This is a genomic window from Fervidobacterium gondwanense DSM 13020, assembly GCF_900143265.1.
GTDB classification, from domain to species: Bacteria; Thermotogota; Thermotogae; order Thermotogales; family Fervidobacteriaceae; genus Fervidobacterium; species Fervidobacterium gondwanense.
Genome location: NZ_FRDJ01000004.1, coordinates 1 through 115,343, shown reverse-complemented (window position 1 = coordinate 115,343; position 115,343 = coordinate 1). Strand labels below are relative to the sequence as shown.

The window sequence follows — 115,343 nt, the reverse complement described above, 5'->3', positions numbered from 1 at the left end:
TATATCTTTAATTTCTCGTCGTATGCTTTCTTGAAGGGTCGCATCGAGATTGCTAAAAGGCTCATCTAACAATACCATAGACGGGTCCATCGCTAATGCACGTGCGAGTGCCACTCTCTGCTGTTGCCCGCCGCTGAGCTGGTACGGATATCTATCTCTTAATTCCTCAATTTTCAGCATTTTCAATATTCTATAAAGAATCTCTTCTCTTTTTGACTTATCTTTTTCACGAACACCGAAGAGTATATTTTGCGATACATTAAGGTGTGGGAAAAGTACGTAATCTTGAAACACAAATCCGACATTTCTCTTTTCAGGTGGAACGAACGTCACGTCATCTACCATTGTTTTTCCTGCAATTCTAATGCTACCTTGCTGTGGTATTTCCAGTCCGGAGATTAAACGAAGAAGAGTGCTCTTTCCGCTTCCACTCTCGCCTAAGATGCATATAATTTCTCCTTCTTCTACGCTGAAATTTACGTTCTTGAGAGCGTAATCTTTCGAATTTCTATAGCGAAAATATAAATCTTTGATTTCTAAGAACATTCACTTCACCTCTTTTGTGTTCAGATGAGTTACTAAATAAACTCCTGCAGTACAAATAAGAACGAGTATTAAAGACAAAACAGATGCCTCAGGGAGCATTTCGTCGGAAGTGTACTGATAGATCTTTGTTGCGAGCGTTTCAAAGTTGAATGGCCTGAGGATTAATGTTAGCGGCAGTTCTTTAAAGATTTCAAGCATGACAAGGAGTATAGCACTTACGACAGCTGGCCTAAGCATTGGCAAGTCAACCTTGAAAAACGTGGCAGTCACACCGTGCCCGAGCGTTCTTGAAGCTTCAAAAAAAGACTTGCCAATCTTTTGAAAACCAGCTTCTATCGAGCTGTAACCAACTGCGAGAAATCTTATCAGGTACGCAAATAAAAGAATTACCGTCGTTGAACTGAGCAAGAAACCGGCGTTGCCGTTAAATAACACGTTATTTAGAGAGAAGATTACATACAAAATTCCGATAGCCACAACAGCACCGGGTACGGAATATCCAAAAGTCGCCAATTCCCTATACGATTTAATGAAACCGTTTGTTGCTATTCTGACGGTATTCGCGATAATCAGAGAAAAGACTACAATAACAATTGTTGCAGTGATGGCTATCTTCAACGAATTAAGGACAAAAACAATAAGTTCTGAATTAAGTAGTAAATTGAGTGAGAAAGAAGCCGAATAGATTATCTGTATTAGTGGAATTAGAAAGCCGATTGAAAATATGGCAAAGGCGAAGAGACTGACCAAGACACCTTTGAGACCACCAAGCTTTTCACGGTTTAGAGGCTTTACTTTCGTTGTCGTGTATTCATATCTTTTCCTTCTTCTCGAAAACCTCTCTATGAATAATAATACGAATACGAAAACCATGAGCGTGGAAGCTACTTTTTTAGCTGCTGTCAGATCGCCCATGTTGAACCATGCTGTGAAAATAGTTGTGCTGAGTGTCTGAATCCCAAAGTACTTTACCACGCCATAGTCGTTCAAAACTTCCATGAGCACGAGGCTAACTCCGGCAATTATTGGACCACGCGATATTGGCAAAACGACTTTAAAGAAAATCTCCCATGCATTTTTCCCGAGCGTTCTTGAGACTTCAATCAGTGAACCAGATTCTTTTTGGATAAAAGATCTTGCGATAAGATATACATAAGGAAATAGGAAAACTGTGTAGATGAATATTGCACCTTTGATATTCATAATATCGAAGTACTCTTGATTGACTTGAATTCCGAGACTTCTCAAAAACAGCTGAACAGGTCCTGTGTAACTAAGCAAATTGCTGTAAGTATAAGCCCCTACGTATGGTGGGAAAGCCAGGGGCAAGACAAGTGCCCACGAAAAGAAGTTCCTCAGTGGAAAGTCGTAGCGGACCACAAACCATGCCGCCGTAACGCCGATTACAGATGAAAATATTCCGGTGAACAGCAGCATAACAACAGTGTTCTTGATGTGGTCTTTTAAAAGGTAACTCTTGATGTGCTCCCAGTAAGGGCTGATATTGTTTACACTACCAAAAAATACAGCCACGTTAGGCAGAAGTATAAAGACAATAGCAGTAAGGCTTAGAAGGCTCCAGTAATTAAGAAAGCTTTGTCTTAATTTACCCAGAAAATCACCCTCTTTGAGTCAAAAATAGATCGCAGGCAGTAATATAGTATTACCTGCGGTAAAGATTACTCAGATTATTTCCATCCAACTATATTGAATATCATTGCTGCCTTGCTGCCAAGTTCACCTATTCTGGAAAGCCTTATGTTTTGCTCTGTGAATGTTCCCCAAGATTTCAACAACTCTCCCGGCTCAACCTCTGGATTAATTGGGAATTCATAATTTGCATCTGCATACATCTTTTGAACTTTGGGCGATAGGAGGAATTCCATTAACTTGATAGCGTTGTGGTGATTCTTTGCATACCTTACTAATCCCATACCACTGATATTAACATGTGTAGGATTCGGGAATATAACTCCAATCTTGCTCACAGCTGAACGTTCTTCTGGGTCGCTTGAATTAATCATGAGCCCTACATAATAGCTGTTAACGATAGCGATGTCACCAACACCAGCGGCGATAGCTTTTATCTGATCTCTGTCATTTCCTTTCGGTTCGCGAGCCAGATTAGAAACTATCTTTGAAGCCCAGTCGCGAGCATAATCTTCACCGTGCAAAGCAATTAGAGAAGCAAGAAGCGAGCGGTTATAAACATGTGCTGATGTTCTAACAAGAATCTTACCCTTCCACTTTGGGTTCGCCAAATCCTGATATGTTTTTATCTCAGATGGATTTACTCGCTCTTTTGAATAGACTATAACCCTTGCTCTTTTCGTAAGTGCGAACCAATAGTTATCAACGTCGCGGAACTTTTCTGGAATTACACGATTTAGAAATTCACTCTTCACAGGCTGGAGCAAACCTTCTTCTTTTGCTGAATATAACCTTCCAACATCCGCAACGATGATAAGGTCAGCTTGCGTATTCTTGCCTTCAAGTTTAAGTCGCTGAACTAATTCATCAGAACCAATTTTAAGCACGTTAACTTTAATGTTTGTCGATTGCTCGAATAGCTTGAAAATAGCATCGTCAGTTTCATAATGTCTGTCAGTATAGACGTTCACCACGCCATTTGCTAAAAGAACAGTTCCAGCCAAAAGTAAAAAGCTCAGTACCAAAAACAAGCTCCTAAACTTCATAGTCTGTTCTTCCTCCTTCTTCTTTGTATTCTTTATGCTTTTGAGACTGAGTCTCAATTACATTTATATCCTATCATATGTGAAAAGGTTGTCAAGATAGAAATTTGGTAACCCTAAGTATATTAGGATATGTCCAAACTTGGATATTGACTAAAACACACAAGGGGCGTATAATATGTTTGGAAATGAAAATCATTTGCATGTTTTTGCAAAGAACTTTAGAAGAATGCTAAGGAAGGTGTGTTTCGAAAGATGGTTCGGATGACAAAGAATAAAGAGAAGGTTTTCAATGAGATAATGAATTCATCAGTTCCTTTGACGGCATATGAGGTAAGCCGGGCTCTTCCTGGTATGAGCCTTACAACTGTTTACCGTGCTCTTGATTATTTATCGAAGAACGGATATATAAAGAGCTTCTCTCTTGGGGAATTCACATACTATTATTCAGCCGCAACACACAGGCACTTTTTCAGGTGTTCGAAATGTGGAAGATTGTTCCCAATCGAAGATTGCTACATGGAAGATTATGAAAGAGAGATTTCAAAGCGCTACGGTTTTGAGATAGAAGAGCACTTTATTCTTTTCTCTGGACTTTGCCAAGAGTGTCGGGAAAAATTAGAATAGACCATCTCGGAGGTGTTTGTATGGATTTCAAAAAGCTCTTGATATGTGCTGTTACAGTAGTTATGTTTTTTGGTTCAGCATTCGCATTGAACATAGTCGCTACTATAAATCCATATTATTTGATAGTTAAAGATATGGTTAAGGATGTTAGCGGGGTTAGTGTAAGTCTTTTAATAAAGCCAGGCTCAGATCCGCACACTTTCAGTCCGTCTGTTAGTGATGTCAAACTTTTAGCGAAAGCAGATATAATATTTGCCAATGGCTTGGGACTGGACAATGCTTATCTGAAGAATTACAAAAGTGTTGTTTATCTTGGAGAGTACATACCAAAGGATAAGCTTTCAAAAGACGAAGTGCATGTTGAAGATGAACATGGAGAGGAATATGAAGAAGGTTACAACCCACATGTATGGCTGTCGCCCGAGTTTCTGGCAAAGTACATTGTGCCGAAAATCAGGGACGAGCTTTCAAAAAAAGATGCAAGAAATGCTGAGAGATACAAAATTCACACAAAGGAAATTATCACTTCTCTTACGAATATTTCTTCCAAGTTTGATAAACTCTTATCAGGTAGAAAAAATGCTGTTGTCATTCTGGACCACCCTTCTTATTTCTATCTATTTAAGAGATACAACATAGATATTTTGTCCGTTGAAGAAGGACATGGGAAGCAACCATCAGCAAAGCATATAAAAGAAATCGTTGAAGAAGCAAAGAAGAACAAATTAATAGGCATTTTCGTTGGACCGCAATTCAACAAATCGGGCATCGAAACAATTTCCAAGGAACTGAAGAGGAATTACAAAATCTTAGATCCAATCGGCGCAAAGGCTAAGAGTATTACTGAACTTTTTGAAAGTGCTTATGTATCAATCAAGGAGGCGCTCGATGGAAAATAAGCAGATAGTGATAAGAGTCAAGAATCTTTCAGTAAAATTTGGAGAAGTGGATATCCTGAAAAATGTTTCTTTTGAATTGAATCGCGGTGAATTTGCCGGCATAATCGGTCCAAACGGTGCTGGAAAGTCTACGCTTGTAAAAGCAATCCTTGGGTTTATACCTTTTGATGGTGAAGTGGTAGTTAATGGCAAAGTTGGTTATGTGCCACAGCTTTCGCAGTTCAACAGGGAACTTCCGATGAGTGTGTACGATTTCGTAAGAATCGCTATTCGAAGAGATAAGAAATGCGAAGGCAAAGTAGAAGAAGTTCTTAAGAGGGTTGGGCTTGAAGGGTATTCTAAAAAGCTTGTAGGTAAGCTTTCTGGTGGGGAATACCAGAGGGCAATGTTGGCTCGTGCATTGCTCTCGGAACCGGATATCCTTATATTAGATGAACCTGAATCTGGTGTTGATGAACTTGGTAAAGCAAGATTCTACGAGCTTTTGAACGAACTTAGGGAAGAAAAGGGAATCACTATTCTTATGGTCAGCCACGATATTGGTATGGTATTCGAAAAGTGTTCAACGGTTATGTGCTTGAACAAAACACTACACTGCCATGGACCAACAAATAATATTAGCCCCGAAGATGTGAAGAAAATGTTCGGAGAATTCGACATTTGGCTCAGGGCAGACAAGCATTATGAGGTCGAACACATTCATCACGTCGGAGAAGACGAATCTTCTTCCAAAGGAAAGGGGCAGTGAATATGTCCTTTCTTACTGACTTAGCAAGTTTCGAATTCCTTAGGTATTCTCTGACAGCCTCTTTTCTTGTAGCTTTTCTCACGGGACTTGTCTCGCCTGTTATAGTCTACAAGCGCATGGAATTCATTGGTGATGGATTAGCCCATGCAATCTTTGCTGGCGTTGCATTCGCTGTTTTGATGGAATTCAACATATTCTTAGGTTCAGTCCTCGCTACTTTAGTTTTTGCATACCTTGTGTATGTGATAAGTAAGAAGGAAGTTATTGCGGAAAGCACAGCGATTGGTATGTTGCTTCCGGTGTTTATGGCGATTGGTGTTATAGTCTTTTCCAAGTCTCCACGATACACCACTGATGTTACTGCTTATTTGTTTGGCAATCTATTGCTCATCTCAAAAAGCGATGTCTTGTTGATAGCGATAATTCTGGCGATTGTTACGCCAGTTATACTGCTTAATAAATATGAAATAGCCTACTGGATTGCCGATGAGAAAATGGCGGAGTTTTATGGCATCAAGACCAAAATCCTCAAGTTAATAGTGCTTTTCTCAATATCGATGGTTGTTGTCTCTTCGCTAAAGTTAGCGGGTGTCATAGTCATGGGAGCGTTTTTGGTTTTGCCAGGAGTATTTGCAAAGCAGTTTGCCAACTCTTTTGGAGATGCTATAAGAAAATCTGAGATTTTTAGCATAGTGTTTTCGTTTGCTGGTTACATATCAGCATACTATTTTGATACGCCACCTGGTCCAACGATTGTACTCTCGCTTTTTGCTGGCTTCATTTTAAGTTTGCCCTTTAACAAATACAGGGCTTAATCTTTGAGCGAAGTATTCTGTGGTATAATTGTTTAGCATGTAATTTTGGTTGAGAATGAACAAGGGGGAAAGAATATGGAATTTGGCTTTGTCGATACGAAAACTGTAAGAAAGTCGCTTCCAGTGTTTTTACACGGAGGTGATAAGGGGGTACTTCTAATCCACGGCTTTACAGGTTCACCGCATGATTATGAATACATGGCATATGAAATCAATAGGGCCGGCTTCACGGTATCTGTTCCAAGATTGCCAGGACACGGCACGTGTGGTGCTGATTTTCTAACCACCACGAGACATGACTGGCTGAGAAGAGCACACGATGCGTATTATGATCTCAAAGCACTATGTAGCGAAGTGTACATCGTTGGCTTATCAATGGGTGGTGTAATAGCACTGATCTTAGCTTCTCATCTGAGACCGAAGAAACTTGTCACCTTGGCAGCAGCAACACATACAAGCGATAGCAGAATAAAATTGACACCTTTGTTGGCTTTATTTAAAGAAAAGATGATACGAGAGAACAACGATGTATATAGTGATCCAGACCTCGAATATCTTAAAAGAGAGTACTGGTCATTCAACTGGCCCAAACAAGCAGCCGAGTTGTACAAATTGATGAAACTTTCCAGGAAAACTGTCAAAGAAATAACGAGTGACACGTTGGTTGTAGCTGCAAGAAACGATAATACCGTTCCTCTATCAGCTGCTGAATTCATTTACAACAACATAAGGTCAGAAAGAAGGAAATTGTTGATTTTCGAAAAATCTGGACACGTGCTGAGCAACGATGTGGAGAAGGAAGATGTAACAAGAGCTGTGATTGAATGGTTGAACGGATAGTGTGAAGGGTTGACAAAAGTGTATGGGTGGTGTAGAATAAAAATAGACAAAATTTGTCTAATTTTTACAATTAGTTAATCCTAAGTCTTTAAACATGGGGTATAATAGGAGTGTAAAACGAAAGTGGAGGTGTTTTTAGATGGGTTTATTAGCAGAAAAGGATAAGAAGTATTTGGTTGAATTGTTTGGGAAGGAATTGAAGAACAACGTGAAGCTTATATTCTTCCACGAGGAGAATTGTGAGTACTGTGATCTTGAAAGCCAGTTGTTAGACGAAGTTGCAGAACTTTCGGATAAGATCGTAGTTGAAAAGTACCACAAGAATAGCGAAAAGGGTAAAGAATACAACGTTGAATATGCGCCAGCATTGATACTCACCCTTGATGATGGAAAGGACAGAGGCGTTCGATTCTACGGGATTCCTTCTGGTCACGAATTTGGAACGTTAATTCAAGATATCATCACATTTGGAAATGGTGCAAAACCACAGCTTTCTCCAGAGACGGTTGCAAAGCTTCAGTCACTCGACAAGCCAGTTAAGATAAGTGTATTTGTAACGCCAACATGTCCATACTGTCCAAGGGCAGCACTCACTGCTCACAACATGGCACTCGCAAGTGACATGGTAACAGCTGAAGTTGTTGAAGCGAATGAATTCTTTGACATGAGCGAACAGTTTGGAGTTTCATCTGTACCTCACATAGCAGTCAACAGGAATCCGGACAAGTTCTTCATAGGTGCATATCCGGAACCACAGTTCTTACAGCAAGTACTTGACCTTGCAGAGTAATTTACAACGATTGCAAAATAATCAACTAATAAGTCTTTTGCACTCAGGGCACATCACTGTGCCCTGAGCTTTTAGAAGATGACAATGTGAAAAATTTGTCTTAAAGGAGGGTTAAGCATGAGCGGATTTGAATTCGACTTGGGAAGCCTTGGAGGTTCTTTGAAGGAATACTACGATATAGTAATCATCGGTGGAGGACCAGCTGGTTTGACAGCCGCAATATATGCACGCAGAGCAGGACTGACTGCTCTGGTAGTTGAAAAAGCTATTGAAGGTGGAGCAGTAACACAGACACACGTTGTTGAAAACTGGCCCGGCGAGATAAGCATCGAAGGTCAAGCTCTTGGACAGAAATTTGCAGACCATGCAAAGCACTTCGGAGCAGAGTTCCACTATGCATTTGCGCAAAAAGTGTATATTGATGGAGAATACAAAGTTGTTGAATTAGACGATGGAAACAAGGTTAAGGCAAAGGTTGTAATAATCGCAACAGGTACACAGCCAAGGAAGCTTGGCGTCCCTGGAGAATCTGAATTCAGAGGCAGAGGCGTTACTTACTGTGCAGCTTGCGATGGATATTTATTCAAAGATAAGGATGTTGTCGTTGTTGGCGGTGGAGACAGTGCGTGTGATGAATCACACTTCCTTTCTAAGATTGTTAACAGCATAACGATGGTCCAGAATCTGCCAAAATTGACTGCTGCAAAGGTCCTACAGGACAGAGTTCTGAGCAATCCAAAGATTAAGGTAATAACAAACCACATCGTTAAAGAAATCAGAGGCTCAAACAAGGTTGAAGAAGTAGTCATTGTAAACAACGAGACAAAAGAGGAAAGCGTTATAAAAGCTGATGGTGTGTTCATCTACGTTGGTCTTGTTCCACAAACAGAAGCGTTCAAAGGTTTAGTAGATATGAACGACTACGGATACATTATTACTGATGAAAATATGGAAACGAACGTTCCTGGAATATACGCAGTTGGAGATATAAGGATTAAAGGATTAAGACAGATAGTTACCGCAGCTGCTGATGGGGCTATAGCTGTTGAGCATGCAGCAAAGAAATACTTCTAATTCAATAGAATGAGGAATTAAGGAGGAGGTGTCGATATGCCAACATACAGGGTAAAGATTTACACAACGCCCACGTGTCCGTGGTGCAGAAGGGCGAAAGATTATTTCAAACAACTTGGAATCCCATACACTGAAGTAGACGTTTCCAAAGACAGAAGAGGCGCAGAGGAAATGGTTAGAAAATCCGGACAGATGGGCGTTCCCGTCATCGAAATAGGAAACCAGATAATCGTTGGATTTGACAAGGCAAGAATCGACAGAATTCTTGGAATTAGCTAATCGAAATATGAATACGGAAGGCTTTTGCCTTCCGTGTTATTTTTCACAGACGAGAACTTTGGCAAAGAGGGGTGAAAATATGAAATTGAGCTGTCCTATCTTGAGGTTTTTCTCTAAGCTTTTCATGAAAAGGTTCAAAGTTAAAAATCTCAAAGTTGGAAGGGAATGATCTTATGGTAAAGACTATCAAATTACTCTTAATAGTTCTATCTATCTTTACTACTCTTTCTTTCGGCTACGAACACACATTCACAGATTTGGGCATAGCTCACAGGCTTTCAATGATAGAGAAGAAGCTTCTTTTAATTAATTTTTCCTCTCCATCGTGCTACTACTGTAAGCTTTTTGAGAAAGAAGTACTTCCAAACAAAGATGTTCAAGAGATTCTACGAGGGAACTACATATTTGTCAAAATCGAACCGGGTTCTTACAAAACTACCTTTTTGGGGAAAACTTACACGAACGACCAGCTCTTCGGAGGATTTGCCGTTAGAGGCACACCGACATTTGTGTTTCTGAAAGACCAAGGACAGGTGACACAAGTTCCTGGTTTCATGCCAGCACCGGATTTCTTGAAAGCTTTGCGGTTCATTGTGAAGGTTGTTGATGAGAACTACAAAGGTAGTTTTGAAGAGTATTCGAAGAAAAATGATGATTACAAAGGCAAACCTACGATAGTAAACGTCAAGAAAGAAGATGCAGACTATGTTTTGAAATACGACAAAAATGCACAAAGCGTTGACGCAGTGCCGAGCAAAGTTGATATAAACACGTTGTACGTAACTACGAACTCAGATGTTGCGAAAAAGCTTAACGGTATGGGCGTTATAAGGGTACTTCTTGTTTCCTCAAAATAATTGCTCTTTGAGGTGATAATATGATTTCACTCACACCTACGGACGTAAGTGTCTGGTTGGCTTTAGCACATGGTTTTCTTTCGTTCTTCAGCCCGTGTGTTTTACCGCTAATTCCCGGATTCATTGGAATAGTTCTCGGTGGACAAAAGAGGGCGCAGAGACTATTAGGATTTTTCTTGGGTTTTTCAGTGATATTCAGCCTTCTTGGCGGGTTGTCTTCGTTTATAGGCGGGTTCTTGGCTAAGTACTCTGGTATTTTGGAAAAAATAATAGGTATAGGTATAATAATATTTGGAATATTGTACGTAGCTGAGATGCAGCTTTTCAAGGGTATGAAAGCGAACGTTTGGAAATTCAAGAATGCTGGATTCGTAGGTGGACTAATTCTTGGTGGAGCAATTGGATTTGTGTGGATACCGTGTAGCAGCCCAATACTTGCTTCGATATTGCTTATCGCATCGCAACAGAATGTTATAAAAGGTATATGGCTGTTGTTCATATACTCTCTTGGAATTTCTATTCCGTTCCTCACGATTGGTGCTGGAATTTCAAAAGCGCTGACGATGGGATTTGGCAAATCTGCGTGGGAAAAGTGGGTCAAATACATCGGCGGAGCTTTTATGATAATACTCGGTGTGTTGATAATACTTGGCAAAATGAAAGTCTGAAAATTAGGTGTGGAGGTGTACACTAATGGCAACAGCGAGAATGGATTATTATTCGGGGATGCTCTTTTATTCAAAAACTCTTTCAGGACATGATCTTGTGATCGATGCGGATCCTTCCGTCGGCGGTCATGATGCAGGACCAAGACCGAAAGAACTCATGCTGTATTCATTAATGGGTTGTACAGGAATGGATGTTGTGTCATTGCTTAGAAAAATGAGAGTTATAGACCAAATGGAGAGCTTCAGAATGGAGATAGACTACGAACAGACGCAGGACCATCCCAAGGTTTATACAAAGCTCCACTTGAAGTACATATTCAAATTCAACGGTGAACCACCAAAAGAACAAGTTGAGAAAGCTATCAATCTTTCACAAGAGAAATACTGCGGAGTATCAGCGATGATGAAGAAGGCAGTTCCCGAATTCACTTGGGAGATTGTTTACGAGTAATATATAATATTAAATAGGTACTTGAAATAAAGAACTTTTATGGTATCATATACTTCGGCTGTGAAAATTCAAGATTGGTCTTTGAAAGGTCTGTGAAAATTTGTAACGTAGATAAACAGATTTGAAACGTTGACAAAATACCACGCATCGGTTATAATAACTATCGCATGAGCGAGCCAACGTAGCTCAACCGGCTAGAGCGGCTGACTTGTAATCAGCAGGTTGAGGGTTCAAGTCCCTCCGTTGGCTCCAGACCACGGATGTGTGGTGAGGTGCCCGAGTGGCCAAAGGGGGCGGACTGTAAATCCGCTGGCAGAATGCCTTCGAAGGTTCAAATCCTTCCCTCACCACCAGATATTTTTTTATAGGAGGCTGGATAACGATGAGAGTTCAAATAGGTCTCAAGTGTGAAGAATGCGGGACAAGAAATTACTACACAACAAAAGAAAAGAGCAAGAAGGATAAACTCAGACTTAAGAAATACTGCCCGAAGTGCAACAAACACACATTCCATAACGAAACGAAGGTTTAATCTGTTTGAATAAATGAGCTTTTTTTGCAGGGGCGTAGCTCAACTGGCAGAGCACCGGTCTCCAAAATCGGGTGTTGCGGGTTCAAGTCCTGCCGCCCCTGCCAAATTTTATTTATAGTTGTAAGAATGATAACTTTGAAACGCAAAACATTTCGGGGGAGATAAGGTATGGAAAAGTTGAAGAAGTTCTTTGGAGAAGTTAAAGCTGAAGCGAAGAAGACAACTTGGCCCAACAGAGAAGAACTCCTGACATCTACAGGAGTAGTTTTGTTTATTTTAGGAGTCTCCGCACTTTATCTATTCTTAGTTGACCTTCTCTTCTCTGGTACGCTTGGTGCTCTGCTTCAAAGATTCTGAGGTGAATAATAATGAAAAAGGAATGGTACATAATTCATACCATTACCGGGTATGAAAATAGGGTTAAAGAGAACCTTGATGCTAAAATTAAAGCTCAAGGTTATGAGTCTATTATCCCGAATGTAGTCGTGTTGGAAGAAATAGTTATCGACACGTCGAGCAAGTCTCTGGAGAGGCATATCATTTCTCACGAAGCAAAACTTCACGTGAGCAATGGTAAGGACGTTGAAAAAGGAGCTCTTCTTGCCGAAGAACCAGCGATAAAGGTTAGGAGAGATGGCACGATCGCCGAAGTGATAAACGCAAGAAGGATTGTTATTGAAACAACTGATAAGAAATTTTCAAAGACTTACGTTATTCCAGAATCTGCAAAGCCAGTTTCGGGATTAAGAGTAGGAGCCAACGTTTTTCAGGGAACGTTCTTAGCATCGAGCGATGAATATATTTGTGATATAGATGGTAAGGTTGTTATAAATGAAAAGGTTAAGAAGGTCGTTGTCAGAACAATACTTGGTGACGAAGATGCGTATGTAATACACGGTGATGTATTTAATTCCGCAGCATGCAAGAAAGGCGTGCAGGTGAAAGCGGGGCAAACGTTAGCTGAGGGCAGAAAGATATTTTCTAAGAGTACTGGAAGAGTTGCTATAGTCGATTACCCGACAAGAAGAGAAATTATCGTCCAGAAGACAAAGAAGAGGAAACTCTATCCAGGATACTTGTTTGTAGAGATGATAATGAATGATCATACATGGGAATTCGTCAGAGGAACACCGTTTGTAATGGGATTTGTTTCCGCTGGTGGTAGACCGTTGCCATTGAAACCGCAGGAAGTCCATTACATAAAGAGATTGGCTGGACTTGAAGAAGTACATCAAGCTGAAGCTGCAAAAGTAACGAAGGTGGAATTGGAAGTACAACAAGGCGATTCTGTGAAGATTGTCACCGGTCCATTCGAGGGCTTTGTCGGAGTTGTTAAAGAAGTTGACGAAGAAAAGCAGGAACTGAAGGTAATGATAACGATCTTTGGTAGGGAAACACCAGTATCGGTACATGTAAGTGAAGTGGAGAAAATATAAAAAATAGATTTTGTGCACTCTTGTGCACAGTGGGAGGGCGTAAGCCCGAAAATACCACAAAAGGGAGGTAAGTTGTATGGCAAAGAAGGTAGTAGCACAAGTACGACTCGTACTTGAAGCCGGAAAAGCAACACCAGCTCCTCCAGTAGGTCCTGCATTGGGTCAAAGAGGAGTTAACTTGATGGAATTCTGTAAGAAGTTCAACGCAGTTACAGCAGATAAGGCAGGTTTGCTTATCCCTGTAATCGTTACTGTCTACGATGACAGGTCATTCACGTTCATAACAAAGACTCCTCCTGCCAGCTTCCTCTTGAAGAGAGCAGCAAAGATCAACTCTGGTTCTTCCGAGCCAAAGAGGAAAGTAGCTGGAAAAGTGACGAAGCAACAGATTAAGGAAATAGCTGAACTCAAGATGGTAGACTTGAACGCCAACGACCTTGAGGCTGCGATGAAGATTATCGAAGGAACAGCTCGCAGCATGGGTCTGGAAGTCGTAGACTGAAGCGGAAGGGAGGAGGCGAAAAGATGCCTAAGCACTCCAAAAGATACAGCGAATTGAGAAAGTTAATAGATCCTGAAAAGAGCTACACGCTCGAAGAAGCGGTAGAACTTTTAAAGAAGACAGGGACAGCGAAGTTCGATGAAACAGTTGAATTCCACCTTAAGACGAATATCGACTACAGAAAGAGCGAACAAAACATCAGAAGCACAATAACCCTTCCAAATGGCACGGGTAAGACGGTCAGAGTCCTTGTTTTCGCAAAAGGAGACAAGGCAGAAGAAGCAAAGAACGCCGGAGCGGACTACGTTGGTGCAGAAGAACTTGCAGACAAAATAGCTAACGAAGGTTTCTTCGATTTCGATGTTGCAATCGCAACACCAGACATGATGAAGGTAATTGGTAAGCTCGGTAAGGTTTTGGGTCCAAGAGGCTTAATGCCAAACCCAAAGAGCGGAACAGTTACTGACGACGTTGCGGCAGCAGTTTCCGAATTCAAGAAGGGTAAAGTTGAGGTCAGAACAGACAAGACAGGAAATCTCCACTTCCCAGTTGGAAAGGTTTCTTTCGATGTAGAAAAATTAAGAGAAAACATCAAATCGGCGTACGAACAGGTACTCGCATTGAGACCAGCAGGTGTTAAGGGTCACTTCATTAAGAAAGCAGTCGTAGCAACAACAATGGGACCTGGAATAAAACTCGATTTGAACACACTTGCAGAAGGAAAACGATAAGCTGATACATAAAAAAGCAAAGCGGCTCTTCTGAGCCGCTTTTATTCTATTTTCTTGAAAGATAAGCAACAACTATCTCATGCAGTCTTGGAAATCTTCCTACTTCATATTCAACTTCTCCGTTAGTTCTCACTAACACCTCGTCACCAACCAAGCCTATAATTTCCGCACCCGGTATTGAGTTTTCCGGCTTTATCACTCTGTGCTTTTCTTTTGCACTGTCGATGGAGTCACTGTAAATAACCTTTCCTGAGTTTATTATCGCAAATTCAGTTGCGTATTCTTCCAGTTCAAACATCTCGTGCGATGAAATTATACATGCCCTATCAGCCGTTATGTAGTCTCTTATAAGCCTCATAACTTCGTATCTGACTGTTGGGTCGAGGTGTTGCGTTGGTTCGTCTAATATGAGCAAATCGGCATTTGTTGAGAGACAGAGAATGACGAAGAAGAGTGTTTTCATACCTATCGAGTACGTTTCGACTTTTTGTGACAAATCAAATCCGTACTTCGACAAAAATCCTCTGAAAACTTGACTGTCCCACTTTGGATAAAGAGCAGAGTAGAGCTTTTCGTAGTCAAGTGCTGTGAAATTTCTAAATACGGTCCTGTCTTCTGAAAGTGTGGCGATGTTTTGTTTTGCAAAAGAGTCTATTTTGCTTCCATAAAGTTCGATTTTTCCTCCGTCAGGTTCTATTGAATTTAGAATCGATCTTATCGTTGTTGTTTTTCCTGCTCCATTTGGACCAATCAGTGCGAAGATACTTCCCCTATCTACAGTGAAGTTTATATCAGCAAGAACTTGCTTGTTCCCGAATCTCTTGCTCAGATTCCTCACTGAAAGCAGGGGCAAATCTTGAGAAATATCAGAAAAATTCAAGTATGCTCTTTCTTCCATATTAATCAGCTCCTTTCTTGCTGAAAGCAATATAACCGAGATAAATACAAATAACTGCGAACACAAACGAAAGCAACATGTTTCCCTGTCTTAGCGGGCTTATTAATTTGTAAGGATTGTAAAGATGTTTTACCCCTTCTTTACCTAAGGAACTGAGGATTGCATCGACCAAAAGTACTAAGAATATGCTCCCGTAAGGGTCTATCTTCAATCCGCATGTTAGGGCAATTGATAGTCCGTAATATGCTGAGTAGAAAATCATTGCAGTTGCGATATCTACTAAGAAATTTTGGAAACTTCTGTAATATGGTAGACCAATGAAGAATGATAGCAATATCAAGAGCGAGGTAAACGCAAACTCAAACCAAAATATGTTTTTTCTTGAGTAAGGCAAGAAGGTTAACAAATCTAAGCGTTTGTTCTTTATATCGGACAGGATTGAAAATATTATAATAAAGAACGCACCGAAGGTTTTGTTACCACTTCCAGGATAGAGCATAAGTACAAAAAAGATTACTAAAGTGCCGAATTTCTCTTTTAATTGCTTGTGCAAGTACTCGTCGAACTGCAAGAAATAGTAATTGTTTAAAATCTTAGACATTCTTCCACACCTCCTCAATTATCTTTAAAGCCGTGAGCAAATCGAGCCCTTTCTTCTTTATTGTTCTCACGAGTTCATAGACGTCGTTCAGCACGTCTACGCTAACATCTACGTTACCTGATATGAAGTACCCGATGCCTTGTTCTGATTGGACAAGTCCTTCAAGTTTCAATCTTTCGAAAGCTTTCAATACTGTATTTATATTCACATCAAATATCTTTTCAAGTTCCCTCACGGTAGGTAATTGCATGCCTACCTTCAAGTCTCCCAAAAGAATCTTTGCCTTTATTTGATTCACTATCTGCAAGTACGCAGGAATTCCGCTGTGCTTGTCAACTTTTTGGAAATTCATGTATTGAGTGCTCATTCTCTCACGACCTTTACTCCTTCGGCTTGTATTGAGACTGAACTATCTGAATCGTTCTTAAATATTATCTTCCCACCGGTGCTGTTGATGCTAAGTCTCAAATTCTTTCCGCCTGCATAAGTTATCTTTCCGTTCGCACCTGTTGTAAAAGCCTCAAACAATGAACAATTAGATAGGACAATGTTTAGGTTCAAGCCGACAGAGTCTATATTAATTCTGTTGGAGGATACGTTTCCATTAATGTTAACTCCTACGCTATTTATAACAAGTTCATTGACTGAAATATTGCCGTCGAGGTCAAATCCGGTTGAATCGAACTCAGCATAATCCGACTTGATGCTTCCCGAAAGTTTCGTGTCAACTGAATCTATTGACAGGTGTTCTAAGCTATTTTCCAGCTCACTCTTGAGCTTTACACTGAGGGATGAAATTTCCAGGCTTCGTATCATGTCTCCCCCGACAAGCACTTTATAAATTGAATTCTTTGTCCCCCCCTTTATCTCCAGAGTACCATTTTTAACCGATGTTTTTAACTGACTGGGAAATTCAATAATATTTCCTTTGCCAACGACTATATCAACCCCGCCATCAACATCTATAACTACATTTTCTCTCGATTCAACCTTTGTGTCTGGATGATAATATATCTTAGAACCTTCGCTGCCTGTAAACGATTCGATGATGTTTTCAACGGTGTTTACAAAGACATTGCTATCTTTAGTTTCAGCCATATAGCGAAACGTTTCTACATTCGCCATAGGTATAAGGAATAGTAAGACGGATAAAATCAAGAATTCTATCCATTTTCCTGTATACTCTTTTACTATGTATCCAGTGCACGCTATTGCAAAGAAAACAAAAACTACTTTCAACGGGACGTAAGGGGTTAAAAAGCCAATTGTACCGAGTGTTAAGACAGCAAGTATTAATAACAGACGCCTTTTGAAATCGCCCATAATACCACCTCCAGTATAATATTCAATACCCTCTGCAAATTTGAGATTCATTTTTCAAAGACCCTCTGCATGTTTTATATTGTTATAGTTTTATATAACACCCTAATAGTATAACACCGCTTGTAACACTATGAAGTATCTTTTCTGTAACTTTTAGGTTAATAATAAAGCAAAAAACTCCCCGATTTGGGGAGTTGCCTCGTGGATATTAGATTCGCAGTTCTGCTATTTGTTTGAATTCTTTATTATCACATCAGATGCGAGTTTACCTGTGATTATCGCGGTTGGAACGCCAGCTGGTGCGTAAGCCCATTTTCCAGCTTTGTATATGTTTTCGATAGGCGTTTTAACTGAAGTTGTCATGCTGAATATTCCGGAAGGAACTGGCAATTCGCTTTCGAAAGACCATCCAACTATAGAGCCTTCTGACGTTCCGTACATTCGTTCTATTGTCAAAGGCGTGGACGTAAATCTGAAGAGTATCTTGTTTTTCAAAAATGAATATATTGTGCTGGCAAGGTTATCGGTTATGAGCTCTTCAGTCTTTTGTTTAAATTCTTCGTACCAACCCTCGTCATTTATCCTTTTCACTATATCATAGTCGATTAGCATGCTTACAATTAATCCGGTCTTACCATCCGGTGCCATCGATTTGTCTCGCAGAGCCGGTATCGATATTTCATACGTGTTGAATTTGATGAATTCTTCTAACCACTGCAGAATTTCTTCTTTGCTCAGTTTTTCGTAATTTTCTACGATATGTTTTACTCTTGAGCGATTAGTTTCGCCAAGACCTTGTCTTGAAGGTGTGTAGAAGAAGTGCCCAGTTGATATCTTGCCAAAAGTTTCAACCGGTTCGTCGACACCAAAGTAAAAGGTTATAACCGATTCTGCACCGCGTGCTGAAAGAACTTTTTGTTTTTCGTCTTCCAGCTTTTTGAGTGCATGTCCGTTTATCCCCTGCGTGTCGAGTGATTTGTAAAATGCCTTCAAATCAGTTGCCCAAATTAAGAAATCATACCGGTGTTCGTTTCCTTTTTCATCTACGGCAGTGTTATTTCCGGGAATTACTTTGACGATTTGGTTGTTAGTAAGTATCTCTCCACCAAATTCGGTAATCTTATTAACTAAAGCCTCAGGAAATTTACCAACACCGCCTTTTGGGTACAGATAGTCGTTGAACAAGTAGAAATAGCTAAGAGCAAAGAACGAAGGCGTACCTCTGAAGAAATGTTGAATGACTATATCTCTTAAAGAGTTATTCCTGATGATTCTGCTTGAGTATTCTTCTACAGGTTCTTTCAGAGCGTTAATCTCTCTAACTGTTCCGAGAAATTTGAAAAACCACAAAAAATACCTTCCCATCATCTGCATAAGTTTTCCTTCTTCTCTTATCTTATTGAAAGAGAAAAGCGGATTATCTATGCCGTATAATACTTTCATGTGTTCAAGAATTTTCCTTTCGGTTTCAATTAGCCTCTGTATGTCGTCCTGAGATTCAGGATACTTACTTTTGAGAAGCTCTGCATATTCTAGTAAACTCTTCTCACCGTTGACTGTCATAATTCTGTCTTCGATACCTATTGAAACAGGATTTTTCAATAATTCAACGTCAAGCTCTAAATCTTCAACCATGGGGGTTATGACACCTGCATTAACAAGTGCGCGGGCACCTCCTTCGAATTTAAATCCGTTGTAATCAAACGTGTTAACGAGTCCACCGCACTTTTCGTTCTTCTCAAAAAGCTTGACGTTAAATCCTTTCCGTGCGAGGTATACGGCAGCAGTTAAACCAGCGATTCCTCCGCCTGCGATAACTACTCTCTTCATACTCTTACCCCCATGTCTATTCCCAGATTTCGAATGATCTGTTCTGTTTTATTCCACAGAGCTTTTGCAAGTTCTAAGTCTTTTGCTGGTGGTGTCAGTTCTTCGATGGTCGTTAAATGGAAGAATTTATCTGTTATACCATCTAAATCTTTAGATGCACCGAGATAGTAAAGCGCTTCGGCTGAAATTGTCGGTTCTTGGGATAGCCTGTCTAAGATGTTTTTCTTGAAGAATTTATAAATAGGACCATTTTCGGAGCCCGTATTTGTCTTAACAAACCCTGGATGCATTGCGTTCACCATTATTCCATGACCTTTTACCATTTTCGAAAATACATGCATGCTCAAGATTTGAGCCAATTTTGCTGAACCGTATGCTTTTAAGCCTGAATACCTGTGTTTTTCCCAAAGCAAATCGTCAAGGCATATGCCCCAAGCAGCGAATCTATACGCCTCTGAACTTACAAAAATTATTCGAGAGTTTTTATCCTTCTTGAGCTTTTCGAGTATCATTTGGTTAATCAAAAATGGTGCTAAGTAGTGAACTACGAAGTTCAATTCCAAACCATCGTCCGTTATTGTCCTCTTATTTGTGTACAAACCTGCGTTGTGAATTAGAACATCTATTTTTTCATCCAATGTTGATAGCTCATACCCAACTCTTCTGATGTCAGCTATCTTGCTCAGATCTGCTAAAATGTAATAACATTCAGCTTCGTATTTCTCTTTCAGTTCGTAACACAATCTTTCTGACTTTTCTTTGCTTCTATTTACCGATATTATTCTGGCACCCATAGAGGCGTATTTCTTGGCTGTTTCATATCCAATTCCAGATGTTGCACCCGTTATTACAACGGTCTTCCCGTCGAAAGAGTCATTACATATATCAGGTTTCTTGCTCATGTTCTTTATCATTTCAAATACTATGTTCCATTTATACTTGAACCAATATTTCTTTACAGAACAGCTTTTGAACGCATTGCTCATCCGAACACCCTCTTCATGAATTTTCGGTACAGCTTTCCAAAGCCTGGTATGTTGTCGAATATATCACCCCAGAGGTCGTAATAATCCCTCTGGTCTACTATCTTTCCATTCCCGCCAATGACCAACCTACTAGCACCGTGGACTACCGATGTTTTCGTCTTTCTGAAGTTTATTATCATATCCCATTCAACGAAGATGATATTTCCATCCATAACTGCGTTGAGTATGTTCATGTGCAGTTCCTGAGACCTTTTCGTGAGCCTCTCAACCATCTTTTTGAACTCTTCTATGCCGTGTATTTCTTGCACGGTGTCTCGAAAGTGTATGTTTTCATCATAATAAGGCAATAAATGAGACCAATCCGGCTTACCTTCGCTATTGTACGTTTTAGTCCATAGTTGCAAAAGTTGTTCTAAGGAAGTTATGGTATACCCCTGGTTTTCAGTTCTTTCAATTCTTTCCATATAAAATCTCCCTCTCATTTTTCATTTGTTATTAAGCATTTTCAATTCCTCTCTCTTTTTTCTGTACTCCAAAATCGGTGCGTCGCCTTGAACGAGGTTTTCTCCCATTCTAAGTTCGCTCTTCTTTGGCAGCTGTGTTTCAACAACTGCCTTGTCTTGGTGGAGGACCTTTTTGTTGAAAGGTGTACCTAATATGGCTATGAGCTTATCGATAGGTTTTATTCCTGTAAACCCAACATAAAAGCGTAAGTAAATTCGAGTGTGTTCATCGTCTATTGGCACAAATTCAGCGGTAACTCTGATTTTCTCGTCTATATGATTTTGCCATATGTTTGGAAATTTAAATTCTAAATACACTCTACTTGCCTCGTTGATATCGAGTTCTTCAGGTTTTTTAGCTGGCGTTCCGTCGTCTATTCTGTTGAATACGTAAAAATAGAACATCGTATCGCTAATCCATTTAACGATAGGTCCGTCGGAAACTGTTCGATTTCCGCGCCCGATGGTGTTGTAATGGACAAAAGGCACGTGTATTGGGTCCAATTGGTTTTCAATTGCTCTGCTGTAGTGTACGTTCCACACTTCGCTAAATTCGCTGTAAGATAAGCTTTCGTCAATATCGTCAAAATACTTTGGGTTACTCGTTGGTTCTCCATCACCGTACCATAGCCATATAAAGTCTGCAGTTTCATATACTTTGTAAGACTTAACTTTGAAGTTTTCAGGGACAGGTGTCTTTCTTCCATATGCAGGAATAGCGATTACTCTGCCCGTTGGGTCGTATTCGAAACCATGAAATGGACACATTGCGACGTGCCCTTCGTGGAGCAATTTTCCGTGCGATATGGATGCTCCTCTGTGGCAGCAAATATCAGATATACAATGCACAGCACCATCGTTGTCTCTCCATATAGCAAGTTTTTCTCCGAATCTTGTAACGCCAACCAAGTGCCCTTTTCTCACTTCATGTGATGACATTATAACGTACCATTGATTCTTAATCACAGATACTCCCCCTTGCCCTCATATAAACATCCTCGTTCGCTTTTTGTATTCAATGAACTCATCTCCAAATTCCCTGTGCAAATTCTTTTCTTCTAGTATTGCTCTATACAAGAACGCCAAGAAAGGGAATACGGAGATAAAGATTGAAGACGGAATATGTTGAAAAACAAGGCCAAGCCCAATGAACGAAATAATCTCGCCAGTGTAACTTGGATGTCTAATTTTCTTATATAGCCCCCTTTGAACAAGTTTCTTCTCTGGTCCGATTACTATGTCACCAGAGAAATGTTCGCCAAGGTTCAATATTGCCAAGAGTCGAATGATTACTCCGAACAGAACGGTGAACGTACCAAATATCTGAAACGCCCCGAATTCTCTTGTTCGCCAAACGGTTCTGAAGTTTTCTGGAGCGACAGCTAAAATAACACCAATTAAAATCAGTACTACAACTACAAGTTTGCTCTTCTTGTCAAGTATCTTAGAGTATGAACCTTTTCTCAGCACAAGCACGTAGAAATCCATTATCCACCAAGCAACCACCGATAACCAAAATAGATAGCGCATAAGACTCCTCCTTACTTTAAGTTTTGAAGTATTTGTTGAGCAACTTTAACGTTCGTTTCGTGTTGGACTAAAAAGTAAGGGTGTGGTTGTAGATTTAAAACCATTCTTAGGGAATTTTCCGCAGATTTTTTATCCCCGAGCTTGAGATAAATTTCGGCAAGGTACAAGTGTACACCAGAGTAATCACCTATGTACTTCTCTGCTTCTTTAAAATTCTCCAAAGCCTTTTTAGTATCTCCAAAGGGCCAGGGAGCTGACATGTACCGCACTGCTTTTGCCATGAATGATAGACCTTTGTAAATATAATCGTTCGAATATCTAATTGCATTATCTATGTATGCGTCGAATTTATTCAAAAGGTTTAGCTTTCCAAATACATTAACAAAATCAATAAGCCTTGCAGAGCACATGCTCGCTACGTAGTACGCTCTGCCATTTTGCTGGTTGAATTTAAGTATGTCTTCAGAAAGCTCGAGCGATTTTCTCAGAAGTTCCTCTTTCTTTTGCCTCTCTAATAATATTTCTGAATATTCAAAGTAGGTTTCAGATAGTATTACCTTGACTTTTTCCAGTTCCTTCTCATTGAATTCTTCTTTATCTGGATTATTACTTCCGTAAATCAAGTTTTCAAGGTCCTTGATTAGTTTAGAGAGTTGCGCTTCGTTTTTCAAAGAACGCGCTTGTTGAAATGTTTTTTCGTAAAATTCAACGCTGTTTGCTGAAGATAGCACAGAGGAGATTAACACAAGCAGTATGATTGCTAAAGCCCTTCTCATGCCTTGCACCTGCCTTTTACCAATTTTGTTATTTCCCTTCTGTGTTTGTAAGCGATGATTAGTAAATTACCTACGTACAGTAAAATCAGTTCCGGAGAACCGTTAAGTGATTTCCATAAGGTGTAAAGCAAAAGGAAAAAGAATCCTACAAAAACCCGCAGAGCATCTGTTTCAGGTGTTGTTCCTTTCCTTTTCATTAATTTGTTCGCTATGGAGAACAATGTGAATGTAATGCCGAGCACTGTCGGACCTTCCCACCTTGTCAAAACTGACCAAGCGCCGAATGTCGTTGCTATCGCCTTTCCACCATTAAAACGGAGCAGAGGTGAAAAAGCGTGACCTGCAATACCAGCTAATGCGGCTAAGCTGACAATGTAAGGGCTAATTTTCAGTTCTGTATTCCAAGCAAAAATTGCAAGTGGGAGCACGCCCTTGAAATAATCAAGAGCAAGGGCTAAGAACCCCCATTTCCATCCGGCGGCACGCCACAAGTTTGTCGAACCAGGATTTCCATCACGCACCTTGCGCAAGTCAATCCCGAGAATTTTGGCAAATATATGCGAATACATTATGGATCCGGATATAAATTGCAAAACTATTAGGGCGAACCAGTAGAAAGTCATACCTTTAATTTCCTTCCTCGCCAGTAGACCTGTTTCTTAAGCAACGTTAGATACAAAGAATAAAAGAAAACTATTAAGAAGAAAATATAATGGATTGGGTAGAATAATGCATCGTAGATTCTGTACTGTCCAGTATCTTTGGATAGCAAGCGAATAAATAGCGCGACGATGAGATAGTTAGCTGTTTTAATCAGTACATCTAAAATGTTGTTCGTCTCAAGGAATATACTGGTGATATTTTGTATAGAAGTATAAATTCCAGCCATCCATATAAGTGCTAATAAGAATGCAAAAGTACCACCAGTTATTGCTCCCGAAGACATATTTTTTGAAAAACCTTCGAGTAGCTGTTTTATCCCGTTAGGATACATCCTAAATTGGACTAAACCATCGCCAAGGAAATTCGTCACTTTTATGCCGTGTTTAGCGTATAACTTGGCTAATTTTATATCTTCCAAAATCCCGTCTCTTATAGTGCTGTGGCCTCCAGTCTTTTCGTAGTCTTCTCTTGAAGTAAAGACAACAGGACCAAAAGAGCCTCTTGCAATCTTCCCAGGAAAACCCAAAGTGTTACTCGCGTATATTACAAGCAAGTTGAATGGTAAAGTGAGGTGCTCATAAAATTTCTCGAGCCTTTGATAAGGCCATACGGATATTAGCCCCCCGTGGTAAGCACGTTGAACCGAAAGGTACTCAATTAACTTGTCTGAAGGTTCAACATCTGCATCCAAGAATAGAAGATAATCTCCAGAAGAGTTTAGAAAACCATTCCACAGTGCCCAAGACTTTCCGACCCAGCCATCTGGTGGGTCTTCTTTTAGTTTTACCAACTTTACTTCCTCAAAAGATGTAGCGATTTCTGAAGTTTTGTCGGTAGAGTTATCATCAACGACTATGATTTCGTGCGCAGGGAACTGCTGAGAGCAGACCAACGGAAGGAGCTTTTTGAGGTTCTCTTCTTCGTTCCTTGCTGGAATTATCACTGAAACTTTTTTTTCAGCGATTTCTTTTCTGTCTTTAAGCCCGTTTGTTCTTCTCAGTATTCTATCTCTGCCAGAAATATAGTACAGAATAGATATAACAATGAATGCTGCGAATATCAAATATCTCATTACAACCTCCGTTTGAAATTATACTTTGTAAAATATTATAACACATAAATTTAATAGATTGACACTATATTCTTTTTCCATTAGAATTATCTTGACCAATTATTCATAATTTCTTTGAAAAGCGGAGGAGAGAGTATGTCTGAGAAGAGCGAAAAGATAATAATCATGCATGGATTTGAAAAGCCAGAGATTTTGCAGCTTATGAGGGTAGTAAAAGAAAATTTTCAAGGTGAAGAACTGATATTCGCAAGCACCACGCCAACGAGCCTGACTTGGAAAGTTCAAGACCTAATAGAAGAGCTAAAGAGTGAGCACGAAGAATTCAAGAAAATTAAAGCTGCTAAACTGCAAAACAATCATTCTAACAATCAAAATGAGTCTGAAAAATAAAAGGGGAGCAATTGCAAGTTACTCCCCTTGTTTTGTGTTTGAGTTAATTAATACGTGAGTGCTTTATACGCATCGATTAGTCCGTATCCTACATATTTATTCCAACCACTTGAGTTGTACGTGTAGCCCGGTATCTTGTAAGCTGTTCTAATCAACCTACTCCTTATTGCTTCTGGTGTTGTGTATCCTCTTGCATACAGCATTGCTGCAAGAGCGGAAACGTGTGGCGTTGCCATAGAAGTTCCCTGCAAGAACATATAGGTATTGCCATTTGTCGGTGTCCATGTTGTGCTCAAAACACCATCTGCGTAACCGTCGCCGTTTTGGTCAACACTCGTGTCTCCACCGGGGGCTACAATGTCGAGATAGTGGGTTACATAAGCTTTTCTATATGGATCATAGTATCTTGTATAGTTGTAATTTGAATATGGTGCTCTCCTGTTATCATACCTCGTCGCACCGACTGCTATTGTTTCGACGTAGGCTGCCGGGTAAGACAGACTTGATCTATTTTCGTTACCAGCTGCACATATTAAAGTTACGTTCTTGCTGTAGGCGTACTTAACCGCATCCATAAGCACTTGTGCTCCGCCACCACCAAGGCTCATGCTAACGATTTTTGCTCCATTGTCAACAGCCCATCTTATACCAGCTGCAACGTTGTCGAGTGTTCCGCTACCATCAGCACCAAGCACTCTTATTGGCATTATCTTTATTCCGTATCCACCCCAGTTTACACCAGCAACACCCAAACTGTTGTTTGTAAGGGCTGCAACAGTACCTATACAGTGTGTACCGTGGCTTACATCTTGTGATGGGTCTGTTGGATTTGTGTCACTGTCAACAAAGTCGTAGCCGGAAACAAATATACCTTGAAGGTCTGGATGTGTGAAGCTTACTCCAGTGTCAATAACAGCGACAACAACACTTGCGGATTTCATTATATCCCATGCTTGTGGAAGTTTGATATTGTTATAGTGCCATTGATAGCTGTAGTATGTATCGTTTGGTGTTGCAAGCGCTCTGTAAATGTAGTTTTTATCTACTGATTTAACACCTGGAAGATTAGATAAAAGTTCTGGTTGTTCAGTTTTCACTGTGACGATTTGAACATCCTCAAAACTGTAAGTTCTTACAACTTCTGCGCCAACGCTTGCTAAGCTTTTGATGGCGTTCTCCCTCGGCTCAAACTGGACAACGTATTCGCCTGGCACAAAGTCTTCTTCAGTTCCTGAAATACCGAGCTTTTCAGAAACATCAAACTTCTCTCTTGGTTCGAACTTCGGTTCAAACGAGTTGGTACAACTGAATAAGACAAAAACCGTTAAAAGAGCAGCGACCAAAAGATAGAACTTCTTCATCCCTTCTCCCCCCTTAGAAAGTGTGGTTTGGATGAAACGAATTATATCAAAAATTACTTATCAATGTCAAGAAATCAGGTAGGATATTGAATAAAAAAATCATAAAACAAATTTAAACATTGTCTAAGCTATCTTTCCTTGCTTTTTCGCAAATGGTTGAGTACAAAGGAAAGCTTGTTTATCTTTCCCCAAATTTTCTTATAGACCCTGTCGTAATAGTTCCTGTACACCTCATGCTCATCCATATCAGGTAGAAACTCTTCACTTATCCTTACCATGTTCTTGACTGCTATTTCGAAATCATTATATACACCCATCCCAACATACGCAGAAATCGCAGCTCCAAGTGCTGATGTTTCGTTTGTCTGAACTTTATAAACCGGAACTCCCATCATGTTCGCTGTTATCTGGCAGACCTCCCTACTTTTCGAACCACCGCCGGATAGTCCTATTCTTTCAATCTTGGTTCCAGTTTTTCTTTCAATAGCTTCTTTTCCTTCCAAGAGTGCGTAGTTTATTCCCTCTATTATCGCTCGGTAAAGATGCATTCGAGTGTGCTTGTCAGAAAAGCCTATGACTGCACCGCGAGAGAACGGTTTCTCAGGTCCCGATGCCCACGCAGGATATATTATCAGCCCATCACTTCCGGCTGGAATTTTCTGAAGATACTTGTCCAAAATTTGTTCAGAGAAGGTGTTGAGTTCCTCTGCTTCGCGAACTTCACTGTGTGCGAATTCCTTCTTGAACCAAGAGACAAGCCAGTACCCTCTGAAAACGCTAATTTCTGGATTGTACTTTTCAGGAACTATCGATGGGTAAGGTGGGATAAACGGTATAACTTCGATGTATTTAGATGTTGTTGTCTGTATTGTAGCGGTTGTCCCGAGACTTATACTTCCAACATTCTGCGAGAAACATCCAATTCCAAGGGTTTCACACTGCTTGTCTGCACCTGAAGCTATAACAGGCAATCCTTCTTTAAGCCCAGTGAATTCAGAAGCTTGTTTTGTAACGTACCCTAAGATTTGTGTCGGTTCTACAAGCCTTGGCAGTTTTTCCTTTTCTACACCGAAGAGCCTCCATTTGTAGTGGTACGGACTCTTTATCCATTCCTTATTTGTGTAATCAAAAGGAACATAACCAACTTGTGACGCGGTTGAATCAACAAAGTCACCTGTCAACTTGTAAGTGAGGTATCCAGATAAGAATAAATATTTGTGTACCTTTTTCCAAGTTTCTATTTCTTTTTGTTTCATATAATTTGCCTTGCTTCTTCTATATGCCATATAAGCTGTGGGAAGTTTCTTTATCAGCCAAAATGCAAATACTTCATGTAGGTAGAGCTTTGGTTTGCCCTCCGCCTCTCTCTCATCAAGCCAGACAAACGCATCTCTAAGTGGATTGCCATGTTCGTCAACAACGATAACAGTTGAGCGTTGAGTTGTTAAGCTAAGAGCCTGAATATCTTTAAAAACGCTCGGTGATTTTTCTTTCAACTTTTGCACAGCCTTGGCCAGCGTTTCCCAATAGAACTCTGGCGATTGCTCAGCCCAACCGGCGCTTAGTGAGTAGTACGGTTCGAATTCGATTTTCTCTCCAGCAAGGATTTCACCGTGTTCTGAAAATACAATAGCTCTGAGACTTTGTGTACCACAATCAATTGCTAAAACGCTCATATAAAGCCTCCCTAAATGTTTTACTCATACACATTATACCATTTTCCAGTATAAGAGAGTGCTTTGAATTTAATTTATACATAATATAAGATTATATTTTAACTAATATATGATACAATATACTAAAATAGGTAACTAATTCTGAAATATCGGAGGATGATGACATGGGTAAAGAGAGAAATGTATTAAGAACTTTGTTTTTCATTGTTTTGGCGGATATGCTTGGCTTCGGGTTAATCATACCACTTCTACCATACTATGCGAAAGAATTCGGAGCTTCGGCTTTAATGATAGGTCTACTTGGGTCTGTTTATCCACTGGGTCAAATCTTTGCCTCTCCTTTGATAGGCAGGTTATCAGACAAATACGGCAGAAAGAGGGCTCTACTTCTAAGTGTTGGTGGCACGTTCGTTTCACTCTTGATTTTAGGCTTTGCAAAGTCATTGAGCTTGATATTTTTTTCAAGATTATTCGACGGACTGACGGGTGGGAACATTACGGTTGCACAAAGTTACATAGGTGATTTTACTGACGAAAAATCGAGAACGAAAAGCCTTGGGCTTATAGGTGCTGCTTTTGGGCTTGGATTTATCTTTGGACCGGCATTCGGAGGTTTTTTAAGCCAGTGGGGAATGCGCGTACCAGCGTTTTTTGCAACGGGTTTGTCACTTATCAACATAATCAACATATTATTATTCCTGCCAGATTCAAAGCCTGTCAGAGATTCAAAGTCTAAACCATTCACGTTTCAAGAGCTCAAGAAAACATTTTCACAACCAGCTGTGGCGAGCTTGCTTTTTACGAAGTTCTTCTATTCTCTCGGTTTCACAATGTTTGAGTCTACATTTGCACTCTTTGCTATCAGCCGCTTGAATCTGCCTGTATCAACAACGAGTTTCATACTGGCGTATGTTGGTGTAATAATAGTCTTCGTACAAGGGTTCTTGATTGGGAAGTTAACTAAGAAGTACTCCGAAGCGGATTTGATAAGGTATGGTATATTCCTCGCGGTACCTTTTCTTGTGCTGTATTCCTTTGCGAAGAGTATTCCAGTTTTACTAGTACTGCTTGCACCACTTTCCGTATTTTCAGCCGTTTTAGGTGTTTCTATTAGTTCAATGGCTACTAAATTAGTGAGCAAAGATAAGCTTGGAGGAGCCCTTGGAATCTTTAATTCAGTAGATAGCCTTATGAGAATAATATCTCCAGTTCTTGGTGCTACCATTGTTCAGTACATCGGTGCGAAGTATTTAGGAGTTGTTGAAGGTTTTGCTATGTTTTTGAGCGCTATAGTGTTTGGAAGTCTCTTCTTGCCAAAGTACTCTGCTAAAACAAAAAATGAGAAAGGGCAATTATTGATTGAAAAATAAAAAAAAGCGGGAAAGTCTCCCGCTTTTTGTCTCATAAGGATTAGGATATCTTTTCTTCCAAAATACCTTTTTCATTTCTCAACTCTTTTATCAGAGCTTTGACAACGCTTTTCCAATCTCCCACGATACCAAGGTCTGCTATCTTCATTATAGGTGCGTCTGGATCTTTGTTGATTGCGATTATGTATTCACTATCTTGCATTCCTGCAACGTGCTGGATAGCACCGCTTATTCCCACCGCTATATAAAGCTTTGGTTTCACAACCTTTCCAGTCTGTCCAACTTGGAGTTCCTTTGGTAACCATCCGGCATCGACGGCGGCTCTTGAGCCAGCAACTACGCCTCCGAGTAGTTCTGCAAGTTCTTCAAGCAATTCAAAATTTTCCTTTGAACCGATGCCTCTTCCACCCGCAACGATAATTTTTTCTGCAGTAATATCTTTCACAGTCCTTATCTTCTGGACAATTTTTTCCACTCTAACTCTTAAATCTTCTCTCGTTATCTTCGGATTAAAGAGAATAGTTTCACCTTTTCTGTTAGCGTCCATAGATGGTAATGGAAATATGCCAGGTCTTATTGTTGCCATCTGGGGTCTTCTGTCAGGACATATTATCGTTGCCATTAAGTTTCCACCAAACGCAGGTCTTGTCATCAGTAGAAGCTTTGTTTCTTGGCCTATTTCTAATTGTGTACAATCAGCGGTAAGTCCCGTTTTTAACCGTGCTGCAAGCCTCGGACCGAGTTCTCTCCCGATACTCGTTGCGCCCAGCAGTAAGATATCAGGCTTTTCGTTGGATATGAGTTGGTAAAGGGATTCGGTATACAAATCGAGCGTGTACTTTTCTAATAATTCATGCTCAATTACGAAGACTTTGTCGGCTCCGTTTTGTATCAACCTGTTGCCTATGTATCCCACGTTGTGCCCGCATACAACTGCGGATACTTCGCAGTCAAGTGAGCGAGCGAGCTCTCTCGCTTTTCCGATAAGCTCAAGCCCGACGTTTAACAGCTCGCCATTTCTTTGTTCACAAAAAACCATTATCATTTTGTTCACCTCTTTCTCGCGCCATCATATCACGTGAAGTCGTTTTAATGCTGAAACAAGCACTTCGGCCGACTCTTGTGCTGATAGATTGACAACATTGCCCTGTTCTTTAGGACCTTTTGTGAACGTTCTTCTTACCTTTGTGGGCGAGCCCACTAACCCGACTTCCATTTTGTCGAATTTCAAAACAGAATTGTTCATGACTGTTATTGGTTTATCGAAGCAACCGAATATGTTGTATATCCGCATGTATCTGGGTATGTTTAGTTCTTTAGAGCATGTAATTAAGCACGGAGTGTTTACAGATATTACTTCATACACGTTTTCAAGTTCACGAGTAACAAGTATCTTTTCGTTCTCTGTCCTGATATCCGTCGCGTAAGCGATGGCTGGTATGCCGAGGTGCTCTGCGATCTCGATTCCAACTTGTGCGGTATCTCCGTCAATAGCCTGCCTTCCACACAGTATGAGGTCATAACCTATAATTTGAGCTGCTCTTGCCAAAATCATACTCGTTACCCAAGTATCGGCGCCTGCAAAAAGTGGGTCTGTTATCAAAATTGCTTCGTCTGCACCCATTGCATAGCTTTCTCGCAAAATAGCTTCAGCAGCCGGAGGTCCCATCGTAATTACCGTAACTTTCGCTCCAATAGAATCCTTTATTCTCAAAGCGGCTTCAAGCGCATTCTTGTCTTCTGGATTCATTATTGATTTCACGCCGTCTCTTATCAGAGTTCCCTTCACAGGGTCAACTTTTACTTCGGTTGTATCAGGCACTTGCTTTGTGAATACGATTATTCTCATCATAATCACCTCTGAGCTATCACTTAATGTATTGAGCAGCGATCACTAACTTCTGGATTTCGTTTGTACCTTCGTAAATCTGAGTGATCTTCGCATCTCTCATCATTCGTTCGATAGGATAATCTCTTGTATATCCGTAACCGCCGAAGATTTGGACAGCCTGAGTTGTAATTTCCATAGCCACATCGGAAGCGTATTTCTTTGCCATAGCCGCATCGGCGCTTGTCAGTTGCCCTTTATCCTTCTTTATTGCTGCGTTATACACAAGCAATTTAGCAGCCTCTGTTTTTGTTATCATGTCTGCGATGTACCACTGCAATCCCTGAAATGTGCCAATCGGTTTTGAAAACTGTTTTCTATCCTTAACGTACTTCAGGACTTCTGAGATTGCACCTTCTGCTATGCCGAGTGCTTGTGCGCCAACTCCAATCCTTCCACCATCAAGCGTACTAAGTGCAATCTTGAAACCTTGACCTTCGCTTCCAAGGAGATTCTCTTTCGGTACTTTGCAGTCTTCAAATATCAGTTCAGTTGTTGATGAACCGCGGATTCCAAGCTTGTGCTCTTCCTTGCCTATCTTGAAACCTTCGAATCCCTTTTCAACGATGAATGCACTTATACCTTTTGTTCCCTTTGATTTATCCGTCATTGCGAAGACGATGAATACGTCAGCTTTTCCACCGTTGGTTATGAATATTTTCGATCCATTCAGAATGTAATACTCTCCGACTAATTTTGCCGTTGTTTGCTGATTCCCTGCATCGCTTCCCGCGTTGGGTTCAGTTAAAGCAAAAGCTCCAATCTTCTCACCTTTTAGTAAAGGTCTGAGGTATTTCTCCTTTTGAACTGGTGTTCCGTAGGCATAAATCGGGTAGCAGCAAAGGGAAGTGTGGGCAGACAAGATTATCGCCGTTGTCGCACAATGTTTTGCAAGTTCTTCAACAGCAATTATGTATGTTAAATAATCTCCTCCTGCACCACCGACTTCTTTTGGGAATGGTATGCCCATCATACCTATCTCTGCCATTTTCTTTACAGTTTCTATCGGAAAGTACTCTTTCTCGTCTACTTTCTGTGCGAGAGGTTTTACCTCTTTCTCAGCAAATTCTCTAAAAAGCTCCCTTGCAAGTATCTGTTCTTTGCTCAGTAAGTAGTCCATTTATCATACCTCCGTTTCAGAGTGTATTCTGTTAGTTCAATGTTCTTTTTCTGAATAAACGTGAAAATATTCACGTTACAATTCCAGTATACCATAGAAAGGTAAAATGTTAAGTTAAATTGTGAATGATATCACGTAAAAAGAATTAGATTAAAAACGTTTTTTGATATTATGCTTGATTATCCATGTATTTCTGCAATTTGAAGCATACAAGCCAAAGCAGAGCTGATACTGCCTTATAGAATGCATTTTGAAGTTTGCCTTGCATAAGATATAATTATAGGCTACAGTGAATTTTGTTACTTATTTGCTTGATAAAATCAAGGTGCTATAATTAAATATTAAGAAATTGCCGAATATTTAAATTCTTTATGTGGAGGGATGTATCTTGAAGGTGGGAACTAAGCTTATCTTGATTTTTGTTATTTCAGGTATTGTTATCACGTTTTTGCTTTCGTGGATTATTGAATTCTACAAGTATCAAAATAGGCTTGTTTTAATTGATGATGTGGCGAAAGCGTTTGAAGATGTTAATAGTTTGGTTAGGAAAGTATATCCAAGAACAGACAGAGAAGCTTTAGCAGAGAACACAAAGAAGTTGTTTGAATCAAGCCTCTCTAAGATGCCCAAAAAATGCCTTCCTATTGATGCGTTTAAGTATGTCCAGCCGGTATTGAGCACTTTGAACGATCAAAACCTCAGGATGTATCCTCCCGTCGAGCCGGTATACAGCGTCTTGCCATTTTCCGTGGTAGTTATCGACGGAAGAGTAATAGTCTCTTCAAGTGCTGTCGAAAGCGTAAAGGCAGGGGACGAAATCGTTGAAATAAACAGTAAAAGCGTAGATAAGCTAATTTCTGAGCTCATAGTTTTCACAAGCGGAGAAGATTATCTTGTTAAGGAACAACAACTGACAAGCCTTTTTCAGCTGGTACCGGAACTGCTTGATAAAAAAAAGGATGTTGTTGGCATCTTTTACAAGCAGAAGGAATATAATGTGAAGTTGAGAAGTGAAAATGGCGAGAATGAAGTTAGTGTAAAAACATTGACTGCGTTCAGCTACCCGCGAGAGAGTGCTCAGTATCCAGCTTTGCCTTCAAGAGTTCCTTTTGAATTCACTCGCAAGGGCGATGTTGGTATTCTGAAGCTTGGAACTTTCCAACTATCAGGCACTATGTTCAACAAGTATAGAGAATTTCTTAATAATACCTTTATTCAAAATAGAGATTTGAAGCTTTTGTTACTGGATTTACGTGGCGTTTCGAGTAGGGATTTTACAATATTCAAAGAACTTTATGAGCATTTCTTATCAAAGCAGGTGAGCATTAAGAGATATATTTCGGTAATCAACACAGCGTACAATATGGATCTGCTTGAAAAATACGGATATGAGTTTACACAAACAACTGGTGAGTTGATAAGACTTGAATTTGAGCATACTTTCATCCCGAGAGATCCATTTGTAAACGCAGACGTATGGATTTTGTTTGATAGATACACTTCAAATGCTGCGTTGGATTTTATCTATACGTTTAAAAAGTTACGGAAGTCAAGAACGATAGGTGAGCCAACTCTGATGAAAATAAACCACACAACAGAACTTAATTTTAGGTACGATGATAATCTCATGACCACGTTTTCGTTTCCAACAGCAATTTTCTCAGAAGATTACGGCGAAAGTGGTTTGATGCCAGATTTTACTATAGATATGGATACGGAAAAAAGGATACAGTACATAAAGGGTGAAGGTGATTATATGCTTAGTGAAGCACTAAAGATAATAAATAATGAGAATTAGTTCCACACCATAACAGGGGGGAGAAGGATGAGAAGGTTATTTACTGTTGTACTCAGTTTAGCTTTGCTTGTCTTGATTTTTGCAGAAACGAAGCAGATAGTCATACTTCAGACAAGTGACTTGCACGGTTATATCTATCCTGTGGACTATGCGACGAACAAGCCTGCTAATTGGGGATTGGCGAAGGTAGCGTCGGTAATTAAAGAACAGCGTGAGAAGTACGGGGAGGAGAATATCATAGTAATCGACACAGGTGATTTAATTCAGGGCAGTCCTATGGCTTATTATCATGCACGCTTTGAGAATGAGCCAGTCAACCCAATGGTATTGTCTATGAACCACTTAAAGTTCAATGCGAGTGTGCTCGGAAATCACGAATTTAATTACGGATTAGATGTTCTTAACAAAGCTATCAGCGAAGCAGACTTCCCATTCCTCAGTGCAAATATTGTAGACGAGCAGGATACTCCATATTTCATGCCATATCACTTGGTTGAGATCGGAGACGTTAAGGTATTGATACTTGGGCTTACAACAAAGTACATTCCAAATTGGGAAGACCCGAGAAACATAAAGGGATTGAAATTCTTGGATCCAGTTCAGGTAGCTAAGGAATACGTAGAGGCTTTTAAAGATTTAGTTGATGTGGTTGTGATTGCATATCATGGTGGCTTAGAAAAAGACCCGGCTACAGGTAACCCAACTGAACCACTCGTTGGGGAAAATCAAGGGTACGCGTTAGCAACAGAGATTGAGGGAGTACACGTACTTCTGACCGGACACCAGCACAGAACTATTTCAACGAAGATTGGAAATGTTGCAGTTGTCCAGCCATCTAACTGGGGAAGGATGGTTGGTAAGGTTGCTTTGATACTTGAAAAGAACGAAGAAGGCAAGTGGGTAGTAAAGGATTCAAAACCAGAACTAATCGATGCTTCAAAATATCCTGCTGACCAAGAGATTCTTGAGCTCACTAAGGATTACGAAGAAAAGACTCAAAGGTGGCTCGATATACCTGTTGGAACTGCTAAGGGAGATTTCTACATCTTTGATCCATTTGTAGCAAGACTTTGGGATAATCCGTTGATGGAGTTCGTCAACAAAGTACAGATGTACTACACAGGGGCAAAGATTTCTTCGACTGCTCTTTTCACAAACGATGTAAAAGGTTGGAAAGCTGGTCCTGTAACGCTGAGGGATATAAACGCTGTTTACATATATGCAAACACATTGAAAGTAATCAAGGTTAAAGGTGCAGACATTAAAGCAGCTCTCGAGAGAAGCGCTGATTATTTCGTTTTCGAAAACGGTTTAGCGAAAGAGAACAAAACGTGGGTGGAACCTAAGGTTCAGAGATATAACTATGACATTTGGGAAGGCATCTCTTACAAGATAGTGTTGAATAGACCTGTTGGTGATAGAATCGTTGACCTAATGTTTGAGGGTAAACCGGTCGATATGGATGCCGAATATGAAGTTGTGCTCAACAACTACCGTGCCGGTGGTGGCGGCGGATATTCGATGTTTACTAATAAACCTGTTGTTAAAGAAGTCTTGATAGAAATGGCCGAGCTCATGTCAAACTACCTGCTTGAAAAGAAGGAGATAGAATCAACGCTCGACAATAACTGGGGCGCCTATGTTGAAATGGAATACACAGTTAGTGCTGGCGATATGCTCGAAAGCATTGCTTCAAAACTTGGTGTCAGAGTTGAAGAACTTAAGAGGTGGAATAATATAAGTGGAGATGTAAAGGCAGGGGATGTTCTGAAGTACTACGTACCGTACTTCGAATACCTGAAATTGATGCAGAAAGCATCCTAATGCAGTAGTTTCAACAGCAGGGGCAGAAAAGCCCCTGTTTTTTGATTTCTTAAAGTAAAAGGGGGGATAGGTTATGGTTTTGATAATTATCTCGATAGTGTTTGGGGTTATAACAACTGCTTTGAAAAGCAATCGAAAAATTGATAAGAGGAGCTTGTCGATTTTAACAAAGGTACTCACAACTTTCTGTGTGTTCATAGCAGTTGTCAGTTGGTCTGTCAAAAACGGAAACTACAGTGGTTGGAGGTTACTGTTGAGTCTGGGTATTCTTTTTGGGGTTCTTGGAGACTTCTTCATGGAATTTGAGAAATTCTTTCTATATGGTATGCTCTCTTTTCTCGTTGGGCATGTGTTCTATATTTTTTCGTTTCGTTCGAACGGTGGTTTTCCAAATGCTTTGATATTAACTTTTGTCTTGTGTATAGGAATTGCGTATTACTTCTTCATACAAAACAAGCTCGGCAAAGATAAGATACCTGTGCTTGTCTATGTACTTGCTATCAGCACGATGCTGGCTTTTTCTTCGAACATGAGTCTGTTAACGTTCTTGGGTGCTTTGTTGTTTTTTGTTTCAGATGCAATTCTTGCATACGATAAATATGTTAAAAGTGTTCCTTTGAGAGACTTTCTCATTTTGTCAACATATTTTTCCGGACAGATTTTAATAGGGATAAGTGCGATGCTAAGATAAAATCTTTGGAGGTATGGACTCATGAATATAGATAGAATATTCTCGAATGTCAAAAACCAACCGGAGCTAACCGTAGATGAGAGGATAGAGTTTTTGAAGAAGCTGAAAGAGTGGATATTAGCAAACGAAAAGGACATATGCGATGCACTTTGGAACGATATTCACAAAAGTGCAGATGAGTCGTTCTTAACTGAAATATATATGGTTATTAACGAGATAAATTATTTCATTAAGAACTTAAAAAGACTCACCAAACCAAAGAGAAAGTTCAGTCTCTTGATGCAAGGTAGGTATTATGTATACTACGAACCATACGGAACTGTTTTGATAATTTCGCCGTGGAATTATCCTTTCCATCTCTCTATAATGCCACTTGTTGGTGCAATCGCTTCTGGCAACAAAACAATAATAAAACCTTCGGAATTCTCAGTGCATACATCTGCTCTGATAAAAAAGTTAACTCAAGAAGTTTTTGAAGAGAGGTATGCCACTACGGTTCTCGGGGAAGTCCAGGAAACGCAATACTTGTTATCTCTTCCGTTTGACTATATTTTCTTTACAGGAAGCCCTGCTGTTGGAAAGATAGTTATGGAACATGCTTCAAAACAACTAACGCCAGTAACACTTGAGCTTGGCGGAAAAAGTCCAACGGTTGTGTACAAGACAAAGGATATTTCGCTTGTAGCAAAGAGGATAGCGTACGGCAAATTTATAAACTGCGGGCAAACTTGCATTGCGCCTGATTATCTTATAATTGAAAGAGTGTATTTAGACGAATTTTTGTCCGAATTCAGAAGATGGGTAGCTAATTTTTTTGGTGAAAATCCGAAAGATTCAAGATTCTACGGAAGGATAATCAACGAAAAACACATTCAAAGGCTCTCGAAGTTGTTATCAGAATTTAAAGATGGAATTGTTCTCGGCGGAGAAGTGGATGAGAACAATAAGTACATATCACCAACGATAGTTTTGAACCCTCCATTTGACTCAGGCATTATGAACGAGGAAATATTCGGTCCTATCTTGCCAGTGATAACGGTAGATACACTTGATGAAGCGAAATATATTATATCCAAAAATCCGTATCCACTTGCGATGTATATTTTCACGGATGATGAGCAAGTAAAAAACGAGCTTTTAAAGATTAAAGCAGGGGGAGTAAGTATAAACGATACGATAAGCCATATTGTAATAGATGATTTGCCTTTTGGTGGAATAAAGACGAGCGGAATAGGGAAATATCACGGAAGGTATTCATTCGAGACTTTCTCTAACAAAAAAGCTGTTTTCGAAAAAAACAAGATAGAGGTGCCAATGAAGTATCCACCTTACAAGTTTTTGGACTCATTCAAGCGTTTTCTGGTGAAATAAGATCCATCAGTTTGATCAAAGTATCTAAAACAGCTGTCAAATCATTTATTAAATCTTCTATATTGCCGTATTTGTAAATTGTCCTTGTAAAGCTTCCAATTTCTGTATTTTCGATGATTTTGCCAAGCTGAAATTTCTCCTTCTTGAAAAATTCGTACATTATCTGTATCTTTACTGATAGGTTCTCGTTGATTTTCCTTAAGCGTTGCAATATTTCATATGCTTCTTCATATTTGGAACCGGCAAAGTTAATCAAGAAAATAAACGGGTGAGTGAACGTAGAGGAGATATTGTGTTTTGAAAGCAATTCTTTTATAAGAATACCGACTAATATTTGAAGAACGAATTCGAAATATTTGTCAGAAAATATTTCTATGTTTTTTATTAAGTATTCATTCGAAAGCGACACGACACACTCAAGATTGTTCAGCGAGTTTTCAACTTTTAAGAAAAATTTGGAAGATTCATTTGTATATTTCACATGCTCTATTGAAAGAGTGTTAGAGATCTTGAACTTATCAAAATTCTCAGCAGTAAATGGCAGAAGGTTCTCAATATCAAGATTGATATCTTCGTCATATTCATAAATGTTAAAGAACCAGTCTTTCAATGTGCCTTGATATATATTTCTTGGCTTTCGTCCCAAAAGATTCACTATGTTGAACGAATGTAAGTCGATATATAATCTTCCATTCAAATCAACTATCACTGGCGCGTAGTAATCAAGCAACTCCGTGAATATGAAGTTAGGATCAAAGTATATTTTCACTTCCTTCCCCCCCTTGAGGAAGCCTTGAACTTTAAGGTAACAAAAAAGCTAAGCAAAGTCAAAGATATTATATCATCAAAATAAAAAAATCAAAAATTATCCCAAGGTTTCTCTTTTTTCCCTCAAGGCGTATACATAAGCAAGAACTTCTGCAACGGCTTTGTATAGCCTTTCTGGTACCGATTCTCCCAATTCAGTGTTGTAGTATATTTCTCTTGCCAGCTTGGGATTTCTAACTATCGGAACATCGTTTTCTCTTGCGATTTGCATGATTCTCTGAGCGACTTTGTCCACGCCTTTTGCAACGAGCACCGGTGCGAAGTCCTTCTCTGGATCGTATCGCAGGGCGCAGGCGAAGTGCGTTGGGTTCGTTATCACTACACTTGCTTCTGGTACTTCCTGCATCATTCTGTGCATAGCATACTGCATCATGATTTGGCGTTGACGTCTTTTCACTTCTGGGTTACCTTCAATCTCTTTGAACTCTTCCTTTACTTCTTGCTTAGTCATTTTGATATTCTGTTCGTACTCGTATCTCGAAAAGAAGTAATCACCAAGTGATACTATTATCAATGCAATTGCGCATTTTATGATTAACTCAGTAAACGTACCCCATATTATTAGAACACCATCGTTGATGTCCGAATCTACGGTAAGCAGAATTTTATCGAAGTTTCCCTTTAGAACGCTGTATCCGACAAATCCAACGATGAGCAGTTTCGCTATAGCTTTTGCAAGTTCGAAAAGCGACCTTAAAGAAAACATTCTTTTTAAGCCACTTATAGGATTTAGTCTGTTGAAGTCGAATTTCATGGTTTTCAGTGTGAAGAGGAACCGCGTCTGTAAAAGCCCTATAACGACCGAAAAAATGGCAGCAGCAAAGATAAGCAGTGCGAGTGCAGTAAACGCTGGAGTAAATGATTTAACCGAGTACAGTAGAAAATCTTCGAAAGTCCTAAGGTCTGAATCCGATATTTCAAAAGTTGCAATTGTACCATCGATGAGTGAAGATAGCAGTGCTTTTCCAACGAAAAGGAAAATTATCGACACGAACAAGAAGCCAAGTCCAGATATGAACTCTCTGGAAATTGGGACTTGACCTTCTTCTCTCGCCTTTTGTCTTTTTCTGGGGGTTGCTTTTTCCGTTTTATCTGGGTCTGCAAAGAGTTGGAGATTTATCTTGAAAGAAGCTGAGCTATATATGGTTCCATTTTGTAAACCATCTTTGATATCAACTCTACCCATACGGGTATCATCACCACCATCAAAAGAAACATAATCATCGTGGAAGCTGGCATTGCAACCATGAAGACATTCATCTGTGGCACAAGCCTTGAAAGTATACCAAACAACACGTTGATAAGAAACATCAAGCCTATCAGCGGGAGGGCTATTTGTAGTGAAAATAGGAAAGTGTCGATAAATACTTTATAATATAGATTATTTATTTCTTTAAACGGTATGTCGGTAATGAGTATCGGAAACTTTTGAAATGAGTTGACGAGGGCTTCATAAAGCACAAGATGCCCCTTAAGCGAGACAAATATGTAGATGGAGATAAGATATATGAACTCACTTGTTATCGGTGATTCCTCAACGGTTGGGTCTAACGAACCGCTGACGTTGAAACCTGACTGTATACCGAATATTTCGCTTCCAACATATACGGAACTTACTATCGTGTAAGCTATCAGTCCTATTATGAAACCTATGAAAAAATTATAAGCCACTGATCCAACAATCGTTGGCAGTGGCAAGTTTATAGTTGTCAGAATTGGGATGTTCATAAGGGTTAGGTAACCGAGAGCAATTAGAAGTATGACCATTATTTCAAGAGGAAGAGAGAAACCAGCGAAAAATGGTGCAATGACCATCAGCCCTGTCAGTCTTGAGAGTATCAGAGCATAACTTAACGCATAGCGCTCTAATAAAACATACCAAGTGTTGACCACAAATTTCAACACCTTTCAACAAATGGGGTCTTAAGTGTCAAAAACCTTTTGTTCGAGATATTTTTCGCTGTGATAATTGTACAGAACCGAATTTCTTGGACTATCATTATAATATGGTCTGGTGCAGTGAGTACAGCCAGATGTCAAAAATGCTTTTGAAGTATCTTTACCATGGTAATTCAATGTTTTGATATATCCCTTTTCATCGAATTCAACATCTGGAATATCAGAATTTTCAAATATCAGATAACGCAGAAGTTGAATTTTTCTGTATCTTTCTATGGAAGGTGGATTTAGATTTTCAAGTGCGGTACCTCTAACTGGTGTAAATGCAAATAATGCCACTTCAACGCCAAGTTCTTTCATTCTGATGAACATTTCGTTCAGTTCCTTGTCATTTTCTCCAAGTCCAACAATGATGTGAGTTGTTATCCTGCCATTATATTTTCTTGCGCCGTATTCTATTAAAGAAAGAGTATACGAAAGAGGCCAAGAACGGTATTCTTTATGGTGTTCCTCAGAAACAACATCTATCGCAACACCCAATTGGTCAACACCGCTGTTTAGAATTTCGTCTATTTCGTTGAAATCCTTGACTCGTGTTGATACCGATACGAGTATACCGTTTCCGTTTTCCTGACTTCTTATGTGTTTAACCAAACTCAGAATATCTTCTTTATAGCCTTTGTAATTCACCGTTTGAACGCATATCCTTTTGAATTTCTTATTGATGTCACGTAGGTCTTCTAAGCTAATTACTTTCCACACGACCCTTGAGAGGTATGAGTTATCGCTCGATGATAGACTTGCATGGGTACAGTATAAACAATTGTACATGCACTTTCCATCGAGCATCAAATATGCAGTTGGCATTTCATCGGGAATCTTCTCACCACTTAACACTTTCCAAGTCCAATATGAGGCTCTCAAAATCATTCTGTATAGTCTCCTTACGCAATCTCTTCTTTAGAGAACTGGATTTCGTAAAGTTTGTAATATGCGCCTTTTCGTTTTAACAAATCAGAATGCCTTCCTTCTTCTGCTATCTTGCCATCCGCAACAACGACTATCCTGTCTGCTTCTACGACCGTTGATAACCTGTGCGCAATCATAATTACTGTGTTGTCCTTTGATAGTTCTCTTACCGCTTCTTGTATCTTATGTTCTGTCTCGACATCTATGTTACTTGTTGCCTCATCGAGTATGAAAATCTTCGCACCGAAGAGGACGGACCTTGCAAGTGCGATGAGTTGTCTTTCGCCTGCTGAGATACCTTTTCCCCTTTCAACGATTTCCGTGTATATCCCTTTTGGTAATCGCTTTATTATATCAAGCGCCCTAACCTTTTGCAAAGCTTCAAGTACCTCTTCTTCGCTTATCTCTTCATGGAAAAGCCTTATGTTATCAAGTAGTGTTCCGCTGAAAAGCACGACATCCTGAGGAACAGCTGAAACCTGCCTTCTCAGCGTGTGTATATTGTAATCTTCAAGTGGAAAACCGTCGATCAGTATCTTTCCTTGTTGTGGGCGGTACATCCCGTTTATCAGATTCATTATTGTCGTTTTCCCGGCTCCAGTCTCGCCGACGATAGCTACCAACTCGCCAGGTCTGAAAGATAAGTTCACATCCTGTAAAATCCATCTCTTATTATCATAACTGAACCAAACATTCTCAAAGTCTATGAAACCGTTCTCTACATTCTGCTTTCCAGAACCATTTCCTTGGTCTTCTTGAGGCTCATCCAAAAGTGCAAAAATCTTCTCACCACTTGCAAGCGTGTTCTGGATGATATCATACTTTTCAGAGAGGTCTTCTATAGGTCTCATGAATGTATCTATATAAGCAACGAATGCATACAAGTCGCCGAAATTAAGAATCTTTCCAAGTATGTATTTTGAACCGAACCAGATAATCAGCGACAACGTCAAATAGTACAGGAAGTTAATAAGCGGTCTGAAGATACCAAACACGTAAAGCTGGTTCATCCGCGCTTTGTAAAGTTCCTTGTTTATCTGGTCGAATTCTTTTCTTTTGAAGTCTTCTGCATTGAAGAGCTTAGTCACTGGCATACCTGCGAGATTTTCAGCTATGTAAGCGTTAATCTTCGCAATTCCCGTTCTCACAGCTCTATACGCACGTATGTCGAAATATCTAAAAACTATCATTGCAACAACAATGATAGGGAATATGTAAACTATATCCAAGAATAATCTCGAACTTATACGCCACATCATTATAATAACACCTGAAAGCAAGAACACATCGTTGACAATGCTTGTAATAACTGAAGTGAAGAACTCCTGAATATTCTGCGTATCGCTTGTTATTCTTGTTGTTATCTGACCACTTGGGTGCCTATCAAAGAAAGACATCGGAAGTTTCAGAACGTGATCATACAATTGACGTCTGACATCGTATATGACCCTACCACCGATGTAAGTTGTAACCAAAATACTTAGGTATTCGAACAAAAATATACCACCCGAGACTAACAAAAAGAGAAGTGATTGATGAGCTATACCGGAAAAGCGCTCACTTTGAGAGATACTTTCGGAAAGTATGTATGTGTTTATCGCTTTCCTGACAATCTGTGGTGGCATGAGTGTGAGATAAGTCAGGACCAATACAATAGCTATCGCGAGTATTAGTAAGTGAATATAGGGAAAGGAGTATTTTAACAATCTAAAGAAAACGCTCTTCTTACGGACCTTACTGGTTTCTTCTTTGCTCATCTTTTCCAATTTTAACACCTCTTTAACTAATTTTCGGTGCTGAGAATCTACTTTTGGCTTGGAAATTCTATTTTTCCAAAAAGCTTTGACCTGTAACAGCGCTCGTCAGCTAATCTAAGAACATGTTGGATATCTCCCTCACTTGGATAGAAACTAACTCCAGAAGAGAACGTAAGACTTGTAGAGTTCCTAAAACACTCTTCTATTCTGTGGACTACCTTTTCAATATCTGATTTTTCCAGCGTGTTTAAGATAAGTACCACTTCGTCGCCTCCATATCGGAAAGCAATATCATCTTTTCTAATACTATTGTTCACGCATTTACCCCAAACTCGCAAAATTTCATCGCCTTTTTCGTGTCCTTGGGTATCGTTTATGACTTTGAACTTATTGAGATCTAAGAAAACTATTGAGAAGCTTTGGTTCGGATGTATGTTGCTGATGAATTCCTCAAAAGCCCTTCTGCTTTTAAGTTCTGTCAGAGCATCGATTTCCGCTCGCTCTTTAAGGGTTTCTAAAAATCTCCTGTTTTCGATGACCAAAACCATCAAATTTCCGAGATTTTGCAAAACGCTCAATTGATAATCTGTTATACTCTTCTGGTCAAAGTTATTGTCAGCGAGCAAGAGGCCAACAATACTATCACCGCTTTTCAAAGCCATGATAGCAAACTCATTTGTGATGTCAAAATCGTCAGCAACTGTTGGCAATATGTTTCTGTTGACTATATGAGGTTCACCATCGAGGAACTCGTTCAAGATTTTTGCAGGAATGGCTTTTGCTTTGTAAAGCATTTCTATTTCAGATTTAAAATCCTTTGAAACTGTTTCGAGAAAGTCAGTCATATTTAATTCCACATCTTCAATTGCTTCCCACAATTCTTGAGCTTCTTCAAGTGTCCGAGGACCTATTGCTTTTTGAAAGACAAAATTTCCATTCCGATGATAGAAGAACATGGCCCTGTTAAACGAACCGGAGTAGCCCGCAGTGATACCTGTTAAGAATGCGTAGAACGTTTTATTGATGTCGCTCTCTGGTTTAAGGACATACTCTGTTATCAAACTGGTGTTCACAAAACTCTGCGCGAATCTTGTAGCATTTTGGTGTATTTCGAAGAGCGTTTTTGAAATGTAAGGTGTAGTTTCTCTAATCATTTTGTAAACTATGTCAGATGCTGAAAGATTCAGGGCTTCATACGTAAGTGTGTACTCGCCGTGAGTGGATGTGATTACAACTTTTTGATCTTCAACGCTGTCTACAACGACTACCTTACCTACATATGCGTTTGGAAGTTTACGAGCTATCCTCCAGAATTTGTACAGATTCTCTGGAACTTTTTCTGGTTCGTAATATATGAAAAGATCCACGGACATTGGAATTTCGTACTTTACGATTTCACTCAATAAATACGACACATAACTATCAAGATACGCTATTTTGATTCTTCTGTTGAACTCTTGAAAATGCACTACTTTAACCCTAAGCTGTTGTGCAATCCATTCTAAGAATTCTCTGTCTCTTTCATCAAATGGCGCTTTGTAGTGGCTATCTATGTCTATTTCTCCAAAGACTGAACCGTCGTTTCTGAATATTGGAACGACTATCTCGCTCTTAACATGTGGGCTACAAGAGAGGTAATTTGTCTCTTGTGTTACGTCCTGAACAACGAATGTGAGTTTTGTCTCAGCAGCTTGGCCACAGATACCTTTTCCGACAGCGATTCTAACGTGTTCTGTTGGTTCGCCTACGTATGGTCCAAGAACAAGCATCCCTTCCTCGTCCATAAGGTAAAAACCTGTCCAGTTGTAGTAAGGAACGTTCCTGTCAAGGAGTTCACAGACTTTCTGTAAAATATCTGTTCCATTTAAACGCGAAATTTCATCTTTCAAATAGCTGAAAATCTCGGACTTATCGTAATAATTCCCTTCATTTTCTCCGTGTCTGAAGTGCACAGCTGCTTGATAGACTGCATCCGGTAAATTGTCGAACTTACCCTTTCTCCACAGAGAAAACACGTCGAATACGATTACTTTTTCCTTCTTACCATCGACAACAATCCAGTCTTTCTCTCCAAGACCTGCGATTAAATACACGACAAAATCTTCTTTGGATAGTTCCAAATCTCGAGCGTGTTGCCTTATTCTAATTGATAGCTCTTCTTTCAAAGACTCTTTTTTCGTTTCGTAATCATGAGAAAACTCTGTTAGTTCGTTCCTTGAGATATTCAATAATCTTTCAAAAAAGTTCGAGAAGGAACTTGCATAGTTTTCCGTTATAGGCTTGAACGGCAGGTTCTCCCAAAAATCTTTCCAAAACCTTTTTTCATATGTCAAAATTTCTAAAAAATCATCCACATGATTTTCAATCAAGCTCCTCATCGTCTTCACCCCTGATAATTTCTTCTAATACTTCATATTTCAAATCATCTGTCACTTTTATCACAACAGTACGACGGCCATAACTAATCTCAAGTACGTCTCCAGGCTTAACTTCATATGCAGGTTTCAAAACCCTGCCATCCTTTCTTACCAGTCCTGCCTTTGCGACATCTTGCGCAACTGTTCGCCTTTTGATAATTCTGTTTACCTTTAAAAACTTATCGAGCCTCATCTAAACCACCTTCATCGATATTGTGATAGCTAAGAAAATTTTATCACAAAATCTAATAGTTCGCTATACGAATTTTTAGAAATTAGCTTTGCAAAATCATTCATACCACATGTTTTTGTAATTATTTGACGCATTCCAAAGCATATATTCGTTTATTCCCAAATCTTTTGCTGCCTTAATCTGCTTTCTTATGGCATTCTCGTCGTAAACTATGTGACCCCTCACCCAAGTTGCCGTGAATGATTGCAACCACGGTCTTATTCTTGCAGGTGTAGGTATATGATTGTTCCTTCTAATGCCATCTGAAAGTGCTCTGTAAATAGTTTCGTAAGGGTATGCATCTGGAACGCTTAAGCCAAACGAACCGTTTGCATAGTGACTTGGATAAACCATTGGACAGACATAATCAACGACATTTGTAACAGCTTCCCAATACTGCCCTATTCCTACATCGTCAACCGCTGTTGACACCAATCCAAATATATCGGCGGCCAACGGGATGTTGTATTCATCAAGTTCTTTCTTTGAATATATGAGGAACTTCTGAATCGCTTCGGCAAACGTTTCGTTTCCAGGTTTTCTCAAGTCTAACTTGTTGCGCTCTTCTTTTCGAATCTCTGGAAAGCGAACGTAATCATATTGAATTTCGTCAAAACCAACTTCCGCTGCTTCTTTTGCAACCTCGACATTATATTCCCACAATTGCCTGTCATATGCGGATGCCCAAGGTACTTTGTAAACACCCATGTAAGGAGCTCCTGTGTCCTTGTATACAATTGCTCTATCCATATGCGCTCTTGCATAAGATGGATCTTTAAAACAGACTATCCTTGCTATCAAGTAGAAGCCCTTTTCTTTTAATTCCTTAGCTATGGCTTTAAATTCATCTTTCGTGTAGTACGCCTTGTCGTTAGCACTCGGTACGAACTTTGCGGCGGCATTTGTTTTGAATAGCATAAAGCCCTCATCATCTTTTACATCTATCACGAAGGCGTTTAAATTTGTTGACTTTGCAAAAGAGACCCATTTAGCAATCTTTTCACGGTTACTGACAGATGACCTTGTTAAATATATACCTCTCACATTAGAAATTCGCCCACTGATTTTCTTGACAGGTTCAAAGGAAAGTTCTTTGTACTCTTCACCAGTAATAGGTTTCAGTGAATCGCTCAAGAATTGACTCCTGACCCAGCCCTCTACTGTGCCCTTACCTGTTTTGTAAGAAATCTTTGAATAACTGACGCTGTTTTCAACGGTCTCATCGATTTTTGTTACGTAAGTGGCGTATCTGAGCTGGTCGATAACGTTTAGTGATTTTGGATTATCGAAAACGCTCACTCCGAATGCTACAACAAAACTATATTTTTGACTACTTGATTTAGAATTGCTAATTGAATTCAATTTATCTATTTGTTGGTCGATTGAGTGTTCCTCGCTTTTTTGATTTTCTTCCAATTTTATTAGTTCTGGGTCAGCAATGGTCTCTTGTTTATTAGATTCGGCTATAGATTCCTTGGTTTTGTCGTTCTTAGAATCTTCCTCAGAATCTTTTGCGGCATCGCCCACCGTAACTTCGTCTCTTCTTTCTGTTTTTTCGCTATTATTTGAAGGCGGTATCAAGATAGTACTTTCTTCATTTGTTAACTGTCCGCCTTTTGTGCCGATTTCCAGAGCTGAGTTTGATGTTGGTGAAGATTCGATAGTCTCCTCAGATTCTAAATTTTCTGTATCGTGCACCGTTGAAGATACTGTTTCTGTCGACTCGTCAACAACCGATGTCATTCCAGAGTTCAATTTGTTGCTATTCTTGAGAGTCCAGTTTTCAGAAAACATCAACTGAAATACGCCGATCAATGCGATGAAGAAAACAATAACAGCGAGGATAGTAACTCTTAGCCTTGTCTTTCTAATTCTGTCAATCAAGAGTTTCCCGCTTTGGCTCAGTTTGTAGACCTTGTTTACCTTCTTATAGTCGTTTTTCTTTTGCTTCATATGCTACTTGCCCTACCTCCTCAGTGTATGTGTTTGATATACTGCACGTATAATTATATCATTAATAGCTAATAATAGAAGAAGTTCTGTTCAAAACACAGTGCCTTATTGATATTTGATGAGAGAATTTATTTATTTCATAAAAACTATTGACTTTTTAAATTTATAGGTGTATAATGAATCAACCGCTGAAAAATGGAACGGCGGTGAGTAAATCAGATTTTAGGAGGCGTTGTAACATGAAAGGAACAGTTAAGTGGTTTGATGCAAAGAAAGGCTACGGATTCATCACAAAAGAAGACGGAGAAGACATCTTCGTTCACTACAGTGCTATTCAGGTTGAAGGTTTCAAGACACTCAAGGAAGGCGACAAAGTCGAATTCGAAGTTCAGAATGGCGCCAAGGGTCCTCAGGCAGCTAACGTAAAACTCGTTAAGTAAGCTAAAGAGGATAAAAATCAGCCCCCGATTATGGGGGCTTTATTTTTTTCTTTCAAATTATCGATTATTCGCTCTTTGTCTCGGCTGTGCTTTTCTTATTGTCTGTTATGTAATAACCGCTTCCTTTGAATACTATACCTACACGCCCAATTGTACGATTCATCCGTGCACCACATTTCCCACATTCTATAACTGGTGAATCGTTTACACCATGCAGATGAACTTCTTCGCTTCCGCAATTCTCACAAACGTACCTGTACATTGGCATAGTTTCACCCCCGTTTCGATATCTTATAAGTATTTCTATTATTTATTATAATCAAACTGGCTGATAATTCAAGATTCAGAGTGTTAAATTCTTTAAATCTATCTTGACAAAATGAAGAAGTTAGGTTATGATTTTTAGCGCAAAGGAAAGGAAAACGAAGAAAAGCTTAAATAAAGAAATTTAAGAAAAGGTTCTTGACACTAAACGGAAATGTGATATAATAGATAACGATATGTGTGAGTTCCGGCGTAGCTCAACCGGTAGAGCGGGTGGCTGTTAACCACTAGGCTGGGGGTTCGAGTCCCTCCGCCGGAGCCAACAAAGAGAAAGCGGAGTCGAAAGGCTCCGCTTTTTTGTTTTAATGGTTGTATTCTAAAACTCAATGAACTGTTCTTGAAAAAGTGTGCTATAATAAAAAAAGAGAATTATTTCCCTTTTAAGTGGGTGAGTTGAATGAGAGAAAATAAGCAAAAAAGCCTGATGAGAATAATCAAGAGAAATAGATTTGTTTTTATTACATTTGTGGTCATTATAGCTATAATAGCTATAACTTCACTTATTCACGAATGGCTACATATGAATTCCTACATGAAAAACAGGGAAACGTTTCGAGTGATCAATGACGTCATTGCTGGCAGGCGAGAGTTTAACAGTATTCTCCCGTACATGAAAGAATATGGATTTGATTATCGTTCTTATGAAGAATTGCTTGATGTTTATAAGAACAATGAGATACTGACCGAAATTTGCAAATTTGCTGAATTCGTACGAAAATCAGAGGAGAATGATTTCAAGGAATCATACAAAATACTGACTTTTTCAATGATATTCATCGTATTTGGACTCTCAATTGGAATGCTTTTCTCTCATCGAAACTATAAATTAGTGAAATGCTATATAAAGGATTCTAAAGAAAGGTTCAACGAGCTTGCGGACAATATATACGTGGCAAAGCTCAATGAAGCGAATGTAGTGAGGTATTCGGAGGATGAGGATATCCAGAGAGCGGTGTATAAAATAAATCTGGTTCACGATATATTAGAAAGTCTGAAGCACGTGCCAATGACCGCGAGTATTGAAGATTTTATTAGCGAAACAGGTAGTGCGCTGTGCAGATATTTTGATTCCGAAAGATTCTCTGTAGCACTTATAGACCACGAAGAATCAAAGATAGTAGCTGAAACGGCGTATTTTACTGACAAGCGAATTCAGATAAAGCTCGGACCAGGTTTTTCTCAGAAGTTCTCAGAAACATCTCTTGGAAAAATGATAACCGAGAGAACTAATTGGAGAATCATAAATGATTTTGAGGAATTCTATAGTTATACCAAATCGAAGTCTATGAAATTGCTTCTGGAAGAAGGATTTAAATCTAACCTTACAGTCCTCGCAAGCATTAACACTGTACCTTTTGGATTCTTTTTCCTGACGTCCAGTAGACCTAATAATTTTACAGAAGATGATGCTAAGCTATTTTTCAGCGTTTCGGACATACTTTCACATAGGCTTTACTACACCCTCAACTTGCAGAAAGCATTATCGGAGTTTGCTCATAGTTTAACAGACTTAGTGGAATTCAAAGATAATGAAACTGGCAATCACATTAAGAGAGTGTCTCTATACACTAAATTGATAGCAAGCAACATGAATTTGCCACCTAAACTGATAAGAATCCTGTACGATTTTGCCCCTTTACATGATATAGGTAAGGTTGGAATTCCAGATAGTATCTTGTTGAAGCCAGGTAGACTTGATTCAGATGAATGGAAGATAATGCAGACACATGTGGGTATTGGAATGCATATAATAGACAGGTTGGCTGAGAACACAAATGGTATAATTGACGCGGAGACAATAAATAGTATGAGGAACATAGTTCAAGATCATCACGAACGTTGGGATGGCAAGGGCTATCCGAATGGGAAACGTGGTGAAGAGATAAGCATAGAAGGTCGAATACTTGCAATTGCCGATGTATTCGACGCACTCACAACAAGGCGACCTTATAAGGAATCTATTCCTTTCGATGTGGCGGTCGATATGATTGTGAAAGAAAAAGGTAGGCACTTCGACCCAGCGGTTGTAAATGCTTTTACGAATTGCCTGGAAGAAATTAGAAGCGTGTATGAAATGCTTAAAGATTAGTCTTCAGACATAAGATTCTTTTTCGAGACATCATAAAGTTTTTCCAAAGTTTGTGAATTGATAAATTTGTCCGGTTTTTTTATAAAATCGTTAACGGGAATTATTCTGAATAGAAGTTTCTCATTGTCGTAGTATTTCTGAACGAGCGTTAAGACGGGAGTCACTTGAGTGACTCCTTTTACTTTATGGTACGTTATGTTTAGAATAACACCCTCATCTGTACCTGGATCTGTCATGTTTGAAAGGAAATTTCCGAGTGAATAAGCAATTAGTTTTGTTTTTAGTCCGTCTTTAACTAGTTCTATTTCTTGCAATACATGCGGATGACTTGCTATGACCAAATCAGCACCGCTTTTCAAAGCTAAATGAGCTAATTCTCTTTGTTCTTTTGTTGGTGTTGTTTGATATTCATTCCCGTAGTGGAGATAAACTATCACTATGTCGGATTCTTTCCTCATACTTTGTACTATGTTCATTATTACATCCTTGGATATGTATGTAAACATATATGCACGTTCCTTGTCCAGTTGTATGCCGTTGGTTGAATATGTGAAGGATGCAAAAGAAACTTTGATGTCTTTGACGTCTACAATTGTATATTCCTTCTCAAGTGGATTTAACCGAGCTCCGACGCATGTTAATCCGCTCTCAGAAACTTTCTTTATCGTTCTAATAAGCCCGCTTGCACCTCTATCGAGCATGTGGTTGTTAGCGACATTAACGACATCAAAACCTGCATATTTTATAGCATCTAAAACTTCGTCCGGGGAGGAGAATCTTGGATATCCTGTGTATGGCTTTCCTCCTAATGTGGTTTCGAGGTTGCAAAATGCCAGGTCAGTCTTTTCTATGTACGTCTTCACATATTTAAAGATGTTTTTGAAGTCGTATTTCCCGTTGGAAAGGGCAGAATCTATTATCGGTTTATGGAACATGATGTCACCAACAAAAGATAACGTTATCTCCATCCCGAATAGAGAGATAGTGATAAAGAATATAAAAAAGACACAAGTTAAGAAACGTCTATCCATAGGTTCCTCTCAATAGAAAAATTCAAAACCCGGTGCAGAACCGGGTTTTGATTATTAGTGCTTAGCAACATTAAATCATGCTTCCCTCGCTGTAAGTTGATAAATCTTCACTCTGCAGTTTTTCGGATAATTTTCTGAGGTGTTCCTTTTCTTCTTTGATTATCTCTTCAACAGCTTTTGTGTCTGGAACGAGTAATTTGATCTCATTATAGTAAATTATTGAATCTTTTTCAACTTCTATAGCTTTTCTGAGTGCTCCAATAAGAGTCTCTGGCATTTTCTCCTCTTCAATTTCCGGGAAAATGAATGCTTTTGCGTATGTTTCAGCATAGCCGCCGACTTCTTCATTTTGCCACGTTGCCATCGTTGGTTCATCGGCGTATTTCTTCATGATTTCTTCAAAACGATGAGCATGTTCTCTTTCTTGATTAGCGAGTTCTTTGAAGAACTCTTTCAATTGACCTTGTGCCTTGTCAGCAAGCTTTGAATAGTATGAATATCCGGACCCTTCGATTTTAACCGCTATTTGTAATAGTTCCTTTCCTGTCATAAGCTCACCTCATTCTAAACTGCACGCAAACACCAAAATTAATAAAGTGCAGTTTAGGCTGGGGTATTTCTTATCCGCCTTATACGCTTCCCCATCCCCAGCAGGCGGTATTATGGGACAATTCACTTGAAATTATACCATATTGGAACTCTAATCCGAAATCAAGTGTAAATCAAAAAACTAAGTGCACACAAGAATTGGCAAGACAATTCTACTTTATTGGTAATAATTGACTGAAATAGTCAGAAAATGGGGGCCATAACATAAATGAACGATTTGATATAATAACAATGACCTTTACAAGTTTCCGTATTGAGAACACCAAAAAGGGAGGGGATGAGGATGGAGCATTATGGTTGGTTAAGTTTGTTACCACCTGTACTTACTGTTATTCTCGCACTCTTAACTAAGGAGGTTGTTTTTTCACTCTTTACAGGCGTTTTTGTGGGATACCTTATCGTCAACAACTGGAATCCTCTTGCAGCACTCATTGGAACAACGGACGGTATAGCAAACTCTTTGAACGATTCTTGGAACATCAGAATAGTGCTTTTCTGCGCTCTGCTCGGTGCTTTTGTTGGTTTGATGCAAGCTACTGGTGCTGCTCACGCTTTTGGAAAGTGGATGGCATCAAAGGTTAAGAGCAGGAAAGGGACACTCATAATAACCTGGCTCTTTGGTATCTTCATATTCATTGATGACTACTTTAACTCTTTAACAATCGGTACAGTGATGAGACCAGTCACGGACGAGCAAAAGATTTCTCGTGCAAAGTTGGCTTACATACTTGACTCAACGGCAGCTCCAGTTAGTGTTCTTGCTCCTATATCGAGCTGGGTTGTTACAATTATGAGCATAATCAAGGGTTCAGACGGATTTTCAAAATTGGGAGTCAGCGAGTTTACTTTCTTCATTATGCTTATTCCTATAAACTTATATGCGATTCTGGCAATCCTTACAGTTCTTCAAACTACATTAAGAAAAGACTTCGGACCAATGGCAAAGAGTGAGATGCGTGCGTTGAATGGTATTGGTTTGTACGATGAAAAATTTGGACAGCCGACAGGCGAGATAAAAGAAGGCGTTGTAGTAAAAGAAAGAGCAAAAGCCATCGACATGGTCCTCCCCATATTAGTTCTTGTTGGCTTAGCGGTTGTTTTCTTCCCGATAACAACTTACCTTGGAGCAATTGATGGCGAAACCGTCCACAATTTTTCAGAAGCTGTGAAATCGATGACTTTAAAGGATGCATTCAACAATACCGATGCTTCAAAGGCGCTCTTCTATGCATCAATTTTCACGTTGGTCTTCTCCTCAATATATTTCATTGTTAGAGGTCTTCTGACAATTCAAAAAGTTGGCGAAGCGATAATAAACGGTATAAAATCTATGGTTCCAGCACTTGTAATACTTACTTTGGCTTGGACAATAGGTACAGTCATTAAGAGTTCACCAGAGGATGGCGGACTTGGACTTTCTAAGTTCTTAGCCCATGTTGTGACAACGGGTGGTTTTCCACTCTGGGCTCTTCCAGTCGTAGTATTCTTGATTGCAGCGGCAATCTCTTTTGCAACGGGAACGAGCTGGGGCACGTTCTCGATAATGATACCGATCACATTCCCAATAGCGGTTGCTCTCGCTGAAAAAACTGGCGCTGATTTATTAAACAGTACGCTTGTAGCAGTTGGAGCAGCGATAGGAGGAGCTATATTTGGTGATCACTGTTCGCCTATTTCTGATACTACAATCCTTTCTTCAACAGGTGCTTCTTGTCCACACCTTGAACACGTAGCAACTCAAATTCCGTATGCTGTTTTCGCTATGATCGTTTCAGCAATTGGATACCTCGTAGCAGGTCTATTCGATAGTCCTATCGCGGGGCTCATTTCTGCACTTATTGTTTTCTTCGTTGGTTATGAGATTGTAGCCAGAGCTTTTAATCCGAAAGAAGCATAAAATCCAACAAAAAACAAAACCTGGGGATAGTGAACTGTCCCCAGGTTTTTTATTAGGCTTAAGTCTTTAAATATCTTCTTGTATATCAAGATTGTAGTTAATGATTTCATCTTCAGTGAAGAATATTGACATTTCTCTTTGAGCATTTTCTAAAGAATCGCTTGCATGAATGAGGTTTTTCGTCACTGTTAGAGCGAATTCGCCCCTGATCGTTCCAGCTTCAGCTTTTAGAGGGTCAGTCGCACCTACAATGTGGCGCACCATCTCTATAACCCTTGGAGCTTCGAGAACAATTGCTACAACTGGACCGCCCATCATAAATTCAACGAGTTCATTGTAAAACGGTTTTCCAAGGTGAGGTTCGTAAAGCTTTTCACATTGTTCCTTCGTCATCCATAAAAATTTCAGACCGACTATTTTTATTCCGCGCTGTTCAAATCTCTTCAATATCTCGCCTATTAATCCTCTTCTTACTGCGTTCGGTTTAAGTATCACAAAAGTTCTTTCCAAGAGATCACCTCCAAGTTCTTATAGTTCGTTGAAAGTGCACTCAGGATATGATCCATCTCGTTGTGTGGATATTTTACGAGGACAAAAGTGTGGTTTATGTGTGCTTCTATTTCTGGAATGTATCTAACATAGAATATATCGCCGTAGTATTCTGGATATAATAACTCTCCACAAATCTCATTTTTGGGAGATTGCAAACCACCGAGCATTTTCTCCATTTCGATTTTGTATTTTTTACTGAACAGCTCTAAAAACGCGGCCTGAATTGCAAAAGTAACCTTCGGGTGTTTAGGGAAGTGCTTTTCAAGTACTTTTGGTATGATGAAAACATCCTCGGCTTTTGACTTTTCAACAATTGTTCTATACTCTTCTATCACTCCCATAAAAATCTTGTAATTTTCTCCGTTTCGCCTCACTGGAAGTATGGCTCCGATACCCGAATGTTCACCTTCTTGAACTTTCACAACTACATATTCGTAATTTTCCACCTTTTCGAGGTTGTAGAAAAATTTCATTGATTTTCCTCCCCATTATCCAGTACGATTTTATTTCTATACTTTTAGAACTCTCCACCGCCCAATAATTTAGTATAAACTTGTGATGCTAAGTCCGGATCAATTTCGTTTATTCTTGACAGCACTTCTCTTTGCTTGTCTGAATCCATAGTCTTTAAAACGTTAAGTAATTCATCAGAAGTTATTGACTTTGATCTAACCCTGTTAAATATATCCTCTTCGGTATCTGCTTTTTCGGTAGTTTGGGATATAGACTCGTCGGGGATACTTATACTTTCTTCATCCACAGGACTTAAAGGTTGAAGCACTGTCTCCTCCTCAACTTGCTTCTTTTCTGTTGAAGGCATCTTTTTGCTAACTGGTAAAGATATCGGAATATAGCCAATTTCCGTGTTCTTTGCAATTTCGCGCCAAACAGGTGCGACATCTCGTCCACCAGTCAGGTCTTTTCCGTCTTTTACTAGCAAGAATAAATATTTTCCATCGCCACCAACGAACCAAGCATTCTTTTCAGCTGTTCCAGTCTTACCGTATATCTTTCTACCGGGTATGTTTGCAGACTTACCAGTTCCCATAGTAACGACCTTTTCCATAAGCTGCATCGTAAGAACAGAAGCTTCAACTGGAGTTCTTGCTTCAAAATCTTTTGGAGGCTTAACTACATTTAGAATTTCAGGCTTATAGGAATAATAAATTACTCCATTTCTATCTTTAACGTATTCAATGATCCTTGGCCTTATGACAATTCCACCGTTAAATATAGGCTCAAATCCCTTCGCAACATCAACAAGAGATGTTTCCAATGTTCCAAGTGCTAATGTTGCGTCGTTTGGATAATAGCCGTCAACCATCAACGTATTTTTTAGAAAGTTCTTTACTTTGCTTTGACCCAGCGCCATGAAAAGATTTACGGAAGGAACGTTACGCGAGTAGATAAGAGCATTTTCGAGCGTAACTTCCTGCCAGAATTCCTTATCGAAATTCTGAGGGGACCACGTTCCTATAGTAATTGGTTTATCTTCCAAAATGTCGTTCTTATTCCATCCGCCCATGAATGCCAAGTAATAGTACATCGGCTTAATTACGGAACCGACTTGTCTTCTGCCACTTGTGATCCCAAGTCCGTATGCTGCCCTAATTCTACCTGTTGTGTGTTCAATTATTAGTCCAGCCATTTTTGTCTTGTCTATGTTTTTGTTTAGCAACGTTTGCATGTTCTTATCTATCGTTGTTCTGACCCTGAAGCCATTTCTTAGATCCCCGAGCTCAAAACCAAGCTCTTTAAGTTCCACAACTACCATCCAGAAAAGGTCTTGGTCGAACATATTGCCGGCAATGTTGACATTTCTGGCATGTTCCGACGAAAGTGTCTCTAAAGCATTTTCATATTCAGCGTTTGTTATAACACCTTCATTCATCATTTTGCGAAGGACAGTTTTGGTGAAGTCAGCGTTTAATTCTTCAAGAGGATTCGCATGTTCCGGTGAGCGTAAAGTTGCAGTTAACATCGCTACTTCGACGGGTTTCAACTGTTCCAAAGTTTTATTGAAGTAATATTTTGCGGCTGCTGGGAAACCATATACACCATTTCCGAGATAAACAAAGTTTATATACAGTTCCAAAATCTCATTCTTTGAATAGTTCTGTTCTAACCATAGTGCTATTAATGCTTCCTTTATCTTTCGTTTCCACGTTCTTTCAGTTGTTAAATAGAGGGTTCTTGCAAGTTGTTGAGTGATTGTGCTACCGCCTTGAATGCTGTCCGTGGTCAGTATGACAAAAAATGATCTGGCGATTCCAATCAAGTCAACGCCACTGTGCTGATAAAACCTCTTATCTTCGGAGGCTACGATACTATCCTTAACAAGATTCGGTATGTCTTCAAAATCGATCCACACTGTCTTTGGAGTGTAAAGAGGGGTCCCATCGGAGTATTCAACAACAAGACTTGCTGGTACTTTATTTTGCGGTGGTTCAATCCTACTTGTGTACCATTTATAAAGCATCATCGGAAAGATAAATGAGAGTGTGAAGAACAACAAGAAAAGAATTAGAAGAAACTTTTTCAAATTGATCCCTCCAAACGAAGTAAATATTCTTTCCATTTCAGCCCATTCTTTCCATTAAATCCTCCTAAGGAGTTCTTACCTACAACCCTGTGGCATGGAATGTACAAGGGTAAACGATTCATGGCCATTGCATAGCCAACAACTCTTGGATTTGCGTTACAAATCTTTGCAAGTTCACCGTACGTGATTATTTTACCATACGGTACATTTTCTTTCAAACTCTCCCAAATCTTTTCAAAGACAGGACCGGAAGAATAACGAACAGGAAAATCAAACTCTCTTCTCTTACCAGAGAGATATTCTGAAATCTGGGCAGTGAATATATTCTCACCAGAAGGTGCGTATAAGTCGTTAGAAAGTTCGATTTTTTCACATATGCCATTCTTAGTAAATATTAAAACACTACCAATTTCACAGCTTACGATAGATAAATCAAACTTTTGCATAATTAAATCACTCCTTTTCATATAATTGATATTGCTATCTTTATTTTATTAGTTTAGAATATAATCAGAAATATCAATAGTGTGATGAAGCTCGGAAAATTAAGCAAGGGGTGAAGAAATGGACATAAATGAATACCTAAGAAATGTTACCATAAAAACGGCAAAAGGTGAAAGGGAAAGTTGGGATAGCTATTTCAAAAGGCTTTCTAAGATGATAGCTGAAAGGTCAACTTGCGTACACAGAAAAGTCGGTGCACTTATAGTAAAAGATAAGCGAATTCTGGCTACTGGATACAACCAACCTCCTTCTGGATTCCCGCACTGCGACGAGATTGGATGCATCAGAGATGACTTGAATATTCCGTCTGGGAAGAATCAAGAAATTTGCTACGGCTTACACGCTGAACAGAATGCGTTGATGCAGGCCGCGAAATTTGGTATATCGACGGATGGTGCAACTATTTATGTCACGCACAAGCCTTGCTCAGTTTGTGCAAGACTTATAGTTAATGCTGGAATAAAGCGAGTTGTATATATTGAAGGATATCCAGATCCACTTACCGATTTTTTCTTTCAAATGTGCAAAGTGGAGTTAATTGGAGGTGAGGATAGTGAAGAGAGATAAATTAACACAGTATTTAAGAGAGGACAGATGGCCCACTGTATGGTGTCCAGGCTGTGGCAATGGCATCATCTTGAAAAGCTTTATAGATGCTTATGATCAATCTGGTCTGAATCCTGATCAAACAGCTGTTGTTTCAGGAATAGGTTGTTCTTCGAGATCGACGGGGTACTTAGATTTCAATACAATGCACACACTCCACGGTCGTGCAATTGCGTTCGCAACTGGAGTAGCCTTAACAAGACCTGATTTCAAGGTCGTCGTTATGGGTGGAGATGGCGACATAACGGCTATAGGTGGTAACCACTTTATACATGCTTGTAGGAGAAATATAAATCTTACCATAATAATATACAACAACATGATTTACGGTATGACGGGTGGCCAGCATTCTCCAACAACACCTGGCGGCAAAGTAGCGGGCACTATGCCTTTTGGAAATGTAGAAGAACAATTCGATGTTGTTAAATTGGCTCTTTCAGCGGGAGCCACTTACGTTGCAAGATCAACTGTTTACCATTACGCACTTACTGTTAAATACATCAAGGAAGCATTACTACACAAAGGCACTGCTGTTGTTGAAGTCATGTCGAACTGCCATACTTACTACGGAAGGTACAACGGTCTGAGAGAACCATGGCAGATGATGGATTTCTTCAAAGAGAATACGATTATGAAGGAAAAAGCTGAAAAAATGACTGAGGATGAATTAAAAGGAAAGATAGTTGTTGGTGTATTCCGAAAAGACGATTTGAAGCAAGATTTCTATACTCGATACAGACTTACTTACAGTAAGGGGGAATGAAAATGACAAGACCATTCTCTATTAGAATAGCTGGTATTGGTGGACAAGGCAATTTGCTGGCAGGATATATTTTATCAGAGGCATTTGTCATTGCTGAAAAATACGTTATTCAGACTCAGAATTACAGTGAACAGGTCCGAGGGGGTCCAAGCTACTGTGACGTTTTGGTCTCAAATGAACCGATACTTTATCCGAGAGCAGTAGTATTCGATTCTTTGATAATCATGCATCCTTCCATGGTAAGCCATGGAAAATATGTAGCCACTAATGGTATAATAGTGTACGACAGCACATATATACCAGATATTCCTAACGAGATCAAGCGAATAACTAAGAGAATCATAAGTGTACCTGCAAGCAAACTGGCAATTGAAAAGTTCGGTAATGTCATGGTCTCAAACATGATTCTCCTGGGCGCTCTTGTAAAGGCAACTGCACTTGTTGATTTTGATATTTTGTTTGAGGCTGTAAAGGAAGAAGTGAGTCCAAAGTATTACGAACTAAACGTGGAGGCGATAAAGTTTGGAACAACGCTCACAGATAAAGTTTTCAAACCAAGAATTGAACGGAAAAGAAAGAGAACAATTGGGTTCGAGTAATTTGAAGGAATCTTTCTCACACGCAATAGAAGGTATTGTCAATTCAATACTTTCTGAGAGGAATCTTAGAATACATTTTTTAGTTGGACTTGTAGTAATAACAGCAACATTTTTCCTCCCCATAAAAAGAGAGGATATCTTGTGGATAATATTCGCCGTCTTTTTTGTTATTTGGTCTGAGCTTGTGAACACTATAATTGAGCACTTAATGAATTTGTACAGCAAAGAATACCACCCGGTTATAAAGATAATAAAGGATGTTAGTGCAGGTGTTGTACTTTGGGCAGCACTGTTTTCAATTACAGTCGGTATACTCGTTTTCGGTAGTATGTTTTTTGATTGGAGTTTGGAAATAGCCAAAATTTTTGCTATAATATCAACAGTGGCGTTTCCTTTGCTGAGTATACGGGTGGTGAGAAAGTGGAAAAAGAAAAAATAAAAGTTATGATAGTCGACGATTCGCCTTTCATGCGTATGATATTAAAAGATGTTATAGACAGGGAGCAAGACATGGAACTTGTCGCTGCTGCCAAAGATGGAATGGAAGCTGTTGAACTTGCGCTAAAACATAGGCCGGACGTTATAACAATGGATGTTGAAATGCCAAAGCTGAATGGAATAGAGGCGCTTAAAGAAATAATAAAAAGAGCGCCATCAAGGATTATAATGGTCAGTAGCCTTACAGAAGAAGGCGCCGAGATTACATTACTTGCACTCGAGCTCGGAGCTGTTGATTTCGTTACAAAACCGTCCGGAAGTGTCTCAATGGACTTTCGCAAAATGGGACCAGAACTTGTTCAAAAGATACGAGATGCGATGAAGATAAGTCTCAATCAGGTGATGCTTAGAAGAAAACCTTTGGCAGGTCTAAAAGTTAAGACAATGGTCTCTGGAAAAATTGTTGTAATTGGGTCTTCAACAGGCGGTCCGAGATCGTTAGATCTTGTGATTCCTGCTTTGCCGAAGGAGTTCCCCGCGCCAATACTTTTAGTTCAACACATGCCGCCGGGTTTTACGAAATCCTTGGCGCAGAGGTTGGATAGAATTTCTCAGTTGACGGTGAAGGAAGCAGAGGACGGTGATATTTTAAAACCTGGATGGGTTTATGTTGCGCCTGGCGATATCCATATGGGGATAAAGTACCAAGATAGAAAGGCAATCATTTACTTAGATAAAAAGACTGAGAAAATCAATAACGTTAGGCCAGCCGTAGATTATACACTTGACAAAGTAGCCGAAATTTACAAAGAAAATACTGTTGCTGCCATCCTTACAGGAATGGGAAAAGACGGTACAAAAGGTGCGTTTAAAGTTAAGTTCTTTAAAGGTACCGTTATTGCAGAAAGCCAAGAGACATGTGTTGTTTATGGTATGCCGAAATCGGTCGTTGAAGAAGGATACGCAGATTTTGTGCTCCCTGCCGATAAGATACCCGAAAAATTAGTTGAAATTATCTAAAGAAGTACAATTATTATTAAGGAGGGGTATTAAGATGAAGAAGATGTTATTTCTGCTAATCGCTTTGGTTTTGACTATTTCCACTTCTTTTGCGGCAACGTACAAAGACGTACCAGCCAACCACTGGGCTTATGAGGCTGTCGAACAGCTTTCAAAACTTGGAGTTCTAAGCGGTATGCCAGATGGTACGTTTCAAGGAAATCAATCTTTGACAAGATATCAACTCGCTGTTGCTCTTTATAGGCTTATGAATATTTTAAATGACAGAATATCCGCGGTTGAAAAGAAAATACCAACAGGAACACAGACAACAACTCAACAAACAACACTTCCCGCTAACATTACTGCTCAGTTAAACGAGATGTCAAATAGCATTCTTACACTTGGAAATGCTGACAAAACGATAAACACGAGGATCGACGCACTTTCATCAAAAGTTGACACTATCTCTGGAAATGTTGACATTTTGAGCAAAGACCTATCAGGCGTAAAGACAGATGTGTCAGACATTAAAGCACTTTACGATGCACTTGTTAGTAAAGTTACGGAATTGAGGTCTCTGATCTCCGTTACTCCAACTGGTCAGAGCTTGAACACACTTGCACAAGATATAAACGCGCTGAAAAACGATGTTGCAACGCTGAAGAACAATGTTAAGTCACTTACAGACAATAACAACAGTATTGCTCAGAAAGTTGCGGATTTAGAAAAGAGTATAAATGCGCTGAACGATAGCTTTAAATCAACGAATGCACAAATTTCAAATACATCTGTTAGCGTGTCTACACTCTCTGGAAAAGTTTCAAGCTTAGAAAAGAATGTTGCCGATATCCAGAGCAAAATTCAATCGCTCTCTACGGAAATCAAGAATATATCTGGTGCTTCGGACTCTGATATAGCTCAGCTCAAGGCAAATATCTCCTCGCTGCAAACTCAGATAAACACGCTTCAGAGCAAAATCACTGCTTTGGAAAAAGCAGACAGTGACTTCAAAGTACAGGTTGCCGATATTAACAAGAAAATAACAGAACTTACTAACGTTACTGGTGAACTCGAAGAGGTAAAGGCAGTTGTAAGTGTTGTGTCCGGCGATGTTGCTGTTTTGAAGGACAGGGTTGATGGTTTAGAACAGGATGTTAAAGCAAACGCTAAGAACATAGAATCAGTTAATAAGAATGTCGAAGAAGTCAAATCGCAAATACTCACATTGAATACTAAGATTAATTCAAATACTCAGGAATTGGGAGTAGTTAGGAATGAAATCGATAGTTTCAAACTGAATGTAGCCAATCAACAGCAAACACTTGAGAATAAGGTCTCACAACTCGAGAAGGAAAACGAGCAACTCAAAGAACAGCTCAGAGTTGCTCAGTCAAATCAAACTGGCACATTTGCACTAGTCCTTGCCATTATCGGAGTTGCTCTCGGCGGGTATGCACTTTTCTTAGCGATGCAACAATAATAAAATTACAGTTCGAGTTTGACTAAAAGCTGGTCCTTCACGGACCAGCTTTTTAAATCGCAATTGAACGAGGAGGTAGAGAAAATGGGATTTTATATGCCCACGAAAGTCTTGTACGGAAGAGATATCGTTTCTAAGAATAGAGAACTAATTCAGTCCTTAGGAGATACATATCTTATCGTCAGCGGGAAAAGCTCAAAGAAAAATGGTAGTTTGGACGACACATTAGATGTTCTTGACGGCAAGCATTATTACATATTTGATGAGACACCTGAGAACCCGCCATTAGAAATTGTCGAATTTATCGCTCGGAAGTATAGCGATGCAGATGTTGTAATTGGGCTTGGCGGCGGGAGCCCTATGGATACAGCGAAAGCGGTTGCAGTCTTACTTGAAAATCCTTCCTTAAAACCTGAAGAACTTTACGAAAAGGACAAATATGGTAGTGCCAAACCAATCATATGCATCCCAACGACCGCAGGAACTGGGAGTGAAGTTACTCAGTATTCAGTCCTAACGGTGAACGGAAGGAAAAAAGGATTCTCTCACGAATGCATTTTCCCAAAGATTGCACTTATTGACTACAAGTATACAGTCACACTCAATAAGGAACTAACTATCTCAACAGCCTTGGATGCTCTGTCACACGCAGTTGAAGGATATATCTCAAGGAAAGCAACGCCTTTCAGCGACGCACTTGCGTTGGAAAGTATAAGGACAATAAACAGTTACTTACCAAAACTGCTCGATGATCCTGACAATGAATACTACAGGGAACGTATAATGTTCTCGTCAACGCTCGCAGGAATGGTTATTGCGCAGACTGGCACAACGATCGCACACGCACTTGGATATTCTTTAACAACCGAAAAAGGTGTGAAGCATGGACTTGCAACTGCTGTGTTTTTACCATATGAATTGAAAATGGCATTGACTGAATCAAAAGATAAGGTGGAAGAAATCCTGAGGATATTCAATGGCTCTCTTGAAGAGTTCTACGAATTATTGGGTGTATCACTAAGTGTGGAAATCAGCGACGAAGATATAGAAAATTGGTCGAAAATAGTTTCAAATGCTTCTCATATAGCCGTGACACCGGGTAAGTACGACTTGGAGGAAATCAAACATGCGTATATAGAGATTAAAGAAAAGTATTTGATATAAGACTGCAAAATTAAACAATATCAGCCACAATAGCATGCTTTCCGCTTTTTTTTGCCTTGTAGAGCAATTCATCGGCACGTTTTAAAACGCTTATACCTTCAGTATCATCTTCCGGTAAGATTTTAGTTATACCAGCACTCATGGAAACCTTGAATTCCTTTATGTCTAAGTTATCAAGATAATTCATCAATCTCTGAATCGTCAGCTGCGCGTTTTGGATGGTTGTGTTCGGAAGTAAAATTGCGAACTCGTCGCCTCCAAAACGCGCACATATATCGCTATTACGAGTATTTTCAAGCATTGCTCGAGCCAGTGTCTTGATAGCTAAATCACCCATATCATGTCCAAGCGTATCGTTAATCTGCTTCAATCCATCTAAATCTATCATGACAATACTTGCATTTCCACCGTACCTCTTTATCCTTCGTATCTCAGACTGGAGCATCATTATGAAGTAACGGCGGTTGAATAAATTTGTCAGTGGGTCTCTGAAAGACGCTTCCTCAAGTTTCTGAATGTAATATATCCTGTCTAAGAAGTTAATTAGGACGTTTGCAACATTTTGGAGGCAGTTATAAGTGGCGTAACTTGGCAAAGTTCCGCAATGCATCTCTAAAGTAATTGTCTTTTCATCTGTCGACTTTTCAAATTTATAGTACTCAGTTCTATCTGTGTTATCCATATTAAGCAATTCAATATTCTTTGCTTCCTCGGGAGTCCTTATCGTTCCTATAACTTTTCGAGCGTTGCAAGTTTTTGAGAGGATCCTTGATATTTTGCTTATAGAAGCGTGATAATTTGCATCTGATGACGCATCAAGTATTTCTAACAGCACTTGTTCCTCGAAGTCTTTCACCTTCTGGTCAGTGACATCCACACCAACGCTTATCGTACCGTACGGCTTTCCACCTTTTGTTAAGAGCTTGTTTTCCCAAAGTACCGTGATTGTACTACCGTCCTTTGCTAAGATTTCATTCTCGTATGTTTGACGAAGCTCAACTTTTCCGTCCATTATATCCGCGAAAACTTCTAATAGTGTCTTTCTAATGTCTGCAGGAATGAATATTTCAAACCAATTTTTCCCAATTACCTCGGCAAATTTGTAACCAGTTTTTTCCAGAGTCCAATTGTTAATGTAACTTATGATACCATTTTCGTCTAAAACAACGAAAAAGACAGGCGCAAACTCGAGATACGTTGATAAAGTTTCAAGACGTTCAGATATAATCTCATCGACCAACAGCTTTTCGGTTATTACTTCGCCAATCATCCACAAATACGCTTGGCCTTTAAAAACAATAGCTCTTATTTTTTCTTTAGTTCTTTTACATTCTAAGATTTCTTCACAAAAGCCTTTTTCTATCGTTTTTTTTTATTATTTCACCGAAATTTTCAAAAGCATCGAGAAGAATCTCTTTACCCTTCAGTTTAACAGGAGTATTATCGGTACATCTAACGATACGACCGAATTCATCAAAAACAATCACAAATATCTTTGATCTTGAAAGAGCTTTCGCAACAACCTCAAAATCAAACGTGAAAGGTAACGTATTAACAGAACTATTTTTCAAAACAATCCCTCCTTGACTATTTTCTATTATATCACATATATCACATGCTTTGCTATAAACAAAATGAATTTGATTTTATTGTATGATATAATATTTCTTAGATAACATTGACCATTGGAGGTGTAGTATTTGTGGAAGATCCACTGAGTTATTTATGGAACGTTTTTGCTATAGCTATTTTGATCTTTCTTTCTGGATTCTTCTCGGCGTCAGAGACTGCAATGACGTCCGTGAGCAGACATCGTTTAAGGATACTTGCAAAGAGCAAACAGGAAGCTGAAGAAGAAACTGAGGTCCATTTTTTCAACAAGTTGCTTACCACGTTACTCATATCGAATAACCTTGTTAACATCCTTGCATCAACCTTAGCGGCCATAATGTTTTCGAAACTTATTACTTCGGGAAGTGTTTCAGCACTTGTTTCAACGGTAGTTATGACATTTTTGCTCTTAGTGTTTGGTGAGATAACACCCAAGATAATAGCAAGGCAAAACAGCGAAAGATTGTTCGATTTCAGCATAAAAATAATAATATTTCTCTCCAAGATATTTGCTCCGGTAATAACGCTGTTCATAAGGATTTCAAATACGTTTGTAAAAGTCCTGGGTGGGCAAAGTGTTCAAGAAGCCCCATTCATAACAATGGACGACATTGCTTCTTATCTGGAAATGGGAAGGGAAGAGGGAACGATTACTCACGAAGAAGGTCTCATGATAGAACGCACAATAGAGATGGATGAGACGTTAGTTAAAGAAATCATGATACCTCGAATCGATGTTGTAGCTGTTGAGGAGTCGCAGAGCCTCAAAGAATTCATTGAGTTAATCGTTGATGAAGAATACTCGAGGTTCCCTGTATATAGAGATACTATTGATAATATCGTTGGAGTATGCTATGCGAAGGATGTTCTGAGTTTTATAGCACAAAGGGGTATGGATATAATCGACAAAGTTTCTGTAAAAGAGTTAATGCGTCCTCCCTTATTTGTCCCTGAGTTGATGCCGGTCTCTGAATTACTGAAAGAATTTAAAACCAAGAAAGTGCACATGGCTATCGTTGTTGATGAATACGGCGGAACTTCCGGAATTGTTACGATGGAAGATATACTCGAGGAGATATTCGGCGAGATTATGGATGAATACGACGACCATGAAAGTTCTGGAATTAAGAAGATAGATGATAATTCATACCTCGTGGATGCAACTATCTCGTTGAACGATATAGAAAGGGAACTCAGGATCGAATTCCCGGAGGGAGAATTTGAAACTTTAGCGGGATACCTGCTTGATAAATTCAGGCACATACCAAAGGTTGGAGAAATGTACGAGTACGATGGTATCATATTCAAAATAGTAGCATCTTCAAGGAATAAGATTGAAAAAGTATTGCTTACAATAAAGAAAGAACAAGCGCAGGAGGAAGAAAAAGATGAAAACTGAAGAACTTATCCAGAGGGCAAAAGAAGTTATGAAAAACGCGTATGCTCCGTATTCACATTTCCACGTTGGCGCAGCTTTGCTCACAAAATCAGGGAACGTGTACGTTGGGGTAAACGTAGAAAACGCATCGTATGGTTTGACAAATTGTGCTGAAAGAACCGCAATCTTCAGTGCAGTAGCCAACGGAGAAAGCGAATTTGACATGTTGGTCGTTGTCGCTGACACCGATAAACCCGTATCGCCGTGTGGTGCATGCAGACAAGTTATGTCGGAATTTGGAAATTTCAAAGTCATTCTGACAAACCTCAAAGGCGATGTCTTAGAGACGACGGTTAGTGAGCTCCTTCCGTACTCTTTTGATAAAGAAGATCTTAAATAATCTACTGAAAATCAAGGGGTGAAGGATCCTGATAGAACTCCTCCATATAAACGAATATGTGTATCTAAAAAATGTTGACATATACTTTTCTGAAGGCTTAAACGTGATCACTGGCGAAACAGGAACTGGAAAGAGTTTGTTGCTCGATGTTATAGGGTCATTCTTAGACTACCAGAGCTTGCGGAGCGACACTTTTTCAGCAGACATGGTTTTGTACATTCCTGAAGATATAGAAGAATATGGGATTTCTAAGGGCCAGCATATTTTTACTGTCGAAAGAAAGAATAAGAGAATATTCTACAAAATCGATGGAAAACTTGTTGGAAAAGACGCTGTTCAGAGCATTGTTTCAAATGTTGTGACTATCCACAAGCAGAATTCTCATATGAAACTCTTGGACAAAGATTTCATATTGAGTATCCTCGACAATGTCGCGGAAAATTCTGAACTTCTCGACGAATACACCAATCTTTACAGAGAGTACCAGCAGTTAATAAGAATACTTTCGAAGTCCGATATCGACGTGGAATCTAAAAAGGCAGAAGAACTTAGAGAAAGAATCGAGGAAATAGAGAGAGCGAATCTAAGTGTTGAAGAAGAAAGTAGACTGGAAAGCGATTATAAAAGGGCGCTGAACATACAGCACCTGCTTCAAAATTACAACATCGCTTTCCAGCAACTCGAAGAAATAGAGTATTCCCTTAGAAAGATATATTCGCTGATAGAAGATGAACACCAAAGTTTGCTCGACAGCGCCGTAGAATCAATAGCGGAGCTAACCAATAAGATATCAAAAGAGTTGTCAAACCTCGAAGAAGTAAATCTTGATGATATTGAGACGAGGCTGTCTGTCTATAGAAAGTTGAGAAGAAAATATGGTCCAACGGTAGAAGATGTGCTGAGTAATCTCTCAAAGTGGAAAGCAGAACTTAAAGAAATTGAACGTACTATAGAGATTTTAAATAATGCGTCAGTCGAAAAATTGAGGATAGAAAAGAACCTCGAAGAGTTGGCTAATAAGATTAGTGAAAGAAGGAAGCAAGCCGCGAAACAGATTCTGAGTAAGACAGAGAAACATCTGAGAGAACTCAACATGAACGCGCGGATAGATTTCAGTTTCGAAAGTAAGGCACTTTCGAATGATGGCATAGACGATGTTGAACTCGTTGGGAGCACACTATCTACCGGGCAGTTATATCCTTTAAGAAAAATAGCTTCGGGCGGGGAACTTTCCAGGTTGATGCTTGCGATAGAACTTAGCCTTGTGAGTACTTATGTTTTGGTTTACGATGAGATAGATGCCGGGATTGGCGGACTTACGGCGGTTAAACTTGCCGATAAACTGAGTGAGCTCTCTAAGAATCACCAAGTGATAGTTGTTACTCATCTGCCTCAGATAGCACTGAAAGCTGATAAACATTTTGTACTCCAAAGAACTGGAGATATCGGTGCAGTTGTGGAACTGTCTGATTCCGAACGAGCGGAAGAGATAAGGCGCATGTTTGGAGGTAGTGAAATAATCGAAGCGATAGATGATCTTAGACGTGAATAAATAATAACCCCTGAGCTATTAAATCACTCAGGGGTTCTTTCTAACATGTCCTACTGTTGAGATTCTATCTCCTTCATTTTACTAATAACTACTGGGTACAGCTCCCCTATCAATTTTTCTATCTGTTCCGAGCTTTTCGTTCTCGGATCTCTCTCAAGTATATCGGCTATGAGTTTAACATCTTGGGTTTTAAATGCCTCAAGCGCCTGTTTGGCGAGCAGAATTCTCGGTTTCAGATACCAATTTACTACTCTTTCGGATAGTTTTGTCTCCTCAAATTCTATGTTCTCACCGCATACATTGGCGCAGATTTCAACAGCTATATCATAATCTAAATCCTTGATTTTTCCTTTGTTCAAAACGTTAACAACAAACCTATCACATTTCTTATTCACGACGCTGTTTATAAATGGCACGTGTTGTTCACCACTCAGTTTTTCTTCACTGAGAATCTCATCTAAGTATTCATCTAACGGTGTCCCAGTTTTGAGAGCAGTTAATTTTTGACCACCTGTGACCAATTTTACAAAAGTATCTATCATGTGGACAGCTCCGTTGAGCTGTTCTACATACCATTTCCAACCGATTTCCGAATCTGCACCTCCCCATGGAGCGCCATACCACTTGATTTTTGTTTGCAGGTCTCTGTGATATTTCCACGTGGAGTTCCTGACAGTATCGCCTACTGGAAATAGACCGTAGAATTTATACATTTCCCATGCTACAGGTGAGAGTTGGTCGTCAAAAGGATCAGAAGGCTTGAATTCTTCGTATTGAACTTTTTTCATATGTTCATTGAGTTTCTGGTAGAGGTCTTTACCATCCTTATCAACAAATTTCGTAAGCCAGATGCCGTGATTAACCCCACCAACCTGCCATTCGTACTGTTTTTCGCCTATCGTTTGTGCTATAGTTTCCACAGCGTGATGTCCATGACAAAAACCAACCATCTTAATGCCTACTTCATTTGAAACAAGAGTCGTGCCTTCGAAAACTGGGTTGGCTGCTTGTAGATACCAAGCATTTGGAGATAACCTCTCAATAGTTTTGGCAATCTTCAGAAAGAGTGCGAACTGATTCCAATTTGTCAAATTCAAATAATCGGAAACGAAATTGAAATTTTGGGCATCGACACCTCTGTAATATCCATATTTTTCACCAATTGCTCTGACAAGTTCTAGATAGTTGTGCCCACCAGCCATCGCCGTATTGATTACAAAATCTGCCCCTTCCACTGTTTCTTTAATGGTTTCGACAGTACTGAAAGTTATTCTTGCGTTGAAGAAGTTCGTAAGTTCCTTAGCTAAGATCAAGACATTTTCCAACCTCTTCTTGTCAACGTCCATTAAGACAACATGTGTTCCGGACAACTCTTGAATCTTGCACAGATCTGAGATAATCCTTATTGAAAAAACAGCACTTCCTGCACCTATGATACCTATTTTCAGGTTCTTCATCCCTATCCCTCCTTTTGCTGTGGTGATATTCAATTATGTTGAAATTTTTGACTAACTATATTGTATAATAAAAAAGGAGAAATGGAAGAAAGAGGTGTCTTTTTTATGAGCGGAGACAAAATAGTTATAATAACATATGATGAGAGCAATGTAGAAGAACTTTTTCAAATATTAGAATTTGTCGGATACAATGTCACACTTATCAATTCCATTTCGGAGTTTTCGGAACAAAACAACGTCCAAGCTGTTCTTATATTCAACAAGTTCTCCAAGATTACACAAGAATACGTGCGCTGGTTTAGAACACGCAGCGAGTATAAAGACATACCTATAATAGTTCTTCTTAATCAGAAGGATTATGTAACTCTTCTTGAGTTGTACCAAATTGGTATTTCAGACTACATCGAACTGCCAATAATAGATGTTGAGGCTATTTCAAAAATCGCACTGCATGTCGAATTAAAGAAGAATAGGGAACGGATTGAAAACTTGTACAAAGAACTCAAAGAAAGTCTGGAACTCTCTACGCAGCTCCAAAAGTTAATGTTACCCAATACATTTGATTTAAAGAATAATGTATGGTTTACATCACGTTATATTCCTTCTCAAATTGTAGGTGGAGATATGTTCGATTATTTTGAAGTTGGAGAAGCTGTTTATATATATGTGGCTGACATATCGGGCCACGGAATTCAATCTGCGCTTCTGTGTTCAGCAGTCAAATCGCTTTTTAGGGCAGCGGCTCAAAAGAGCGGCAGAATACATGAAATAGTAAATGAAATGGCGGAGAATATTAAGAATGTTTTGGGACGTAATTACGTAACAGGTCTTTTTATGAAGATTGAACAAGACAGTATCGAATATCTGAATTGCGGTCATCCTTCTTTGATCACATATGACGGAAGCCACTTTTCAATTCTTGATATGAAATCGATATTCCCCATCGGTTTACTTGATTATTCTTATTCTGAAGAGGATTGTGGCACATTTGTCATTGATGAGAATATAACTTACATGGCATATTCCGACGGATTGTATTCAATATTTGAACGTTATTACCCGAATTCTTCCGCTATGGAGTTGCTGACAAAATTCCTTAACCAAGAAATTTCTGGAGTTTCTCCAGAAGCACTACCTTATTATGTAGCATCGGTGGTGTTAAGAAAGTATGGAAACTTTCCGGATGATTATTCTGTCTTATGCTTTGGAAGAAGTAAGAGCTCGTGTTATGCGGACAACACTTTTAAAAAGTCAGAATGCGTTTTTCAGAGCGGTGCAATATATACGCTTTTAGAAGAACTAATAAAAAATGCGCGCTCTGACGAGTACGCACTTATGGTTAATGAACACGAAAAATACTATTCTATAATTTCGAGAAATATCGAAACGGGCTGGATACTTCGAAAGATACCGATGAGCATTACTTTGACATTCAACGATGTGGACGTTATAAAATTGTTCAAATAAACTTTTCTATGTTTTCTATAATCAGTTTTATAGCCTTTCTTCCCAAGCGAAGGTCCATCGATGCGACAGGTTTTGTTTCCTTTTCGCTAACCTGCTCTGGTAGAAATGGTATATGAACAAAAAGGGCATGTTTCGGGTTTTGATAAACTCTTGAATTATGTAAAGAGTAATAATAGACCTCATTACAGATGTACTGACCAGCTGTATACGACAGTTGTGTAGGGATTTTATTTTTCTTAAGCAAAGAGACAATCTCTTTAACTTTTAAATCGGTCATATAAGCATCCGTACCGTTCTCGATTATTTGGCAGTCAGATTTTATGACATTTTCGTTGTCTGGCTGGTTCGAATCCAGTATGTTTACTGCCAGCCTTTCAATTGTGATAGCAGTACTTCCGCCAGCCTGCCCTACGTGTAGAGCCACGTCAAATTGTTCTTTCGAATAATAATCTTGTAGCATAGCAATGCTTTTTTCATAACTTACTGGAAGAATTTTGCATATTAAATTGATCCCTTCGAATCTTGTCCTTGACAGCTCCTTAACAATTTTTCCACTCGGATTTATTTTTTCCCCACCGAATGCCTCAAAACCAGTAAGCAAAATCTTGAGCATTAGAAAAACCTCCTCATCAAAATCTTTGAAACATTATAAATTTCGCGGCTTCTCTTGTCAAGCAAAGCATTATGTTCATAGTGAATATATGTAGACTATAAAGGCCGCATATGCTAAAATACGTTTGTAGTGAATAAATTAACAAGCTTTTTGAAGCGTGAGGGGCGATTATATGCTAGAAGTTATCAATATCAGCAAGTCTTTTAAAACCAAAAAGAAGGGCGTAATCGAGGCTGTTAAAAACGTCTCTTTCGAATGCCACGAAGGCGAGATATTTGGATTGCTTGGACCTAATGGTGCAGGCAAAACGACAACTTTACGTATAATATCGACATTGATGAAGCAGGATAGCGGGGAAGTCTTTGTAAAAGGCATTAGTACTTTGAAGGAACCAGAAAGAGTACGAGGAATTATAGGCTTTTTGACGAGCGATATGAAAGTTGCCGGTAATCTCACAGGCAGAGAGCTCTTAACATTTTTTGGACGGCTGAACAAGATGCCTGATGAGAAAATAAAAGATAGAATTAATATACTCTCAGAGATGTTGGCTTTAGAAGATTTTATAGATAGACCTCCTAACAAGCTTTCGAGTGGAATGAAGCAAAAACTTTCAATTGCTATTAGTCTAATACACGACCCGCAAGTAATAATATTTGATGAGCCTACCAATGGTTTAGACGTATTTGCCGCAAAGGTGGTCACAGACTTTTTGAAAGAAATGAAAAACAAGGGAAAAACCATAATCATATCAACACACATTATGTCCGTTGCGGAGAAGCTGTGCGATAAAGTGGGACTAATTTTTAACGGGCAACTCGTGGAAAATGGAAGCACAGATGAGATTCTGAAGAAAAATGAGAGTGAAGATTTGGAGGAAGTCTTTTTCAAATACGCTAACTCATTAGGGGTGACGAGAAATGTTTAAAGACTCGCTTATCATAATGAAAAAAGAATTGAAGAACTTCTTTAAGGACAGGAGAAGTGCTCTCACGCAGTTTTTACTGCCATTTGTATTTTACGCGTTAATATTTGGCATCATTGGATACGTTTCAAAAATTGAACGAGAACGTACAGAAAAAGCCTCATATGTTGTTATTGTTGAAACTTCGACAAGGGAAGAAATTAAAGATGCGCTAAGTGCGGTAGAGAGCATAGGTAATGTCGAATTCAGATTTGGAAAAATCAATGAAAAATATATATTCGAAAATGACGAAGCTATAGGGTTAATAGCTAATTATGATCAAGGTATTTACAAGTTCACAGTGCTTTACAATCCAAAGAGGCAAAAGAGCTCCTACATCGCCAGTCAAGTTAGAAACGCACTATATAGTTTTAATCAGAAATTAGTAAATGAAGAGCTTTTGAATAAAGGGATCGATATTACAAAATTGAATTTTGTCAATTTAGAAGAAAAGCACGTCGGACTGAGCGCCGAAGATAAGGCTGAAGAAGGGAAAGAGAAAGCCGAAATTATCATGATGATGTCAGGATTAATACCGTACTTTCTTGTTATTTTCCTGTTTTCAGGTGCTATGGGACTTGGATTTGATATAACAGCTGGCGAAAAAGAGAGAGGGTCTCTTTCGATATTGTTAGTGAATCAAGTTTCTCGCACATCGATAGCCTTGGGAAAAGTGATGTACCTGATGATCGTTTCCGGTTTGTCGGCTATATTCAATTTGATAGGTCTGATCATTGGAATCAACGTGCAGGTAGCGTTTTTAAGTAGCGAAGGAGTTAACACATTCACATCTGCGCTTGCTGAAATTGGTCTGAGTGGTTACCTATACATGCTGTTTGCTATATTATCTTTGGCGCTGCTATCTTCTGCGATAATTGTCTTAATTGGAAGCTTTGCGAGAAGTCAGAAAGAAGCAGGCACTTTTGTTTCGCCTATTTACATAATTGTCCTCTTGGTTGGAATATCGACGATGAACTCTGAAGGTAGCAAGGGAGTCATAAATTATCTTTACCCCATACTTAACGTCATATATACGATAAAAGATATATTCTTGGAAACATTTAAAATACAGAATTTTGTAGTCATGATAATAACAAATACGGTTCTGTTATTCGTTTTGATATACGCTATAACGAAGATATTCAATTCCGAGAAAGTGTTGGAAGTTTCGGTAGAGTAACGAAATGGAGGGAGGGTGTATTTATGAAGGTAAGAGTGTGGAAGCCAACGGAGGAAGAGGTATTGAAGGCCAAAAAATGGCCCACATGGGAAAAAGAAGAAAGCGTTTTTGATTGGTACTACGATGAACCGGAGCAATTTTACGTGATTGAAGGCGAAGTTGAAGTCACATTGGATGACGGTACAAGAGTATCTTTCGGAGCGGGGGACATGGTGCGATTTGATTCGGGCGTATCTTGTACTTGGAACGTGAAAAAGTATATACGCAAACACTACAACTTTGGATGAATCAATGGTGATATTATGGAGAAGAAGTACGCCAAAGCTGTTGCATACATATATTTAACAATAACCCTATTAGCCTTTTCAAGCATAGAAGTCATCTCAAAACCGCTTATGGGTAAAGTTGATCCATTTTTTATGACATCTTTTAGATTTCTGATAGGCGGACTCTTCATGATGTTATTTGTGAAGAAAGATATAGAGTACAAAGATTTGTTTCCTCTGACGATGATTGGTGCTCTAAACAGTATCATTTCAATGACTTCACTACAACTTGCTGTAAAATATTCAAATGCCTCAACTGCCGCAACGCTTGTGGCAAGCAATCCGATCTTTGTTTCATTTTTCGCAGTCATCTTGCTCAACGAGAAATACAATTGGAAGAAATACTTAGGAATAGTTTTGGGATTCGTTGGAATTGTGATATTCAGCGCAGGAAAGATAAGTGGCGATTCCTGGATTGGCATATTTTATGGAATCTTAGCTGCATTAACTTTCGGACTCTACACTGTTCTAATGAGACGATACACAAAAAAGTACGGACCTTTGACAGTGACGGCGTACTCGTCACTATGCTCGAGCCTGATTTATATATTAATCCTCGTAGTGCTTAGAAAATTCACAATCCCGACAGCAATAAATTTTAGCGGATGGAGTATAATAGTTTATCTTGGATTGATAGTCACTGGTGTGGCTTATGTGACATACTTTAAAGCCATGGAAGTTGTTGGGGCTACACAGGCAAGTAGAATATTTTTCCTAAAACCTGTTGTTGCAACGCTATTTGCTGTTCTTTCACTTGGGGAGACTATAAGCATTGTAAAGATAATAGGAATTGCAACTGTTTTATTCTCATTAACTTTGTGAAAAATATCTTGAATTATGAAAAAAGAAGGTAAAGGCAAAAAAATAGCATAAATCACCTAAAAGCAATTATTTACTTCAGATTTGAGCATGTGAAATTTCTTTTTTGTATGTTATAATAATCACGAAGTGTGAAGGAGGGATGTGTGTGGCCGTATGTGAACACCACAAGGAACTTTACGAGGAGCTTGATGCTTATATTGAAGAGGTGAAGGACAGACCTGGTATACTTATAGGAGTCTTACATAAGGCTCAAGAACTCTTTGGTTGGTTACCGCAAGAGGTTCAGGAACATATCGCTGAAAAGCTCAACCTCCCAGTTTCAGAAGTTTATGGAGTAGTTACGTTCTACAACTTCTTTGCGACTAAGCCAAAGGGAAAGAATCAAATTAAAGTGTGTCTCGGTACCGCTTGTTATGTCAAAGGCGGAGACAGGGTTATGGAAAGATTTTTGGAAGAACTCGGTGTAAAAGCTGAGGAAGTAACCGAGGATGGGCTTTTCTCTGTACATGCAGTAAGATGCCTTGGAGCATGCAGTATGGCTCCTGTTGTTCTTGTTGGCGAAAAGGATTTCTATGGTAAAGTAACGCCAGATATGGTTAGCAAAATCATAGCTGCTTACAGGAGGGGTGGGTCGCAATGAGTAAAGTAAAAAGCTTAGAGGAATTAATGAAGATTAAAGAGCAGGCTCTGCAAAACATAAAGATGAGAGAAGCAGGAAAAAGAGGAAAAATAGTCGTCGCAATGGGTACATGTGGAATCGCAGCTGGTGCAAAGGATACTCTCAAAGCGATCGTTGAATACATGAACGAGCTTAAGATTGATGACATAGCAGTTGTTCAGTCTGGCTGTATGGGACTTTGTGAAGTTGAACCAACGATAGAAGTCTCTCTCGAAGGTCAAGAACCAATAGTTTATGGTAACGTAACACCAGAGAATGCAAGAAGAATCGTTCAGTCGCATATTCTTGAAGGAAAAGTTGTCTCAGATTTGGTTGTAAAAAGAGGAGAAGTTTAATAAGATGAGCAAGTTTACTGTGCATGTCTGTACTGTAGGATGCTGTAGGGATAATGGGGGACTTGAAATATTCAGAGCGTTTTCTGAAGAAATTGAAAGACTAAATTTGCAAGAGCAATTTACCGTCAAAGAAGCTGAATGTAATGGAATCTGCAAATACAAACCTACAGTTGTGATTGAAACAGAAACAGGTGAGAAATTCTTTTATGGAAATATGGATCCGGAAGTTGCGAAAGATTTAGTGAAGTATCACATTCAAAACGATATCGATAGCGAGAAAGTAATTGCCTCACACTTAGTTAAAAAAGAGTGATTCTCGAATCTTTTCATTGACGCGATGAGTTTATTAATTCAAGGAGGCGAATAGCGTGGCATTGAAGACTAATACAATCCTTATCTGCGCTGGTGGTGGCTGTATATCAGCAGGTGAAGAGAGTGTAAAACAAGCGCTTGAAAGGAAATTAAAGGAATACGGACTCGATACAGTTGTTTCCGTTGTTGAGACCGGTTGTATGGGTGCGTGTAGCCTTGGACCGCTCGCAATAGTTTACCCAGATGGCGTTTACTATCAGAAGTTAACCCCAAAGGCAGCCGAGAAGATAGTTGAAGAACATATACTAAAGGGTCGTATCGTTCCAGAGTTCTTGTTTGAAGGACAGAAAGAAAAGCTCACAATTAAAGAGAAGGAAAAAGAAGAAGAAATACCATTCTTTGCAAAACAAGTCAAGATAGCTCTTAGAAACGTCGGTGTCGTTGATCCATTGAGCATCGAAGAATACATCGCAAGAGATGGTTACTTTGCGCTTCACAAAGCTCTTACAAAAATGACGCCCGAAGAAGTAATCAAAGAAATAAAGGATAGTGGTTTGAGAGGTAGAGGCGGTGCTGGATTCCCAACTGGCTTGAAATGGGAACTTGCAAGACAACAAAAATCAGACATCAAATACATGATCTGTAACGCTGACGAAGGTGACCCAGGAGCGTTCATGGACAGGTCCATTCTCGAGGGTGACCCACACTCGATAGTTGAAGCGATGACGATTGCAGGTTATGCTATCGGTTCACAACGCGGATTCGTATATGTTCGTGCTGAGTATCCTCTCGCGATCGAAAGGTTGCAAAAGGCAATTGAAACAGCTCACGAATACGGTTTCTTAGGTGAGAACATACTTGGTACTGATTTCTCGTTTGACATTGAAATCAGAATCGGTGCTGGTGCGTTTGTTTGTGGTGAGGAAACAGCATTGATGCACTCTATCGAAGGTAAGAGAGGACAGCCAAGAGTTAAACCACCATTCCCAGTCCAAAAGGGTCTCTGGGCTAAGCCAAGCGTTATTAACAATGTTGAAACTCTGGCATTGGTTGCACCAATCGTTCTAAGAGGCGCATTATGGTTCAAGCAGTACGGTACGGAGAAATCGCCAGGAACGAAAGTTTTCGCTCTCGCAGGAAAGATAAAGAATACAGGTCTTGTTGAAGTCCCGATGGGTATTACTTTACGCGAACTTCTGTACGATATCGGCGGAGGACATCCACAGGGTAAGCAAATTAAAGCCGTCCAGACAGGAGGTCCGAGTGGAGGAGTTATTCCTGCCGAATACTTCGATACACCAGTTGATTACGAATCGCTCGGTAAACTCGGAGCGATTATGGGTTCTGGTGGTATGATAGTTCTCGATGAAGATGACTGTATGGTTGATGTTGCAAAGTTCTTCCTTGAATTCACGGTAGATGAATCTTGTGGTAAGTGTACACCTTGCCGTGAAGGTACAAAAGTAATGTACGACTTACTCGATAAGATAACCAAAGGCGAAGGAACGATGAAGGATATCGAAAAACTCGAAAACTTGGCACAAGTCATCAAAGATTCTTCGCTCTGTGGACTTGGTCAGACAGCTCCGAACCCTGTTCTCTCGACACTAAAATATTATAGGCACGAATACGAAGCACACGTGAAAGATGGAACTTGTCCAGCAAAGAAATGTAAGGCACTGATCAGCTATGTAATATCTGCAGATAAATGTGTAGGCTGTACAGCGTGTGCGAGAGTATGTCCGACGAATGCAATACACGGAGAAGTAAGAAAAGTGCACGAGATTGACCAAGAAGCATGTGTAAGATGCGGAAGCTGTATAGAAGTATGTAGATTTGGAGCGATTAGCAAGGTAACACCAGCTTTAGTCGGAAGTGTAAAGTAATTTGAATAGAGGTGAGCCCCCTTAATAAGGGTAGCTCACCTTTGTTTTTATCATTTTATCAAGCTTAATGTTTTGATAATCTTTTTTCGGGGAGGGAAGGTGTGTGGATCGCTCAACGTTGAAGGCATTATTAGAGGAATTAAAGCATGAGCAGCTTGAAGAGCAAGATGTCCTGATTTACTTACTTCACAAAGTTCAAGACCATTATCAAAGTCATTACATACCACCTGAAGTAGGAGATATGATAGCCGAAGAGCTTAACATTCCGCCATCAAAAGTGTACGAAGTTCTCACTTTTTACACGATGTTCTCTACTAAGCCCAGAGGAAAGTACATCATAAGGGTTTGCACAAGTTTGCCCTGTCATGTTCCGGGCGGGAGAGAGATTGTTGAATTTTTGAAAAACAAACTCGGTGTTGAATTTGGTGAGACGACAAAAGATGGGTTGTTCACACTTGAAGAAACCGGATGCCTTGGTCTTTGCGGTGTCTCACCGGTCATCATGATAAACGACGAATATTATGGGGATTTGACTGTAGAAAAAGTCGAAGAGATATTGAACAACCTAAAAGGTGGTGAGGCAAGATGACACCAATCACCGTTCTTGTCTCTGTGGACAGCAATAGCATACTCTTAGGTGCGAAGGAATTTTCGAATTATCTCAGGACACTTATCGGGGAATTCGGTTTAGATTCAATTGTCACCGTACTTGAAAGTGTTGCCGTAGGTTCTTACAATGGTGTTGTTTTCCACGTACTTCCAGATAATGTATACTACGTTGTTAAGACCAAGGAAGATGTGAAGAAGATAGTTGAAGAACACTTGCTCAAAGGAAGGCAAGTTTGGGATTTGACAGTTAGCAAATCAGAATTAAAAGAGGCAGAAAAGTTCAGCATAAAAGAAGTTAGAATAGTCACCAGAAACATCGGACTCATAGATCCGAGGAACATAGATGAGTATATAGCACGTGATGGTTATTTCGCACTCAGCAAAGCGCTCCAGATGAAGCCAGAAGAAGTTATAAATGAAGTGAAGAAGAGCGGGTTGCGAGGAAGAGGTGGTGCTGGTTTCCCAACAGGTTTGAAATGGGAATTCACAGCCAAAGCGAATGCTGAACAAAAGTATATAGTCTGTAATGCAGACGAGGGAGAACCAGGAACGTTCAAAGATAGATTGATAATGGAGGGAGACCCGCACACCGTTATAGAGGCAATGATCATCGCGGGCTATGCAGTCGGAGCTACGAAGGGATACATATACATCCGAGGCGAATATTACAACTCTGTGGAGAATTTAAAGAAGGCAATAAAAGATGCGTATGAATACGGATTCCTCGGTGAAAATATCCTCGGCAGTGGTTTCGACTTCGACTTAACAGTAAGACTTGGAGCAGGTGCTTATGTATGTGGTGAGGAAACAGCGCTCCTTGAATCGATAGAGGGCAAGTCTGGAAGACCCAGGTTAAAACCGCCTTATCCACCTCAAAGCGGTCTATTCGGAAAACCAACAGTAATTAATAACGTTGAAACTCTGGCAAACGTTCCGCAGATTATCTTGAATGGCGCAGAGTGGTTTAAGAATATTGGCACACCAAATTCGCCTGGTACAAAGGTCTTCTGCCTTGCAGGAGATATAAATAAGCGGGGTATGGTTGAATTACCCATGGGTGTTACTGTAAGACAGGTGCTCTACGGATTTGGTGGAGGTATAAAGGGCGACAAAGGGCTCAAGATGATCCAAACAGGTGGTTTAGCCGGAACGTTTATCGGTCCTGATAAACTTGACGCACCACTCGATTACGATTCAATGAAAAACTACGGTGTTAGCCTTGGTTCTGGTGTTATCTTAGCGATAGACGATACTCACTGTGCTGTTGACATTGCGCTCAACGTTATGGAATTCTTCAGGCACGAATCATGCGGTAAGTGTACGCCATGTAGAGAAGGTACAAGAATCGCATGTGACATACTTGAAAAAATGACGAAATTCCAAGCTACGGAAGAGGATTTAAAATATCTCGAACAGATAGCGTATGTAACAGCAGATGCATCGTTCTGCGGCTTAGGTCAGAGCATTAACGTCCCACTACTATCTCTTATAAACAATTTCAAAAATGAATTCGAAGCCCACGTGAAAGACAAAACGTGTTCCGCTGGTTTGTGCAAAGAAGTAAAACCAAAGAAGGCTACTGTTAAATAGTCTTCTTTATGAAATAGGAAAATGCCCCCTATAAATAATGAAGGGGGCATTTTTTAACAGCATAACTCAACTGCGGAACGATTTTAGCTTGATCAGAAGACTGTAAAGCTTCTTAAAAGATTCATCAGCTTCTTTATCTAATATCTCCTTCAAATACAAAGGCTCTTGTTTCAGTGCAAGTATCCTTTCCTCAATACCTATCAAGTCTTTAGCAAACGGCTTTCTACTTTTCGTATACTTTCTGAAAAACCTTTCTGCTTTTGAATTCTCGAGCGAGATAAAAGGTATTCCAAAATACGCTCCTACAAGTGCAGGATGGAAGCGTTCAGTGATTATGAATTTAGAAGCGAGTATATTGCGGAGCACGCCTTCTGTGTCGTTTGGTTGGTCAAATAAGTGTGCGCCGAGATCTTTGCTTACAAGTAAAGATGTTCTTAGATCGCCTTCTTGTGTGGGACACACAATTATGTTTTGAAAGTATTCTTTCAAGATAATGTATTTTTCAATATTTTCAGCCTTTCTTGGAATGAGAATCAGGTCAAATTTCTTCTCTGGAAATTCTGTTACTGTCTTTAAAAACCTAACAGCAGGATCGCATGAAAGAACAGTATTTGAGTTCAACCGTTTCGCATAGTTAAACGAAACGATATCCCTTGTGAAAAGGTAAACTCTTTTGTTCCTAAGTATGCTTCTCAATATATGTCTGTTGTATGATTTTCTTACAGGTCCAAGGCTGTTACCAAATAGGATAACAGGCTTCTTAAAGATTAAAGCTATATTGATTGTTGCAGCATAATACAGAAAACTCTTCGAACTCGTAATGTCCTGAAGCAATCCCCCGCCACCGTAAACGAGTGCATCAGAATCGAAAATAGAACCTATGAGCTCGAATATATTAAATCTTGAAATTGTATCTTTACTAACGCTTTTTGAAAGTGCGATGGTATAGTCAATCTTATACTTTTTGAAAAAATCCTCCATTGAAAGCCTCATCAATTCATCACCGAAGTTTCCATAACCGTAGTAGCCAGATAGCAGAACTTTCAAGGAAAAATCAACTCCTTTAAAGAATATTGATTTGAGAGACGAAAAAATAAATAGTATAGACCCATATGGGGGGTGACGATTTAATCTATGGTTAAGAAAGTTACCGAGAACGTTTATGTCATTGAGCACGAAGAAGCTGCCAACAATGTTATAATCATCGGTAAAAAAGGTGTTGTGTTAGTCGACACCTCGCTGTTTCCTGAAAAAGCTAAAAGCATAGCAAAGTTCGTCAGGGAATTTACGATGAAAAATATATCGCTTGTGTTTAATACTCATTATCACCCAGACCACACTTTTGGAAATGTTGTTTTTGATGTTCCAGTGGTAGCGCATACGCTTACAAGAGAAAAGATGGAGATGTTTGATCACACCTATTTTGAATCTCTTGGAATAGACTATTTCGAACCGAAACTTCCCGATGTGCTATTCGATGATACTTTTGAGCACGAGGACGGCTTAAAAATTCTTTTCATTCACGGTCCTGGACATACTCCAGACTCTTCTTACATTTACATTCCGAGCGAATCTGTACTCATTACCGGTGACACCGTCATCAATAAAATACACCCGGAAATCGTCTCAGATAGTAATTTAGCAATCTGGTTGAGAACTTTGGAAAAACTTCCAAAAGCCAAATACGTTATACCAGGTCATGGAGATATTGGCGATGCTGAGTCTATCAAAAATATGGCTGATTATATTGGAAAAGTCAAAAAACTTATTTCAGGTGAACTGAACCCGCATGAAATAGAAAACGACCCGAATTTTGCGAACAGGGAACATGCTGAAATGCTCGAGTGGAGTATAAAGAATCTAATTAGTTGACATAATCTCAGCTAAAACGTAAAGAAGCAAAAAGATTATTAATTAATAATTTTCTGGAATTCTTTTAAGTATTCTTCCTGTTTTCTGAACATTTCCTCGGCATTCGTTGAATCGTATTCATGATCATATCCTGCCATGTGAAGTATTGAATGGACGAATACTGTGATTAATTCTTTTTCAAAAGTATTACCAAATTCTTCGGCGTTGCTTTTCACAACGTCGAGGCATATGTATCCTTCAGCATACGGTCCTTCTACACTTTCTATCTCCGCTTCTTCAATGCTTTCGAATTCGTCTCCGGATTCTGATGCTGCATAAACGAAAGTCAAAACATCAGTTGGTCCTTTTTTATGTCTGTACTCCTCGTTCATTGTTGTCATGATTTCTGAGTCTATGAAGACAAAATTGATTCTAACTTCCCCGATTTCTGCTTCTATAATTGAACACAGCTTGGATTTTATCAAATTCAAGAAAGGCTCCAAATCCTTAGGATAATCAAAAAAATCAAGTACTGCACCCATAATAGCACCGCCTTCTGGTATAATTAATAATCAACTTATCGTTTCTATATCCTCATTAATCACGGGGTATTCGATTCTATGTTTAAGCATATTTTCGTAAATCTGCACAAAAGTATCCGTTATGATTTTTAAATCGCTTGTAGTTAGTTCTGTATCTGTTAATTCACCTTCTTGTATTAATTCCACTATTGTCTTTTCAACTACCTGTCTAAAAGCATCCACACTCGGTTCTTTCAGGCTTTTCGAAGTAGCTTCCACTACGTCAGCTATCATCAGTATCCCCATTTCCTTGCTCTTTGGTTTCGGACCAGCGTATGTGTATTGTGCTGGGTCGACTGAACCGCTTTCATTAACAGCCTTTGCATAAAAGTATTTCATTACACGTGTTCCGTGGTGCTGTGGTATAGCCAATTCGATCTGAATAGGTAGTCGATGTTTACGGGCAATTTCTATCCCATCCGTAACGTGTTTCATTATTATACTTTTACTTACTTCCGGCTTCAACGTGTTGTGCGGATTGTTCTCCAGTGATTTCAAGTTCTCCGCAAAGTATTCAGGATTCCGTATCTTCCCGATATCGTGATACATAGCGCATGTTCTAACGAGAACCGCGTTGGCACCGATACTTTCAGCTGCATGTTCTGCGAATTCTGCAACTCTCATACTGTGTTGGTAAGTCCCTGGAGCGTGCAGAGAAAGCGATTTCAGAAGAGGATGATTAATCGTGGCTATCTCGAGAAGACCTATATTTGAATAAACACGCGTTGCGACTTCAATGTATGGCAATAAACCAAGCACCGCGAAAGACGAGAATAGCGGGTTGAGAAACAATATTAAATAGTCTTGCAGGGAGAAGTAGAAATGCCTTACAGGTTCTTGGAAGAGAATCATGATTAAACTAACAACACCTGCTACAAACCCAGCTTTCACTACTTGGATTCGATTTTTAATATTCTTAAGCATCAAATTCGATATGAAAACTTGAGGGAAGAAGTGAAGAAACATGAAGAAATCGTGATGATGAAACGCTGTGGAAAGTGAAAGTATGAGGCCAGCACTCGCACCGAATTCATAATCGATCAACAATGTAATCAACATTGGTGCAATCAATATAGGGATATAACTTATCCCGTACGACTTATAGACGAAAGTATTGAGTGTTGCACCACCCAATAGCGTCGTATAGAAGAGGAGCCTGTAACGTACGTCAAGGTTTATAACATTGGAATTGCGTATGAAATGTTCTATAATCCCGTACCAGATAATTAGTATGAGTATAAATTCATTAGCAAGATCAAGCAAACTGAGATCATATATGTTGTTTGCAACGCTAATAAGCAGTGCGATTATCACACCATCGTACATGAAAGATTCACTTAACAGTACTTCTGTCTTGTGTAGTTTTTGCTCCTTCATCAAATTCTCCCACCTAAAATGCACATTTTTATCTTCTTGCTCTATCAGACCTTTCTGATTTCTCTTCTCTTTCAAATTCGTCGTAAGCCCGAATGATCTTTTTAACCAAAGGATGCCTTACTACATCTGCATCTGTAAGGTACACAAATTCAATACCATCTATTCCCTTGAGTATTTCCTGTGCCACCACAAGTCCGGATCTTTCTTCAATATCTATCTGAGTGATATCTCCCGTAACAATTACCTTCGAACCGAACCCCATACGCGTTAAGAACATCTTCATCTGTTCGTATGTTGTGTTCTGCGCCTCATCAAGTATTATAAATGCGTTATTCAAAGTTCTTCCACGCATGTAAGCTAATGGAGCGATTTCGATTATATTCTTTTCCCGCAAAGATATGAATTTCTCAATACCGAGCATATCGATAAGAGCATCGTAAAGCGGTCTAAGGTAAGGATCTACCTTTTCAGTCAAGTCACCTGGCAGAAAGCCTAACCTCTCGCCAGCTTCCACTGCTGGTCTGGTAAGAACTATCCGCTGTACTTTGCCCGATTTGAGATAATCGACAGCAACAGCCGAAGCCAAATAAGTCTTTCCAGTCCCAGCAGGTCCTATTGCAAATACGACGTCGTTCTTTTCTATAGCGTCGAGGTACTTCTTTTGTCCTTCCGTCTTAGCCTTGACCTTGCCAACTGACTTTTTGTAAACTTCTCTTGGGTTCTCTATCTTCTCGTTCTCTTCAACGATATATTCGAACTCTGTCCAATCCAAAAGATGCCCATCTCTTGTTATATTTATCACTTCTTTTAGTATCTTTTCAACTATATCAAGTGACTTCTCATCCTCGCCCTTCACTCTGATTTCGTTGTCGACTACTGATATTTCCACATTGTACCTTCTTCTCAGATAACGCGCCTTGTTGTCGTATTGTCCAAGTACTTCGATCATCGCAACATCCTGAGGTACCACAATTCTCCTAATGTTCACAACTTCACCTCTCTGAATGTTTACGTTTAGAATTTGTAATTTACTCCCTTAACGAGTATAATTATATCAGAAAAGAGCGAATTTCGTTTAAAATCCATATTAACAATTTTTCCTTACTGTATCATAATAGTTCAGAATAGATTTAAACAGATAATAATCAAAGGAGGAGGTTTAGAAATGGCGATCATAAGTGCATCGATTTTAGCCGCAGATTTGGCACACTTGAAGGACGAAGTTGAAAGAGTTAAGGACCACATCGACGAAATACATCTCGATGTTATGGACGGTCACTTTGTTCCGAATTTGACGTTTGGTTACCCAATGATTGAGGGACTAAGGAAATTCACAAACATGCCAATTGATGCTCATCTTATGGTCACTAACCCAGATTTTCACATAAAGCTTTTTATAGAGAAAGGCGCGACGAGAGTCACTATTCACCAAGAGACTTGCTATCATTTGCACCGAAGTGTCGAGTTCATAAAGTCGCTCGGTGCTGAGGCTTTTGTTGCAATCAATCCTGCAACACCACTAAGCACGCTTGAAGAAATTCTTCCGTACGTCGACGGTATACTCATCATGACTGTAAACCCAGGCTTTTCTGGTCAAAAATTCATACCGAGTATGTGGAGAAAAATAAAAAAGCTTTCGGAAATTAGGAAAGACAATGATTACAAATTAAAGATAGCGGTTGATGGCGGTGTTGGAAACGAAAACGCCCTTGAGTTAGTCAAAAGTGGTGTAGACATCTTAGTGATGGGGTATGGTGTTTTCAGAAACCCGAATCTTCCAGAATTAAGAAAACTTTTGTCTAAAAACGAATAGTTTGGGAGTGATACCTGTATAGTCTGCGTAGCATCTGTCTATTCATTTGAAGGTTCAGTTATAAAGTTTGACGAGTTGTTTAAATGGTGCACTGATAATAATATTGATACAGTGGTGCTCTCGGATACGACACTGTGTGGTGTTGTAAAATTTCTTCACGGAGCAAAGAAACACAACTTAAACGGAATCGTTGGACTTCGAATTGGGGAAAAGACGTATATTGCAAAGAATACAGATGAACTGTACAGATTATTCAGGCTATACAGTAATGGCCAACTAGGCTCTATCGGAACTGAGTTTGATTATATAGAATCGTCACCTGCTTATTTTTTGCCAGGTCAACGTGATTATTTCTTGGCTCTTACAGATTACCTTGGAAAAACACCAAATTTTGTAGAAGAGCTCAAGGATATAAATTACACAAAGCTTGGTTTTGTCCGGTATGAGCTCGTGAGCAATCAAAGACTTTACAGGAGCAAAAATGATTTGCTCTTGGAAATTTTAGCCGAAGAAAAAGAACATCCAGAACGTCTCAAGAAAGAAATAGAAGTTATTAAAAAATTCAGTTTTGAAAATTACTTTCATACTGTGAAGAAAATTGTCGATGTTGCGAGTAAAAATGACATAGAGATTGGTCCGGGAAGGGGAAGCGTTGTAGGAAGCTTGTTGGCATACAGATTGGGAATCACGAAGATCAATCCCGTTGAATTTGGATTGCTCTTTGAGAGATTTCTCAATGAAGGCAGAAGAGATTATCCGGATATCGACATAGACGTTGAAGATCAACAAAGAGGAAGACTTTTAGAGCTTCTTAGAAAAGAATTCGGATATGTGTACAACATAAGCGCTTTTTCAAATATACCAGAAAAACATCTCAAAGAGTTTGGAAAGCTGAGCCAATATCTATCTGATATCCCAGTGCAAAGAACAACACACGCAGCCGGAGTTATAATATCTACTCAAGAAATAAACGCACCTCGCGTTCCAAAAACTAACACATTAGAATGGGATATGAAAGATTTAGAAAGCCTTGGGTATATTAAGTTCGATATCTTAGGTCTCAAGACGCTAAGTGTATTGAAAGAACTCATGAAAGAAGTATTTCCGCAATACTCATCTAATGAGATGTATAAGAGTGTTAAGAACCTGGAAATGACGGACGAAGGAAAAAAGGTCTTCAAGTACATATTTACAGGGTTCAGCGACAATGTCTTTCAACTCGATAGCTATATAGGCAAAGGTGTCCTGCGCGACATCAAACCGAGTACACTGAACGAGCTTGCACTTACTATATCGCTGAACAGGCCAGGACCGCTCAAAGCCGGCATAGTACGAGAAATAAAGCAGATGAAAAGCAAGAACAAATCGAAATACGATATCGACATATTATCTGAGACGTTTGGAATACCAATATACCAAGAGCAGGTTATGAAAATCGCTATGGACTTGGTTGGGCTAACGAGTAGCCAGGCGGACGAGCTGAGAAAGGCTATAGCGAAGAAGGATATATCTGGCATAAAAGAAACGTACAAGCTCTTAGAAAAGCGTTTAGGTGAAGAGTACGGAAACGACGGTACAGAAATCGCACGAACGATACTTGCACTTGGCGAATATGCATTCAATAAATCGCACGCTGTTGCGTATGCCCATATTACTTTCTTAATGGCTTATTTCAAAACCAACTTTCCGAAACTTTTCTACGATGTGTATTTAAAATACGATACCTCTGTTCTTCAAACTGCTGTTTACAATTTACAATCGTTAGGTTACACCGTTTTACCACCATCTGTACCTATTGTTCCTGATAGTAAAGCAAACAGCGAGAAGAAAGAAAATATTTATACTCTGCCACTTTATATTGTTCCTGGAATATCTTATGAAAAATCACTCCAAATATTAAACTATCAATTTAAGAATTTCGAAGATTTTGTCGAAAGCTCCGGACTATCGCTCTCAACCATTGAAGCTCTCTTAAAGATAGGAAGTTTTGATAATATCTTTGATAGCAGAAGGAAGGCTATTCAAAAGCTCAGAACTTTGAGAGATGGAATAAACCCAGAAGTAAAGAAGATTGGTAGTAAGTTATTTGGAAAAGTCATCCCAAAAGATGAGACAAAAACAGAGGCGGAATGGGAAAGAACGCAGATGGAGTATGAAGTAATTGGAGTCAGCCTAACACCACCGACAACAGTTAAGAACCTACTCGCGCCGTATTCTTTGGCGTATTCTCTTGACCTCAACTTTGGTATACACATAGGCGTGAAAGCGGGATTTGGGACTGACGGGAAAAGTGTCTTCAAATCCAATATGCCAGATGGCGAGTATACATTAATCTATCCATATACATATGAGATTGGCAAGAAAAAAGTTGACTACATATTGGAAGAAGAACCGCTGAAAAGCGAGGTTTCAAAATCGCAGAACAAAGAGAACTATGAGAGAATACTCTTCAGTGGAAAATCTATACCGAACGCAAGACCGATAAAAAATTACTTTACTACAAAGTTCAGGGAAGAATAGCATTGCTAAACATATGCACGGTTGAGGAAGCACAGTTTTTAAAGATTGAAAGAAGGTTGATAGTATGAAACGTGAAGCCATGTTTTACGAGCAAATCGGTGATGGGAAGGTAAGATGCTTGTTATGCCCGCACAACTGTGTCATCGATAATGGGCGCACTGGTGTTTGCAAAGCGAGGAGAAACGAAAACGGTAAACTTTTTTCGCTTAATTATAGAGAAGTCACATCTATAGCGCTGGATCCCATCGAAAAAAAGCCACTTTTTCACTTCTACCCCGGGAGCACGATAATCTCCGTCGGCACTTGGGGTTGCAATTTTAAGTGCGAATTTTGCCAGAATTGGGAAATTTCACAACAAAGGCCCTACTATGTGAAAGAATTATTACCTGAAGAACTTCTCGATATAGCCCTTGAATATAAACACGAAGGAAACATAGGAATAGCTTATACTTACAGTGAACCAATTGTCTGGTACGAGTTCGTATATGAAACGTCTAAACTTGCAAAAGAGAAGGACCTTAAGAACGTGCTGGTGACTAATGGATATATCAACGAAGAGCCGTTGAAAACACTCTTACCTTTTATCGACGCCATGAATATTGATTTAAAAGCGTTCAACAACAATTTCTACCGCAAAGTCTGCGGTGGCAATTACGAACAAGTCTTGAAAACTATCGAAACGGGGGTATTTAACAATGTCCATGTGGAAGTAACAACCCTCGTCATACCTGATGGTAACGACAGTCTTAATGAACTCGAAGAAGAGTTCAAGGCTCTTGCGAAAATTTCACCTGACATACCTCTTCATCTTTCCAGATATCATCCTGCTTACAAATACACAAAACCACCGACTAATGTGGAAACACTTAGAGAAATATATCTACTTGCGAAGAGGTATCTCAACTATGTTTATCTTGGGAACGTATGGAACGAAGAATATGAGAGTACGTACTGTCCAAAATGCGGAAGTCTTGTTATAATTAGAAGAGGATACGATGTAAGAATATTGAACCTTAATAAGGAAGGACGGTGCAAAGCGTGCAACAACCAGATCCTAAGGAGATTATGATTTTGAACCGTATCGTAGTTTACTCAGTCATTGTGATATTCCTCGTTGTAATGGCAATATACCTTCTTTTTTTCTCAGGCAAAACGGGGCAATACAACGACTACGAGGACTACATATTTGGAACTTATATCAAGATAAAAATTGCGTCGAAAGTTAACACAAATACTGTCGCAAAGGCGATTTTCAACGAGATGAAAAGGCTTGAGCAGAAATATGACCCGTATAATGAGTCAAGTGTGCTTTATAAGTTAAACAACTCGGAAGACTGGGTCGAAGTTGACGACGAGACATTATCAATTATAGATACCTCTCTCAAACTTGCGCGGTACACAGAAGGTGCTTTTGATCCTTCAATCGGAAGGCTCATAAAACTCTGGGGATTTGATAAATTCACGCAGAATCAGTCAACAAATCAGTTCAAGGTACCAACGGCAACCGAGATAGCCGAAGCTGCCTCGCAGTCCGGTTACCAGAAAATTGCGATTGATTACTTAAATAAAAAGATAAAGACGAACGGAGTATGGATAGACCTCGGTGGTTTATTGAAAGGATACGCATTGAAAAGAGCGTACCAGATAGCGAAAGAATTCGATAAAAATTGCCACGGGTTTATCGAAGCTGGCGGACAGATTATGATACTCGGACCGAAATACAACAAAGCCAACTGGGTGATAGGAATAAGAGACCCAAGAGGTCAACCGGGAGAAAACATTGCTATCGTTTACATGAAAGAAGGTTCGATTGCGACAAGTGGTGATTATGAAAGATTTTTCATAATCGACAACGTTAGGTACCACCACATAATTGACCCGAAGACTGGATACCCGGCAAATAAAGCAGTAAGCGCAACAATAATAAGTGAAGATCCAGTCATTGCGGATGCGTTCTCAACAGCTGCTTTTGTACTTGGGAAGGACAATTGGCTTTTCACAAGGACGGTCTTTACAAAGTATGGTGCGGAAGTTATGATCGTAACGCCTAAGAAAGAACAACTGAGGTCCGACAGATTTTACATATACGAGGTCGCCGATAGATAAATCATTGATATTATTGGTAAATGTAAAACTTATAATCTCAAATAAAACTTAAAAGGGAGGACACTAAGATGAAAAAGCTTAAAAGTTTTGGTGGAAGAAACCTTGGTGGCGGAGGTTCATCACAGGGTATACCAAAGAATTTTGCCGAACTCCAGAGACTGCAAATGAAGATGGAAGAAGAACTCAAAGCGCTTGAAGAATCATTCCAGCAAGAAGAGGTACAAGTTGAAGTTGGTGGAGCTTTGAAGATAATCGCAACCTGTGACAGGAAGATTAAAGAGTTAGTGTACGAAAAAGATCTGCTTGAGGATCTTGATATGTTCAACGACATGCTGAAAACTGCGATGAACGAAATATGGGAAAAGGTGGAAGCTGTTAGGGAAGAAAAGACGAATGCGGTCATTGCAAAGTATAATCCACTTGGTTAATTAGGTAACTTAATTTCTCACAATTGGAGGTTTGAGATGCGTTTTTTGGATAATTTGCATTTTAAAAGACAAGCGTATCTTTACTTGATATTGATAGATTCGCTAATTCTTCTTGCATTTTATGTCTTTAGGACTTTTGTTAACGGTAGCGATATAGCATATCTGTTGTTCGGTGCCCAATACGGTCCGCTTATAAGCCAGGGGCAGTGGTACAGAATAGTAACCGCCATGTTCATGCATGGTGGTTTTTTACATTTAGCATTCAACATGTACGCTCTGTACATCCTCGGAAACTACGCAGAGGGTATATATGGAACTTACAGGTTCTTGGCGTATTTTTTTATCACGGGAATTGTAGGAAACGTAGCAACTCAATTTTTCTACTACGATTCGTTGTCCGTTGGAGCGAGCGGAGGTATCTTTGGTTTAGTTGGGGCGCTCTTCGGTGCTGGTTTCAGAAAAGACACACCGTTCTTCTTGAAATCCATAACGGGCAGTGCCCTGCTTCCGATGATTGTACTTAACGTTGTCCTTGGCTTTATACCCGGTTCCGGCATAAACAACGCGGCACACATAGGCGGACTGCTGAGCGGTATGCTACTTGGTTATACTATTCCTGTTTATTATTCGTACAGAGCAGAGAAAGTGTGGAGAGCGATAGCTATCGGGTTGATTCTCGTCATAGTTCTGAGCTATTTCTGGCTTTTCAAAGATTTAATGTTTTGAGGGTCGTACTTTGAGAACTCTCGCATCCGTGCCATGAGACAGGTTTTGCGAAACTTACGAATCAAAGGGGCTTTCAGCCTATGGCGAAAAAGTCTAAGGATACCTCATCTGCTGTCCGGGTATTATTTGCTTCAAGAGGTTTGTTGTACATGAGTGTAGATGACGGTTTTGCTTTGCCTGAAGATTGGAACGTAATGCTTACAACAGCGCGTAAATGGTACATCGAGACACGCAAAAGCCAGGCGAAATATCAGATTCCAGTCGAGTTGCCGCCTGGGATCTATCAAATTTTTAAAGAAAAACTGACAACCGAAGACGGACAAAAATACGTTAATACAGACTTCGGGCTTGCAAAGGTTGTAGAAGATTGGAAAACTGAGAGGATACTCAGAATGAGTTCTAAATCCGAAGTGTTATTCCGTGTACCGGGCGGCTACAGAGTGTACTACACCTTGAAAGGTAACATGCTCGACCAGTTCTTCGAAATAAACTCTCCTGTCGATAAGGCATACGTAATACTGTCAACAGCATCCGAAGAGCAATACGAAACAAGAGTATTTTACGATAAATCAATGGAAAGAGAAGCTCCTGAAGATGAATGGTACAGGGAATACGATACAAATGGAAGAAAGTTATCTGTACTTGGCAATTTAGAAGGTTTAAAGAATGGAATACATATAAGAAACAAGTCTTTACAAGTTACTCGGCGGGATATCAACTTCATAAGTTTGCGGTACTCCTATTCCTATGACTGGGAACCAGCAGATTACGTTATTGAAGTTAAGACAGACGAAGGAGAGGAATTACCCGCCGGTAAAGTTTACGTATTTTCTGATACAGATGGAAAAAATATTCCAATAGGGTTCGCAAATATGTGGGATATAAGAGAAGAAGGAACAATAAGCCTTTCAAAGAGCTGGCAAATATACCACAGCTGGACCCTCACAAAGTCAACAAAAGCCGGAGAAAGAATGTACATCAATGGCGTGCTAAATCTCAGAGGCAATGGGCTCACCAAGGTTGAAATTTATGCAAAAGGATTGGAAAATCTAACCGTGTCAGATGGTACGATAGTAAAATTGGGAGCAGATTACTCTGAGATTGAATTGTCAGTCTCAAAAACTACAAAAGTTCATATTTCTTTTGATTATCTGATTTAGTAAAACTCTTAGAACAACACGTTCTGAATTAATTACTTAATAAATCCAACAACCTAAAGAGGCGATGCTTATGGTGAAGAAGTTCAACAGTTCATTGTCAGTCATATTTATATTATCACTCTGCTTGTTGCCGAGCGCTTTGAAAGCGGATATCTTGGTACTCTTCAATTCCAACGGCCTATTGTACAAAACCGTAGATGATGGGTTTGTCTTGCCCGAGAATTGGGAAGTGGTCTTGACGACAGCTCAGAAATGGTACGTTGAAACTCGAGAAGTCCAACCAAAGTACCAGATACCAGCTGAATTACCGCTTGGAACTTACCATATGATTGGAGAAAAGCTCGTCGCTGAAGATGGTCAAATTTATGTAAACACACCGTTCGGACTTGCAAAAGTTATTGAATCTGGAAAGAGTGAGAGAATACTTCGAGTCAGTTCGAAATCGGACGTGCTTTTCAGTGTTCCAGGTGGGTACAAGATTTATTACACTCTGAAAAATAACGTGCTCGAGCAATTCTTTGCAATTGACTCTCCAGTAGACAAAGCGTACGTAATTCTTTCAACTGCTCCGGGCGAACAGCAGGTCATGTACAATAAAGTTGCCATGGTTGCTGAAAGCGCTATGGCTGAAGAATACGGAGCTGCGGGAAGAAAAATATTCGTGCTCGGCAATTTAGAAGGTTTGAAAAGAGGAATACACCTCAAGAACAAATCATTACAAATTACCAGACGTGATGTTAATCTGATAAGACTTAGCTACTCTTATTCTTACGACTGGCGACCTGCGGATTACGTTGTTGAAATCAAAACTGGCGAAGAGCTACCAGCAGGAGAAGTCTATGTCTTTTCCGAAATCCTCGGCAACAGTATACCAGTTGGACTTGCGAGGATGCCGGATATAAACAAAGAAGGGAGTCTAACTGTCTCAAAAAGCTGGCAGATATACCATAGCTGGAATCTGATCAAGACAACAAAAGCAGGTGGAAGAGTCTATATTACCGGTGAATTGAATCTTAAGGGTAATGGGCTGACAAAGGTTCAGATATATGCAAAAGGGTTGAGTAACCTCACCGTATCCGGCGGCACAGTGACGAAGTCGACAGCTGACTTGGCAGAAATTGAACTGCCAGTTTCCGGAGTTGCAAAAGTTCAGATTTCTTTCAATTATCTGATTGAGTAAAATAGACTTAAGAAATGGAGGTATCCCGTGAAGCAATCTATAATCAAATTCTTATCAGAAAACTTAATTAGCGTCTCAAAGCCTGCGAGATACATAGGAGGCGAGTACAATAGTGTCGTTAAGGAAGCCAACGAAAAGATACTAAGGGTTGCTCTTGCTTTCCCAGATGTTTACGAGGTTGGAATGTCGCATTACGGACTTGAGATTCTGTATTGGCTCGCTAATGAACTGGATTTTGCCTATGCAGAACGCGTCTTTCTTCCTTGGCCCGATATGATTCAAAAAATGGAAGAAAAGGGAATACCTTTATTTACCCTTGAAACGAAAACTCCAATATATGAAATGGACGTGCTCGGCATATCTCTCGAATACGAACTCTCTTACACGAATGTTCTCAAGTTATTGGAATTGTCGAAAATACCAATAAGATGTTACGACAGGAGAGAAGAGGATCCCATCGTACTTGGAGGAGGTCCCGTTGCTTACAACTGTGAGCCTATTGCAGAGGCTTTTGATGCCATTTACCTTGGCGATGGAGAGGTTAACTTTCAAAATGTTCTGAGAGTGATTAAAGAAACAAAAAGAATAAAACGAGAAGATAGATTAAAAGAACTTGTCAAAATCGATGGCATCTACATACCTATGTTCTATCGTCAGGAGGGCAGTAGAATACTACCGAAGTACGATTTCGCCCCTTCGAAAGTTCGAAGGAATATTCTCAAAGATCTCGATAGTGCTAAATTACCGGAAAGAAAAATCGTTCCACATTTGGAAAGCGTGCACGACAGAGTAGTTGTTGAGATAAGTCGCGGATGCACAAGAGGCTGTAGATTCTGCCATGCTGGTTACGTCTACAGACCTGTTCGTGAGAGAAGTGCGGAAAATATAGAAAAAGGCATTAAGAAGCTCATTGAGAACACTGGTTACGACGAAGTCTCACTCCTCTCGCTCTCCGCATTGGATCACTCACAGATAAATGAAATAGTAGACAGATTGATGCCCTATGTCAAAGAACGTACACTCTCGATCTCTATTCCATCAACCCGAGTAGACGCATTCAATATAAAGCTTGCTGAAAAGATATCGACAGTTCGAAAAACTGGCTTGACCTTCGCGCCTGAGGCCGGTAGCCAGAAGATGCGCGATGCTATAAACAAACAAATAAACTTAGAAGACATACTTGCAACTGCTCAGGAGGCTAAGAGAGCTGGTTGGAGGAGGATAAAACTTTACTTTATGGTTGGTTTTCCCAACGAAACCGAAGAAGACATACAGGAAATAGGAGAGATAGTCAAAAAGATTAAAAACTTAGGCTTTTCAGATATCACCGCATCAATCAATTTGCTGATACCAAAACCGCACACAGCTTTCCAATTCGCAAGACTTCAAAGTCCTGAGTACATGGATATGGTGAAAAAAATCTTATCACCATACAGAAAATTTGGAAAATTAGACATAAACGACGGAAAAAAGAGTTTTATCGAAGGAATTCTCTCAAGAGGTGATAGAAAACTCTTCCCTGTCATTGAAAAAGTCTACAAAGAGGGTTATTATGATGAATGGGGGGAGTATTTCTCATTCGAAAAGTGGACTAAATATTTCCAAGAGATAAATATAGAAAGCTACCGTGGTCCATATGAACTCGTGGACTTTCCATGGGATCACCTTGATACAGGCGTAAGCAAAGAGTTTTTGTGGGATGAGTACAAGAATTATTTCGGTGCAACAACGACGAAAGATTGCAGAAACGGTTGTACACTTTGCAGGGTTTGTTTCGACTACAAAGTTTCAAATGCAATTAAAGGGAGGAAGTAAATATGAGCAGGTTGCACCCAAAAGTTTTTAAAGTGCCTATTGATCGCATAAGGATGGGGTATTATTCAGATAAATACTTCACGCGCTACGTTGAGGTTTTGAAAAAAGACGACAGACATCCGAGGGTATACTATCAGTTCTTCCCGAGGGATAACGCCGTTGTCTGTGGCGTTGATGAGGCATTGGCAATTTTAAGGTACTGCACAGGGTATTACGAAAACGAACAAGAAGCGAAAAGGCTTTACAACGAAATCTTGAATTTGGACAGAGCGATGCAGAGTCTATCTGTCGAGGGTGATGTAGAGAAAATTGTTGAACTCACAAGAAAAAAATGGGACCTAAGGCTTAAGTTGAACGAACTGTGGGTAGATAAATGGGATGAGATTGAAGTTAGAGCAGTCTACGATGGCGAATACGTTCCTGATGGTGAGCCTTTGATGACTATCGAAGGCGACCCAATCTATTTTGGGTATCTTGAGACAGTGTTGCTCGGTGTCATAGCAAGGGCAACGAGTACGGCAACTGCCGTAAAGAGAGTAGTCGAAGCAGCTAACGGTAAACCAATCCTGTTCTTCAGTGCAAGATTTGACCATTATTGGGTGCAAGCAACCGACGGATATGCAGCACTTAAAGCCGGAGCGTTTGGAGTATCGACAGATGCAAATGCGGACTATTGGGGTGTTGAGTCTATGGGTACAATTCCTCATGCACTAATTGCAGCGTATGATGGCAGTACGGAAGACGCTGCGATCGCATTTGATAAATACATGCCAGAAAACGTCAACAGGATAGTCTTGGTAGATTGGGATAACGATGTAATAGGTACGACATTTAGAGTTGTGAAGAAACAGTACGAATATGTAATGGGAAAACCGTTCATCCTTGGTGAAACGGATCCATCTCCGATTATAGGACCCGGAAAGAATAAAATATGGGGTGTCAGATTCGACACGTCTGGAAGTTTGAGAGATAAGTCGGTTACACCAATAGGACCACAGTCATTTGGAGTGTGCCCCGAGTTGGTCTGGAAAGCAAGGCAAGAATTCGATAAGGTAGGGCTCAAAGCTTTGAAGATAGTTGTCTCTGGAGGCTTTGATGAGGAAAAGATTAAACTTTTCGAAAATCTTGGCGTGCCTGCCGATGTCTATGGTGTGGGTTCAAAACTCCTTAAGAAAAAGATAGATATCACCGCAGATATCGTGGAAGTGAATGGAAAACCGTGCGCAAAAGTGGGAAGATACAAAAAAGATGCTTCGCATCTGAAAATTGTTACTAAACGCTACTGGGAAGAATAAACAAGCATTGCGATATTTTTCGAACGATAGTAGACTGAAATTAAGCATATGGAAAAATAGTGAATATTCCGATTAATTTGCATTGGAGTGAAACAAAAGGTGTGGAAAATCGTTAGGAGCACGATAGGTGAGGTCGAAGCGAGGTTGATTGAAAAATTCCTTACTGCGTACAATATACCGGTCATAGTTCAAAAGACCGACGTTTTTGTGCATCCTATTTTTGGTAGTAGTGCTCAATGCGAGGTTCTTGTCCCAGAAGAGTTTTATGAAGAAGCGAGCAATTTGATTAATGAGGAGGGAGTTTCCGTGAAATACACACCACTTTACGACGAACACGTCAAACTCGGTGCTAAAATGGTCGAATTTGCTGGTTACTACATGCCACTGCAGTACGAAGGCATAGTAAATGAAGTAAATCTTGTAAGAAGAGAAGTTGGGATGTTCGATGTATCCCACATGGGAGAATTCATATGCGAAGGTCCTGATGCAGTAAAATTTGCAAGTTACGTTGTGACGAATGATTTTGGCTCTATCAATTTTGGTGACGTTATTTACACCGCTATGTGTAACGAAAACGGCGGTTTTGTAGATGATTTATTGGTTTACAAAATAGCACCTGAGAAGGTGATGTTCGTTGTTAATGCCGCCAATATATCAAAAGACTTCAACCATATCTCAAAGCTTGCTGAAAAGTTCAACGTCAAACTGAGCGACATTTCTGACGAAACTGGTCTGATAGCTGTCCAAGGACCGTTGACACAAGAGAAACTTCAGCCATATACCAATCTAAATCTTGAGGAAATCGGATACTATTCGTTCAAAGAAGGAGAAATTTTCGGAGTTAAAGGCATCATTTCAAGAACTGGTTACACCGGTGAAGATGGGTTTGAATTGTACATCCCTGCGAATCAGACAGCTTTTGTCTGGAGAAAACTGCTCGAAATAGGAATCAAACCTGCAGGGTTGGGTGCAAGAGATGTGCTCCGTTTAGAAGCTGGGTTACTCCTGTACGGGAACGACATGGACGATACAATCACACCTCTTGAGGCATCGATACCGTGGGCTGTGAAATTTGAAAAAGGAGAATTCCATGGTAAAGAGGCGCTCTTAAAACAAAAAGAAGAAGGACTGAAAAGAAGGCTCAGGGGACTTACTCTCGATACAAAACTCGTCCCAAGACACAATATGGAAGTTTACAAGCACGGCAACAAAATTGGGTACGTAACAAGTGGCACGTTCTCTCCAACTCTAAACAAACCAATTGCCTTTGCTCTGATTGATGCGGGTATAAAACTTGGTGACACCGTTCAGGTATTGATAAGGGACAAGTACGTTGACGCAACTGTTGTAAAAACACCGTTCTACCGTGGTAGCGTGAAATCAAAAAAATAAACTCAACATAAAACATGTCATTGAATTTTGAAAAGGGGTGAAAAGCGTGCACAGATACATACCTCATACGGAAGAAGAAATTAAGCAGATGTTGGAAGAAATAGGTGTGAAGAGCATCGATGACTTGTTTGTTGATGTGCCAAAGACGATAGATGGTTACAACATACCAGAAGGCAAAGATGAATTCACAGTCAGAAAATTGGTAGGAGCTCTCGCTAAAGAAAACATCAGTTTTGAGCCCGAGAATGTTTTCATGGGCGCAGGTATATACTACCACTATATCCCAACGGTTGTAAAACACCTCGCATCAAATCCGAATTTTGTGACAGCTTATACGCCATACCAAGCTGAGGTATCACAAGGAACATTGCAGATGCTTTTTGAATACCAAACGATGATGTGTGAACTCACCGGAATGGAAGTTGCCAACTCTTCCATGTACGACGGGGCGAGCGCATTCGCAGAGAGCCTCTTGATGGCAACGAGAATAACGGGCAAAACGAAAATGTTAGTTGCAAAAACCATTAATCCTGAATACAGAACGGTCGCGAAAACTTACACGAAGCCACTTGATATTGCTATCGAAGAAATCGGATACGATGATACTGGAAAGATAGATATTAATGCGTTAAAAGAAAAATTGTCCGACGAAGTTGCGGCAGTTGCGGTGGCATATCCTAACTTCTTCGGAATTGTTGAAGACTTAAAATCTATAAGGGAAACAATTCCTCAGAACGTTGTATTCATAGTCGTTGCCGAACCTGTATCACTGGCGTTGCTTGAAGCACCTGGTAAATTTGGTGCGGACATAGTTGTGGGTGAAGGTCAATCGCTCGGTGTCACTCCAAATCTTGGCGGACCTGGCATAGGTTTCTTCACAACGCTTGAAAAACATGTCAGAAAGATGCCGGGAAGATTAATCGGTGAAACAAAGGATATAGAAGGAAAAAAGGGTTACGTCATGATTCTCCAAACAAGAGAACAGCACATAAGAAGGGAAAAAGCAACATCAAACATCTGCTCTAACCAAGCCTACATTGCACTGATCAACGCAATTTACCTTTCGACAATGGGACCACAAGGATTAAAAGAAGTTGCCTATCGTTCTTACAACAACGCGCATGTTTTGGCAAAGAAACTTGAAGAGAAAGGCATTAAGAGAATATTCACAGGTGAATTCTTTAACGAATTCGTTGTGAGAGTACCTGAGAGCTACAGGGCAAGATGGCATGAGATGGTAAAGGATGGAATATTGGGACCAATACCAATAGACAGAGTATACAAAGAACTTGGACCGAGCGCACTCGTCTGCTCAACAGAAGTCAACACAAAAGAATCGATTGAAAGACTTGTTGAGGTGATGTCAAAATGACGATCTTTGAAAAATCCACACGCGGAAGAAAAGGTTACGAGCTTCCTGAATACGATGTCGACAAGCTTGAAATTAAATTGCCAGAACATCTTGTGAGAAAGTCTGAACCCATGCTTCCAGAAGTCTCAGAAGTTGATGTTGTGAGGCACTACACCGATTTAGCTTCCAAGAACTATTCCGTTGATAGGGGATTTTACCCGCTCGGTTCATGTACGATGAAGTACAATCCTAAAATTAATGAAGACATGGCTTCTCTATTTGCAAATTTACACCCAATGCAACCAAGAGAAACGATAACTGGTGCGGTAAAACTGATGGGGCATTTGAAAGAATTACTGTGTGAAATCACCGGTACAGACGATATGACGCTGCAACCGGCAGCCGGTGCACACGGTGAGCTGACAGGGTTACTTATTGCAAGAGCGTACTTCGAAGACAAAGGAGAGCTTGAAAAGAGAAAGAAAGTCTTAGTGCCAGATAGCGCACACGGAACGAATCCAGCGTCTGCTGCGATGGCGGGTTTCGAAGTTGTTGAACTGAAATCTGGTGAAGACGGTTGCGTGAATTTGGAAGAATTGAAGACTCATTTGGACGAATCTGTTGCAGTAATAATGCTCACAAATCCAAATACACTTGGGCTTTTCGAAAAAGACATCTTGACGATTGCCAAGATGGCGCATGAAGTTGGCGCGTTGTTGTACTACGACGGTGCAAATCTCAATGCTATTATGGGAAGAACGAGGCCCGGAGATATGGGTTTTGATATAGTCCACCTCAACCTGCACAAGACATTCAGCACGCCACATGGCATGGGCGGTCCAGGCAGTGGTCCGATAGGTGTAAAAGCACGCCTTGCACCTTACTTGCCGATACCAGTTATGAAAAAGACAGAAAGAGGATACGACCTCGACTATAACTTGCCGAAATCGATAGGAATGGTTAGGTCATTCTATGGCAACTTCTTAGTCATGGTCAAAGCTTACACGTATATACTAACAATGGGTAACAAAGGCTTGAAACATGTCAGCGACATGGCTGTCTTGAACGCAAATTACCTCAGGGCAAAATTGTCCAAACTATACAACGCTTCCCATGACAGAATGTGCATGCACGAGTTTGTGATTGATAACGAAGAATTTGTAAAGAAAACCGGAGTAAAAACGCTGGATATAGCAAAGAGATTGTTGGATTATGGTTTGCACGCTCCAACTGTTTACTTCCCACTTATTGTGCACGAAGCTATCATGATTGAGCCGACTGAAACGGAAAGCAAGATGACACTCGATACATTTGTAGATGCTATGGAAAAGATATACGAAGAAGCCACCACAAAGCCAGAATTAGTCAAAGGTGCTCCATACTCAACGCCAGTCAGAAGGTTGGACGATGTTAACGCAACGAAGTACCCAATTTTCAGATACAAAAAATAGGCGGTGAGATTTCATGCATCCAACAGAGCAGATACTACCTTCTAAGACACTCGAAATAGATGCACTTGCCAAAAAACTCATTTCTGAGGGGAAAGATGTAATAAACTTCACTGTGGGCGAGCCGGATTTCGAAACGCCAAAGAATATAGTTGAAAAAGCCATTGAAGCTCTTCAAAAAGGTCTTACAAAATATACAGACAGCAATGGAATTCCACAATTACGAGAAGCCATATCGAATTATCTTAGAGAAAAGAAGAATGTCCACTACACCCCAGACGAAATAGTCGTTAGCAACGGCGGGAAACAAGCGCTTTTCAACGCATTCTCCGCCATACTCAACGAAGGCGACGAAGTGCTCATGTTCGCACCACTCTGGGTAAGCTACGTTCCACAAGTTCTGCTTTCAAGAGGCAAACCAGTGGTGGTACGCACCAAATTCGAAAACGAATTTGTGCCGACAAAAGATGAAATATTGTCTCACCTGACGGAGAAAACGAAGATTATTCTTGTCAATTCGCCAAATAATCCGACAGGCGGAGTCTATGACAAAGAAATACTTATGACAATTGCAGAAATAGCAAACGAAAGAAAAATATTCGTGATAAGCGACGAAGTTTACGACGATTTAGTCTACGACGGTAACCACATTTCTCTGTATGGGCTTGTGAACGATGACTTACTCATATATGTCAACGCGTTCAGCAAATCACATGCCATGACAGGCTGGCGAGTTGGGTACACAGCCACTAAGAACAAAGAAATAAAGAAAAGAATATCAAAAATACAGAGCCACGTTAGCTCAAACATAAATACACCAGCTCAGTATGCGGCTATTGAGGCTTGCAGGACAAATAACACATACATGATTGATGAATTCAAAAAGCGCAGAGCGTTTATTCTTAGCAAGGCAAGAGAATACGGCCTTGAATACGTAGAACCGAAAGGTGCGTTTTATTTGTTCTTCAAAGTATCTGGAGACGATGAGCAATTTTGCAAGAAACTCTTAGAAGAAAAACTTGTTGCGACAGTTCCAGGAAGCGCTTTCGAAATGCCAGGCTTTGTAAGGATAAGTTTTGCCACTTCAATAGATAAAATCGAGGAAGGAATGAAGCGAATAAAGGAATTTTTGGAAAATATCTGAAGTTTATGGAGCTATAAGTTGACAACAATGGGGATGCGATTGAGCATCCCCATTTTTTTGGCCTTGCAATGTAGTATTCTCTTAACTTAAGTCCATCAAAGTTAAAATACGATACAAGATGTCTTAACTAAATGATGGTATAATATTATCGAAAATTAAAATAGAAAAATAAAAGAAGGAGATGAATAGATGGAGAAAGTCATAAAGCTTAAAAAGGAGAAGATCCTTTCGCAATATGAACTAATACGTTTGACTAACCAAGGTGACGAAAAAGCAAAAAGTGAGCTTGAGGAACGCCTGAAGGATACGGTGAAAAAGGATGAGAAAAAAGAACGTTCAGCTCACGATAAGTAAGGTACTATGTGAGAATTTCACAGCTACAGTCGAAGAGAGTATCCTCTTTGAGAATATAAACTTGGAACTTGACGTTGGAAAGTTTGTAATCCTCTACGGTCCCAGAGGCTCTGGGAAATCTGCGTTTTTGAGAAGTTTTTCAAGACTCAACAGAGAAACGTATCCAAATATAAGATATTCAGGCAAGATGTACTTTGATACTACCAACGTTGAAGATTTTTCCGAAAAGGAAATCAGACAGATCGTTACTTACTTGGATACGAACTTTTTGGAATCGCTCGACTATTTAAACTTAAAAGAGTTGATTGAAATAGTCTTTGGACACGGGTACAAGTTCAGTGTGGAAGAACATGCTACGGAATTGGATAATTTTGGTGTACTAAAAGCACTGGATAAGTTTGAAAAAACACCGCTTTCGTCTCTATATGTTCTCGAAAAGATCGGACTTTTGCTTTTCATTTCCTCAATAAGGCAGTCCTCTGTGCTTGTTCTTGACTGTCTTTTAGACCACCTTGACGATGAACATATAGAATTTGTGACTAAGATGCTCAAAGAACTTTCTGAAACTAAGATCATAATTCTTGCAACACGCACTTTAAAAAGATTCTTGGGGCTTGGAGATTTGCTAATAGTCATGAGAGGTGGTAAAATAGTATACAGTGGTGAACCAGAAAAATATATTTTGGGGGCATGATGATGGAGGTTTTGTCGGTTTGCCTTAATCCCGCGCTTGACAGGAAATTCATAATAGATGGATTTACGTTAGACAAGTTAAATATTGTATCCAAAGAAAAGAACCGAATGACTCCAGGTGGTAAGGGAGTGAATGTTTCTGTTGTCTTGTCCCACTACAGCATACCATCGATTGTCACTGGTTTCATAGGAGGTTATGTGGGACAGATTCTACTTTCCGAATTGCGAAAGTACGGTTCGTTAATATCTACAAGTTTTGTTAGAATTTCCGATGAGACGCGTGAAAATATCGCTATTGCAGATACACTTTCGCATACGCTCACGGAGATTAATTCAGAAGGTCCTACCGTTAACGAATTGGATTTAAATAACTTTTTGAAAAGGTATGAAGTCCTTGTTCAAAAAGTAAGAGCAGTTGTAATTTCTGGAAGTGTACCGAAAGGAGTACCACTTTCATTTTATGGTGAACTGACAAAAATAGCAAAGAAGTATAGAAAAGTCGTATTTTGGGAAGCGCGAGATGAGATAATAACTGAGTCGATAAAAGTAGCATTTCCTGATGTGTTGAAATACGACATGAGAAGGAGCGAAAAGATCTTAGGACGTATATTGAACACGGAGCAAGAGTACATACAGGCAGCCAAAGATTTCGTTAAACAAGGGGCGAGATTGGTTATTCTATCTTACAAGACAGTATACGACTTTGTAGCTACAGAAGATGGTGTCTGGAAATTTTCTCCGAAGGTTGAAATTGATCACTCTTATCTTTTGGGTAGCGGAGATAACTTTGTAGCTGGTATGATCTTTGCTAATTCGAAAGGGATGTGTTGCTTAGATATGGCGAGATACGGCTATGCTGCCGCAGTAGCTAAAACGTCTTATATTGGAAAAGAACCACCTTCACTTTCACTGATTGAGGAGTACCTTGGTAAAATCTCTACCGAGAGGGTGGAATAGATGGAAAGCTTAAAAGTCAAAGACTTCATGACACACGATATTACCTTTGTTTTTGAAAATGACACAGTTGAAGTTGTAATAGACATATTGAACAAAACTGGATTGCCAGGGATAAGCGTGGTTGATAACGAATTGAGAGTAATAGGTTTTGTTGGGGAAGACGACATCATCAGGGCGTGTTTGCCAAGTTATTTCAATCTATTGCAAACAGCTGCGTTTTTGCCGGACACCAATCTTTTCATTCGAAGGCTGAAAGAAATAGCCCGCGAACCTATTGGAAAATTTGCAACAAAGCCAGCACAGACTGTCAAACCAAGCGACACCCTTCTGTATGTTGCTGACTTGATAATGAGGAAAGGGTACAAGATAATACCTGTTGTTGACGATAATAACGTGTTGCTGGGCTTTGTCACAAGAATATCAGTTCTTGAAAGTGCAGTACACAAGGAAGCGGTGGTGAATAACGGCAGATGAATCGTATAGATAAAGCACTCAGAATTTCCGTTATAACTCAAGGTTGCAAACTGAATCAGTACGAAAGTGAAATGATCATCGAAATGCTTGAAAACGCTGGACACATCGTTTATTCAGGCGAGGATCAAGGCGCAGACGTTTACATACTAAATAGCTGTGCTGTAACAGCAGAAGCGGAAAGAAAGGTCAGACAGACTGTTAGGCATTTGAGAAAAATGAATCCGGATTCGAAGATAATACTCAGCGGTTGCTACGTGCAAATCCCGAGAGTTGAGGAAGAGTACAAAATTTTAGGCGTTGACCTCGTACTTGGAAATTCTGAGAAGAAGCAGATACTCAAGTATTTGAGCGATACAGGTACGTATTTCAACATCGGTTACTGGGAAGAAGACGACATTTCATTCGAAATTGTCGAAAACTCAGTGACAGAGAGATCAAGAGCGTTTATAAAGGTCGAAGATGGTTGTGATAACAGTTGTACATACTGTGTGATTAGAAGTTTGCGAGGTACAAAAACAAGGAGCAAACCGATAGAGGTTGTTGTAAAAGAAGTTCAGAAGTTAGTTAATAAAAAACACAGGGAAATCGTCATAACCGGTCTGAACCTTGGAAAGTACGGAAAAGACTTGGGAACAAACCTTGCAGAGCTCCTAAGAAATCTTTCGAAAATAGACGGAGAGTTCAGAATAAGATTGAGCTCGATAAATCCCGAAGATATAACAGATGAGCTGATAGATGTTATTAAATCAGAAGAGCGAATTTGCAATCACCTCCATATTCCAATTCAGAGCGGTAGCTCAACTGTTTTGAGAAGAATGGGCAGAGGTTACACTGCCGAGCAATTTGTGGAAAAAGTCAATAAGCTTAGAGCTTTTGATCCGCTCTTTTCTATAACGACAGATATAATGGTTGGATTTCCTGGCGAAACGGAAAAAGAGTTTGCTGAAACACTCGAAGTTGTTGAAAAAGTCAAGTTCAGTAAAGTTCACACGTTCAGGTATTCGCAGAGACCCAATACCCCAGCCTCAAGATTAGAAAACCAAATTCCCGGAAACATAAAGAAAGAAAGAGCAGAAATCTTGATTAAACATTCTGAAAATGTTGCAAATGAATATAAGAAGAAATTGGTAGGAAAGAATGCCGTTATTCTTGTTGAAGGTATTCAAAACGGAATCTATTACGGTTACGACGAATATTACATACCGCATGAAAGCAACGGCGGGAGTATAGGTGAATTTTCAAAGGTCGTAATTTGCTCCGTGACGCAGGAAGGTGTGGTGTCGAAGGTTGTTCAAAAGCAAGTATCAAACGACTGACATTGTTGAAGCCCTTACAAAAGGGATAGCAGTTTACGAGACCATTCGAACGTACAATAACAAACCATTTGCTTTGAAGGAACATTATAACAGATTGTGTAAATCACTTTCTTACCTTAAAATAGAACCTCCTAAACTGACTGAATTTGAAGAACTTATTTATGGGAACTTGTCTGAGAGAATTAGAATAGTCTACGTATACGATGGTAATCTGCTCAGCTATGTCTTCCGTGAGTCTACGGAAAATTATTTTATTTCGCATGTGAAAATTGATTTCACAATCGTTAGACGAGCAGATCCAATGAGTATGCCACCGGACTTGAAATCGCTCGGCAGGCCTGACATATACCTTGCAAGATTGACAAAAGGTGACAACTACGACGTCATAATGCTCGGAACCAAAGGACAAGTTTGCGAAGGGACTTTCAGCAACGTCTTCCTCATCTTCAAGAATAAAATCGTAACACCATCGCTTGACTCAGGCATATTAGATGGAATTACGAGAATGCACGTTTTGAATTTTTTGAGAGAAAAAGGTTTCAATGTAGAAGAGAGAATAGTTGAACCTTACGAGCTATTTTACGCCGATGAATTATTCTTAACGCATACAAGTAGAGGAATTGTCCCAGTGGACGAGATAGGTAAAAGAAAACTTGAAACAGAATTAGGTAAAGAACTTTCGACCGGGTTCGAGGAGTATATCAAATGCTTACTCTGAGGAAAATCTTCTCCGAATTAGCACTTAAAGATGCCTTTTTCAAAAAGATATACATCTTATCACAATTGGAAGAGATGAGTGAAAAGATACTTGGCGCAAATATATCTAAACACTGCAGATTCTCATCTTTTGAAGATGGAACGATAACAATAGAATGTGATGACAATATATGGACCAATGAACTGAAGAAGATGAAGAGGCAGATAAAGAAAAGATTAGAAGAGCATATAAAATTTCCAATCAGTGACGTAAAAATTCAGACAGAGAGAAAAAAATAAGCAAACCGTGTGCGGAGGTGTAAGTAATGGACAATTTTGAAAGTCGTGAACAGAGTATGGTTACCACCAATCAATACAATGCACAAAACATAAAAGTGCTCAAAGGGCTTGAACCGGTTCGCGAAAGACCAGGAATGTACATAGGTTCAACCGGTAAAAACGGGTTACATCACTTGGTGTATGAAATAGTTGATAACAGTATAGACGAAGCGATACAAGGATTTTGTGACAAAATAAGGGTTGTAATAAAGAGCAATGGTTCTGTTGAAGTTGAGGACAACGGAAGAGGTATCCCTGTTGATGTTCACCCAGAAACAGGTACAAGCGCGCTCGAAGTAGTTATGACAACACTCCATGCTGGAGGTAAATTTTCTAAAGACAGCTACAAAGTCAGCGGTGGATTGCACGGTGTTGGCGCATCGGTTGTTAACGCGCTCTCTGAATGGATGGAAGTAGAAGTGCACAGAGACGGTAAAATATATAGGCAACGCTACGCGCGAGGAAACAAAACAACAGAGGTAGAACTTGTAGGCACGACCGACAAGCGAGGAACGATAGTTAGATTCAAACCAGACAAGATGATATTCACAACGGTAGAATTCGATTCAGACACAATACTCACAAGGCTTAGAGACTTGGCATTTTTGAATCCTAACATAACGATAGAATTTGTGGACGAACGTGAAAACATACAAAGAACGCTCCACTATGCCGGTGGTTTAAAAGAATTTGTGGCGTACTTAAACAAGGGTGAAAAGACACTTCACGAAACAGTCTTAATTGAAGGCACTTCTCAAGATGTGCAAGTTCAGATTGCGTTTCAGTACACTGACAACGATGCTGAAGAGATAATCTCGTTTGTAAACAACATAAAAACGGTTGATGGCGGTACGCACGTTACGGGCTTTAAGACTGCTTTCACAAGAGTTGTGAACGACCTTGGCAAGAAGAAAAACATGATAAAAGGCGAGCCGTTCAGAGGCGAAGACCTCAGGGAAGGCATGACCGCTGTTGTCAACGTACTGATGATGGGAACGCCTCAATTCGAAGGACAAACAAAATCAAAGCTCGGAAACGAAGAAGTGCAAGAAGCGGTTGCCAAAGTTGTGCGCGACAGACTTACAGACTATTTTGAAGTTAACGAATCCGTTTTGAAGATAATAATCCAAAAAGCCCAGCAGACAAGAGAGGCAAGGGAAGCTGCCAAAAGAGCAAGGGAAGCGGTAAAAAGAAAGAGCAGTCTTGGGAACTCGACGCTCCCTGGAAAACTGGCAGACTGCATCACGAAGAACTTTGAAGAATCAGAACTCTTCATCGTCGAAGGAGATTCAGCAGGTGGAAGCGCCAAACAGGCAAGGGACAGGAATTTCCAAGCAATATTGCCATTGAGAGGAAAGATACTGAACGTTGAAAAGAGCAATGAATTGAAGCTTCTCAAAAATGAACAAATAAGAGATATAATCACCGCAATTGGTTCAGGAACGGGAGACAATTTTGACCCATCGAAGCTCAGGTACGGAAAGATAGTCATCATGACCGATGCTGACGTCGACGGTGCGCACATCAGAACGTTGTTATTAGCGCTCTTTTACAGGTACATGAGGCCACTTCTTGAAGATGGCAGAATATACGTTGCCATGCCACCACTTTACAAATTCACAGTCAGTGGTGAAAAGCCCGTATACCTCTACTCTGATGAGGAACTCAAGGAAAAATTGGCTAATGTCAATGGTAGAAAATACGAAATACAGCGTTATAAAGGTCTTGGTGAGATGAACCCAGAACAGCTCTGGGAGACAACGATGAACCCGCAGACGAGAAAGATAATAAAGATAAGCATAGAGGATGCGGAAGAGGCGGACAACCTGTTTGAAATTCTCATGGGAAAAGACACGGAAGAACGCAAAGGATACATAATGAGACATGCGAAACAGCTGAGCTTAGTGGATTTGGATGTTTGACATTTTTAGTAATTCATTAAATCCATTATTCGAAACAAGAACCCCCTTTATGGGGGTTTTGATTTTCTAAATTCTTACGAGACTAACATCTTCTTGATTTCAATTCTTTTATTGCTTGCAAATTCAGTGCCCTTGGACCTAATTCGTACAGTACTTTATAAGATTCACCCAGAATAGTTAGCGTAACTCCTGGATGCAACTTTCTCTTATAACTATGCGAGGACTCTTGCTTAAAGCTTCTTGATTAGCTACAAACTTTAATTTTGAGATTTCGCCTCTTACCGTGTTAAGTTTTGCAATCAGCTCTTTTCTTTGGAGTTCAGCTCTAATTATTGCACTTTTCACCTTTTCTTGCTCTTTTGCTGGAACGCTTTTATAAATCTCACGAAGCTTGTGGCACAATATGCCTAACTCATTAATTTCGTCAATAAGAATCCTTATCCTATGCGTCAATTCAGTTTTATTTTTCTCGTAGTCAAAGTCTATACCAACCTCAAGAACAGTGGATACCTCGGATACATTACCCGCTTCTCTAACCTCTATCAATTCAACCGCTTTTACCTTTCCACCTATTATTGTTCCCTTTCCGCGAACAACCACAGCTTTTCCGGCAATTACTTCAGAATTCATTATGTAATCATTTGAATAGACGCTTCTTCTTGAAATAACAACGCATTCTGAGAAGAATTGAGCAGAAACATCTCCTGCAGCCAGTATCTTACCTTTCGAACGCCCGAAAAATCCACCGTTGATATAAACATTCCCCGAAGCATTAATCTCTACGTGTCCTGAAACAATGCCTTTTATAAAGACGTCCTTGCCAGAATTTATTCTGTAGTTCCCATCCAACCCACAATTAACCATTATACTTCCTGGAAAGTCGAATGATTTTTGGGATGATATTTCTTTTTCACTTAATACCAAAACTTCTTTAACGCATACTCTACCTTGCTCATCTATATAAGGCTGACCACTTACCGTTGCGACAATCTTATCACCCTCAATTTTTGTGTTCTGCCCTGAAAACGCTCGTAAATCAAAATCTTTTCCTTGCCTTGCTGGCAGCTCTTTTCCTGTCACGGTATGACCAGGTGTACCAGGTATTGCAGGAATCTTTTCTGCAAGAATTTGACCTGAAAGGCAGTAAGGTATTTCCTCGCCGGGCTCTATCAGATCTCCAGTTAAGAACTTAAATTTATAATCAATCTTTGCATCTTCCGGCGGTTGAGGTTCTTTACCTTCCGCAACCAATATGGGTTGGTATGTCATCTTTTCGTTTACTATCCTCTCCAAAACGTCCTGCTTTATGCCAAAAACAACCCCTGCGTTAAATAATGCTTCAGCCAATTCATCTTTTGTTGGCATTTCGTTGATTATCCCAGGGATGATTGTGACAAACGCCTTCATTTCATCATCAGATATAGTCACATTTACTTTGAAATTCTCGTACTCTTTTACTTTATCCTCAAGTGCTGAAAGGGTTTCAACATTCAGTAAATCCTGAACAGTCTCCTTGACTTTCACACGTTCAACATCTCTATGCGCAGTTTGAGGGTGGAATTTTCCATGCAGAGGTTTAGCAACAGCTTTAATTTCGCCATGTTCGTCTGTCTGTATCTCCACAGCGACAATTTCGTACCAAGTTTGCCCGTATCTTTTCTCTATTTCATCAAAGACCTCGGTTATTTCTTTAGCCTTAATGATGTCCATATGGCTCACCTCTTCAGAGGAGGAATGCGCTGCTACAGTTTGCTAAGTTTTTGAATTTCAAGTATCTGTGCTGTCATGCGAGATTTGGCAAGTGCTGTGAAGAGCTTATCGTGCTGGAGGAATATTTTAAAAATTTCAGGATCAAAATGCCCATCTTCCTCATTAATCATTATTTCCAGAGCCTGTTCTGGAGAATATTCATTTCTGTAAATCCTCCTGGTCGTGAGTGCATCGAAAACATCTGCTATCGCTACTATTCTTGCGGATATTGGGATTTCTTTGCCCTTCAAACCGTCAGGATAACCTTTTCCGTCCCATCGCTCGTGGTGCCACCTGACAATTTCGTAGCAGGTCTTGATAATGGTGCTCGTTGGATACCGATTTATTAAATTCGTCATAGCTAATGCACCTTTGGTAGTGTGTGTTTCCATTATCTTTCGCTCTTCTGGGCTGTACCTTCCTGGTTTCATCCATATCAGATCGGGAATTGCGATTTTGCCAGTATCGTGCAGTAATGCACCAACTTCTATTTCATAAGTGAAGTCATAAAGTGAATTTCGATAAGCTTCATCTATATCTACATAATCTGTTTCTTGTAGCAATAGCTTTGAAAGCACAGAACTGTATAACCTGACGTTCTCACTGTGCAGTACCGTGTAGAGATCCTTCGACTCCATCAATTTTGTTGGGATTTCTAAAAGCAGGTTAGGGTCTATCATCGAGATAGTCTTAAAAGCCTTCCTTACGTAAGTAACAAGCAGTTTCGGAGTTATGGGCTTAGTTAAGAAATCGTTAGCGCCCAAATCAAGGCACTCAGCAACGATATCCTCTTCACCTTTTGAAGTTAGAACAATTATATATGGATACGGTGGCATGTAGTTCTTTCTGACTTTTTCTATGAATTCGAGCCCGCCCATGACTGACATCATTAGGTCAACTATTACAATTTTGTGGCTTTCTGGCGAGGCTTTAAATATGTTGTATCCTTCCTCACCATTCTCAGCGGTTTCAACCGCGATGTGAAATTTTTTAAGAACCGATGAAATATAATTTCTCACGAGCGCATCGTCATCAATTACCAACACTGTTGATTTCTTTTCATCATCCATCCAATCTCACCTCGCAAAAAAGCATCCCAAGTTTTATAGGGCAACAATCTATATTCAAGCAAAAATTCATGCCTGACAGTTCTCTGCTTTTACAGTACCGACCGTCTTAATTATTTCCTCAGGCATTGCGTAAGATGGTAGCACCTTGTCCACGACCCCTGCCTTTACAGCTTCCTTTGGCATTCCGAATACGATCGCTGTTTCTTCCGACTCGGCGAAACACAATCCTCCCGCCTTTTTTATTTCTGCCAGTCCTTCCACTCCATCATTTCCCATTCCAGTCATTATTATTCCTATAGATTTCTCTCGAAATGCCTTTGCGATGCTTGATAAAGTGACATCTGCTGACGGCATGAAAGTATGTTTTGGCTCACTCGCTAATCTGATCACTAATTTTTCTTCATTTCTTTCAAGTGTGAGGTGAAAGCCACCTTGTGCAACGTAAACATTCCCTGGGGCCACAACCATACCATCTTCTGCGTGCAACACTTTCATCTGGCAATAGTTGTCCAAATGCTCAGCGTACTGCTTGGTGAAGAACGGAGGCATATGCTGAACCACGAATATCGCTGCATTCAAATTTGAAGGAAGTGGTGGGAGCACGTCGTATATGTTCTTAGGACCGCCGGTCGATATGCCTATTCCCACACCATAAAAATCAACAACCCGGCTTTCCATTACTTGGTAGATGTCCTTCTTTTCAGATGGCTTTTTTCGGCCCTCTTTTTTCATGAGTGTAAACCTTTCTTCTGCAAGTTTGTGCAAGATTGCACTTTTCTTCGCTTGCACGTAAGCAAGTATAATTTTCTCTCTCAGCTCTCTTCCAAACTCAAGTGCGTTCCAACTTTCGTCAATAGGTTTGGGCACATAATCAAATGCCCCATATTCGAGTGCTTCATACGTTACAGGTGCTTCCTTTTGCGTTATTATAGAGACTACTATTATGGGTGCAATCTCTTCTTGAATGAGCACCTTCAAGACTGACAAGCCGTCCAGCTCAGGCATATTTATATCTAAGGTTATGACGTCTGGCTTCAACATCCTCGCCAATCTTATTGCCTCTCTTCCATTGGACGCTACTTCGATGACTTTGATGTTCTTATCTAATTCAACCAAGCTTTTTATTGCCCTTTGCATTAGTGGTGAATCATCAACTACCAAAACTTTTATGGGCTCTTTATCATCGTTATAAGAACTGCGGTACAAGGGATCACCCTCTTTTCTTCGACCTTTTCTCCTTCTTAGCTTGAGAGCTGTGTTTTTCTATCTCTTTTATAATTAAATCTTTGAAACTGTTAGTTGAAGAGATGACATTTTTCGGATTGATTAAAGGAACGGTAAAGCCTCTTAGTTGCATGAATCCTCTAATTAGCTTTTCTTCGGACTGCATCATTGACGATGTAGTGATTAAACTTGGCTGTGTTTTAAATATGCCTTCGAGCTTGTCTGCTAAGATTCCGACCTTGAACTCGCCGTTTCTTAGTATGATTACTCTTTTGTTTTCTTTGAACTTTTCGTCCTGCAGTTCTTCGATTAATCCTTTGTTGCTTTCAAGCAGGTCGAGAACTATTACGTTCTCCTGCCTATAATTCATTACTCCGAGTACAGCGCTTGGCGCATTGTCAATAGGAGTTATCGATGAAAGTTTCGAGATTGAATCCACGTAATCTGATTCCAACCCAAAAAGTGAATCAGCGATCTTGAAGGCTAAGACGGATATCTCTTCAACTGCTTCCTTTTCATGACTCTCAGTGAATTCAACAAAGTACTGCTCATATTTTTTTAGCAGTGCATCCATACTGAGGATTGGTATAGCCTGCTCCTGTTCTAAGATGACGCCCAAAAGCTCATTTTCATTGCCAATCAAATAAGATTTCCGGTAATAAGTCAAGAGGAGAAAAAATAGAAAAATAAAAAACCTAGTCAACACTTTGACTTTCAATAACTTAATATTTCACTTTCATTCTTCACATACTTGATTTCGTTCTTTTTACCTATTTCATCGGTACATACGGTACGTTGTTCTTTAGTAAATAATACACTAAATTTACTAATTTCCTTGCAGTTAATATTAGCGCTCTCATGTGTTTGTGTGTTGTTGCTTCTGCGTACTTTTTGCGATAATATTCTTTGTATACAGGATCGTATGTCTTT

The 115,343-nt window shown here is 39.7% G+C and carries 116 protein-coding genes, 4 tRNA genes and 1 pseudogene (1 of these 121 running past the window's edge); 73 read left to right on the top strand and 48 right to left on the bottom strand.

From position 1 onward, the window contains the following. From BUA11_RS04910 to BUA11_RS04900, 3 genes are all read right to left on the bottom strand, one after another. Positions 1-546, bottom strand: partial view of an ABC transporter ATP-binding protein gene (locus BUA11_RS04910; RefSeq protein WP_072759021.1) — the 5' portion only. The gene continues 171 nt to the left of window position 1, outside the view; only the first 546 of its 717 coding nucleotides appear in the window; the start codon lies at positions 544-546; its stop codon lies beyond the left edge, outside the window. Next, positions 547-1,983, bottom strand: coding sequence for an ABC transporter permease (locus BUA11_RS04905; protein WP_281246565.1), 1,437 nt, complete (start codon positions 1,981-1,983; stop codon positions 547-549). Positions 1,984-2,234: 251 nt separating this feature from the next. Next, positions 2,235-3,242 (bottom strand): Fe(3+) ABC transporter substrate-binding protein, encoded by a 1,008-nt coding sequence (locus BUA11_RS04900; protein ID WP_072759017.1) that lies wholly within the window; start codon positions 3,240-3,242, stop codon positions 2,235-2,237. A 252-nt stretch (positions 3,243-3,494) separates the two neighbouring features. Between BUA11_RS04900 and BUA11_RS04895 the strand changes: the two genes are divergently transcribed. The 19 genes from BUA11_RS04895 (at position 3,495) to rplA (ending at position 14,488) form a co-directional block, all read left to right on the top strand. Further along, positions 3,495-3,866, top strand: coding sequence for a Fur family transcriptional regulator (locus BUA11_RS04895; protein WP_072759015.1), 372 nt, complete (start codon positions 3,495-3,497; stop codon positions 3,864-3,866). 20 nt (positions 3,867-3,886) lie between these two features. Further along, a complete protein-coding gene (locus BUA11_RS04890; protein ID WP_072758990.1) occupies positions 3,887-4,765 on the top strand; it encodes a metal ABC transporter substrate-binding protein in 879 nt (292 codons plus the stop codon). Next, positions 4,755-5,513 carry a metal ABC transporter ATP-binding protein gene (locus tag BUA11_RS04885; RefSeq protein ID WP_072758988.1) on the top strand — a complete coding sequence of 253 codons (759 nt, stop codon included), beginning with the start codon at positions 4,755-4,757 and terminating at the stop codon, positions 5,511-5,513. The genes BUA11_RS04890 and BUA11_RS04885 overlap by 11 nt, the downstream gene beginning before the upstream one ends. Before the next feature lie 2 nt (positions 5,514-5,515). Beyond that, positions 5,516-6,328 carry a metal ABC transporter permease gene (locus tag BUA11_RS04880; RefSeq protein WP_072758987.1) on the top strand — a complete coding sequence of 271 codons (813 nt, stop codon included), beginning with the start codon at positions 5,516-5,518 and terminating at the stop codon, positions 6,326-6,328. A gap of 75 nt (positions 6,329-6,403) precedes the next feature. Continuing rightward, positions 6,404-7,168: an alpha/beta hydrolase gene (locus BUA11_RS04875; RefSeq protein ID WP_072758985.1), complete on the top strand. Its 765-nt coding sequence runs from the start codon at positions 6,404-6,406 to the stop codon at positions 7,166-7,168. A 139-nt stretch (positions 7,169-7,307) separates the two neighbouring features. Further along, a complete protein-coding gene (pdo, locus tag BUA11_RS04870; RefSeq protein WP_072758983.1) occupies positions 7,308-7,958 on the top strand; it encodes a protein disulfide oxidoreductase in 651 nt (216 codons plus the stop codon). A gap of 117 nt (positions 7,959-8,075) precedes the next feature. Next, positions 8,076-9,032: a thioredoxin-disulfide reductase gene (trxB, locus tag BUA11_RS04865; protein ID WP_072758981.1), complete on the top strand. Its 957-nt coding sequence runs from the start codon at positions 8,076-8,078 to the stop codon at positions 9,030-9,032. Positions 9,033-9,068: 36 nt separating this feature from the next. After that, the gene (locus BUA11_RS04860) at positions 9,069-9,311 is read left to right on the top strand and encodes a glutaredoxin family protein (protein WP_072758979.1); all 243 of its coding nucleotides are present in this window, start codon (positions 9,069-9,071) and stop codon (positions 9,309-9,311) included. 173 nt (positions 9,312-9,484) lie between these two features. Next, the gene (locus tag BUA11_RS04855) at positions 9,485-10,168 is read left to right on the top strand and encodes a thioredoxin family protein (RefSeq protein ID WP_072758977.1); all 684 of its coding nucleotides are present in this window, start codon (positions 9,485-9,487) and stop codon (positions 10,166-10,168) included. 20 nt (positions 10,169-10,188) lie between these two features. Then, positions 10,189-10,836 carry a cytochrome c biogenesis CcdA family protein gene (locus BUA11_RS04850; RefSeq protein WP_072758975.1) on the top strand — a complete coding sequence of 216 codons (648 nt, stop codon included), beginning with the start codon at positions 10,189-10,191 and terminating at the stop codon, positions 10,834-10,836. Positions 10,837-10,861: 25 nt separating this feature from the next. Beyond that, positions 10,862-11,287 (top strand): OsmC family protein, encoded by a 426-nt coding sequence (locus BUA11_RS04845; protein ID WP_072758973.1) that lies wholly within the window; start codon positions 10,862-10,864, stop codon positions 11,285-11,287. A 175-nt stretch (positions 11,288-11,462) separates the two neighbouring features. Then, a tRNA-Thr gene (locus BUA11_RS04840) sits at positions 11,463-11,539 on the top strand. 14 nt (positions 11,540-11,553) lie between these two features. Next, positions 11,554-11,640 (top strand) — tRNA-Tyr (locus BUA11_RS04835). 29 nt (positions 11,641-11,669) lie between these two features. Next, entirely contained in the window at positions 11,670-11,819 is a 150-nt protein-coding gene (gene rpmG / locus BUA11_RS04830; protein ID WP_072758971.1) for a 50S ribosomal protein L33, read from the top strand. Between the two features lie 28 nt (positions 11,820-11,847). Beyond that, positions 11,848-11,923, top strand: a tRNA-Trp gene (locus BUA11_RS04825). Between the two features lie 64 nt (positions 11,924-11,987). Beyond that, positions 11,988-12,176, top strand: a complete 189-nt coding sequence (gene secE, locus BUA11_RS04820; protein ID WP_072758969.1) for a preprotein translocase subunit SecE — start codon at positions 11,988-11,990, stop codon at positions 12,174-12,176. Positions 12,177-12,187: 11 nt separating this feature from the next. After that, positions 12,188-13,255 carry a transcription termination/antitermination protein NusG gene (gene nusG, locus BUA11_RS04815; protein ID WP_072758967.1) on the top strand — a complete coding sequence of 356 codons (1,068 nt, stop codon included), beginning with the start codon at positions 12,188-12,190 and terminating at the stop codon, positions 13,253-13,255. A 76-nt stretch (positions 13,256-13,331) separates the two neighbouring features. Next, positions 13,332-13,757 carry a 50S ribosomal protein L11 gene (gene rplK, locus BUA11_RS04810; RefSeq protein WP_072758965.1) on the top strand — a complete coding sequence of 142 codons (426 nt, stop codon included), beginning with the start codon at positions 13,332-13,334 and terminating at the stop codon, positions 13,755-13,757. A 23-nt stretch (positions 13,758-13,780) separates the two neighbouring features. Continuing rightward, on the top strand, positions 13,781-14,488 hold the full coding sequence (rplA, locus tag BUA11_RS04805) for a 50S ribosomal protein L1 (RefSeq protein WP_072758963.1): 708 nt from the start codon (positions 13,781-13,783) through the stop codon (positions 14,486-14,488). A 46-nt stretch (positions 14,489-14,534) separates the two neighbouring features. On the opposite strand, the gene BUA11_RS04800 is transcribed toward rplA, so the two are convergent. The 12 genes from BUA11_RS04800 to BUA11_RS04745 form a co-directional block, all read right to left on the bottom strand. Next, on the bottom strand, positions 14,535-15,386 hold the full coding sequence (locus BUA11_RS04800; protein WP_072758961.1) for an ABC transporter ATP-binding protein: 852 nt from the start codon (positions 15,384-15,386) through the stop codon (positions 14,535-14,537). Between the two features lies 1 nt (position 15,387). Beyond that, complete coding sequence (locus BUA11_RS04795; RefSeq protein WP_072758959.1) at positions 15,388-15,987, bottom strand: hypothetical protein; 600 nt, start codon at positions 15,985-15,987, stop codon at positions 15,388-15,390. After that, entirely contained in the window at positions 15,980-16,354 is a 375-nt protein-coding gene (locus BUA11_RS04790) for a GntR family transcriptional regulator (protein WP_218587310.1), read from the bottom strand. Before BUA11_RS04790 ends, BUA11_RS04795 begins: the two co-directional genes overlap by 8 nt. Further along, on the bottom strand, positions 16,351-17,310 hold the full coding sequence (locus tag BUA11_RS04785; RefSeq protein ID WP_143145279.1) for a hypothetical protein: 960 nt from the start codon (positions 17,308-17,310) through the stop codon (positions 16,351-16,353). The genes BUA11_RS04790 and BUA11_RS04785 overlap by 4 nt, the downstream gene beginning before the upstream one ends. 225 nt (positions 17,311-17,535) lie before the next feature. After that, the gene (locus tag BUA11_RS04780) at positions 17,536-19,140 is read right to left on the bottom strand and encodes a phytoene desaturase family protein (protein WP_072758955.1); all 1,605 of its coding nucleotides are present in this window, start codon (positions 19,138-19,140) and stop codon (positions 17,536-17,538) included. Continuing rightward, positions 19,137-20,126, bottom strand: coding sequence for an SDR family NAD(P)-dependent oxidoreductase (locus tag BUA11_RS04775; protein WP_072758953.1), 990 nt, complete (start codon positions 20,124-20,126; stop codon positions 19,137-19,139). Before BUA11_RS04775 ends, BUA11_RS04780 begins: the two co-directional genes overlap by 4 nt. Beyond that, the gene (locus BUA11_RS04770) at positions 20,123-20,590 is read right to left on the bottom strand and encodes a nuclear transport factor 2 family protein (protein WP_072758950.1); all 468 of its coding nucleotides are present in this window, start codon (positions 20,588-20,590) and stop codon (positions 20,123-20,125) included. Before BUA11_RS04770 ends, BUA11_RS04775 begins: the two co-directional genes overlap by 4 nt. A gap of 21 nt (positions 20,591-20,611) precedes the next feature. Further along, positions 20,612-21,595 carry an aromatic ring-hydroxylating oxygenase subunit alpha gene (locus BUA11_RS04765; RefSeq protein ID WP_072758947.1) on the bottom strand — a complete coding sequence of 328 codons (984 nt, stop codon included), beginning with the start codon at positions 21,593-21,595 and terminating at the stop codon, positions 20,612-20,614. Between the two features lie 18 nt (positions 21,596-21,613). Next, a complete protein-coding gene (locus tag BUA11_RS04760; RefSeq protein WP_084634362.1) occupies positions 21,614-22,159 on the bottom strand; it encodes a methyltransferase family protein in 546 nt (181 codons plus the stop codon). Between the two features lie 11 nt (positions 22,160-22,170). After that, positions 22,171-22,935 (bottom strand): tetratricopeptide repeat protein, encoded by a 765-nt coding sequence (locus tag BUA11_RS04755; RefSeq protein ID WP_072758943.1) that lies wholly within the window; start codon positions 22,933-22,935, stop codon positions 22,171-22,173. Then, entirely contained in the window at positions 22,932-23,558 is a 627-nt protein-coding gene (locus tag BUA11_RS04750) for a glycerol-3-phosphate acyltransferase (RefSeq protein WP_072758941.1), read from the bottom strand. The genes BUA11_RS04755 and BUA11_RS04750 overlap by 4 nt, the downstream gene beginning before the upstream one ends. After that, a complete protein-coding gene (locus BUA11_RS04745; protein WP_072758939.1) occupies positions 23,555-24,670 on the bottom strand; it encodes a glycosyltransferase family 2 protein in 1,116 nt (371 codons plus the stop codon). Before BUA11_RS04745 ends, BUA11_RS04750 begins: the two co-directional genes overlap by 4 nt. Positions 24,671-24,805: 135 nt before the next feature. On the opposite strand from BUA11_RS04745, the gene BUA11_RS04740 reads away from it, so the two are divergent. Next, positions 24,806-25,060, top strand: coding sequence for a DUF3783 domain-containing protein (locus BUA11_RS04740; RefSeq protein WP_072758937.1), 255 nt, complete (start codon positions 24,806-24,808; stop codon positions 25,058-25,060). A gap of 47 nt (positions 25,061-25,107) precedes the next feature. Here the strand turns inward: BUA11_RS04740 and BUA11_RS04735 are convergent, their stop codons facing one another. Beyond that, positions 25,108-26,421, bottom strand: a complete 1,314-nt coding sequence (locus BUA11_RS04735; protein ID WP_072758935.1) for a peptidase S8 — start codon at positions 26,419-26,421, stop codon at positions 25,108-25,110. Positions 26,422-26,549: 128 nt separating this feature from the next. Next, positions 26,550-28,097 carry an FGGY-family carbohydrate kinase gene (locus BUA11_RS04730; protein WP_072758933.1) on the bottom strand — a complete coding sequence of 516 codons (1,548 nt, stop codon included), beginning with the start codon at positions 28,095-28,097 and terminating at the stop codon, positions 26,550-26,552. A 164-nt stretch (positions 28,098-28,261) separates the two neighbouring features. Between BUA11_RS04730 and BUA11_RS04725 the strand changes: the two genes are divergently transcribed. Beyond that, on the top strand, positions 28,262-29,467 hold the full coding sequence (locus BUA11_RS04725; RefSeq protein WP_072758931.1) for an MFS transporter: 1,206 nt from the start codon (positions 28,262-28,264) through the stop codon (positions 29,465-29,467). 40 nt (positions 29,468-29,507) lie between these two features. Here the strand turns inward: BUA11_RS04725 and BUA11_RS04720 are convergent, their stop codons facing one another. The 3 genes from BUA11_RS04720 to BUA11_RS04710 are packed head-to-tail and all read right to left on the bottom strand — an operon-like array spanning position 29,508 to position 32,475. Further along, a complete protein-coding gene (locus BUA11_RS04720) occupies positions 29,508-30,512 on the bottom strand; it encodes an electron transfer flavoprotein subunit alpha/FixB family protein (protein WP_072758929.1) in 1,005 nt (334 codons plus the stop codon). Between the two features lie 24 nt (positions 30,513-30,536). Next, positions 30,537-31,316, bottom strand: a complete 780-nt coding sequence (locus BUA11_RS04715; RefSeq protein WP_072758927.1) for an electron transfer flavoprotein subunit beta/FixA family protein — start codon at positions 31,314-31,316, stop codon at positions 30,537-30,539. Positions 31,317-31,335: 19 nt separating this feature from the next. Next, positions 31,336-32,475 carry an acyl-CoA dehydrogenase gene (locus BUA11_RS04710; protein ID WP_072758925.1) on the bottom strand — a complete coding sequence of 380 codons (1,140 nt, stop codon included), beginning with the start codon at positions 32,473-32,475 and terminating at the stop codon, positions 31,336-31,338. A gap of 394 nt (positions 32,476-32,869) precedes the next feature. Here BUA11_RS04710 and BUA11_RS04705 point away from each other — a divergent pair, with 394 nt between their 5' ends. The 4 genes from BUA11_RS04705 to BUA11_RS04690 all read left to right on the top strand — a co-directional run bounded on the left by BUA11_RS04705 (position 32,870) and on the right by BUA11_RS04690 (position 38,159). Then, positions 32,870-34,273, top strand: a complete 1,404-nt coding sequence (locus BUA11_RS04705) for a hypothetical protein (RefSeq protein ID WP_143145278.1) — start codon at positions 32,870-32,872, stop codon at positions 34,271-34,273. 27 nt (positions 34,274-34,300) lie between these two features. Beyond that, complete coding sequence (locus BUA11_RS04700; protein WP_072758920.1) at positions 34,301-36,097, top strand: 5'-nucleotidase C-terminal domain-containing protein; 1,797 nt, start codon at positions 34,301-34,303, stop codon at positions 36,095-36,097. Positions 36,098-36,170: 73 nt separating this feature from the next. After that, positions 36,171-36,788: a lysoplasmalogenase gene (locus BUA11_RS04695; protein WP_072758918.1), complete on the top strand. Its 618-nt coding sequence runs from the start codon at positions 36,171-36,173 to the stop codon at positions 36,786-36,788. A 21-nt stretch (positions 36,789-36,809) separates the two neighbouring features. After that, positions 36,810-38,159, top strand: coding sequence for an aldehyde dehydrogenase family protein (locus BUA11_RS04690; protein ID WP_072758915.1), 1,350 nt, complete (start codon positions 36,810-36,812; stop codon positions 38,157-38,159). Here BUA11_RS04690 and BUA11_RS04685 read toward each other — a convergent pair. The 8 genes from BUA11_RS04685 to BUA11_RS04650 form a co-directional block, all read right to left on the bottom strand. Beyond that, positions 38,137-38,928, bottom strand: a complete 792-nt coding sequence (locus BUA11_RS04685) for a hypothetical protein (protein WP_072758913.1) — start codon at positions 38,926-38,928, stop codon at positions 38,137-38,139. The genes BUA11_RS04690 and BUA11_RS04685 overlap by 23 nt on opposite strands. A 96-nt stretch (positions 38,929-39,024) precedes the next feature. Beyond that, positions 39,025-40,173: a flagellar biosynthesis protein FlhB gene (gene flhB / locus BUA11_RS04680; protein ID WP_072758911.1), complete on the bottom strand. Its 1,149-nt coding sequence runs from the start codon at positions 40,171-40,173 to the stop codon at positions 39,025-39,027. Continuing rightward, positions 40,104-40,880: a flagellar biosynthetic protein FliR gene (locus BUA11_RS04675; RefSeq protein WP_072758910.1), complete on the bottom strand. Its 777-nt coding sequence runs from the start codon at positions 40,878-40,880 to the stop codon at positions 40,104-40,106. The genes flhB and BUA11_RS04675 overlap by 70 nt, the downstream gene beginning before the upstream one ends. A gap of 30 nt (positions 40,881-40,910) precedes the next feature. Further along, the gene (gene lipS2 / locus BUA11_RS04670; RefSeq protein WP_072758908.1) at positions 40,911-41,816 is read right to left on the bottom strand and encodes a LipS2 family lipoyl synthase; all 906 of its coding nucleotides are present in this window, start codon (positions 41,814-41,816) and stop codon (positions 40,911-40,913) included. 14 nt (positions 41,817-41,830) lie between these two features. Then, positions 41,831-43,612, bottom strand: coding sequence for an ABC transporter ATP-binding protein (locus BUA11_RS04665; protein WP_072759179.1), 1,782 nt, complete (start codon positions 43,610-43,612; stop codon positions 41,831-41,833). A 47-nt stretch (positions 43,613-43,659) separates the two neighbouring features. After that, complete coding sequence (locus BUA11_RS04660) at positions 43,660-45,990, bottom strand: diguanylate cyclase domain-containing protein (protein ID WP_072758906.1); 2,331 nt, start codon at positions 45,988-45,990, stop codon at positions 43,660-43,662. Continuing rightward, positions 45,974-46,222, bottom strand: coding sequence for a S4 domain-containing protein (locus BUA11_RS04655; RefSeq protein ID WP_072758904.1), 249 nt, complete (start codon positions 46,220-46,222; stop codon positions 45,974-45,976). The genes BUA11_RS04660 and BUA11_RS04655 overlap by 17 nt, the downstream gene beginning before the upstream one ends. Positions 46,223-46,318: 96 nt before the next feature. Further along, on the bottom strand, positions 46,319-48,214 hold the full coding sequence (locus BUA11_RS04650) for a putative glycoside hydrolase (protein ID WP_084634361.1): 1,896 nt from the start codon (positions 48,212-48,214) through the stop codon (positions 46,319-46,321). A 239-nt stretch (positions 48,215-48,453) separates the two neighbouring features. Here BUA11_RS04650 and BUA11_RS04645 point away from each other — a divergent pair, with 239 nt between their 5' ends. Next, the gene (locus BUA11_RS04645; RefSeq protein ID WP_072758902.1) at positions 48,454-48,654 is read left to right on the top strand and encodes a cold shock domain-containing protein; all 201 of its coding nucleotides are present in this window, start codon (positions 48,454-48,456) and stop codon (positions 48,652-48,654) included. A gap of 64 nt (positions 48,655-48,718) precedes the next feature. On the opposite strand, the gene BUA11_RS04640 is transcribed toward BUA11_RS04645, so the two are convergent. Further along, entirely contained in the window at positions 48,719-48,922 is a 204-nt protein-coding gene (locus tag BUA11_RS04640; RefSeq protein WP_072758900.1) for an FmdB family zinc ribbon protein, read from the bottom strand. 242 nt (positions 48,923-49,164) lie between these two features. On the opposite strand from BUA11_RS04640, the gene BUA11_RS04635 reads away from it, so the two are divergent. Continuing rightward, positions 49,165-49,240 (top strand) — tRNA-Asn (locus BUA11_RS04635). A 135-nt stretch (positions 49,241-49,375) separates the two neighbouring features. Then, positions 49,376-51,067 carry an HD domain-containing phosphohydrolase gene (locus tag BUA11_RS04630; RefSeq protein ID WP_072758898.1) on the top strand — a complete coding sequence of 564 codons (1,692 nt, stop codon included), beginning with the start codon at positions 49,376-49,378 and terminating at the stop codon, positions 51,065-51,067. Here BUA11_RS04630 and BUA11_RS04625 read toward each other — a convergent pair. Beyond that, positions 51,064-52,098 (bottom strand): CapA family protein, encoded by a 1,035-nt coding sequence (locus BUA11_RS04625; protein WP_072758896.1) that lies wholly within the window; start codon positions 52,096-52,098, stop codon positions 51,064-51,066. The genes BUA11_RS04630 and BUA11_RS04625 overlap by 4 nt on opposite strands. 70 nt (positions 52,099-52,168) lie before the next feature. Further along, positions 52,169-52,648 carry a ferritin-like domain-containing protein gene (locus BUA11_RS04620; RefSeq protein WP_064011468.1) on the bottom strand — a complete coding sequence of 160 codons (480 nt, stop codon included), beginning with the start codon at positions 52,646-52,648 and terminating at the stop codon, positions 52,169-52,171. Between the two features lie 342 nt (positions 52,649-52,990). On the opposite strand from BUA11_RS04620, the gene BUA11_RS04615 reads away from it, so the two are divergent. After that, positions 52,991-54,604, top strand: a complete 1,614-nt coding sequence (locus BUA11_RS04615) for a Na+/H+ antiporter NhaC family protein (RefSeq protein WP_072758884.1) — start codon at positions 52,991-52,993, stop codon at positions 54,602-54,604. A gap of 66 nt (positions 54,605-54,670) precedes the next feature. On the opposite strand, the gene ndk is transcribed toward BUA11_RS04615, so the two are convergent. From ndk to BUA11_RS04595, 4 genes are read right to left on the bottom strand one after another with little or no spacing between them, the layout of a single operon-like run. Next, complete coding sequence (ndk, locus tag BUA11_RS04610) at positions 54,671-55,114, bottom strand: nucleoside-diphosphate kinase (protein WP_072758882.1); 444 nt, start codon at positions 55,112-55,114, stop codon at positions 54,671-54,673. Then, complete coding sequence (locus BUA11_RS04605; protein ID WP_072758880.1) at positions 55,096-55,629, bottom strand: hypothetical protein; 534 nt, start codon at positions 55,627-55,629, stop codon at positions 55,096-55,098. Before BUA11_RS04605 ends, ndk begins: the two co-directional genes overlap by 19 nt. Positions 55,630-55,673: 44 nt before the next feature. Next, entirely contained in the window at positions 55,674-57,698 is a 2,025-nt protein-coding gene (locus tag BUA11_RS04600; protein ID WP_072758878.1) for a transglycosylase domain-containing protein, read from the bottom strand. Continuing rightward, positions 57,695-58,144 (bottom strand): methylated-DNA--[protein]-cysteine S-methyltransferase, encoded by a 450-nt coding sequence (locus tag BUA11_RS04595; RefSeq protein WP_072758876.1) that lies wholly within the window; start codon positions 58,142-58,144, stop codon positions 57,695-57,697. The genes BUA11_RS04600 and BUA11_RS04595 overlap by 4 nt, the downstream gene beginning before the upstream one ends. Before the next feature lie 118 nt (positions 58,145-58,262). On the opposite strand from BUA11_RS04595, the gene BUA11_RS04590 reads away from it, so the two are divergent. From BUA11_RS04590 to BUA11_RS04560, 7 genes are all read left to right on the top strand, one after another. Next, the gene (locus BUA11_RS04590) at positions 58,263-58,769 is read left to right on the top strand and encodes a deoxycytidylate deaminase (RefSeq protein WP_072758874.1); all 507 of its coding nucleotides are present in this window, start codon (positions 58,263-58,265) and stop codon (positions 58,767-58,769) included. Continuing rightward, positions 58,756-59,571, top strand: a complete 816-nt coding sequence (locus BUA11_RS04585; RefSeq protein ID WP_072758872.1) for a 2-oxoacid:ferredoxin oxidoreductase subunit beta — start codon at positions 58,756-58,758, stop codon at positions 59,569-59,571. The genes BUA11_RS04590 and BUA11_RS04585 overlap by 14 nt, the downstream gene beginning before the upstream one ends. 2 nt (positions 59,572-59,573) lie before the next feature. Further along, positions 59,574-60,170: a 2-oxoacid:ferredoxin oxidoreductase subunit gamma family protein gene (locus BUA11_RS04580; protein WP_178137745.1), complete on the top strand. Its 597-nt coding sequence runs from the start codon at positions 59,574-59,576 to the stop codon at positions 60,168-60,170. Then, positions 60,094-60,609: a diacylglycerol kinase family protein gene (locus tag BUA11_RS04575; protein WP_245789525.1), complete on the top strand. Its 516-nt coding sequence runs from the start codon at positions 60,094-60,096 to the stop codon at positions 60,607-60,609. The genes BUA11_RS04580 and BUA11_RS04575 overlap by 77 nt, the downstream gene beginning before the upstream one ends. Continuing rightward, positions 60,591-61,628: a protein-glutamate methylesterase/protein-glutamine glutaminase gene (locus BUA11_RS04570; protein WP_143145277.1), complete on the top strand. Its 1,038-nt coding sequence runs from the start codon at positions 60,591-60,593 to the stop codon at positions 61,626-61,628. The genes BUA11_RS04575 and BUA11_RS04570 overlap by 19 nt, the downstream gene beginning before the upstream one ends. A gap of 34 nt (positions 61,629-61,662) precedes the next feature. Further along, positions 61,663-63,090: an S-layer homology domain-containing protein gene (locus BUA11_RS04565; RefSeq protein WP_072758867.1), complete on the top strand. Its 1,428-nt coding sequence runs from the start codon at positions 61,663-61,665 to the stop codon at positions 63,088-63,090. 84 nt (positions 63,091-63,174) lie between these two features. Continuing rightward, the gene (locus tag BUA11_RS04560) at positions 63,175-64,254 is read left to right on the top strand and encodes an iron-containing alcohol dehydrogenase family protein (protein WP_072758865.1); all 1,080 of its coding nucleotides are present in this window, start codon (positions 63,175-63,177) and stop codon (positions 64,252-64,254) included. A 10-nt stretch (positions 64,255-64,264) separates the two neighbouring features. Here the strand turns inward: BUA11_RS04560 and BUA11_RS04555 are convergent, their stop codons facing one another. Both BUA11_RS04555 and BUA11_RS04550 read right to left on the bottom strand, forming a co-directional pair. Then, entirely contained in the window at positions 64,265-65,524 is a 1,260-nt protein-coding gene (locus BUA11_RS04555) for a sensor domain-containing diguanylate cyclase (protein WP_072758863.1), read from the bottom strand. A gap of 73 nt (positions 65,525-65,597) precedes the next feature. Further along, positions 65,598-65,825 (bottom strand): hypothetical protein, encoded by a 228-nt coding sequence (locus BUA11_RS04550; RefSeq protein WP_072758861.1) that lies wholly within the window; start codon positions 65,823-65,825, stop codon positions 65,598-65,600. Positions 65,826-65,956: 131 nt separating this feature from the next. Here BUA11_RS04550 and BUA11_RS04545 point away from each other — a divergent pair, with 131 nt between their 5' ends. From BUA11_RS04545 to BUA11_RS04535, 3 genes are read left to right on the top strand one after another with little or no spacing between them, the layout of a single operon-like run. Further along, positions 65,957-67,264, top strand: a complete 1,308-nt coding sequence (locus BUA11_RS04545; protein ID WP_072758859.1) for a hemolysin family protein — start codon at positions 65,957-65,959, stop codon at positions 67,262-67,264. Then, entirely contained in the window at positions 67,254-67,643 is a 390-nt protein-coding gene (locus tag BUA11_RS04540) for a cytidine deaminase (protein ID WP_072758857.1), read from the top strand. Before BUA11_RS04545 ends, BUA11_RS04540 begins: the two co-directional genes overlap by 11 nt. A 25-nt stretch (positions 67,644-67,668) precedes the next feature. Next, complete coding sequence (locus tag BUA11_RS04535) at positions 67,669-69,195, top strand: AAA family ATPase (protein WP_342742942.1); 1,527 nt, start codon at positions 67,669-67,671, stop codon at positions 69,193-69,195. Positions 69,196-69,245: 50 nt separating this feature from the next. Here BUA11_RS04535 and aglA read toward each other — a convergent pair whose 3' ends face one another. Continuing rightward, the gene (gene aglA, locus BUA11_RS04530; protein ID WP_072758854.1) at positions 69,246-70,652 is read right to left on the bottom strand and encodes an alpha-glucosidase AglA; all 1,407 of its coding nucleotides are present in this window, start codon (positions 70,650-70,652) and stop codon (positions 69,246-69,248) included. Between the two features lie 105 nt (positions 70,653-70,757). Between aglA and BUA11_RS04525 the strand changes: the two genes are divergently transcribed. Next, the gene (locus tag BUA11_RS04525; RefSeq protein ID WP_072758852.1) at positions 70,758-72,119 is read left to right on the top strand and encodes a SpoIIE family protein phosphatase; all 1,362 of its coding nucleotides are present in this window, start codon (positions 70,758-70,760) and stop codon (positions 72,117-72,119) included. Here BUA11_RS04525 and BUA11_RS04520 read toward each other — a convergent pair. Next, positions 72,112-72,732, bottom strand: coding sequence for a pyroglutamyl-peptidase I (locus BUA11_RS04520; protein ID WP_072758850.1), 621 nt, complete (start codon positions 72,730-72,732; stop codon positions 72,112-72,114). The two genes, BUA11_RS04525 and BUA11_RS04520, sit on opposite strands and share 8 nt — an antisense overlap. A 172-nt stretch (positions 72,733-72,904) precedes the next feature. On the opposite strand from BUA11_RS04520, the gene BUA11_RS04515 reads away from it, so the two are divergent. The 10 genes from BUA11_RS04515 (at position 72,905) to nuoF (BUA11_RS04470) (ending at position 81,432) form a co-directional block, all read left to right on the top strand. Further along, positions 72,905-73,657 carry an ABC transporter ATP-binding protein gene (locus tag BUA11_RS04515; RefSeq protein ID WP_072758848.1) on the top strand — a complete coding sequence of 251 codons (753 nt, stop codon included), beginning with the start codon at positions 72,905-72,907 and terminating at the stop codon, positions 73,655-73,657. After that, positions 73,650-74,873 carry an ABC transporter permease gene (locus tag BUA11_RS04510; protein WP_072758846.1) on the top strand — a complete coding sequence of 408 codons (1,224 nt, stop codon included), beginning with the start codon at positions 73,650-73,652 and terminating at the stop codon, positions 74,871-74,873. Before BUA11_RS04515 ends, BUA11_RS04510 begins: the two co-directional genes overlap by 8 nt. Positions 74,874-74,896: 23 nt before the next feature. Continuing rightward, positions 74,897-75,160, top strand: coding sequence for a cupin domain-containing protein (locus BUA11_RS04505; RefSeq protein WP_072758844.1), 264 nt, complete (start codon positions 74,897-74,899; stop codon positions 75,158-75,160). 15 nt (positions 75,161-75,175) lie between these two features. Then, positions 75,176-76,021 (top strand): DMT family transporter, encoded by an 846-nt coding sequence (locus BUA11_RS04500; RefSeq protein WP_072758831.1) that lies wholly within the window; start codon positions 75,176-75,178, stop codon positions 76,019-76,021. Between the two features lie 145 nt (positions 76,022-76,166). After that, positions 76,167-76,661 (top strand): NADH-quinone oxidoreductase subunit NuoE family protein, encoded by a 495-nt coding sequence (locus tag BUA11_RS04495; protein ID WP_084634360.1) that lies wholly within the window; start codon positions 76,167-76,169, stop codon positions 76,659-76,661. Then, positions 76,658-77,035, top strand: coding sequence for a (2Fe-2S) ferredoxin domain-containing protein (locus BUA11_RS04490; protein WP_072758827.1), 378 nt, complete (start codon positions 76,658-76,660; stop codon positions 77,033-77,035). The genes BUA11_RS04495 and BUA11_RS04490 overlap by 4 nt, the downstream gene beginning before the upstream one ends. 4 nt (positions 77,036-77,039) lie before the next feature. After that, on the top strand, positions 77,040-77,348 hold the full coding sequence (locus BUA11_RS04485) for a (2Fe-2S) ferredoxin domain-containing protein (protein ID WP_072758825.1): 309 nt from the start codon (positions 77,040-77,042) through the stop codon (positions 77,346-77,348). 55 nt (positions 77,349-77,403) lie between these two features. Next, on the top strand, positions 77,404-79,233 hold the full coding sequence (nuoF, locus tag BUA11_RS04480) for an NADH-quinone oxidoreductase subunit NuoF (RefSeq protein WP_072758823.1): 1,830 nt from the start codon (positions 77,404-77,406) through the stop codon (positions 79,231-79,233). Between the two features lie 103 nt (positions 79,234-79,336). After that, positions 79,337-79,822 carry an NADH-quinone oxidoreductase subunit NuoE gene (gene nuoE, locus BUA11_RS04475; protein ID WP_072758821.1) on the top strand — a complete coding sequence of 162 codons (486 nt, stop codon included), beginning with the start codon at positions 79,337-79,339 and terminating at the stop codon, positions 79,820-79,822. Further along, entirely contained in the window at positions 79,819-81,432 is a 1,614-nt protein-coding gene (gene nuoF / locus BUA11_RS04470; RefSeq protein WP_072758819.1) for an NADH-quinone oxidoreductase subunit NuoF, read from the top strand. Before nuoE ends, nuoF (BUA11_RS04470) begins: the two co-directional genes overlap by 4 nt. Before the next feature lie 66 nt (positions 81,433-81,498). Here the strand turns inward: nuoF (BUA11_RS04470) and BUA11_RS04465 are convergent, their stop codons facing one another. Further along, positions 81,499-82,479: a polysaccharide pyruvyl transferase family protein gene (locus BUA11_RS04465; RefSeq protein ID WP_072758817.1), complete on the bottom strand. Its 981-nt coding sequence runs from the start codon at positions 82,477-82,479 to the stop codon at positions 81,499-81,501. An 87-nt stretch (positions 82,480-82,566) separates the two neighbouring features. On the opposite strand from BUA11_RS04465, the gene BUA11_RS04460 reads away from it, so the two are divergent. Further along, positions 82,567-83,304 (top strand): MBL fold metallo-hydrolase, encoded by a 738-nt coding sequence (locus BUA11_RS04460; RefSeq protein WP_072758815.1) that lies wholly within the window; start codon positions 82,567-82,569, stop codon positions 83,302-83,304. Positions 83,305-83,342: 38 nt separating this feature from the next. On the opposite strand, the gene ybeY is transcribed toward BUA11_RS04460, so the two are convergent. Genes ybeY through BUA11_RS04445 form a run of 3 tightly spaced genes read right to left on the bottom strand, consistent with a single transcriptional unit; the run spans position 83,343 to position 86,190 of the window. After that, entirely contained in the window at positions 83,343-83,825 is a 483-nt protein-coding gene (ybeY, locus tag BUA11_RS04455; RefSeq protein WP_072758813.1) for an rRNA maturation RNase YbeY, read from the bottom strand. A gap of 30 nt (positions 83,826-83,855) precedes the next feature. Beyond that, entirely contained in the window at positions 83,856-85,241 is a 1,386-nt protein-coding gene (locus BUA11_RS04450; RefSeq protein WP_084634359.1) for an HDIG domain-containing metalloprotein, read from the bottom strand. Positions 85,242-85,269: 28 nt separating this feature from the next. Continuing rightward, positions 85,270-86,190, bottom strand: a complete 921-nt coding sequence (locus BUA11_RS04445) for a PhoH family protein (protein ID WP_072759169.1) — start codon at positions 86,188-86,190, stop codon at positions 85,270-85,272. A 216-nt stretch (positions 86,191-86,406) separates the two neighbouring features. On the opposite strand from BUA11_RS04445, the gene rpe reads away from it, so the two are divergent. From rpe to gyrB, 22 genes are all read left to right on the top strand, one after another. Further along, the gene (gene rpe / locus BUA11_RS04440) at positions 86,407-87,054 is read left to right on the top strand and encodes a ribulose-phosphate 3-epimerase (RefSeq protein ID WP_072758810.1); all 648 of its coding nucleotides are present in this window, start codon (positions 86,407-86,409) and stop codon (positions 87,052-87,054) included. Positions 87,055-87,129: 75 nt separating this feature from the next. Next, positions 87,130-89,574, top strand: coding sequence for a DNA polymerase III subunit alpha (locus BUA11_RS04435; RefSeq protein ID WP_245789521.1), 2,445 nt, complete (start codon positions 87,130-87,132; stop codon positions 89,572-89,574). Positions 89,575-89,638: 64 nt separating this feature from the next. Then, positions 89,639-90,643 carry an AmmeMemoRadiSam system radical SAM enzyme gene (gene amrS / locus BUA11_RS04430; RefSeq protein WP_072758806.1) on the top strand — a complete coding sequence of 335 codons (1,005 nt, stop codon included), beginning with the start codon at positions 89,639-89,641 and terminating at the stop codon, positions 90,641-90,643. Then, positions 90,640-91,680 (top strand): FAD:protein FMN transferase, encoded by a 1,041-nt coding sequence (locus BUA11_RS04425; RefSeq protein WP_143145275.1) that lies wholly within the window; start codon positions 90,640-90,642, stop codon positions 91,678-91,680. The genes amrS and BUA11_RS04425 overlap by 4 nt, the downstream gene beginning before the upstream one ends. Positions 91,681-91,748: 68 nt before the next feature. Next, positions 91,749-92,108, top strand: coding sequence for a YbaB/EbfC family nucleoid-associated protein (locus tag BUA11_RS04420; RefSeq protein WP_072758802.1), 360 nt, complete (start codon positions 91,749-91,751; stop codon positions 92,106-92,108). 36 nt (positions 92,109-92,144) lie between these two features. Beyond that, positions 92,145-92,834 (top strand): rhomboid family intramembrane serine protease, encoded by a 690-nt coding sequence (locus tag BUA11_RS04415; protein WP_072758801.1) that lies wholly within the window; start codon positions 92,145-92,147, stop codon positions 92,832-92,834. 80 nt (positions 92,835-92,914) lie between these two features. Beyond that, positions 92,915-93,994 (top strand): hypothetical protein, encoded by a 1,080-nt coding sequence (locus BUA11_RS04410; RefSeq protein WP_143145274.1) that lies wholly within the window; start codon positions 92,915-92,917, stop codon positions 93,992-93,994. Between the two features lie 70 nt (positions 93,995-94,064). Then, entirely contained in the window at positions 94,065-95,174 is a 1,110-nt protein-coding gene (locus tag BUA11_RS04405) for a hypothetical protein (RefSeq protein WP_072758797.1), read from the top strand. A 27-nt stretch (positions 95,175-95,201) separates the two neighbouring features. Further along, complete coding sequence (locus tag BUA11_RS04400) at positions 95,202-96,989, top strand: TIGR03960 family B12-binding radical SAM protein (RefSeq protein WP_143145273.1); 1,788 nt, start codon at positions 95,202-95,204, stop codon at positions 96,987-96,989. 2 nt (positions 96,990-96,991) lie between these two features. Then, entirely contained in the window at positions 96,992-98,284 is a 1,293-nt protein-coding gene (locus tag BUA11_RS04395; RefSeq protein WP_072758795.1) for a nicotinate phosphoribosyltransferase, read from the top strand. Between the two features lie 99 nt (positions 98,285-98,383). Then, on the top strand, positions 98,384-99,676 hold the full coding sequence (gene gcvT / locus BUA11_RS04390; protein ID WP_143145272.1) for a glycine cleavage system aminomethyltransferase GcvT: 1,293 nt from the start codon (positions 98,384-98,386) through the stop codon (positions 99,674-99,676). A 46-nt stretch (positions 99,677-99,722) separates the two neighbouring features. After that, positions 99,723-101,048, top strand: a complete 1,326-nt coding sequence (gene gcvPA / locus BUA11_RS04385; protein ID WP_072758793.1) for an aminomethyl-transferring glycine dehydrogenase subunit GcvPA — start codon at positions 99,723-99,725, stop codon at positions 101,046-101,048. After that, positions 101,045-102,478 carry an aminomethyl-transferring glycine dehydrogenase subunit GcvPB gene (gene gcvPB / locus BUA11_RS04380; RefSeq protein WP_072758791.1) on the top strand — a complete coding sequence of 478 codons (1,434 nt, stop codon included), beginning with the start codon at positions 101,045-101,047 and terminating at the stop codon, positions 102,476-102,478. The genes gcvPA and gcvPB overlap by 4 nt, the downstream gene beginning before the upstream one ends. Positions 102,479-102,491: 13 nt before the next feature. Then, positions 102,492-103,619 carry an aspartate aminotransferase gene (gene aspC, locus BUA11_RS04375; RefSeq protein WP_072758789.1) on the top strand — a complete coding sequence of 376 codons (1,128 nt, stop codon included), beginning with the start codon at positions 102,492-102,494 and terminating at the stop codon, positions 103,617-103,619. A 189-nt stretch (positions 103,620-103,808) separates the two neighbouring features. Then, a complete protein-coding gene (locus tag BUA11_RS10330) occupies positions 103,809-103,973 on the top strand; it encodes a hypothetical protein (protein ID WP_178137744.1) in 165 nt (54 codons plus the stop codon). After that, positions 103,939-104,667, top strand: a complete 729-nt coding sequence (locus BUA11_RS04370; RefSeq protein WP_072758787.1) for an ATP-binding cassette domain-containing protein — start codon at positions 103,939-103,941, stop codon at positions 104,665-104,667. The genes BUA11_RS10330 and BUA11_RS04370 overlap by 35 nt, the downstream gene beginning before the upstream one ends. Before the next feature lie 2 nt (positions 104,668-104,669). After that, positions 104,670-105,623 carry a 1-phosphofructokinase family hexose kinase gene (locus BUA11_RS04365; protein WP_072758785.1) on the top strand — a complete coding sequence of 318 codons (954 nt, stop codon included), beginning with the start codon at positions 104,670-104,672 and terminating at the stop codon, positions 105,621-105,623. Beyond that, positions 105,624-106,097 carry a CBS domain-containing protein gene (locus BUA11_RS04360; RefSeq protein WP_072758771.1) on the top strand — a complete coding sequence of 158 codons (474 nt, stop codon included), beginning with the start codon at positions 105,624-105,626 and terminating at the stop codon, positions 106,095-106,097. Continuing rightward, positions 106,094-107,413, top strand: a complete 1,320-nt coding sequence (mtaB, locus tag BUA11_RS04355; RefSeq protein ID WP_072758769.1) for a tRNA (N(6)-L-threonylcarbamoyladenosine(37)-C(2))-methylthiotransferase MtaB — start codon at positions 106,094-106,096, stop codon at positions 107,411-107,413. Before BUA11_RS04360 ends, mtaB begins: the two co-directional genes overlap by 4 nt. Continuing rightward, positions 107,385-108,131 (top strand): aminotransferase class IV, encoded by a 747-nt coding sequence (locus tag BUA11_RS04350; protein ID WP_072758767.1) that lies wholly within the window; start codon positions 107,385-107,387, stop codon positions 108,129-108,131. Before mtaB ends, BUA11_RS04350 begins: the two co-directional genes overlap by 29 nt. Further along, positions 108,119-108,409, top strand: coding sequence for a DciA family protein (locus BUA11_RS04345; protein ID WP_072758765.1), 291 nt, complete (start codon positions 108,119-108,121; stop codon positions 108,407-108,409). Before BUA11_RS04350 ends, BUA11_RS04345 begins: the two co-directional genes overlap by 13 nt. A 26-nt stretch (positions 108,410-108,435) precedes the next feature. Beyond that, positions 108,436-110,370, top strand: a complete 1,935-nt coding sequence (gene gyrB, locus BUA11_RS04340) for a DNA topoisomerase (ATP-hydrolyzing) subunit B (RefSeq protein WP_143145271.1) — start codon at positions 108,436-108,438, stop codon at positions 110,368-110,370. A gap of 177 nt (positions 110,371-110,547) precedes the next feature. Here gyrB and BUA11_RS04335 read toward each other — a convergent pair whose 3' ends face one another. The 5 genes and pseudogenes from BUA11_RS04335 to BUA11_RS10560 form a co-directional block, all read right to left on the bottom strand. Further along, positions 110,548-112,080 (bottom strand): flagellar assembly protein A, encoded by a 1,533-nt coding sequence (locus BUA11_RS04335; protein ID WP_072758763.1) that lies wholly within the window; start codon positions 112,078-112,080, stop codon positions 110,548-110,550. Between the two features lie 32 nt (positions 112,081-112,112). Next, a complete protein-coding gene (locus tag BUA11_RS04330; protein WP_072758761.1) occupies positions 112,113-113,189 on the bottom strand; it encodes an HD-GYP domain-containing protein in 1,077 nt (358 codons plus the stop codon). A gap of 66 nt (positions 113,190-113,255) precedes the next feature. Beyond that, positions 113,256-114,395, bottom strand: coding sequence for a protein-glutamate methylesterase/protein-glutamine glutaminase (locus BUA11_RS04325; RefSeq protein WP_072758759.1), 1,140 nt, complete (start codon positions 114,393-114,395; stop codon positions 113,256-113,258). A gap of 4 nt (positions 114,396-114,399) precedes the next feature. Further along, a complete protein-coding gene (locus BUA11_RS04320; RefSeq protein WP_072758757.1) occupies positions 114,400-115,056 on the bottom strand; it encodes a chemotaxis protein CheW in 657 nt (218 codons plus the stop codon). A 127-nt stretch (positions 115,057-115,183) separates the two neighbouring features. Next, positions 115,184-115,343: pseudogene (locus tag BUA11_RS10560) on the bottom strand (IS110 family transposase); the annotation flags it as partial.

Excerpts from the sequence above, each read along its gene's own strand:
- BUA11_RS04365 (WP_072758785.1), top strand. The coding sequence starts at position 104,670 with ATGGAGGTTTTGTCGGTTTGCCTTAATCCCGCGCTTGACAGGAAATTC.
- BUA11_RS04785 (WP_143145279.1), bottom strand. The coding sequence starts at position 17,310 with ATGGGCGATTTCAAAAGGCGTCTGTTATTAATACTTGCTGTCTTAACA.
- BUA11_RS04555 (WP_072758863.1), bottom strand. The coding sequence starts at position 65,524 with ATGATTGGCGAAGTAATAACCGAAAAGCTGTTGGTCGATGAGATTATA.
- BUA11_RS04450 (WP_084634359.1), bottom strand. The coding sequence starts at position 85,241 with ATGAAGGAGCAAAAACTACACAAGACAGAAGTACTGTTAAGTGAATCT.
- BUA11_RS04460 (WP_072758815.1), top strand. The coding sequence starts at position 82,567 with ATGGTTAAGAAAGTTACCGAGAACGTTTATGTCATTGAGCACGAAGAA.
- BUA11_RS04395 (WP_072758795.1), top strand. The coding sequence starts at position 96,992 with ATGAGCAGGTTGCACCCAAAAGTTTTTAAAGTGCCTATTGATCGCATA.
- BUA11_RS04420 (WP_072758802.1), top strand. The coding sequence starts at position 91,749 with ATGAAAAAGCTTAAAAGTTTTGGTGGAAGAAACCTTGGTGGCGGAGGT.
- BUA11_RS04490 (WP_072758827.1), top strand. The coding sequence starts at position 76,658 with ATGAGTAAAGTAAAAAGCTTAGAGGAATTAATGAAGATTAAAGAGCAG.
- BUA11_RS04525 (WP_072758852.1), top strand. The coding sequence starts at position 70,758 with ATGAGCGGAGACAAAATAGTTATAATAACATATGATGAGAGCAATGTA.
- BUA11_RS04515 (WP_072758848.1), top strand. The coding sequence starts at position 72,905 with ATGCTAGAAGTTATCAATATCAGCAAGTCTTTTAAAACCAAAAAGAAG.
- BUA11_RS04445 (WP_072759169.1), bottom strand. The coding sequence starts at position 86,190 with ATGATCGAAGTACTTGGACAATACGACAACAAGGCGCGTTATCTGAGA.
- BUA11_RS04720 (WP_072758929.1), bottom strand. The coding sequence starts at position 30,512 with ATGATAATGGTTTTTTGTGAACAAAGAAATGGCGAGCTGTTAAACGTC.
- BUA11_RS04605 (WP_072758880.1), bottom strand. The coding sequence starts at position 55,629 with ATGAAATTTTTCTACAACCTCGAAAAGGTGGAAAATTACGAATATGTA.
- BUA11_RS04650 (WP_084634361.1), bottom strand. The coding sequence starts at position 48,214 with ATGAAGCAAAAGAAAAACGACTATAAGAAGGTAAACAAGGTCTACAAA.
- rpe (WP_072758810.1), top strand. The coding sequence starts at position 86,407 with ATGGCGATCATAAGTGCATCGATTTTAGCCGCAGATTTGGCACACTTG.
- BUA11_RS04485 (WP_072758825.1), top strand. The coding sequence starts at position 77,040 with ATGAGCAAGTTTACTGTGCATGTCTGTACTGTAGGATGCTGTAGGGAT.
- BUA11_RS04345 (WP_072758765.1), top strand. The coding sequence starts at position 108,119 with ATGCTTACTCTGAGGAAAATCTTCTCCGAATTAGCACTTAAAGATGCC.
- BUA11_RS04755 (WP_072758943.1), bottom strand. The coding sequence starts at position 22,935 with ATGAGAAGGGCTTTAGCAATCATACTGCTTGTGTTAATCTCCTCTGTG.
- BUA11_RS04850 (WP_072758975.1), top strand. The coding sequence starts at position 10,189 with ATGATTTCACTCACACCTACGGACGTAAGTGTCTGGTTGGCTTTAGCA.
- BUA11_RS04590 (WP_072758874.1), top strand. The coding sequence starts at position 58,263 with ATGGACATAAATGAATACCTAAGAAATGTTACCATAAAAACGGCAAAA.
- BUA11_RS04740 (WP_072758937.1), top strand. The coding sequence starts at position 24,806 with ATGTCTGAGAAGAGCGAAAAGATAATAATCATGCATGGATTTGAAAAG.
- BUA11_RS04625 (WP_072758896.1), bottom strand. The coding sequence starts at position 52,098 with ATGGATAGACGTTTCTTAACTTGTGTCTTTTTTATATTCTTTATCACT.
- BUA11_RS04410 (WP_143145274.1), top strand. The coding sequence starts at position 92,915 with ATGGCGAAAAAGTCTAAGGATACCTCATCTGCTGTCCGGGTATTATTT.
- BUA11_RS04565 (WP_072758867.1), top strand. The coding sequence starts at position 61,663 with ATGAAGAAGATGTTATTTCTGCTAATCGCTTTGGTTTTGACTATTTCC.
- BUA11_RS04895 (WP_072759015.1), top strand. The coding sequence starts at position 3,495 with ATGGTTCGGATGACAAAGAATAAAGAGAAGGTTTTCAATGAGATAATG.
- aspC (WP_072758789.1), top strand. The coding sequence starts at position 102,492 with ATGCATCCAACAGAGCAGATACTACCTTCTAAGACACTCGAAATAGAT.
- BUA11_RS04510 (WP_072758846.1), top strand. The coding sequence starts at position 73,650 with ATGTTTAAAGACTCGCTTATCATAATGAAAAAAGAATTGAAGAACTTC.
- mtaB (WP_072758769.1), top strand. The coding sequence starts at position 106,094 with ATGAATCGTATAGATAAAGCACTCAGAATTTCCGTTATAACTCAAGGT.
- BUA11_RS04620 (WP_064011468.1), bottom strand. The coding sequence starts at position 52,648 with ATGACAGGAAAGGAACTATTACAAATAGCGGTTAAAATCGAAGGGTCC.
- BUA11_RS04330 (WP_072758761.1), bottom strand. The coding sequence starts at position 113,189 with ATGGATGATGAAAAGAAATCAACAGTGTTGGTAATTGATGACGATGCG.
- BUA11_RS04695 (WP_072758918.1), top strand. The coding sequence starts at position 36,171 with ATGGTTTTGATAATTATCTCGATAGTGTTTGGGGTTATAACAACTGCT.
- BUA11_RS04775 (WP_072758953.1), bottom strand. The coding sequence starts at position 20,126 with ATGAGCAATGCGTTCAAAAGCTGTTCTGTAAAGAAATATTGGTTCAAG.
- BUA11_RS04645 (WP_072758902.1), top strand. The coding sequence starts at position 48,454 with ATGAAAGGAACAGTTAAGTGGTTTGATGCAAAGAAAGGCTACGGATTC.
- BUA11_RS04795 (WP_072758959.1), bottom strand. The coding sequence starts at position 15,987 with ATGTCTAAGATTTTAAACAATTACTATTTCTTGCAGTTCGACGAGTAC.
- nuoF (WP_072758819.1), top strand. The coding sequence starts at position 79,819 with ATGACACCAATCACCGTTCTTGTCTCTGTGGACAGCAATAGCATACTC.
- BUA11_RS04735 (WP_072758935.1), bottom strand. The coding sequence starts at position 26,421 with ATGAAGAAGTTCTATCTTTTGGTCGCTGCTCTTTTAACGGTTTTTGTC.
- BUA11_RS04425 (WP_143145275.1), top strand. The coding sequence starts at position 90,640 with ATGATTTTGAACCGTATCGTAGTTTACTCAGTCATTGTGATATTCCTC.
- BUA11_RS04730 (WP_072758933.1), bottom strand. The coding sequence starts at position 28,097 with ATGAGCGTTTTAGCAATTGATTGTGGTACACAAAGTCTCAGAGCTATT.
- BUA11_RS04370 (WP_072758787.1), top strand. The coding sequence starts at position 103,939 with ATGAGAAAAAAGAACGTTCAGCTCACGATAAGTAAGGTACTATGTGAG.
- BUA11_RS04335 (WP_072758763.1), bottom strand. The coding sequence starts at position 112,080 with ATGGACATCATTAAGGCTAAAGAAATAACCGAGGTCTTTGATGAAATA.
- BUA11_RS04745 (WP_072758939.1), bottom strand. The coding sequence starts at position 24,670 with ATGAGATATTTGATATTCGCAGCATTCATTGTTATATCTATTCTGTAC.
- BUA11_RS04875 (WP_072758985.1), top strand. The coding sequence starts at position 6,404 with ATGGAATTTGGCTTTGTCGATACGAAAACTGTAAGAAAGTCGCTTCCA.
- BUA11_RS04640 (WP_072758900.1), bottom strand. The coding sequence starts at position 48,922 with ATGCCAATGTACAGGTACGTTTGTGAGAATTGCGGAAGCGAAGAAGTT.
- BUA11_RS10330 (WP_178137744.1), top strand. The coding sequence starts at position 103,809 with ATGGAGAAAGTCATAAAGCTTAAAAAGGAGAAGATCCTTTCGCAATAT.
- secE (WP_072758969.1), top strand. The coding sequence starts at position 11,988 with ATGGAAAAGTTGAAGAAGTTCTTTGGAGAAGTTAAAGCTGAAGCGAAG.
- BUA11_RS04630 (WP_072758898.1), top strand. The coding sequence starts at position 49,376 with ATGAGAGAAAATAAGCAAAAAAGCCTGATGAGAATAATCAAGAGAAAT.
- trxB (WP_072758981.1), top strand. The coding sequence starts at position 8,076 with ATGAGCGGATTTGAATTCGACTTGGGAAGCCTTGGAGGTTCTTTGAAG.
- aglA (WP_072758854.1), bottom strand. The coding sequence starts at position 70,652 with ATGAAGAACCTGAAAATAGGTATCATAGGTGCAGGAAGTGCTGTTTTT.
- rpmG (WP_072758971.1), top strand. The coding sequence starts at position 11,670 with ATGAGAGTTCAAATAGGTCTCAAGTGTGAAGAATGCGGGACAAGAAAT.
- BUA11_RS04595 (WP_072758876.1), bottom strand. The coding sequence starts at position 58,144 with ATGCAAAAGTTTGATTTATCTATCGTAAGCTGTGAAATTGGTAGTGTT.
- BUA11_RS04700 (WP_072758920.1), top strand. The coding sequence starts at position 34,301 with ATGAGAAGGTTATTTACTGTTGTACTCAGTTTAGCTTTGCTTGTCTTG.
- gyrB (WP_143145271.1), top strand. The coding sequence starts at position 108,436 with ATGGACAATTTTGAAAGTCGTGAACAGAGTATGGTTACCACCAATCAA.
- flhB (WP_072758911.1), bottom strand. The coding sequence starts at position 40,173 with ATGGGTAGAGTTGATATCAAAGATGGTTTACAAAATGGAACCATATAT.
- BUA11_RS04665 (WP_072759179.1), bottom strand. The coding sequence starts at position 43,612 with ATGAGCAAAGAAGAAACCAGTAAGGTCCGTAAGAAGAGCGTTTTCTTT.
- BUA11_RS04540 (WP_072758857.1), top strand. The coding sequence starts at position 67,254 with ATGAAAACTGAAGAACTTATCCAGAGGGCAAAAGAAGTTATGAAAAAC.
- lipS2 (WP_072758908.1), bottom strand. The coding sequence starts at position 41,816 with ATGATTTTGAGAGCCTCATATTGGACTTGGAAAGTGTTAAGTGGTGAG.
- rplK (WP_072758965.1), top strand. The coding sequence starts at position 13,332 with ATGGCAAAGAAGGTAGTAGCACAAGTACGACTCGTACTTGAAGCCGGA.
- nusG (WP_072758967.1), top strand. The coding sequence starts at position 12,188 with ATGAAAAAGGAATGGTACATAATTCATACCATTACCGGGTATGAAAAT.
- BUA11_RS04760 (WP_084634362.1), bottom strand. The coding sequence starts at position 22,159 with ATGCGCTATCTATTTTGGTTATCGGTGGTTGCTTGGTGGATAATGGAT.
- BUA11_RS04690 (WP_072758915.1), top strand. The coding sequence starts at position 36,810 with ATGAATATAGATAGAATATTCTCGAATGTCAAAAACCAACCGGAGCTA.
- BUA11_RS04800 (WP_072758961.1), bottom strand. The coding sequence starts at position 15,386 with ATGGAAGAAAGAGCATACTTGAATTTTTCTGATATTTCTCAAGATTTG.
- gcvPB (WP_072758791.1), top strand. The coding sequence starts at position 101,045 with ATGACGATCTTTGAAAAATCCACACGCGGAAGAAAAGGTTACGAGCTT.
- BUA11_RS04725 (WP_072758931.1), top strand. The coding sequence starts at position 28,262 with ATGGGTAAAGAGAGAAATGTATTAAGAACTTTGTTTTTCATTGTTTTG.
- BUA11_RS04855 (WP_072758977.1), top strand. The coding sequence starts at position 9,485 with ATGGTAAAGACTATCAAATTACTCTTAATAGTTCTATCTATCTTTACT.
- ybeY (WP_072758813.1), bottom strand. The coding sequence starts at position 83,825 with ATGGGTGCAGTACTTGATTTTTTTGATTATCCTAAGGATTTGGAGCCT.
- BUA11_RS04710 (WP_072758925.1), bottom strand. The coding sequence starts at position 32,475 with ATGGACTACTTACTGAGCAAAGAACAGATACTTGCAAGGGAGCTTTTT.
- BUA11_RS04360 (WP_072758771.1), top strand. The coding sequence starts at position 105,624 with ATGGAAAGCTTAAAAGTCAAAGACTTCATGACACACGATATTACCTTT.
- BUA11_RS04860 (WP_072758979.1), top strand. The coding sequence starts at position 9,069 with ATGCCAACATACAGGGTAAAGATTTACACAACGCCCACGTGTCCGTGG.
- BUA11_RS04560 (WP_072758865.1), top strand. The coding sequence starts at position 63,175 with ATGGGATTTTATATGCCCACGAAAGTCTTGTACGGAAGAGATATCGTT.
- amrS (WP_072758806.1), top strand. The coding sequence starts at position 89,639 with ATGAAACGTGAAGCCATGTTTTACGAGCAAATCGGTGATGGGAAGGTA.
- BUA11_RS04790 (WP_218587310.1), bottom strand. The coding sequence starts at position 16,354 with ATGAGCACTCAATACATGAATTTCCAAAAAGTTGACAAGCACAGCGGA.
- BUA11_RS04780 (WP_072758955.1), bottom strand. The coding sequence starts at position 19,140 with ATGAAGAGAGTAGTTATCGCAGGCGGAGGAATCGCTGGTTTAACTGCT.
- BUA11_RS04505 (WP_072758844.1), top strand. The coding sequence starts at position 74,897 with ATGAAGGTAAGAGTGTGGAAGCCAACGGAGGAAGAGGTATTGAAGGCC.
- BUA11_RS04880 (WP_072758987.1), top strand. The coding sequence starts at position 5,516 with ATGTCCTTTCTTACTGACTTAGCAAGTTTCGAATTCCTTAGGTATTCT.
- BUA11_RS04890 (WP_072758990.1), top strand. The coding sequence starts at position 3,887 with ATGGATTTCAAAAAGCTCTTGATATGTGCTGTTACAGTAGTTATGTTT.
- BUA11_RS04500 (WP_072758831.1), top strand. The coding sequence starts at position 75,176 with ATGGAGAAGAAGTACGCCAAAGCTGTTGCATACATATATTTAACAATA.
- BUA11_RS04655 (WP_072758904.1), bottom strand. The coding sequence starts at position 46,222 with ATGAGGCTCGATAAGTTTTTAAAGGTAAACAGAATTATCAAAAGGCGA.
- BUA11_RS04770 (WP_072758950.1), bottom strand. The coding sequence starts at position 20,590 with ATGGAAAGAATTGAAAGAACTGAAAACCAGGGGTATACCATAACTTCC.
- BUA11_RS04750 (WP_072758941.1), bottom strand. The coding sequence starts at position 23,558 with ATGACTTTCTACTGGTTCGCCCTAATAGTTTTGCAATTTATATCCGGA.
- BUA11_RS04405 (WP_072758797.1), top strand. The coding sequence starts at position 94,065 with ATGGTGAAGAAGTTCAACAGTTCATTGTCAGTCATATTTATATTATCA.
- BUA11_RS04580 (WP_178137745.1), top strand. The coding sequence starts at position 59,574 with ATGACAAGACCATTCTCTATTAGAATAGCTGGTATTGGTGGACAAGGC.
- BUA11_RS04520 (WP_072758850.1), bottom strand. The coding sequence starts at position 72,732 with ATGCTCAAGATTTTGCTTACTGGTTTTGAGGCATTCGGTGGGGAAAAA.
- BUA11_RS04845 (WP_072758973.1), top strand. The coding sequence starts at position 10,862 with ATGGCAACAGCGAGAATGGATTATTATTCGGGGATGCTCTTTTATTCA.
- BUA11_RS04415 (WP_072758801.1), top strand. The coding sequence starts at position 92,145 with ATGCGTTTTTTGGATAATTTGCATTTTAAAAGACAAGCGTATCTTTAC.
- BUA11_RS04715 (WP_072758927.1), bottom strand. The coding sequence starts at position 31,316 with ATGAGAATAATCGTATTCACAAAGCAAGTGCCTGATACAACCGAAGTA.
- rplA (WP_072758963.1), top strand. The coding sequence starts at position 13,781 with ATGCCTAAGCACTCCAAAAGATACAGCGAATTGAGAAAGTTAATAGAT.
- BUA11_RS04885 (WP_072758988.1), top strand. The coding sequence starts at position 4,755 with ATGGAAAATAAGCAGATAGTGATAAGAGTCAAGAATCTTTCAGTAAAA.
- BUA11_RS04900 (WP_072759017.1), bottom strand. The coding sequence starts at position 3,242 with ATGAAGTTTAGGAGCTTGTTTTTGGTACTGAGCTTTTTACTTTTGGCT.
- pdo (WP_072758983.1), top strand. The coding sequence starts at position 7,308 with ATGGGTTTATTAGCAGAAAAGGATAAGAAGTATTTGGTTGAATTGTTT.
- BUA11_RS04905 (WP_281246565.1), bottom strand. The coding sequence starts at position 1,983 with ATGCTGCTGTTCACCGGAATATTTTCATCTGTAATCGGCGTTACGGCG.
- BUA11_RS04660 (WP_072758906.1), bottom strand. The coding sequence starts at position 45,990 with ATGAGGAGCTTGATTGAAAATCATGTGGATGATTTTTTAGAAATTTTG.
- BUA11_RS04615 (WP_072758884.1), top strand. The coding sequence starts at position 52,991 with ATGGAGCATTATGGTTGGTTAAGTTTGTTACCACCTGTACTTACTGTT.